The organism is Methylobacter sp. (assembly GCF_036845245.1).
In the GTDB taxonomy this organism is placed as follows: domain Bacteria; phylum Pseudomonadota; class Gammaproteobacteria; order Methylococcales; family Methylomonadaceae; genus Methylobacter_A.
Genome location: NZ_DAIUEH010000006.1, coordinates 1 through 115343, shown reverse-complemented (window position 1 = coordinate 115343; position 115343 = coordinate 1). Strand labels below are relative to the sequence as shown.

The window sequence follows — 115343 nt, the reverse complement described above, 5'->3', positions numbered from 1 at the left end:
TTTGGTGAGCCAGGACCGTGGCTTGCCGGCGTTGGAATTACTGCTTCATCAACCGTTCGATTTACTGATTGCCGCGCGCGAACTACCCGATCTCAATGCTCTGGCACTGGTGGCGGCGCTTCGGGAATCCGGTAGCCGTAACAAGGATATTGGCGTCATTCTTATCAGCAGCAATTCAGTTCCGGCGCCGAGTTATCTGAATATTTGCACCACTATTAAGCGTGATGCGGAATTCGTGTCCACGCTTGCCCGTTGTGTCGGCGATGTATTGGCCGCTTGCAGTAATTAGGACTTTTGCGTTCCGGATTATCGCCAACTTAACAAAAACTAATCATGAAAAATGATATTCAGACCGCTCTTCTCCAGATGCGCAAGGAGTTTATTACGCATTTGCCGGAGCGTTTGAATACTCTGAGAACTCTGCTGGCAGCTATCGAGCGCGGCAGGCATGAGTCACTTGAGGACTTGCATCGGGCAGTGCATAGCCTTGTGGGATTGGCGGGCGCTCACCAACTAACGCCTGTTTCCGAGGCGGCACGACATTTGGAGCGGATCATTGCGGCTATGCCGGTTGACGAGCATGGGCTTCAGGTCATGCGTAAAGCGCTGGCTAATCTGGAAACCCAGTCAGTCAATTCGAGCTGTGATTTCGTTGCTCAAACATTAAGCAAGCAGGAGGATGTTCCACGCATCGCACTAGTTAGCAAGGATGAGGAGTATTCCGGCTGGCTGCGGTCCATGCTTGAGCAGGCAGGTTACCGGGTTGAAGTATTTCAAGAATTTGCGGCTTGCCTGGCAATCGAACCGCCGTCCGCAGTTATCATGGATAGGATGATTCCTGACGACGACGACACCGGTGCGCAAGCTATAGCGGAGCTGAAAAAGCAGAGCCTTAACGGTTTTCCGGTTATCTTTATTTCAGTACGGCAGGATATGGCAGCGAAGCTTGCTGCTTATCGGGCGGGAGCCACCCGTTATCTGACCAAGCCGATAGATATTGATGCATTGTTACGCGTAGTTGCCGACTCTGCCGCGCTGACGCCGACGGAACCTTTTCGGGTGTTGCTGGTTGATGATGACTCCGACCAGCGGGCGCTTTACGGTTTAATTTTGCGACAAGCCGGCATGACGGTGCTGGAAGCCGGCAATCCCTTGCTGGTTCCGGAAATGCTGGAAGACTTCGCGGCCGAGGTGCTGGTATTGAATATGGTTATGGCGAAATGTTCCGGTCCGGAGCTGGCAGTCATTTTGAGAGATGACGAACGCTATGTCCGGGTACCGATTGTTTATCTGTCGACGGAAACTTATGCATCCAAGCAATTCCTGACTTTGAATTGCAGCGGCAACCATTTTTTGGCTAAACCGGTTGAGCCGCACCATCTGGTTGCGGCAGTCGCTTTGCAAGCACGGTGTTTCCGTCAAACGCGGGTACAGACGGAATCAATGCGCGCTACGCTTTATGAACGGGAACGGCAGCAACAGGCTCTTGATATTCATGCTATCGTCAGTGTAACGGATGCTGCCGGTACGCTGATTTATGTTAATGACCGGTTTTGCGAGATCAGCGGTTACAGCCGGAATGAGTTGTTGGGCCGAAATCATCGTATCGTCAAGTCGAGCGAACATTTACCCGGATTTTATCTCGACATGTGGCAAACGATTGTATCCGGTAATATCTGGCGGGGTGAGGTTTGCAACCGGCGTAAAAACGGCAGCTTATATTGGGTGGAAACCAGTATCGTGCCTTTTATGGATAATGCCGGACGGCCACCCTATCAGTATGTTTCCATTCGTACCGACATCTCCCACATTAAAAAAGCCGAGCTGCGCTTGCGTTTGCTGGACCGGGCCGTGGAGGCCAGCGCCAGCAGTATCAGCATGGCGGATGCCAACAAGCCTGATATGCCGTTAATCTACGTCAATCCGGCTTTTGAATATATTACCGGCTATAGCCGCAATGAAGCGATTGGCCGTAATGCCCGTTTTTTACAGGGCAAAGAGACGGATCAGCCCGGCTTGGATGAAATTCGTGCCGCGTTGCATGAAGGACGCGCCGGAGGCGCTCTGTTGCGTAACTACCGCAAAAATGGGGCGCCGTACTGGAATGAGTTACGCATAGCGCCGGTGCATGACGAACAGGGGCGGTTGAGCCATTTCATAGGTATTTCCGACGATGTTACCGAGCGTCGCAATGCCGATGATGCACTCATTAAAAGTGAAGAGCGTCTGCGGCGCAGTCAGCGTTACGCTAATATCGGTACCTGGGACTGGAATATTCAGACCGGAACAGTTATCTGCTCTGAACGTATCGGGTCATTGTTCGGTTATCCTGAAGGTAAGCGGGAGATTTCCTTTAAGTGTTTTCTTAACGGCGTACATCCTGATGATCGGCGGAAAGTGATTGATGCGGTCGATGCCTGTGTGCAACAGGGAGCCGAGTACAATATCGAACATCGTTGCGTATGGCCGGACGGCACAGTACGCTGGCTGCTTGAACGTGGCGATGTGGTACGCAGTGAGGACGGCGCTCCGCTGAATATGTTGGGCGTGGTACAAGATATTACCAAACGCAAGCTTGTTGAACTCAAGAGTTTGAAGCAGCAGGCGCGACTGGTTATTTTCAAACATATCATCGAAAACGTGGCGGACGGTGTGATCACTATCGACCCGGCCGGCATCATCCGCTCTTTTAATCCCGCCGCGGAAAAACTTTTTGGTTATAGCGCTACGGAGATAGTTAACCGTAATGTCAGCCTATTAATGCCGGAGCCCTATCGTAGCGAGCGCGGCCGATATCTTACTCTGCATAATGCCGGGCAATTCGCCGGTATTATTGGTAAGCAGCTTGAATTGCCGGGACAACATAAAGACGGCACAATTTTTCAGCTGGAACTGGCTGTTACATTAATGGAAATCGACAAAAGCAAACATTTTGTCAGTATCTTGCGCGACATTAGCCAGCGCAAACAGTATGAGCAGGAGATCATCGCAGCCAGGGATGAAGCGGAGAGCGCCAACAACGCCAAGTCCGAGTTTTTGTCCAATATGTCGCACGAATTACGCACACCGATGAATGCCATTCTGGGCTTCGGGCAGCTGCTGGAAATAGATGCCGGGCTTAATGAGGATCAAGCCGATTATGTTGACGAGATACTGAAGGCCGGCCGGCATTTGTTGGAGCTTATTAACGAAGTACTGGATCTGTCCAAGATTGAGTCAGGCAATATCAATCTGTCGCTGGAGCCGTTGTCTTGTGCCGAGCTGATAGCGGAGTGCCTGACCCTGGTCAAGCCTATTGCCCAAATGCAGGGCATCACCATAACTGATATAGCAATCGGCGATTATGTGATATTCGCCGATCGTACCCGGTTAAAGCAGGTGCTGTTAAATCTGCTTTCCAATTCCATTAAATACAACCGTCCGCAGGGAGATGTATCGATTCAATCTACTGTGCAGGATGGTCTTGTGCGTCTGGCAGTGTCCGATACCGGCTACGGTATCCCGGCAGCACGGATACAGGAACTTTTTCAGCCGTTTTCGCGTTTGGGTGCGGAAGACACTGATATTGAGGGCTGCGGCATCGGGTTGACCATCAGTCGTCGGCTGATGAAAATGATGGGCGGTACTATAGGCATGGAGAGCGAGGAGGGGAGAGGCAGTATTTTCTGGATTGAACTGCCGCAAGTCGATTCGGGGCCTGGTATTCAAAGCTGTAGCCTGGAACAGGTAAGAACATCTAAGGCAGAGCTTGGCGTCGAATATCGTTATACAGTACTTTATATTGAGGATAACCCGGCCAACCTCAGATTGATCGCCCAGATTCTGGGTAGAAACCCTCAATTTCGTCTGATTACGGCGCATAATGCGGAGCTAGGGTTGGAGCTGGTTTCGGCGCATCATCCTGATTTGGTTCTGCTCGATATTAATCTGCCGGGTATGGATGGTTATCATGTGTTAAGTGTGTTTCGCTCTCTGGATTCGGTAAAAAAGACACCGGTGATTGCTATTAGCGCCAACGCCACACCACGCGATATCGAACGGGGTAAGTCGGCAGGTTTTGATGAATACATCACCAAGCCTGTTGATGTCACGCATTTTCTTGAGACTGTGGATCGTCTGATTTCTAAGTTTTCCGATGGTGAGGAAAAATGAGTCATTTAATCGCTAATAAATTGAATAATTGAGTTGTGAAAAATCCCCTGAAAGTTATCGCAGTACTGGCGCTAGTGACTATTCTGATCATTGCCGTGTTCATGATCAGGCGACATTATTCGGTGGCTGTAATCCCGATCAAAATCGGCGTATTGCATTCGTTGACCGGCACCATGGCAGTCAGCGAAAAACCGTTGGTAGATGCGGTACGTTTGGCGGTTGAACAAATTAATGGGAAGGGCGGGTTGCTCGGGCAACCGGTGGAAATGATAGTGGCCGATGGCAAGTCCGATCCGAAAGTGTTTGCCGCAGAAGCCGAACGGTTGATTGAAAAAGACCATGTCAGTGTGCTGTTCGGGTGCTGGACATCTGCCTGTCGCAAAGCAGTGAAACCGATTGTTGAAAAACACCGGCATTTGTTATTTTATCCGGTGCAGTACGAAGGCATGGAGCAATCGGCTAATATTTTGTACACCGGCGCCGCACCTAACCAGCAGATTGTACCGGGTACCCGTTGGGCTACGCAGAAATTTGGGTTACGTGTTTATCTGGTGGGCTCGGATTATGTTTTTCCCCGCACTGCCAATATTATTATTGCTGATCTGATTAATGCCTCGGAAGGTAAAATTCTTGGTGAACGTTATCTGCCGTTGGGTGGGACTGACGTAGAAGCAATTATCGAAGATATTGTCCTGAGAAAGCCCGACGTAGTGCTCAATACGCTTAATGGCGACAGCAATGCCGTGTTCTTTTCCGCTCTGGTCAAAGCCGGGCAGGGGGGGCTGCCGGTGGTGTCTTTCAGCGTCGAAGAAAACGGAATGCAAGCTTGGAATGGCGGGCAACTTACCCGGCATTACGGTGTCTGGAGTTACTTTCAGTCTTTGCCGGGGGAGGAAAATCAGCGTTTTGTCAGCGCGTATCGGATTCGTTTTGGCGCTGACCACGTCACCAGTGATCCGGTTGAAGCGGCCTATGTAGGCGTTAATCTATGGGCTCAGGCGGTGCAGAATGTAAATTCCATTGAACCCGTCCGAGTTAATCCGGCTTTATTGCGGCAGAGCATCAAGAGTCCCTCCGGGATAGCGGCGGTCGATGCGGACAGCCGCCATTTATGGAAAATGATGCGAGTGGGCAAAGTCCGTGCCGACGGACAGTTCGAGCAAGTGTTTGTTTCCGGCGCTCCGCTAAGGCCGACTCCCTGGCCTAGCTACCGTAGCCGCGATTTGTGGCAAGCTCTGCTGGAAAGAGATCAGTCATGATCTTCGGCAAAATCACTTCGCGCCTGATGTTGGGTTTTCTATTGCTGTCATCGTTGCCGCTGGCAGGGATGGCTTGGCTTTACGTCCAGGCTTTTGAACGCACGCTGCAGCACTTGGAACTGGAAAACCTGTCTTCTCTTGCCGACAAAAAAGCGGATCAGATTAATACCTATGTAAACGAGCGTCTGACCGACAGCCGATTATTGGCAAAATCATTTGCCGCTCTCGACACCTTGCAAGCTCACATCGGTCAAAGTACGGCATCGCCGGGCTATTCGGCCCAAGAACAGGTTTATCGCGATTATTTTCGTACGTTGCTCGATAGTGTGGGTTATTACGATTTGTTGCTGATCGATATGACCGGCAATGTCGTGTTTTCTATCCGGCATGAGTCTGATTTCAATAGTAATCTCAATACCGGCCCGTATCGAGATAGTGCGTTGGCTGCCGCTCACCGTGAAGCCATTGCGCTGTTCGAGATGCAAATCACACAGGCTCAGCCCTACGCCCCTTCTGCCGGTAAACCTGCCATTTTTATCGTCGCACCGGTGTTTAAGGCAGGCAGAATAATCGGTACTCTGGCTCTGCAAATGGATTTGGACAAACTCACCGCCGTCACCAGCGATACGACCGGCTTGGGCAAGACAGGCGAAACAATCCTGGCGCAACTCGATGACGATGGCGCGCTTTATGTCGGCAATATGCGGCATGTTCCGGATGCGGCCTTTCGTTATCATATTGCGATGGATAAGATAGCCAAACCGATGCGTTCAGCGCTTGCCGGCGAACATGACAAGGGCATTAGCCGTGATTACGCAGGCGTGGATATTATCGGTGCCTGGCGCTATCTGCCCGCTTTACGCTGGGGCATGGTGGTAAAAATGGATACCTCCGAGGCTTTTGCTCCGCTTTACCGCCTACAAAAACTCGGTTTGGCCGTATTGAGTCTTGTATTGCTGGCTGCAAGCATAATTGCGCTGTTATTTGCTCATGCCCTGGTCGCTCCGATCCGGCAGTTGATCATCGCTACGGAACAGATTGCAAAAGGGGATTTGAATCGTCGAGCACCGCTGGTCGGGTGTGATGAGTTTCAGCAATTGGCCGTCTCTTTCAATACCATGACGGAACATTTGCAATTTCATTATAAGGATCTTGAACAGCAGGTCGGACAGCGTACAACCGATATCAGGCTGGCTATGGAGCAGTTGAATGACGCCCAGCATATTGCTCAGGTAGGGAGCTGGGAGCTGGATTTAAATAACAATGTGTTGGTCTGGTCCGATGAAATTTATCGCCTGTTTGAAATCGATAAAAACCAGTTCGGCGCGACTTACGAAGCATTTCTCAATGCGATACATCCGGAAGACAGCGATGCCGTTAATGCGGCTTACAGCCGATCCTTACAGACCCGTGAGTCGTATGAGATGACCCACCGTTTGTTAATGCCGGACGGACGGACTAAGTATGTGACCGAACGAGGTGCATCGTATTTTGATAACGACGGTAAGCCTATCCGGTCGGTAGGCACGGTGCAGGATGTGACCGAACTTAAGCAGGCGGAGCTGGCGCTTAAACAACTTAATGAAGAGCTCGAGCTGCGGGTACAACAGCGTACCGAGTTATTGCTTCAGGCAAAAGAAGAAGCGGATCGAGCCAATAACGCCAAGTCTGAATTTTTATCGCGCATGAGCCATGAACTGCGTACACCGATGAATGCGATCATGGGCTTTGCGCAATTACTGGAAACAGACTCGGAAACTCCTCTGACGCTAGATCAAGCCGACAATGTCCGCGAGATTCGCCATGCCGGACAGCACCTGCTGGAGTTGATCAATGAAGTATTGGATCTGGCGCGTATAGAAACAGGCCGGATTGAGCTGTCGCTGGAGCCGGTAGAAGTGCGGTCGCTGATCGGAGAATGCGTAGCATTGTTGCAGCCATTGACTTCAGAGCGCCGGATCGAATTGAACCTGGACATAGACGGCATCGGCACCGTGCAGGCCGACCGGCTGCGATTGCGTCAGATCCTGCTTAACCTGCTGTCTAACGCCGTCAAATATAATCGCGATAAGGGCAGCGTCCGGATTACCTGCCAACTCGCAGCAGAGGGCAGGGTCAGCATTGCGGTGCGCGACAGCGGACGCGGTATCGCAGCTGACGCCTTGCCGCGCCTGTTTCAACCTTTCGAGCGTATAGAATCGGCTTATGATGGTATTGAAGGCGCCGGTATCGGACTGGCACTGTCCAAACGCCTGGTCGAGGCGATGGACGGCAGTATCGGCGTAGAAAGTATGGTCGGGGAAGGCAGTACTTTCTGGATTGAGCTGCCTGCGGCCGTGGCTGAAGATTACCTGCCGCCGGATTCCGGCGTCGGCGCGTCGGTGCAAAATACTTATGATGCAACGCATACTGTACTTTATGTCGAAGATAACCCGGCCAATCTGCGGCTGGTACGGAAAATAATTTCGGCGAAAACTTGTCTGTTGATGCTTGATGCCCGTACCGCCGAGCAAGGGCTGGACATCGCGCGAACGCGTCATCCCGATCTTATTTTGCTCGATATCAACCTGCCGGGCATGAATGGGTTTGAAGTCTTGCGCCACTTACAGGACAATCCTGTTACTTGCGATATTCCGGTAATTGCCATCTCTGCCAATGCGATGGAGCGGGATGTAAAAAAAGGCTTAGCCGCCGGTTTTACCGATTATTTGACCAAACCGCTGGATATTCCCAAACTTCTGGCTTTGTTGGACATGTTACTCAAATGAAAGCGTTAACAGGCGGCCTCCCGGAAATCAGCTGAGGAAACAATAAGGCGGTTTGGAGCAGTATTTTCAAGCATGCTCAAAATAATCCGTCGCTTCAGGTTCGTTCCGATAGCACAGGTATATTTTTTTATTCAACCGGATCATTATTTCCGAAAAGAGCATAGTTGCATGCATATCCCCATTAACATACCTGCCGCCGATGAAGCGGCAGCGGTTCGCGCTGAGCAGGTGCGGTGGCTTTATGCCAATATTCCAATGGCATTGATTGGGAATGCGTTGGTAGCATTGATTGTTTCGGGTATGCAGTGGGGAGTCGTAGCTGCGTCCGCTATCATCGCTTGGCTGGTAGTTATAATGATTACGCTGGCTGTACGTATGCTGCTGTTTATCGCACATCGCCGCGCCGGGTCAACTGATGATCGCATCTGGTTGCAGCGTTTTCGTATTAGTATCACGGCTATTGGCATGGCATGGGGACTGGCAAGCCTATTGATATTTCCTCCGCATAATCTTCCGTATCAGGTATTTCTGACTTTTGCGCTTGGGGGCATGGCGTCTGCGGCCATTACTACGCTGTCAATCGATAGAATATCCTTATTGGCATTTACATTACCTACGCTGGTTACGGTGGTTGTGCGTTTGTTGCTTGAGGGTACAGAAATCCAGACCACGATGAGTGTGATGATTTTATTATTTCTGCTGTTTACAGATATAGTTTCGCAACGCACCTACCGTACTCTGTGCGAGAACATGATGCTGCGTATTTCCGTCGCTAGGCGCGAACAGGAGCTCAGCTCCTTGGTAGAAAGTTCTCCGGACAATATCATTCGCTACGATCTCGATTGCCGCGCAGTTTACGTTAATCATAGGCTGGAGATGACTGTGGATGTTGCTTCTGAATCGCTGATCGGCAAAACGCCGATAGAAAGTAAATTCAATACCTGCATAGGAATAGAAAATTATCAGGAAAAGCTGCAACAGGTTATCTATACAGGCAAACCGCAAGATGTTGAGGTTATGGTTCCAAATCATCATGGCGATCAGCGCATCCATCATATTCGTTTTGTTGCCGAACTCGGCAGTGATGGAAGTGTTATCGGTGCGTTCGCCTTTGGTCGGGATATTACCGAGCAAAAGCAGGCGGATGAGGCTGTGCGGCGTTCGGAAACAAAATTTCGCACACTCTACGATATGACCGGTGATGCAATAATGCTGCTGGACGAGAAAGGTTTTTTTGACTGTAATCAGGCGACTCTGACAATTTTTGGCTGTGCAACACCGGAAGCGTTCTATTCTAAGCACCCTGCCGATTTGTCACCGCCGAAGCAGCCGTGCGGTAATGATTCCAAAACGTTGGCTGTTCAGCGAATCGCTATAGCAATGGAAAAGGGAAAATATCAATTCGAGTGGATGCACAAGCGAGCCGATACCGGCGAGATCTTTCCTGTCGATGTGCTGCTCAGTGCGATGGAACTGGACGGCAAACCCGTTATCCAGGCCGTGATCCGCGATATCTCCGAACGTAAGCAAACGGAAGCGGATCTACGTATCGCCGCAATTGCGTTAGAGTCTCTGGAGGCCATCGCTATCACCGATGCAGATCAGATTATTCTAAAAGTCAATCAGGCTTTCACCCGGATCACCGGATACACTGCCAAGGAAGCTATAGGCCTGACTCCCGGTTATTTGCTTAAATCGGGCCGCCAGAGCGCACAGTTTTACAAGGCGATGTGGGATAGCCTGAGCCGGGATAAGTACTGGCAAGGGGAAATCTTGAACCGTCGCAAAAGCGGCGAGATATATCCCCAGTGGCTCAGCATTATCGCCGCGACCGTTGAGGGTGAAGATGTTACGCATTATGTCGCCACGTTTTCAGATATCTCCCAGAAAAAACAGGCTGAAGAAATTATTCATAACCTGGCTTTCTATGATCCGCTTACGGCTTTGCCCAATCGCCGTTTAATGCGGGACAGGTTACAGCAGGCTTTGGTTTCCAGCGCCCGTCATCATAACCACGGCGCAATTTTGTTCATCGATCTGGATAATTTCAAGGAGCTGAACGATACCAAGGGGCATCATATCGGTGATTTGCTGCTGATTGAGATTGCCACTCGGATGCAAGCCTGTATACGCGCCGATGATACTGTTGCCCGCCAGGGAGGCGATGAGTTTCTGATTATTTTGGATGAGCTCAGTATGGTCGCCGAAGAGGCTGCGGTACAGGCCGAGACTATTGCCGAGAAAATTCGTGCGGCCATTAATCAGCCTTTCGACTTGCAGGGACATGAATACCATAGTTCATCCAGTATTGGCATTAGCTTGTTTCTCAGTCATGAACTTACCGTAGACGAGCTGCTTAAGCGCTCCGATACCGCCATGTATCAGGCCAAACGGTCAGGACGCAATGCTATACGCTTTTTCGATCCGGCTACCCATGCCGCGATGGAGATTCGGATAGCGCTTGAAACGGACCTGCGTCGCGCCTTGCCGGAAAATCAACTTAAGCTTTACTACCAGATGCAGATCAATAATGCCGGCAGCATTCTTGGCGCCGAGGTATTGCTGCGTTGGCAGCATCCGGAACAGGGAATGGTTTCTCCTTGCCAGTTCATTCATTTGGCAGAAGAAACCGGATTAATTGTTCCGATCGGCCTGTGGGTGTTGGAAACCGCTTGCAGGCAACTTAAGGCCTGGGAGCAGGATAGCAACTTGAGCCATTTGCAGCTTGCCGTCAATGTCAGCGCCTGCCAGTTTCGCCAGCCTGATTTTGTCGATCAGGTATCTACGTTATTGGCAATGATTGCCGTTGATCCAGATAAACTTAAGCTGGAGCTGACTGAAAGTTTGGTGTTGGACGATATTAACGAGACTATCCTTAAAATGCAGGCGCTCAAGAAGATCGGAGTCCATTTCTCTATAGATGATTTCGGCACCGGCTATTCGTCGCTGGCTTATTTAACGCAGCTTCCGCTTGATCAATTGAAAATAGACCAGAGTTTCGTACGCAATGTTGCCGTTAAACCTACCGATGCGGTGATTGTGCAGACGATTATCGGTATGGCGATCAATCTGGGAATTGATGTCATTGCCGAAGGCGTGGAAACAGAAGAGCAACGGGATTTCCTCGAATGTAACGGCTGTTTCACTTATCAGGGATTCTTATTCGGTAAGCCGATGCCGGTAGAGGACTTTGAAAGAGAGTTGCTCGGACAATACGTTTAATTGATATCTCATTGGTTAAAATAAAGAGGAATTCAAATGCTGTTACGACAACTCACCGATGATGATCGCGGCGCTTATGTTCATATGCTGCATCGTTCCTTCAATATCTGGTATAGCTCGCATGGTTGGCCATCCGATTATTTCGCTTGCGCGCCTGAGCAGGTGGGTATTTTTCTTGATATTTACAACGACATCAGCCCCGGCGGCAATATTGCCGCGTTTGACCCGGACACCGGCAAACTGATGGGCGCCTGTTTTTTTCATCCACGAGAACATCATGTCAGCCTTGGCATCATGTCGGTGAACCCTGATTATTTTCAGCGCGGGGTCGCGCGGGCGCTGGTCGATTATATTGTCGATTTTACCGAGTCGCACCAATATCCCGCACTACGGCTGGTCGGCAGCGCTATGAATATGGATTCGTTTTCACTGTACAACCGTTCAGGTTTTATCCCTCGCTGTAGCTATCATGATATGGTGCTGCCCGTGCCGATTGCCGGACTTCAGGTGCATTACTCGCTACGTGACCAAGTACGGGAAGCCGTTTCGGCGGATGTTGATGCGATGGTGGCTCTGGAAATGGAAGTCAGCGGTATCAGCCGCGTAAACGATTACCGGTATGCGATCGAAAACCCGCGCGGTGTATTACAGGCTTTGGTATTTGAAGGTATTGACGGCACTATCGAGGGATTTATGATTTCCATTAAAGATCCCGCGCTGAATATGCTTGGGCCTTGCGTGGCGCGTAGCGAGCAAGCGACATTAGCATTACTACTGCAAGCGGCGGAGCGCTTTCGAGGCAGCGCGCCGCTGTGTGTGATTCCGATGGATAAGCGCGAACTGGTTGAAACGCTTTACGATTGGGGCGGACGTAATGTGGAAATCCATCTGTTTCAAGCACGCGGAAAATTTCAAGCGTTTAACGGGGTCAGTCTGCCGAGTTTTTTGCCTGAAACCGGTTAAGCCATGCTTGGAACAGTATAAATTGGCGAAGCGGCAGGCATAGCCATGAATTATTTTTTGCCCATGCGGATTTTAATGACGGGATTTTTCCCGGTATTTTCTCTTAATGAATTGATGTTGTTAATTATTTTTTGATCTATGATGCAGTTTTTAATATAAGGCTTATTCTCAAAATAGACGCTTTCGATTTCCATGCCGGGTTTTAGTTGCATCCATGAGATTTCCATAAGCGGGCGCTCCATGGCAGTATTTTGTTGTGCGCCAAGTAGTCTGCTGTTTTTCCATGATTTTTCGAGTTTAGGGAGTTCAATAACCACATCCTCTTCAATGCTTGTATCGTCTTTGAGCACTTTAATGAAAGTGTCGATAACATCAGGATCATAATAACTTTCTTTTCGAGACATCAAGTGACTGATTGCAGTGCTGACGGACATGACTTCGCCGTTCATTGATCCTTCAAGATACTTGATATAGTCTCTGATCACATTGAGAATACGTGATCCCAACGGAATTTTTTGTTTAGCCAAACCGTCGGGAAAGCCTGAGCCGTCATAGCGTTCATATTGATGCCGGATTAGAATGGAAGCACCTTTTAACGGTGGTAATCCCTTCAATAACGCTTCACCTTCTACAGCATGTTTTAAATAACGGCTTATATCGAGGAGAGGTATCGAGTAATAAGGCTCTAACAGCAAGCTATCCTGCAAACTCATTTTGCCGATTTGTATCAGCAAGCCGGCATAAAAAATATTTTTTCTCTCTTCTGTGCTCATGCGCAGCTCACGCGCAACCGACAAGGCTTTTTCGGCGATATATTTAGATTGTCCGCTTTTAATGCCTGGACGCATTTCAATAATCCGGGAGAACACTTTTATCGATTCAATATATTGCTTCTCCAGATTCTTATTTGCCCGGTCAAGATGCTGCATAGCCGTATTGAGCTGTTCGGTACGTTGCTCGACTTTTTCTTCCAGATGTTCGTTGAGCTCTTTTAATTCTTTATTTTGCAGGTGAACAAGGCTGGATAAGCGATCCCGTTCTTCGCGCAGGCGTTTTTGTTCCAGCGCATTGCGAATCAGTAACTTAAGTTCTTCATCATTCCAGGGTTTATTGCAATAATTGTAAATACGCCCTTTATTAACGGCATCAATCGTTGATTGCAAATCGGCATAGCCGGTCAGCAAAATACGGATGGTCTCAGGCCATTGCATGAAAACTTCGGATAGAAATTCCGCACCGCTCATTTCCGGCATACGCATATCGGAAACAACCAGATCAACGACATTTTGCCGCAATATCTCCAGCCCTTCTGCGCCGGTTGAGGCAAAGTAGGTGGTATAAGGTTCATTATGAAATAAGCGGCGCAGGGATTTAAGCACATTTATTTCATCATCGACAAACAAGACCGCAGCAGGCTCGTCGTGTAAGCCGTTAGCGAGTTCGGTCAGCATAACCACTCCAGTTTTATTTCAATTGGCATATCCGCCATGTTACGCATTTTCAATAATCGCTCCGGCAATTGGTAAAATAATTTTGAACGTCGTTCCTTTATTTAATTGGCTGCTCACTTGAATTTCTCCTTGATGTTTTTTAATAATATTGTAAGAAACTGAAAGTCCTAACCCGGTGCCTTTACCCACCGGCTTGGTAGTAAAAAAAGGATCGAAAATTTTACTCAGGTGCTCAGGAGCTATGCCTTTGCCGGTATCGCTGATTTCCACCCAAGCGTAATCGCCTTCTGTTCCGGTACGCAAGGTGATAATGCCTTTATTTTCGATAGCGTGTGCGGCATTGATCAGCAAATTCATGAATACCTGATTAAGTTGGTGCGGCAAGCATTTTACTTCGGGTAGATAACCGAATTCTTTGATAATTGTTACTTTGTATTTAATTTCATTGTTAACAATATTGAGCGTACGTTCAAGCCCTACATGTAGATCGGTCCATTGACAGTCATCACCGCCCAGATGGGAGAAGTCTTTAAGATCTTGAATAATCTTTTTTACCCGTGTAGCGCCTTCATGAGATTCTTCTAATAAATCGAGTACATCAGTCTTCAAAAACTCCAGGTCTATTTTTTGTTTAAAGGCTTCAATGTCTGCGAACTGTTCGGTATTGGAACCGGTTGCTTCATGTTGTTCGTAGATCGCCACCAGTGCCAGCAAATTATCGATATAATTTTTTAATGACGTCAGATTGGAGTTGATATAGCCGATAGGATTATTGATTTCATGCGCTACTCCGGCAGCCAATTGACCGATAGATGCCATTTTCTCCGATTGCACCAGATGCGCTTGCGTTTCTTTTAACTGATTGATTAGCAAGAACTGCTGGTTTTTTTCAAATTCCAAGGTCCGATTAATTTCGATAAGTTCTTGGGTGCGCTTTTCAACGTCTTCTTCCAGTTGCGCATTGCTGCGAGCGAGCACGGTCTCGGCTTGTTTTTGCCCGGTAATATCCATGCCGCAACCCATTAAACCGGCAAAACTCCCGTTTTTCCGCACTCGGGGTACAGCTGTTTCATAGATCCAGGTGATTTTGCCGTCGGCGGTCAGCACGCGGTATTGAATTTTGAATTTACTGAGTTCTTCGGCAGCGCGGCTATAGGTTTGGGTCACTTTGTCCCGGTCTTTGGGATGTATGGTGTTTAGCCATCGCTCGCGGGTGAGGGTATCGAATTGTAAATTGAACGTGGAAAACCAAAAGTGATTGCAAAAAATCGGCACATGATTCGCATTGGTGATCCAGATTAATGCAGAAATATTTTCGGCCAGTTCCTTAAAGCGGTTTTCGCTCTCGCGCAGGGCCGAGTATAGATTACTCTGCATAATTTCATCGTGTTCGTGTTTATCGATTCGGATTTGTTCGGCATCAATGCCATTAATAAGGCTGAGCGCCATTCGTTTGTCGGTGCTGAGGATATGATGACAAAGCCAGTTGACCAAGTAGTCCATCAGGTCCTCCGAAAGAGCGTTAATATCGGCCTGGACTTCGCACTGGACGGCCTTCATTTTGGCTATAAATTCTTTGTGCTCCGCTTCATGTACGGCATATATCGTTGGATTAAACTTTGCCGCGGACATCAGCTGTTCTTCATGCTGAAAGTGGTACACCGTATAATCAATTAAGCTATTTATAATTTTGATGATGGTGTCACGGTCAGCGCCGATGGCGACAGCTTCGTCCAATTGGTTAGCTAAATCGACAAGATGTTTATGTTGTTCGTCAACAGACTTTATACCCAGCACCAGCTGGTTATTCCAATTCAAAATAGTCATATCATTTTGCAAGAAAGATAAGAAGGGGAGTCTGCATCAGGGCGTAATTCTTTAATAGCATATTTATTCGGCAGCATGCTGACTTTTAATAAAATACAAATGACGCTGATGAGACGGGTTTAAATGAATTTCCAAAGCAGTCGGCCGGGACACGCTTATCATCAAAATCTATTGGGCCTGTTTTTACAGAAGGACATTGCCGGATCATTCCGTCATTCTCGTAATATCATGCTGTTCGATTGGCAGCGTAATTGTGAAAGTTGATCCGGCTCCGACGGTACTGTTCACGTCAATAATACCGTGATGTTTGGCGACGATACCCCAAGAAATCGAAAGACCAAGGCCGGTGCCTTGCCCCACCGGCTTCGTTGTAAAAAAAGGGTCAAAAATTCGTTTGAGGTTTTCCGGCGGGATACCGGCGCCTGTGTCGGTAATTATAATCTGGATCGCAGCGTCATCGTTTGGGCATACGCGCGTAGTAATAATGATTTCGCCTTGCTTTTCAATGGCATGTCCCGCATTGACCAGTAAGTTCATAAAAACCTGGTTGAGTTGTGAAGCAAGGCAGAGGATTTGCGGTAAATCCTCGCAATAGTGTTTGGTTACTACACATTTGTACTTGAGATCGTTCCAGACAATATTTAGCGTTGAATCGAGTCCTTTATGCAGATCGACTGTTTCCCATTCCGATCCTCCAATGCGGGAAAAATTCTTCAAATCATCTACGATTTTTCTCATTCGTGACAGGCCGTCTTTTGATTCCGCTATCAGTTCGAAAATATCAGATTTCACATATTCGAAATTTTTTTCTGCTTGTAACTCAATTAAATTAGTGGTCTCATCGTTCCGCGCGGTAGCTTGGCAAGCAGCAGTTATTTCTAAAATGTCTTTAATATAGCTTTCAAGAGTCCCGAGATTGGAATAAACGAAAGCAATAGGGGTGTTCAATTCGTGAGCGACACCGGCAGCTAACTGCCCGATTGTGGACATCTTCTCAGATTGCAATAACTGACTTTTAGCTTCAGCCAATTGAAGAAGTTTTTCTTCGTATTGCTTGCGTTCAGTAATATCCCGTACTGTAGCCAGAAGCACAAACTTTCCATCCAATTCCATAGAATTTAATGCCACCTCGGCAAGAAAATTTTTACCGTTATCGATACGCCGGTGTAACCATTCAAATCTATAGCTTCCCCCCTGTTCCAGAGCCTTGGCGATCATCTCTTTAGCATAATCCGATGAATTTCTACCGCATGGCTGCATAGGACTTGAGAAATCGCTGGGGTGCTTGGTATAAAAGTCCTCTTTGGTTTCGCAGCCGAATATGGCTAAGGCTGCGTCATTGCAGTCAAAATAACCGCGTTTGTCCAAAAGCATTACGGCTTCGCTTGTGGATTCGTAGAGTGTGCGGAACTTCATTTCAGATCGTGCAAGTACGTATTCAACCCTTTTACGCTCGGTAATATCTCGCAATGCTGCGGCAATTAGTAATCCATTGGACGTATTGATAGGACTGAAGCTGGCTTCGACAGGAACTTTCTTGCCTTCTCGAGTTTTGATGGAAAGTTCATGTTGCTTGCTCACCGGTCTGGTTTGGGTGGCGGCATGCATATAATTTTCGTGCAATTTACTGTATAAATCATGCTCTCCATCCGCCAATAAAATATTAACCGGTTCGCTTAATAGCTCATTTTTGGTATATCCAAGTAGTTCTTCAGCCTGATGATTGACCATATCAATCAAGCCGTGGCTATTTACGATCACCATGGGGTCGGGTGTCGATTCCAGCAATGCGCGAAATTGCATCTCCCGTTCCCGTAGATCAGTCTCGGCTGCGATACGCTTGCTAATGTCGCTGAACAAAGCAAAGGAATACAATATTTCTCCGTCATCGTCGGTGACTGAATTGCTATTAATCAAACAAGGTAATACGCGTCCATCGGGACGGTTCAGCTTTGCTTCCATTCGATAGTTATCCTGCATTGCGCCGCTGTTATCAGCAATAATTAAATCTCCGTAAAACTTGCCCACTATTGACTGTTTATCAATGCCCATCAGGACCTGCATGGCGTGGTTACATTCTGTAATAATGCCGTTTTGATCCATCATCACGAAACCTTGGCTGGTCGACGCGAGAATGGCATTAATACGGACACGAGCATGAGCGATTTTTATCCCCAGGTAAGTAAATATTAAACCACTTAAAATTAATAAGATGGCGATAGAAATAACAGCGATTGCAAGAACATTGGGGCTTGTTGAAACAATGATTCGATCATGGCTATTGTGAGAATGAACAAAATACACCGATTCCATAGCTATATAATGCATGCTGGATATCGCACCTCCCAGTACGCAGCCTCCCAGCAGCGAAGCAACGAATGAGTTTGTAATTCCCTGTAATCTGGACAGTAAGGTCTTGATTAACAATGCAGCAACCGATAAACAAACAGCGGCGGCAAGAGACAAAATGAATAGCTTTAAATTATAACGCAATATGCCATCTAGATGGATTGCCGCCATGCCGGAGTAGTGCATCAGGCCAATACCCGATGCCATAATTATGCCGCTCAGCACTAATTTGTTTAAAGAAATATTTTTTTTACTGGTAACAATATCTAACGCCACTGCTGCTGCAAAAATGCCGGGCAACACGGATAAACCGGTAATCCATGGATCGTAATTTACCTCACAATCAAGCTGAAAAGCCAACATGCCAATGAAATGCATCGCCCATACGCCGCCGAGGATCAGTGCACCGATTGCCAACCAGAGATAGCGTTGATCACCACGCGCCAATCGATCAACCATCTCAAGCGAACTGAAAGACGCAAAAATTGCGATGAGTACTGAAACAATCACCATAGGTATGTTATAGCTTCTGTTATATACCTGAGCCATATCAGTTAGTGAGTTTAGAACAAATATATCAAGCAATTGCCCTGCTCCTTTAGCGGTGTTGACGAAATGATAAATTATATTGTACTTAATCTATCATTTCGGGTGGAAAAACTGCCTTTTGGCAATTTATCCACTGAGTTTTTATCTTCTGAGGATTTATCTATGCAGCTGATCAGCAGTTATCCTTGTGGGTTAACCGCTATGCGAACAACAATGCCACGCTGATTGATGATGTGATGTTTATTGGGGGATGGGAGTCAGCGGATCTGCCGCGTAACCGACTACTGTATGTCATCGAAAATCCGCGTAGTGCATACAGTGTTGTTTCTGGTTAATCGGAGAGTGAGTAATGTAGAACGCATCTATTTTAGATGCGAGAGCAAGGCGAGTTAAGTCTTTCGGAAATTAAGTTAAATTAGCGAGGCTAATAACTATCGATGCATTAGTCGTTAAAATAAAGATAACCGATCTGGGTAAAAGATAAGGAGTTCAGCTCGATATAATTCGCGCTGAACTCCCTTTAGTTAAGCTAATCCGTTATATAGCAATTAAATTATCATCTTCCAGGATACCCTCCGTTCATGCCATTGCCCAGAAAAGAACCGGCCGCGGCGCCCAGTCCGGTGGCAAGAGGGTCGCCGTTACCTATTTCGTAGCCTAAAACGCTACCGACAACACCCCCGGCCAGCCCTTGGTGGGAGCGTGGATCGTTTGAATATTGTGCTTGCCGCGGATAATAATTAACTTGAGGTTGGGGATAGTAATTAATCTGCGGCGCTGGGTAATAGTTGATCTGTGGCTGCGGGTAATAATTTATTTGCGGCTGCGGATAATAGCCATGGTGGTGGCCATGGTGTCCCCAGCCGTGCCCGTGGTGTCCCCAATCGCCATCAGCATATGATATAGGTGAAAACAGGATTACAGCAGCAGTTAACTGAATTAAAAAAAGTAACTTTTTCATGGCATTTTCCTTTGAGTTATTTGGTTTGTTATTGAATTAACACAAATTAAGCTTGCAAATTAAATCGGGTTAGCGTCTTCCTGCGACTCCGTTGCCGAGATAAGAACCGGCCGCAGCGCTCAGCCCGGTAGCAATAGGGTCGCCGTTACCTATTAAACGCTACCGACAACACCCCCTGCCAAACCTTGGTGTGAGCGCGGATCTTGATAGTTTGAACGCTGGGATTGTTCCGGATAATACCTCGCTTGCTCGGAATGATGATGTCTGTGGTGTCCTCTGCCATGACCTTCCCCTCCGGATGCATAGGATGCAGATGAATAAATAGCTGCAAACATAAACAGTGGACTTAAAAAAAACGATTTTTTCATGGGTATCTTCCTTAAAATAATTGATTTAATTTGTTTCAATGTTGAGTCGGCAAAGGCAGTCGCCAGTGATAAACTTTGGATTCATATTATTCGCTTTAACCTTAATGGCTGCTTAACAAATCCAGTTGTTAAGAGGGCGCTAAAGCCTATTCTTGAATCACAATGCGCCAATTAATTGCCGGAATAATTATGCTGTGTCGCTTATAATAGACCACTTGAATTTATATTTACCCAATCTTAATGGCATCTTAATAAATGGAACAGTTTATCCCCGGCCAACGCTGGATTAGCAACACCGAGTCCGAACTCGGCTTAGGTCTTATTCTTGATGTAGCACACAAGCGGATCACTGTGCTTTTTTTGGCGTGTGACGAAAAGCGCATGTATGCGCAAGATAACGCGCCGTTAACGCGCGTCCGGTTTTCGGTAGGCGACGTTATCGAGTCGATTGACGAAGATAAAGTGACCGTTACCGGTTTAACCGAGCAGGACGGCTTGATTACTTATATAGGCAAAGATGAGGATGGACGGGAAGTTCAGCTTGACGAGGTGGAATTGAATCACCATATTCAATTTAACAAGCCTCAGGATCGCTTGTTCATTGGCCAAGTCGATCCCAGTGCCTGGTTTTTGCTGCGTTATGAAACTTGGCGCAGATTGCAACAGCATCAGCAATCGCCGGTTAAAGGTTTGTTGGGCGGTCGTGCTTCGCTGATTCCGCATCAGTTATTTATTGCGCATGAATCGGCTAACCGGTCTGAGCCGCGCATCATGCTGGCCGATGAGGTCGGCTTGGGTAAAACCATAGAAGCCGGCTTGATTTTACACCATCGGCTGATTAACGGTTTGAGCAAGCGGGTATTGATTATTGTGCCGGAAACATTGTTGCATCAATGGCTGGTGGAAATGCTTCGGCGTTTTAATCTGCGTTTTAGTATTTTTGATGAGGCCCGCTGTCTTGATACCTATGCTGAAGACGACATGCTTGCTGATGCGGAACCGAACGATGCTAACGGCGATAATCCGTTCTTAACAGAGCAATTGATTCTATGCAGCCAGGGCTTTTTTTCCAATTACCCGCGCCGCCAACAACAGGCCATAGAAGCGGGTTGGGATATGGTGATTGTCGATGAAGCGCACCATCTGGAATGGAGCGAGCAAGCGCCCAGCCCAGACTATTTATTTGTCGAGCAACTCGGCCGGATTTCTCCCAGCCTGATATTGTTGACAGCTACTCCGGAACAGTTGGGTAAAGAAAGCCATTTTGCACGGTTAAGATTACTTGATCCCGACCGGTTTTACAGTTTTGCAGCTTTTATTGAAGAAGAACGCTTGTTTGAGCCGGTGGCTAACGCGGCCAAGTTACTGTTGGCGGAGGAAACGTTGGATGAGGCCGCACAGCAACATTTAACGGTGCTGCTGAAAGATGACAATGTCGATGGTTTGCTAAAAAATCTTAACGATCCCGAAAAATCGGCTGCGGCGCGCCAAGCATTGATTACGGTGCTGCTGGATCATCATGGCACCGGACGGATTTTATTTCGGAATTCGCGGCAAACCGTGCAGGGCTTTCCCGAACGGGAACGTTATGGATATGTATTGACCGGTCAGGCAAATGCCGACGACTTGCAACAAGACCCGCGCTATTTATGGCTGGTAGACAAGGTTAAGCAATTGGCCGGTCAACGCCGCACCGGCTCCCAGCCGGTTGGCGGCATACACACCATCCCTGGCGATAAAGCGCTGGTCATTTGTAAACAGGCGCAGACTGCGATTGATCTGGAACAAACCCTGAAAAACCGCGCCGGTATTGCTTCGGCCGTGTTTCATGAAGGCATGAGCATTATCGAGCGCGACCGGGCGGCGGCTTATTTTGCCGATCCTGAAAGTACCGCTCGGCTGTTGATTTGTTCCGAAATCGGCAGCGAAGGCAGGAATTTCCAGTTTGTACATCATTTGATACTGATGGATTTGCCGACTAATCCCGATTTATTGCAACAACGGATAGGCCGTCTTGATCGCATTGGGCAGAAACATATTATCCAGATTCATGTGCCGTACCTGGAAAACACAGATAATGCCATATTGTACCGTTGGTATGATGAAGGCCTGAATGCGTTTGCCTGCAACAGCTCATCCGCCCAGCGGGTTGCGGATATTTTGCATGATGAGCTGGCGGCTGTTTTGGATAGTAAAGTTCCAGACGATATTGATGCGCTTATCACCAAAACCCGGACGCTTAGCGCCGAACTTGAAACGCAAATGCATAACGGTCGCGATCAATTGTTGGAGTTGAATTCCTGCCGCAAGGAATTGGCTGATGCGCTTATCGATCAGTTGAATGCTTACGAAAAAGAAGGCGTGCTTTGGCCTTATATGGAGGATGTTTTTGAATGCTATGGCGTGGATACCGAGTTCCATTCGCCTGATTGCTTTATTATTCGTCCCAGCGATCATTTGCGCGTCTCGCATTTCCCCGGCTTAACTGAAGACGGCATGACCATTACCGTTGACCGGCAGATTGCTTTGGCGCGGGAAGATATGCAGTTCATGACTTGGGAACATCCGGTGGTTACCGCGGCTATGGATATGGTGCTGTCCAGTGAAACCGGTAATGCCGCGATCAGCGTGATCAAACATAGCGACCTTAAAGCAGGGCAGTTCTTGCTGGAGTGTCTGTTTATCGTCGAATGTAGCGCACCTGCCGAATTACAAATCGGCAGGTTTCTGCCCCACACGCCGATTCGGGTATTGATCGATCAAAATCAAAAAGACCTGAGTGCAGATATCGACCACCGTGACTTGGTTGAAGCCGGTATCAAATTCGATAAACACAAGATCATTGCCTTTTTAAGCAGCCAGCGTCCGTACCTTATCAATATTTTGAACGTGGCCGAGCAAAAAGCTAAAGCCGATATGCAAAAACTGGTTGATGAAGCGACTCAAGCGATGCTGGAATCGCTCAGCAACGAAATCAAGCGTTTGGTCAGGCTGAAAAAAGTCAATCCGACTATCAGGACCGAGGAAATCGAGCAGCTAAAAGATATGACTATGCTGGCGCATGAAAATATCCAGGCCGCGCAGTTAAGATTGGACGCGGTCAGGTTTGTGATTACCAGTTGATATTGAAGATTTACCGCGAACGAAGCTAAAAGGATTCACCACGAAGGCACGAAGGACACGAAGAAAAATATAAAACTTCGTGACCTTCGTGCCTTCGTGGTGAGTTAAAAACTCTTTGTTGAAAATGATGGCAATGCATTAAACCCCAATCTATCCAATAAATTATGATAAATATCGGCAAAATAAATAAGCTGAATGTAGTTAAACAACAAGGCGCTGATGTCTATCTTGATGACGGCACCTCGGGGAAAGTGCTGCTGGCGGACAGGAAACTGCCGGCAAACTGCCAGGTCGGCGATACTCTGGACGTATTCGTTTATGTGGATTCGGAAGGTCATCTAGCCGCCACTACCAAAAAGCCGCTGGCCGAAGTGGGCGATATAGCTTGGCTGAAAGTGGTGTCGCTTAATTATGTCGGTGCGTTCCTGGATTGGGGATTGCCTAAAGATTTGCTGGTTCCTTTCAGCGAACAATACCATGAGATGGAAGTAGGGCGCTCTTATCTGGTCAAAGTGTTTCTCGATGACCAAAACCGTATCGCGGCCACCACCAAGATTGATAAATTGCTCAGCGATGAATCGGACGATTTCGAAGTCGGCCAAAAAGTGTCGCTGATCATCGCCGATAAATCCGATTTGGGCGTTAAAGCCATTATCAACAATAGCTACTGGGGCATGTTGTATGAAAACGAGTTATTCCAGCAGGTCAGGAAAGGCCAAAAACTGGACGGCTATATCAAGCAGGTACGTGAAGATCATAAGATCGACCTCAGCCTGCACCAGCCGGGATACGGCAAAGTCGTATCGCTAACCGATAGCATTATAGCTAAGTTGAAAGCCAATAATGGTGTGTTGATGCTGAGCGATAAAAGCCCGCCGGAAGCTATTTATGCCGCATTTGGAGTTAGTAAGAAAGTATTCAAGCAGGCCATCGGTGCGCTGTACAAGCAACAATTAATCACAATTGATAAAAGCGGAATCAAGCTTGTCGATTGATAGTCTCCAGGCACAATACCCGACATAAGCGAAAGCGGTATGGCTAAATTCAAAACCCATTATGACAATTTAAATGTATCGCGTAATGCGCCTGTAAGCGTTATCAAGGCGGCCTATAAGGTGCTTTGCCAAAACTATCACCCCGATAAATACACAGGCGGGCCTGAAGAAGCGCTTCGGATAATGAAAATTATCAATGGCGCGTATGCGGTTTTATCCGATCCGGCCAAGCGAGCCGAGCATGACCGATGGATAGACAGGCAAGAAAGAGAACATGCGGCTGATAAAGCGCAGCGTATAATGACGATCATTACAAAAAACTATGTTGAGCCGCCGGTAACGGCGCCAAAGAATCCTCTTGCCGGCCATCCGGCAACTATTAATAAATTCTGGAAAAATATTGGCTCCTTCGCCCATAAGTTACGGCTTGGCATTATCCCAAGACCCAAAAAATTAAATTGGATTCTTGGACTCATAGGCGTTGTCGGCATGGTAATTACCGTTACTGTTCTTTACGGACCGGGCTTAAAAACAAAGCCGACAGTCACGGTAGCGGCTAATCAGGATATTGAAGAAATATTAAAAAAAGCCAAGCAATTAGTTAAACAAGGCCGAGTAGTAAAAGCGTTGCCGCTTTATTTGCAGTTGGCGGTGCAGGGAAGTGCGGAAGCCCAATTTCAGGCGGGTTTAATATACACGAATGGACAAGGTATAACAAAAGATGACAAACGTGCCGTTGGCTGGTTTGCCAAGGCGGCCGAACAAGGGCATAGGGAAGCGCAAACTAAATTGGGCTTTATGTACGCGACTGGAAAAGGCGTGGCGCAGAATTATAACTCGGCAGTTTATTGGTGTTACAAAGCCGCTGAACAAGGCGATGTCATTGCGCAATTTAACCTGGGTTTGATGTATGCAAAAGGACAGGGCGTGGTACAGGATAATAGTTTGGCTATGTCCTGGTACAAAAAGGCTGCCGAACAGGGCGATGCTCACGCCCAATATAATCTGGGCGATATTTATGCAAAGGGGGTAGGTGTGCCCAAGGATAGCAAACAAGCTATTGTTTTGTATCGTAAGGCGGCAAAACAGGGCCTTACGGAAGCTATTGCTGCTTTAAAGCTGCTGGAGAGATAAGTTTGGGATTTTAATCATTACAGTTTGGCGGTTTGCTTCATTTCAGGCAACGGCATACTGATATGATAGCCTTGGGCGTAATTGATACCCATATCTTTGAGCGCTTCCCAAATTTCCTGGTTTTCGACAAATTCGGCAACGGTCAGGATATCAATATCCTGGCATAATCGGGACAAATTATGCACCAACGCGTAATCTACTTTAGAGGTCATTATGTTACGCACAAATGCGCCATCAATCTTGACGTATTCGAAACGCAGTTCACGCAAATAATGAAACGAGTTATAACCGGTGCCGAAATCGTCCAGCGCAAAGGCAAAGCCTTTGCGACGCAAGTTGGTCAGGAACCTGCGCATGTTGGTCATATCGCCAATAGCCTCGCGTTCCAGTAATTCAAAGACAATGCTTTCCGGGGGGAGTTCCAGTTTCTGGCAGAGTTCTTCGGCGTACCCTAAAATGCCGCGGCCTTGGATTTCCTGTACCGATAAATTGATAAAAATTTTCGCATTGGCCTCCGGGCGGTTGGCATCCATGCAGGCGCGTTTAGCGGCGAAAGCGTTGTTGATCATCGCGATGTCGAGTTCACGCGCCAGGCCGTATTTATCAATGGTTTCGATGAACATTGCCGCGGAGGTCGTTTCTCCGGAGGGAGATTTAAGTCGGGCCAGTGTTTCAAAGGCGTACAGCTCGCCGGTTTTACAATCAACAATCGATTGATAATAAGGAATAATGCGGCCTTCTTTTAATGCCTCGCGCAGATTTTCCGCATTATCCCGGGTCTCGCGAATGCTGACGCGTGCTTCTTTTGCATCAAAGGTGCAGACACTGTCTTTGCCCATGTCTTTAGCTTTGTACATGGCGACATCGACGCCCTCCAGCAGGTTATCTATGGTTTGTCCGTCGACAGGATAACTGCTTACGCCTATAGAGACGGTTAAATGAAAACGGTTGCCTTGTACCGATGTTATGGCCATTTCCCGTAGCGCGCGACTTACATTGTCAGCGACGACCCGCGCACCTTTAGGGCCGGTTTCTGTCAGGATAATCGCAAACTCATCCCCGCCAACGCGGGCGCACAAATCACCATTGCGGGTATGTTCAAGCAGGACATTGGAGATTGCACATAGCGCGGCGTCTCCGGTGGGGTGCCCGTACGAGTCGTTAATGTCCTTAAAGTCATCCAGATCCAGCATCAATACGCTAAATTCATGCTTATGGCGCTCGGAACGGCCGATTTCATAACGTAAAATATCGTTAAACTGGCGTCGATTGTGGAGCCCGGTCAGAGGATCATGCACTGAGTAATATTCAAGTTCCAACAGTGTACGCGATAACACTTTGCTCGAGCCCACGACCATGACCATGACCGCGAGAATCGCGCGAATAACGCTGGCTTCCTGTGCGGATAAATTATTTTCAGCGGCGTATGCGACCCCTAATAAGCCGGCCAAATTGGGCGAATGATCAGGTACCGGAACACTGATCATTCGGATATTACAACCCGTTTGGATCTCGGCGCCGCAGTGAATATCAAATTCTTCAATATCCAGAGCCGCATCGGAGGGCAAACCAATGCTTTGAAGCATTTGTTGACTCAATAAGCCGCGGGCTTGAGCGCGTATCTCATCCGAGCACTGACCCAGGTAATACAAATAGAGGGATAGGCCATTTTCTTCGGCAAAGGCGATGTAAAAAAAGTTAAACGGGAAAATGGCATAGAAGTCCGCCAGGATTTCTTGCACAAACTCTTTCCATTGCGAGATATGTTCGTGCGACAGGATAATACGTTCCAATACTTGGCTTTGCCGTTCCAGCAAGTCTTTTTCAATCAAAACAGAAGACAGCTCAAGCAAGGTTTGATTAAATTCGATCAGCAGGTTTTGGATGTGTTGATCGCTGGACGCCCACTGCTCGCTGCGTTGTTGGAATAGTAAGTTCAGACTGCGATCCAGCCTGGTGCAAGTCTCAATGATATGGGTGATCGTTGGGATCAAGGCAATCATGGCTGCTGAGTCGTCGTTAGCCAAAGTCGCCATGGCCGCTAGCGATTTGCTGATAATCTCTTGATGCACGTTATGATTAAGCTCGGACAAGCTCATTGCATAGCGTTGGGTGCGTGATTGATTTTCCAGGATTTCGGCAATCTGGCTGATGACCTTGAAACGCAAAGTCTCCAAATGACTGGGCACGGCAACCGCTCGCTGCGTTGCTCTAGAACGCTGTTCCAGATGCGATTCTGCCGCTCTCATCCCAGAGTTCGTCTGTTCTGCATCAGGGCTGCCGTGTGATGTATTATCCATGCTCAGTCCTCGTAACTCGCTCCGGCATTGCCCTACCTCCTGCATCCATGCCGTCGTCCAGCAGAAAGCGTCCGCCGGATTGCATCAAATCAATGCCGCATTGCAGGTCTTTGAGCCAATTTAAAAAATCCTGTACTGCGGCGCCACGATAAATAGGCCCATGCTGAGGGGCTATCATGACAATATCCAGATCGGCAATAGTGTCCAACCAGCAGCGTATCGCCTTGTTAGAGCACATGTAACGCTGGTGAAAGCCTTTGATATAAGGGATATGGCCGGCAAAATCGTCTACAAACGCATCATTTTTATCCACGGGCAACATCGCAGCCCCGATGTCGCCGGTAAACAGGATTTTAGAAATCGGGTCGTATACATTAATTTGGCCTTCGGAATGCAAAAAATGTGCGGGCACAATTTTTAGATGAAAGCCAGGCGTCGGCTCGCAATCCATACCTTCATTGGGTACAGCGACAAACCGCGCCATGTCTTTTAAACCATAATGGGGCAAAAAGCGTATCCAGATACTGGAAACATAGACAGGTGAATGACATAGTTCCAGCCAGGTTGACAGGCCCCCGACGATGTCTGGGTCTTGATGCGAAAGAAAAATGGCTTTAATTTGTTCCGGCACTACATAACGCAACATTTCCACCAGAACCCGGGGCATCACCCCAAAACCACCCGGATCAAGCAACACGCCGTCATTATGATGTGTGATTAGATACTGATTGGAACGTACTCCGTCTTCTTCGCCAGGATCACTCTCGTTGAGTAAAATAAACCGGTGATTATCGGACTCAAATAATTTAATGTTGCGCATGTTTCTCCCTAATCTGCTGCTAGGTTAGATTTTTATTTTCCCCAGTTTACTTCAGGTTATTTCAAAAATCAGTAACTTCATATTAATTGCTGGTTTTGTTGCTATTGACCAGAAGTGGTAACGCGAGAATGGCCAAGCATATTAGCCATATCACCAGCTGACAATTGGTGACAGAAAAAATAAAAGCCACACCAAGCCTCTCGCCGACATTCGGGTAAGCAAGGATAAAGTCGCGGCTTACCATGAAGGCTTTGCTTTCCCAGATAATAAGAATCATGCCCATGAGCAGCAAAGCGTAGCCTATTATTTTATCCTGATCGGCTTTGATCTTCAGATGTCCCACCAATCGGTTAATCTCAGCAGCTTTTAGAGACCATGAAGATTCGGTCATAGCACTGATAAGCATTAAACCGAACATGCCTACAACAGGTATGTAAGTGGCTACCGTCGGAAAACTGATATAACGCCCATTTATCGCCAAACCGAACGTTTTATAAACGGCATAGCCGGCAAACAATAGGTAGATTGCGTATATCCAGGAGCCGAATTTTGGATTGGCGGCCTTGCCGGTTAACAGGCCATAGCCCCGCTGCAATATCAAGGCGGCCAGGATGGCGTTTAAGCTTACGGTTAATAAGGTCTGAAAACGCTGCCAGTCACTATAACTGGTGTACCACAGGTTTTCGACCATGTTCGCTAATAAAAAGGTTAGTAGTTGCGCGAAGGCCAGAAAGAACACGAGACGCATTGTGGATAATGTGCGTAATGACTTCCAACTGTAGCCGACGATGATCAGGAAAAGTATCGTTGATGCGATCATACCTTTAAGCCAGTCAGGGTTCTCGTAAACCTTACCAGTTAAAGGAAAAACTTCTTTGCGGTCAACCGAGAAAAGTCCCCAGTTTGCACCGACTACTCCTTCAAGTTCGCTTTTCCATGATTGGTTGAAGGCTTCGACAATGTTGTAATCGAATCCGTTTTTATTGGCGACTTTAATTAATGCGCGGATGAATTTTGCTTCGTTGACCACGCTCGGTACCGACCAGCCACGTTGCCGACCTTCGCCCGGCCAGCCCGACTCGCCGATCAGTATCGGTTTGCCGGGAGCTATCGCATCGGATTCCTGTTGAACCTGCTTGAAAATACGCTCGATATGTGCCGGTGCCTGATCTACGGTGATAGGTTCATCCTCCCAGTAGGGTAGGATGTGGATGGTAATGAAGTCCACCTCTTTGATTAACTCGGGGTATTTCATATACATAGACCAAACGTCGGCATAAGAAACCGGCTGTTTAACCGAGCGTTTGACTTCCCGAATGTATTCAATCAATTGCCCCGATTGCAGGTCGCCTCGTAACAGCACTTCGTTACCGACGATGACCCGCTTCACCACATCGGGGTTTGCGTTGGCGGAACGGATGAGTTCGGCGATTTCCACTTTATTATCTGCTTTGATAGACCCCAGCCAAGCGCCTTGAATCATCTTCAAACCGTGCTTACGTGCTAAATCGGGAATGATCGGCATGCTGCCTTCCGCGCTCGCATAAGTGCGAATAGAGTGGGTTGTTTCACCCATCAAACGCAAATCATCGTCAATTTGTTCGGAGGTAGGGAATTTTTCGTCCAGCGGTCCCTGGCCCTCCCGAAACGGTGCGAAAGATAGACTGTTGAGTTTTCCTGATGGGACGTCCGCCCCTACATCTTGAGGTAAGTTGCTGGACCAACCCAACAAACCATTAAGCAAAATAATCAATACCGCGAATGAAGCAATTTTCATAAATAAATCAATAGCACAAGAAATTTTAAGAAAGGCGTAATGAAACACGCCAAGTAGATCGTTGCCACATCATCTCATAATTGCCACATTTTTAATATGGGCAGCCTATTGGCACCGGATGGAAACAACGCCGGCTTTTTACGACTTAATCTACGCAAGTCATCAGCATTCAGCTAAAATGCGCATCTTTTTTCTGATGTAACCTTATGGCTAAAGATATTCGTATTGAAAGATGTAGCGGCCCGGCTCTGGAACAGTTTATTCCTGAGCTCGCCCGGCTTAGAATTGAAGTGTTTCGCGATTTTCCGTATTTGTATGACGGGGATATCGATTATGAAAAAAAATATTTACAGACTTATATCAATTGCCCCGAAAGCGTTATTGTGATCGCTTTCGACGGCGATAAAGTAGTCGGGGCATCGACAGCAATCCCGATGAAATATGAAACCGATGAGTTAAAAAAGCCGTTTGTTGAGCAGTGCTATAATCTCGACGAAGTTTTTTATTGCAGTGAGTCGGTGCTGGACAAGAATTATCGCGGTCTGGGCATCGGCGTTCGCTTTTTCGAGCAAAGAGAGGCGCACGCCAATGACTTGGGAGGCTTCAAATATATTTGTTTTTGTTGCGTAGAACGGCCAGCAGATCATCCCAGACGACCGGCCGATTATGTGCCGCTGGATCAATTCTGGACCAAGCGCGGCTACGTCAAACATCCCGAGCTTCACACAACTTATATCTGGAAGGATCTGGATGATGTTAATGAAACGCCTAAACCGATGACTTTTTGGTTGAAACATGAACGTTAAAATTGCAAGCGCTCAATACGACATCAGCTTTCTGGAAAACTGGCAGCAGTATCAAAGTAAAGTCGAGCGCTGGTTTATTGAAGCCGTTGAACAGGATGCAAAGATTTTGGTTTTTCCTGAGTACGCCAGCATGGAACTGGCCTCTCTGTTCGGTAAAGAGGTTTATTCATCCTTAAGCAAGCAGCTGGCCGCCATGCAGTCGTTGCATGATGATTATCTGGACTTATTCCGGAGTTTGGCTAAAAAATACCAATGCATTATTCAACCGGGTACGTTTCCGGTAAAAATGGATTCCGGTGCTTATCGAAACCGGGCTTACCTGTTTATGCCGGACGGTCAGATTGATCATCAGGATAAACTGATGATGACCCGTTTTGAAAACGAGCAATGGCTGATTCAGAAAGGTGAGGAATTAAAATGTTTCGATACCGAATACGGAAGAATCGCAATCAATATTTGTTATGACAGTGAATTTCCGATGCTGGCAAGAAAGCAGGTCGAAGCCGGAGCGAATCTGATTTTAGTGCCCAGCTGCACCGATACTTTAGCCGGCTACCATCGCGTTAAAATCGGCTGTCAGGCAAGAGCCCTGGAAAACCAGTGTTATGTCGTTCAATCTACGTTGGTGGGCGAAGCGCCGTGGTCTGAAGCAGTGGATGTCAATATTGGTGCAGCGGGCATTTATACGCCGGTAGATCGAGGATTTCCTGATAACGGCATTCTAGCGGAGGGCAAGCTTAATACAGCAGAATGGGTTTTTGCCGAAGTATCGCTTAGTGCTTGCGGTACAGTTCGGGAACAAGGGCAAGTATTTAATTACAGGGATTGGCCGCTGCAAACTGCATTTATTGAGTAGCTGGTATACGGTACACCACGAAGGACTTTTGTTTGTCTTCTTGAGCTTCGTGCCTTCGTGGTAACAATCGTAACATCAGTTAAAAATGGCTTCAAAAGAATAGCCGTTGAGTTCCAGAATTTCTTTCATTCTTTTTAACCCATCCATTTGAATCTGTCTGACACGTTCCCTGGTCACGCCCAGTTCTTGAGCCACTTGCTCAAGGGTCGAGCCTTCATAACCGCAAAGCCCGTAGCGGCGGCAAATAACTTCGCGCTGTTTTTCGGAAAGTTGAAAGACCCATTTGATAATATTGTGTTTAATGCCGTCTTCTTGTATTTTTTCAGCGGGTGATAGGCTATCGCCATCGGAAATTGACTCGACCAGAGGTTTGTCAAAATCCTTGCCGCCCGGAATATCGATCGATGTAACCCGTTCATTGAGTTTTAGCATCTTTTCAACTTTATTGACCGGTATATCCAGATGTTCCGCTATATCCTCGGCACTGGGCTCATGATCAAGCAATTGTGACAAATAGCGTTGGGCTTTAAGATAAGTATTCATTTCTTTGACAATATGAATCGGCAAACGAATGGTTCGTGTCTGATTCATGATGGCTCGTTCAATAGTCTGCCTGATCCACCAGGTTGCATAGGTTGAAAATCTAAAACCTCTTTCAGGATCAAATTTTTCAACAGCGCGCATCAAGCCCAGATTGCCTTCCTCGATCAAATCCAGTAAAGGCAAGCCTCTATTCAGGTAACGGCGGGAAATCTTAACAACCAAACGCAAATTGCTTTCGATCATGATTTTGCGGGCAGCTTCATCGCCCAGCAAAGCCCTGGAACCGTAGATTTTTTCCTGATCGGCAGTCAGTAATTGCGAACGAGCCAGTTCATTTAAATAAACCCGCGTCGCATCCATGCTCTTGTCTTGCCGCGATTCAATAGTAATTATTTCATCAATATCCAATGCTTCACTGATAGAAGAATTTGTCTGGAGTTCATCGTCGTCGAAAGACAAATCGTCATCAAATAAAACACAAACATCATCGTCTAATAGTTCAACCAATTCTGCTTTCATAATAACCTCTACATTGTTCGACCTAAGTCGAAATGGTTTAATTATTTTTCCGGTAAAAAGTTAACTGGATTTACCGGTTTTCCGTTTTTTCTTATTTCAAAATGCAGTGATGTTTTGTTTGATCCTGCTTGTCCAACTTTCGCAATAACTTCGCCTTTTTCTACGGTATAGCCTTCTGCGACAAGCAGCAGGCTATTATTTGCATAAGCGCTTAAATACAAGTCGTTGTGCTTGATAATCAGCAAATTACCGTAGCCAATCAGGCCTTGTCCGCTATATACCACTTTGCCCGCTTCAGCGGCGCTCACGTCCTGTCCCATTTCGCCGGCTATATCAATACCTTTGTTATCGGCATGAGAGAAAGATTTTAAAAGTCTCCCCTTTATCGGCCATTGAAAGTTTAACTTTAACATGTTTCCATTATCAATTGAAATAATTGATTTTTTTTGTGCTCCACTTCCGTTTTTTTCGGCAATCTTATTAAGAGTTGGGTTTTTATTTGACAGCTTATAAGGCAGATTGGATCTATTATTTAACGAAATAGAGGTTCTTTTTTGCGAGCCGATTCTATTTGTTGCAGTTGCGGTACTTTGTTTCGGCTTGGGTTGTACTCCCGCATCCATGTGGTCATGCATGGGTTTGTGGTCTGGATCCGGGTCCGAGAGCCTTATTTTTTGGCCTATTTCTATCGTATAAGGCGGAGCGATTCGGTTCCATTGCGCTAACTGGCGATAATCCAGGTCATAAATCAAGCTTATTGCGTACAGGGAATCGCCTCTTTTTACCTGATGATATTTTGTCTCATCTTTGGGAGTATCAGGATAATTTGTGCTGACAGGGGCATAGTTTGGAGTAACAGGAGCACAGCCGTTCAATAAAGTTACCAGCATTGAAAGAAAAAAAAGCTTTGAGGTAGTGGATGCCATGAGTTTATTTTTTCAACAGAATCTTTTTCGCCAGATTTATTTTTGCGGCTAAATAGTTCGACCCACCATGATCGGGATGCATTTTTTGCATCAATTTGCGATGTGCGGCGATAATTTCTGATTCCGATGCGCCGATCTTCAAACCTAATATTTCATAAGCTTCTTCAATCGGCATATCGCCTTTAGTGTTTACTCTATTTTGCTGTTGCGATGAGTTGTGTTTTGCGGATCTAAATTCCGACCATAACCGGTGTAAATAGGGAGCGTAACGTAACAACACCGGTGACAAACGCATTATAAAAGCAACAACCACGCCGGCTAAGGCAAAAAACCAATTCAAATGTCCGGTTGCAGCCAAAAAAAGCAATATCAATCCTGTAACAGATAGAAGCAGCATCTTGATATAACGGGCCAATAAGGGAGGTGATATTTTTGAAAAACCACGTAGCCAAAAAAATGCGGTGATGATGAATAACAAAATCAGAAAAATTCGAATCAAGGTTTACTCCTGAATTAATGATCTGTTTAGGATCGTTCTCAAGGCTTCCGGTGTTATCGGTAGCGGCCATATCGCCATGGTGTTTGAATAAATAATACCTTAGAATATGACATCTTATGATAACAATCTGATAATTTGGTTGATATGGAGAATGCACAAATTCCGGTTTTAGGTTTTGTTGCCGCAAGTGGAACCGGCAAAACCACGTTACTGACTGAATTGATCCCGATTTTAAAACAAAACGGTTTGCGTATCGGTCTGATTAAACATAGTCATCATGATTTTGAAATTGATCAACCTGGAAAAGACAGTTTTCGCCTACGCAAGGCCGGAGCCTCGTCGGTGATGCTGGTATCCCGGTATCGACGCGCGATTATTACTGAGTTTGCCCCGGAAAAAGAACCTCGATTGGATGATCAGTTGAAGCAATTCGATCAATCTGAACTGGATCTGATCTTGGTCGAAGGCTTTAAGGCGGAGCAGTTTCCTAAAATCGAATTGCACCGATCCTCTTTTGAAAAAGCTTTGCTTTACCCAAACGACCCGGACATCATCGCGATAGCGACAGATACAACGCTGGAAACGCCGGACTATTTGATACAACTGGAACTGAACCGGCCGCAAATGATTGCCGATTTTATCCAAAACCATATTATGAAAAGCCATGATTGACGCATGCAGCCAAGCATCCAAGCCGCTATTGTCTATTGACGATGCGTTGGACAGAATCAAAGCAGTTGTAAATCCTGTAAACGGCACTGAAAAAACGGAATTAAAAAACGCCTTGGGACGGGTATTGGCCGAGCCGGTTTATTCACCGATCAATATTCCGCATGACCGAAACGCGGCGATGGACGGCTATGCTTTTGCCAGTCAGGACATAGCTGACGGCCAAGCGTTCACGTTGAGTTTGGCAGGCATTTCCTGGGCCGGGCGGCCATTTCAGGGACAACTGCAACCCGGTCAATGCATCAGGATTTTTACCGGTGCGGTTGTGCCGGAACAAGCCGATTCAGTCATCATGCAGGAACATGTGCAAGTTCAGGATCAAACCATACATTTTCCGGCCGGCACGCGAGCACAGCAAAATGTCAGGAAAATCGGTGAAGATGTAAAACAAGGCGCCTGTTTAATCGCCGGGCCTAAGAAGCTGACACCGATTGATCTGGGTTTACTGGCCTCTGCCGGTATTGATAAAGTTGTTGTTAAACGTCAGTTAAAAATCGCTTATTTTTCTACCGGGGACGAACTGACATCACTAGGCCTGCCGCTGGAACATGGGAAAATATATGACAGTAACCGCATTATCCTGGGCGGATTGTTGACAGATCCCGGCTACAGCGTCGTTGATCTGGGTGTCATTCCCGACAATAAACAGTTGCTCGAAGACAGCTTTATTGAAGCCTCCAAAAATTATGATGTCATCATAACTACCGGAGGCGCTTCAGTCGGTGAAGCCGATTATGTTAAAGAAATCCTGCAAAGCTGCGGGGAAGTCGATTTTTGGAAAATTGCGGTAAAACCCGGTAAACCGCTGGCTTTCGGCAAAATAGGGCAGTGCTGTTTTTTTGGCTTGCCGGGCAATCCGATTGCTGTCGTCGTAACCTTTCACCAGATTGTAGCGCCGGCGCTAAGGCAGCTTTCCGGCGCTCCATCTTTCAAACCGTTAAGATTTACCGCGACTTGCACCTCGGCGTTAAAAAAATCCCCCGGACGGCAGGAATACCAACGCGGCATCCTTAGTCAAGATGAAAATGGCGAATTTTTCGTCGCCTCAGCGGGTCATCAAGGTTCGCATATTCTCAGCTCCATGAGTCAGAGCAGTTGCTATATCGTCTTGCCGGAAGCGTGTAAAGGCGTGCAGGCAGGCGACAAAGTAACCGTCGAGCCGTTTAGTTTGTTGCTATAGCAGGATGCCCTAACTTCATTAATTCTTGAATGAGTCAGGGTTCATCGACATGCTCTTATATCAGGCTTTTTTAACAAACTCCGATTTAAGTTTCATTGCGCCAATACCGTCGATTTTGCAGTCAATGTCATGATCCCCGTCGACCAGACGAATGATTTTGACTCTAGTGCCGACTTTGACAACCGATGATGATCCTTTAACTTTGAGATCTTTGATGACAGTGACGGTATCTCCGTCTTGCAAGACGTTGCCGTTTGCATCCTTAACAATACGGACATCCGAGCTATCTTCGCTTGTCCCGTCTTTTGGCCATTCGTGCGCGCATTCAGGGCAGATGTACATATCGCCGTCTTCGTAGATGAACTCTGAGCTGCATGCGGGGCATTTTGGGAGGTTAGTCATTGCTTTCCTTAATGTAGGGTTGGTTCGACCTTGTGGAATACAAGGTGTATTGAGCGCACCATGATGCCAGATTTAGGCGTTTCTTGTCCATTTCGCGATAGGCAGTTTCTATTCGGGACGCCCATCTACTAAAAACCAGCCACTCATTACGATTGAAAAATAACTACCGGTTTCGATACACACCAGACCATCGATTCCGATACGATTACGCCAGAAGCGAATGTCGGCTTTTGGGAGTGGCTAACTGGATATATCGACCCGAAGCCGCCATTCAAATTTTTTTATTTCCTCGCAACACAAAGAGTGCTGTGACCCTAAGCCCATTCAAGATTGAATTATCAATGCATTAGGGCCATTTTATGCCTTGGATCATTCCCTTCTTGTACTTTTATGTGCTCATCAACAAATCAGCAGACACTCTTGTTTCGCTGACATCCTTAGAGTTGCAGCAATTGGCGATAAACATGCCATACCAAAGATAATTTCTTGCTGGACGCTTATTTTTGACGACTTGATTCGAAATTTGGAGAAGTCGACTGGATCGATTTCTAAGCTCCATAAATCGATACTAATCAAACGAACTGTTGATTATTAGTCAGTCAATCAACACTAACTGTTGATAAATCAGCACAATGAAAATAGAACGAATGATTCGCCTAATTTTTAACGGTATTAGTTTCGATTTTAAATCTTTGAAAATAAATAACATATCAAGAAAATGCTGTTAAAAAATAAACATGGCCTCGTATTTGCTTTATTTGCTGCAGTACTAACCTGTAATGACGAGTTATAACATGATAAAACCAGTGACATTCACTCCCGACTCTTTTCAATCGACACCCGGTTCTTTGTATGCGCGTATTCGTGATGAGCTGCGCACTATGATTGTTAACGGCACTTACCAACCGCATCAACGGCTACCGTCAGAGACTGACTTGATCAAGAGTTATGGCGTGAGTCGAATCACCGTGCGTCAGGCCCTGGGGGAGCTCGAAAAAGAAGGCTTGCTGTTCAAGGTGGCCGGGAAAGGCATGTTTGCATCCAAGCCAAAATCCTTTCAATCCCTGACACGTCTTCAGGGTTTTGCGGAAGCGATGTCGCAGCAAGGACATGAAATCTATAACAGGGTGATCAGTTTTAATTTTTTGCCGGCCTCAAAGGATATAGCACTGCGGCTTGGCGTGCTGGAGGGTAGCTTGGTCACGGAAATACGGCGAGTGCGTCACCTCAATCGCGAACCGATTTCGTTCGATATTTTTTATGTGAACAGTAGTGTTGGAGAACGACTCGTCAAAGAAGACCTCGCCTCCCGCGATATTTTCCTGATCCAGGAGAATGATTACGGGATTCCGCTTGGATTCGCAGATCTGGCGATTGACGCGATACTCACGAATGCGGAAACCGCAGAATTACTGCAAATCGCTGAAGCTTCGCCGATTTTGCGAGTCGAGCGACTCACGTATACCAAAGATGACACTCCATTGAATTTTGAATACTTATATTGTCGTGCAGACAATTTTCAATTTCGCTTACGAATTACCCGATAGATTGATCTTATAAACATCACAGATCAGTATTACAAAATATGACGCACAGAAATCAAGCGCCCATAGCAACCCAATTACATTCAATAAAAACTAACTGGACAACCGGAGGTTTATTTAAAAACAAGGAGTATTTTATTGTGCTTAGTAATAATTATGGAATTCCGGATTCGCCAGCAAAATCAATGGTGGATCATGATCTTAAAACAGAAATAAACGTTGTCGAAAACCTGTATTCGAACAGCGTTTTTGAAACAGCATTTAAAGGGATATGCGCAGCCTCGCTGATATTCGCCCAATCAGCTGTCTATGCCCAAGACTACGCTCCACCTGTTGAAAATACCGATGACTACACCCAGTCACCCTATTTTAAAGGCGGAAAACTCGATTCGAATTTTAACTATTACGACAATGGCGATTTTGCCAATAACAATATTTTGTGGACGCCGGTATTTAAAGGCGGCGGAGGAACCAACATCTCACAAACCGGCGGGCAGGATCTTAATTATTATGGCGGCTATGTACGGCCTTTAGTGGCCAAGCCTGAATTAGGCGAATTATTTTTGGGGGCTCAGCAGGTTCTTCAGGGCGACCGGATTTCCAGCGAAATGCAGGGCGAATATCGCCTGCCAAGCGGCTGGGGAATCGGCGGGGGCTTTGTTGACCGAAGCCAAAGCAAGCAAGATGCAAAATTTGCCAGTGTTTCCTATAAAAACCAGTGGCAGGATATTAAATATCAGGTAATCACGCTATGGCAGCGTTTTGACGAAAAAGACTATGGCGGAGGATACATCGCGGCCTATAACAAGGAGTGGATGCTCTCTTATGGAAATGACGGCGAACAATGGCGCAGCACTTTGGGTTACGTCGCGCCGCAGATCACAGAAAAGCTGCGCCCGGCCCTTGAGGTGCTTTATGTGGATAACAGCATCGGCAAAATAGGCGCCGATAAAACCTTGATGGTCAGTGGCTCCCTTGGCTTCAGCAAAGGCTTTTTAAGCCATGAAGCACGGATGGGCCGGGCGATGGGGCCAACCGGGATGCAGTTCTCCAATCCGCTGGGTTACTTGAACACCGGAACGGACCCTACCTTCAACAGGCGCGCTGAAACCTGGGAACTGGGCGGCTTATTCAATTTCCGTTATATAAACACGAGTGACGCCTCCGGTAAACCTCGCACTGAAACCTTTGAAGCCAATATGTTTCCGGCCCAATTTTTTGGTATTGATAATCTGCTGAGTTCGGTATTCATAGGAGGAGGCCTGACCAATCCCAATGGAACCAAACCCTACAAAAGTACGCTGGCAAAAACAGACCAGGCCGGGGTGAGCGGAAGCGTGGGATATATCAAACGTTTCGGAGCGGTGGATACCAATGTCCGGCTGCAACATGATTTTGATGTGGACGATACTCAAGTCTATGTCGGCGCCCAGTATTGGCTGTAAATCAATAAATCAATCATAACAACAGGATATTCCATGACACATATCGTTGCCATAGCAGGCAGTCCCTCGGACAACGCAAAATCGACAGAACTGATACGCAGGGTTTTTCTGCAACTGGAGCAAGCGGGCTTCACTACAAAACTTATCTCGGTGAGAGATATTTCCGCTCAGGAACTGATTTATGGCGCGGAGCAGGATAGCCCAAACCTTAACAAGGTAACGCAGCACATGGAACGCGCCGCAGGCGTCGTGATCGCAACGCCTGTTTACAAAGCGGCTTATAGCGGTGCTTTGAAAGCCTTGCTGGATTTACTGCCGCAAAAAGCGCTGGCCGGAAAAGTGATCTTACCCATTATGACGGCAGGCTCGGACAAGCATTTACTGGCGATTGACTATGCGCTGAAACCGGTGCTGGCAGCACTGGGAGCTACGCATATATTGAACGGTCTCTTTGTCTCGGATGAACGCGCCAAAAGAGATCAATTCGGCCTGCTGTCGCTGGACGACGAAACCGAACAACGGCTGGGCGAACAAGTTGAGCTACTGGCAGCTTCCTTAAATATCGCCTTGCAACAAGAAATTGAAGCATGAACACATTTAACAATCTGGAGCATTTATGAACAACAAATCTTTTTCTCTATGGGGCCGGTTACTCACATCAAGCGTTATTTTGGCGGCAGTCATCGGCAACACCGCTGTTGCCGATGGCGCAGCCTGGCCGAAAGAAATCAGCCTGGGTTATCAAAAATACGGCCCTCTGATCATTCTTAAATCGACAGGCGAACTGGAAAAACGTCTGCAAGAAAAAGGCGTCACCGTCAAATGGGCGGAATTTCAGTTCGGCCCGCCGATGCTGGAAGCCTTGAATACCAACAATCTGGATTTTGCCGTGACCGGTGAAACACCGCCGGTTTTTGCCCAAGCCGCAAAAGGTTCACCCCTGGTTTACCTCGCCAATGAACCCGCTTCGCCGCAAGGCGAAGGCCTGGTCGTAAAAGCGGAATCGGCTGTCAAAACCGTAGCCGATTTAAAAAGTAAGAAAATAGCAGTCGCCAAAGGTGCTAATGCGCATTATTTTTTGATTCAGGCATTAACGAAAGCAAGCTTGACGCTGAACGACGTTGAAGTGGCTTACCTGGCGCCGGCTGATGCCAGAGCCGCACTGGAACGCGGCGATGTAGCCGCCTGGGCGATCTGGGATTATTTCTACGCAGCGGCGGAAGTGCAATTAGGCGTCCGCACCTTGACCAACGGCGAAGGCATCGTCAACAACTATGCGTTCTATACCTCAAGACGCGATTTCGCCGAAAAATACCCGGAACTGCTTGAAATCGTACTCGATGAAGTGCGTAAAACCGATGCCTGGGTAAAAAACAATCCCGCTGCCGCCGCCGAGAACCTGGCCGTCAGTGTCGGCGTCGACGCCAAAATTCTGGAAAAAGCCCTGCGCCGCAGCAACTACGGCCCGGAACACATCACAGCGGACGTAATTGCTGCGCAGCAAAAAATTGCCGACACCTTGCTGGACATCAAATTACTGCCCAAAGCCATCAAAGTGGAAGATGCGGTCTGGCAACCCAAAGCCAAATAAAGCCTGGAACCCGGCATTCATGAGCTTGAATGTCTGACTATCAAAAAGACGAAGCAATGATTCAAATTTAGGAGCAAACGTATTATGAAAATTTTCTGGTTTTTACCTACCCAAGGCGATGGACGTTATTTAGGTGCCGCCAAGCACGCGCGTCCTGCTGATCATCAATATTTGACCCAGATTGCCCGCGCCGTTGACGAACTGGGTTATGAAGGCGTGCTGATTCCAACCGGACGTACTTGCGAAGATGCCTGGATCGTCGCCTCTTCACTCGTAGCATTGACCAAGCGTCTGAAATTCCTGGTCGCCTTGCGTCCAGGCCTGTTGACCCCGGCGGCTGCAGCGCGCATGTCATCGACCCTGGATCGATTTTCCGATGGCCGCTTATTGCTGAACGTGGTGGTCGGTGGCGACTCCAAGGAACTGGCCGGAGACGGCATTTTTCAATCCCATGACGACCGTTACCAGTATGCCGGGGAGTTTCTGCATATCTGGCGGGAGTTGCTGGCCGGCAACACCGTCGACTTTGAAGGCAAACATACCAAAGTCGAAGGCGGAAAACTGTTGTTTCCACCGGTTCAAAAACCGCATCCTCCCCTGTATTTCGGCGGTTCGTCGCCTGCGGCGCATGAGTTTGCCGCTAACGAGATGGATGCCTACCTGAGCTGGGGCGAACCGCCGGCGCAAGTGGCGGAAAAAATCGCCGATGTTCGCGAACGTGCGGCAAAAAATGGCAGAACCTTGCAGTACGGATTGCGGCTGCATGTGATCGTGCGCGAAACCGACGAGGAAGCCTGGGCCGCCGCCGATGAGCTGATCAAATATATCGACGACGATGCGATAGCCAAAGCCCAGCAGGCTTTCAAACGCTCCGATTCCGTAGGCCAGCAACGCATGGCGGAACTGACCCAATGGGGCGCATCAAGAAGCCGTGAAGCCTTGGAAGTGTCGCCGAATTTGTGGGCGGGCGTCGGTCTGGTACGGGGCGGAGCCGGTACAGCCCTCGTCGGTTCACCGGAAACCGTGGCCGCCAGACTTCAGGAATACGCAGACCTGGGCATAGACAATTTTGTCCTTTCCGGCTACCCGCATCTTGAAGAAGCCTATAGGGTTGCTGAATTATTGTTTCCGCTGTTGCCGGTCAATGCCGGAAAACGCAATGACAATTCCGTGGTTTATATGAGTCCGGTAGGCGATACAGGCCAGGTCGACATGTCAACCAAACTGGCGGCGGCATCATGAACACCGGTAGCTCCTTACCGAGATGGATTACAGGTCTTACGGGTTGGGTATTGCCGGTTTTCCTGATTATCCTCTGGGCTGTGGCTACCGAGTATGGCTGGCTGTCCTCGCAGATTTTACCGGCGCCGACCGACATCGTTCGCGCTGCGATCAAGTTGACAATGTCCGGAGAACTGGCGAAAAACATTGCCGCCAGCGCCGAGCGCGCCGGCTGGGGTTTATTGATAGGCGGCAGCATCGGTTTTTTGCTGGGGCTTTTCAATGGACTGTTCAGGACAGCCGAACGCTTTCTGGACACTACCGTACAAATGATCAGAAATGTGCCTCATCTGGCATTGATTCCTCTGGTTATTATTTGGTTCGGCATCGGCGAAGCGGGCAAGGTGTTTTTGGTCACCCTGGGAGTGTTTTTTCCGATCTACGCCAACACCTATCACGGCATTAAAACCACCGACCCGCAATTGATTGAAATGGGGCGCGTGTATGGCCTGAATCCATGGCAATTATTCAGCCAGATCATTTTTCCGGGTGCACTGCCTTCGATTCTGGTGGGGCTACGGTATTCACTGGGCTTAATGTGGCTGACATTAATCGTCGCGGAAACGATCGCCACGACTTCCGGGATTGGGCAAATGGCCATGAATGCCAGGGAGTTTATGCAGACCGATGTCGTGGTATTGGCCATTCTGATCTACGCATTACTCGGCAAGCTGGCCGATGCTGCGGTGCATTTTCTGGAGTCGCGCATTTTGCAATGGCATCCGGGATTTAGACACCGTTAAATTCAAGGCCATAGCGCCATCGAAAGCACCCATACAGACATTTTTATAACCAAACCTGAAGATTATCCCGTGACAACACAAGCATTTTTAAAGACTTCATCCAATCTTGCTCTGAAACTGGAACAAGTCAGTAAAAACTTTGGCGATCTCACCGTCCTGGAAAATTTAAATCTGGATATCCAGCCCGGTAGTTTTGTCGCTATCGTCGGTCGGAGCGGTTGTGGCAAAAGCACCTTGTTACGGCTGATTTCCGGACTGGATCAACCGGATACCGGCACCGTTTTTTACGACGACCAGATTCATAAGCGACTCAATGGACATGCCCGCGTCATGTTTCAGGAGGCTCGCCTGTTACCCTGGAAAAGAGTGCTCGATAACGTCTGTCTGGGGCTATGCAAGGAAAAAAAAGACCGCGCGCTGGAGGCTTTACAACATGTCGGCCTGGAGTCAAAAGCCCAGGAATGGCCATCGGTACTCTCAGGCGGACAGCGCCAGCGTGTGGCGCTGGCGCGCGCCTTGGTTCATGAACCACGTTTGTTATTGCTGGATGAACCGCTAGGTGCGTTGGACGCGCTGACCCGCATAGAAATGCAACAGTTGATCGAAAAAATCTGGCTGGAAACCGGATTCACCGCCATTTTGGTGACCCACGATATTTCTGAGGCCGTAACGCTGGCCGATCGGGTGATTCTGCTCGATGGCGGAAAAATTGATCTGGATGTCGCTGTAGATTTGCCGCGTCCGCGCCATCGCGATCATCCCAAATGGATACAACTGGAAGAAGAAATACTCAATCGCGTGTTGAACATACCGGAAATTTAAGTCCATTAACCCATTAAAATTAAAACATCAATGAAAAGAAAAATAGTGGACATGCGTAGCAGACCGGCGTTTTTGCATGATTTTTACGGCGCAACACCCGGTACCAGTGAATTTGAAGTTGCCAAATGGCTGAATCGGCGCGTGGGTTCGAAAAACGGCGAACATTTCATCCGTTCAAGTACCATTGAGGCTTTTGTCGAGGAGGTCCGCGAGGCGGGTATTACTGCGGCCGTAGTCGTCGGGCGCGACACGCCGAATCTGACGATTTCCAACGACCGGATTCTGGAAGTCACCTCCCCGCACCCAGAGTTGATTGGCATCGCTTCGGTCGATCCGCAAAAATCCAATGCCCTTGCCGAAATAGAACGCGCAGTGAACCAGCTTGGGCTGGCCGGCATTAATATCGAACCGGGATTCGGCAACCCGCCGCTCAGCGCGGACGATCCATCGCTCTATCCTATTTACGATGTCTGCGATCAACTCCAGATACCGGTTTTTTTGATGTCGGGGCCCACGACTCCCGATCTCGATTATGCCAGGCCGGAAGCTGTGGGCAAGGTTGCCCGGTTGTTTCCGAATTTGCCGATTGTCTGTTATCACGGTTTTTACCCGTATGTGAACGAAATCATTGGCGTGGCGTTTCGCTATGAAAATGTCTACTTGGTGCCGGATATGTACATTTTTCTTCCCGGCGGCCGGTTGTACGTCGAAGCGGCCAACGGTTTTCTGCGCGACCAGCTGCTATTCGGTAGCTCTTACCCCTTTCGCGCGATGGGCCAGACTGTCGAGGACTTTTTAAATCTGGGTTTTCAAGAACACGTGTTAGATAACGTGTTATTCAAAAATGCCGAACGCCTATTGAAACTCAATCTTTAACTTAATTTCTTGAGCCCATATGTCAATTCCAGATGATCTTGCGGAAATTCAGAGCCGACTTTCTGCATTGAAAAAGCAGTTGAAAGAAACGGCGGCCCAGAGGGATCGATCGCCAAGGTGGAACCGCTTTCGAGGCAAGACAACTTTTCAGGGACAGTGGCTTGTTGAAGCTATTCTTGCCGAAACAATTTGGCGGTTCAGGGCAAGACTGACCATTTGCACTGCGAGCGGTGCGAGAAATTGCCGGCGTCGACAGCTCGCGCGCATGTCTTTGGCTTTCAACACTTGATATTGGCAACGATTCAGCTATTTGGTACCCATCAACAAACCGAACGTTTTTTTACCGAAACCGGTCAAGCCAACTTGTTCTGGGGTAATGCCTTGAATCCCTTGGATCAGCGAACTGTGTACACTCAGGCAGAATGCCGGCTGTTCATTGACGGCCGCAAAAGTTTTTGCTCGGGTGCGCGTGATTCCGAACCGACAGCGGCAGCGTAGCATTTAATCGGGTAGAGCTGTTTGAAGATGAAATCCTGGGGCCGCCAGGGCCATTGGGTAGCACGTTTTCCAGTTTGCGACCGCTGATAGCCCAGCTGATGCTGAGCAATATTTTTCTGGGAATAGCCCACGGCGCATTTCAGGAAGCGATCGAATTCGCGCAAACACAAGGTCGGCCATGGTTTAACTCAGGGGTAAAACAAGTCACTGATGATCCGTATATTCTACATCGTGTCGGCGAGTTGAGCGCCGAGATACGGGCAGCCGCTGCGCTCACTGAATCAACAGCGACTCAGCTTCAATTTGCTTGGAAGCGTGGCGATGATTTGACAATTACAGAACGCGGCGAATTGGCACTGGAGATTGCTGCCGCAAAAGTGATTACCTCGCGCGTTGGCCCAGCCCGTCTTTTTACTCTTGAACTCTCGGCAGAACCTTATGAATACCCATATTGAGATTTAGGACTGAATTTGGCTTTTAAAATACTGAGCGACTGCTTTCAGGGTATTGCATTTGTTTAAAAAAGAATTTTACAAATTGCGATAGTCGGCAATTGGCCGAAGTCCGGCATTCAAAATCTGGCCAAGTTAATATAGGAATTGATGGCGGTTTTCAAATCGGGAAACAAATTGCCGGTTTTTGCAATTCACTGTAGGACACGCAGCGCTTATCTTTTGCATGGACGCTTAATAATAATTTCTAAAGATACGCGCAAAGTAGCCTAATCCACCCGGTCAACTTTAACCAAAATATGCATATGGCTTTTGTCGGCTTGGCGTGTATTGATCACCTTGCTGTTCGTGCGGCTGTTACTGATTTCGCCTGCTCCCCCGAGTTCTACCCATTCGCCAAGATTAATCCTGATGGTCGATTGCGCATTTTGGGTCGAGATCTGTCCGCGTCCGTTCATTTTGTCGGACCAGGGCGATACGCTAAGAATGACTTGTTGCCCGGCCAGTCTGGGGGTTACTGAAAAACCGGTTGTCGCTTCGGAATATTGGGTCGTCGTGGAGTAAGCGTAATCGGAATAATTCTGCCCCGGATAAAGCTTACCCGCTGTAATTTGGGCCGGGACACCTTCCATCGTTCGAATGGTCTGAGTGTTTTCATCGGCGTCTTTATCTTGAGTCTGATACACATGACCAAGTGTTCTGCCGTTCGCATTCAGTTCATCGGCACTCGTCTGCCTGCTCTGAATGACGGTGATGACCAGATTGCTCTGGCGCACATCCAGTTGATTGATGAGGGCCTTGATTTCAGCCAGCTTGTCGGGCGTCGTCTTGACCAACAGATTGGAGCCGTTATCAATAAGTTGTGCGCTATCTCCCAGTAACGGAGCAAGCAATGGGACTATCTCGAACGCCGGCCGATTAGATAACGGGATCACTTCAATAATTGTGTCTGCGGCAAAAGCGCTGCTGCCAAGAAGGGTTATAAAAATTAATGTTAAAAAGTTTTTCAAGGCGATGCTCCGGTACAGTAACCATTAATCGCTATGGTATAACGTTGTCTGTGCTATCCGAAATTCTTTTTCACTACAGTTTTATGCCTGCTTCCGACAGCCGATTTTGTGCTGGTTAAAGCCGGGAAACAGGGGTGAGGGAGAAATCACAGTCAATCGTCCACTCTGTGTTGGAGCAATTTAGTTCCTCCTACAGGCACTTCATATTGGGGACGGTTTATGAACGAATCACAGTGTATCGAAGCACAGAAAACTGACGACGTTAATCGGGTGCAAGTTTCAATTGATGCCCGACAGTATTCGCGCGGTTGTTGATATGAATAGACAACTTTCGGTTTCAACTAACATCGTCTGGCACCGCGCCACCGTACAATTAGCGGAATTCACAGGCATCACCTCTCCTCTCCCTATGAAGCCACCCGAAAACTGCGAGCTCATCGTGCATACCGATACGACAGAGTTGGATGTTTGCGTACAACAGGTGATCGACAAGATGATGCAGTGCAGCATTATCACTACGGATAGTTTCGGCATGAACAATATCGCGTCAATATTCGGGTATTCAATGTAATCAGGTTAAAGCCGGGCAGGCTAATCAAAAACAGCCATGAGGAAAACAGCATGGTCAATCGTCCACTCTATGTAAGAGCCATTTAGCCAAGACAGGCATCGAGTTTTTCCACAATTTATAAAGGAGCGGTTTATGAATGAACCACAGCTGATCGAAGCCGCGAAAGCGGGCGACGTTAACCGGGTGCAGGCATTGGTGGATGGAGGTGAGGATTTAGAACAAAAGGATGATTACGGTTGGACGGCATTGAACTGGGCCGCCGGTCATGGCGATTTGGCTACGGTTCGGCTGTTGCTCGAAGCCGGAGCCAATCCGGTCAATAGCGGCCGCGATCTCAGGACGCCTTATCAAATCGCCCTGGCGGCTGCGCAGGTGGATGTCGCAACCGTGCTGCAACAGGCAGAGCAAAACAACGGTATTGCGTCAGGGAGACCTGGGCGCTCTTACTGCAAGGCATATCCGGCCAACGCGTTCGGTCAATTTCCCGGTTGGCATCAGGTGCCGGCTGACGATTCCGTGGTCTATCTGCATCAGGATTTTAGCGTCACCGCGTCGATATGGCATGGTGAGGATGTGGTGTTTGATCGGGTTTCGGAAGACTGGAGAAGTTATTGCCGGGATCGATTGGGGTTTCATGTGCCGACCGATTTGGAAGTCGCCGCCGATTATCGGCAACGTAGGCAGGAATAAGGCTACTCGAACCTGTCCTGAGCTTGCCGAAGGGCATTAGCGCTATCCGCGGCCTTATGTAATATCGGCCGTCACATCCCTGTGGATTATATAGGTAAGGGTCCGTTTTCGCTGTAGCTCAAACAGGCTTATTCCAGTCTACGAACTGCAATTCAAGAAATGATCTTATTTAAAGATAGGTGGTAGAGCAGATATGTTAAATAAACAGCACAGCCTTAGCGGCACCGATGAAAATGCACTGATCGACAGCGCCAAGTCACTGGTTGAAATATTACAACTGTGGGCTGAACTGCAACCGTTACGAACAGCCTATACGTTCCTTGAAAACGGCGAATGGCCGCTCAAGTCAATGACTTACAGCGAGCTTGATTTGCAGGCCAGACAGTTGGCCGTGCATTTGCATGCGCTGGAGTTGCAGGGCGAGCGTGCTATTTTGCTGTATCCGCCGGAATTGGATTATATCGTCGCGTTTTTCGCCTGCCTTTATGCCGGGATGATTGCAGTACCAGCATATCCGCCGAGCAACGGCCGGCATATGCCACGGTTGCAGGCGATTATCGATGATAGTCAGGCCGCTGTGATACTCAGCACACAGAACGTCGCCAATGCGGTGCGGCAATTTACAGGCGGCTGTTCCAGCCTGTTAGATAAAAACTGGCTCATTACCGACACTCTCGCCGCTGTCGATGCAAATAGCTGGCGTTTGCCGGCCTTGCATAGCCATGATCCGGCTTTCCTGCAATACACCTCGGGTTCCACCGGTAACGCCAAGGGCGTGATTATCAGCCACGGCAATCTGATCGCGAATCAGCAGCTGATCAAGCGGCGCTTCGGTCACAATGCCGATTCGACGGTGGTCGGTTGGCTGCCGCTCTACCATGACATGGGGTTGATCGGCAACGTCATGCAGCCCTTGTATTGCGGGGCCAGCGCTATTTTAATGTCGCCGATGGCGTTTTTGGAAAAGCCCGTCCGCTGGCTGCAAGCCATCAGCGATTATCGCGCCCATACCAGCGGCGGACCGAATTTTGCTTACGAACTATGCGCGCGGAAGATAAGCACTGAGGAAAAAGAGGGACTGAATCTTAGTAGCTGGCAGTTGGCGTTCAACGGCGCAGAACCGGTTAATCCCGACACATTGGATCGTTTTGCCGCTGCTTTCGCAGCATACGGATTTAACCGTAAAGCTTTTTATCCTTGTTACGGCTTGGCGGAAGCCACTTTGCTGGCAACAGGCGGCGATAAAAATGCCGAGCCAACGGTAGCGGCTTTTTGTAAGTCCGGGCTGGAGCAAGGCGAGGTGCGTCCTGCCAGTGTCGGCGATGATGCGGTCCGGCGTCTGGTCGGCTGCGGTCATGTAACCGCCGACGCCGCGCAGCGGATTCGCATCGTCGATCCTGAGTCCGGCGAGCTGTGCAGCGGCGGCCGAATCGGTGAGATTCAACTTGGCGGTCCCAGTATCAGTCGTGGCTATTGGCAAAATTCGTCAGCCACCGGGCAGGCTTTTATCGACGATATGGACGAGCACAACCGTTGGTTGCGCACCGGCGATTTGGGCTTCATTAAAGACGGCGCATTATTCGTTTCCGGACGGCTGAAAGACCTGATCATCATCCGCGGCCGCAACTATTATCCGCACGATCTGGAATATGCAATCGAAGCGGCGACGGACGCGTTAAATCCCGGCTGTGCGGCAGCTTTTGCGGTGGGTGAAGACGACGGTGAAAAACTGATTGTGCTGGCCGAACTGAAACGCAACCGCTTAAGACAGTCCGACTACCGGGCCGAGTTTGCCGCGATACGCGCCCGGCTGGTCGAAGAATGCGGCATACAGGCCGATACTGTGATGCTGTTGAAACCGGGTGCGATCTTGAAAACCAGCAGCGGCAAAATCAGGCGTTCGGCTTGTCGGCAGGCTTACGAGCAGCAGCAACTTAAGGTTGTGGCAGTCGATATATTGGGCGGCGAAAGCTGCGCAGCCTCCACCGGTTCCGAACCTGGAGATTGGGAACCGGCGCAACGGACTCTATTTCGTCAGGCCTTGCTGTCGGTTGCCGATGCGGAGGGCGCGAGTTTGCTGGCGTATTACTTAGTCGGGAAAGTGGCGGTGTTGTCGGGATTGGCTGTCGGGGCTGTGGATATAACGCAATCGTTGACCCGCCAGGGCATGGATTCACTGAAAGCGGTGGAACTGAAATATTTTATCGACGAGCTGCTGGCAATCGATTTTCCGGTGATGCAGCTGTTAGATAATCAGTCATTGGCGGCGTGCGCGGAGCAAGCTTTGCAGTTGGCGAAGTCAGGTCAAATACACTTAGTGCCGGTGGCATCCGAACACGACGGCGAGCAACCGTTATCGTTTGGGCAGCAGGCACTGTGGACAGTCAGCCGGATGGAGGACGACAGCGCGTTATATAACATGCAGGTTGCGATACGCATCTGCGGCAAGCCTGATAAAGCGGCATTAAACGGCGCATTGGTTAAGCTGTTCGAACGCCACGCACAATTACGCAGCGGTTTTCGGCTTAACCGGCAGACCCGGACTGTGCGCATTCCTCTGGCTGAGATTCAGCCCCAGCTGGATACAGTACCTTGCGACGATGAGCGGCAACGCAGGGACAATATCGCCGCTTTCATGCGTAAACCGTTCGATTTGGCATATGGACCGTTGCTGAGAGCCGCCTTGTTCAGCTGTGCCGACGACGATCATGTGCTGGTATTTTGCGCGCATCACATCGTTGTCGATTTTCGCTCGCTGTCGATACTGCTTGAAGAATTCAAAGCGTTTTATCTCGGACACGCTTTAACCTTGTCAAAACCGGCGGCAGGTTATGCCGAGTATGTGGCTTGGCAGTCGGCCTATCTGGCCGATCAGAGGGCAGAACAGGACTGGCAATATTGGCAAAAACAGTTGTCAGGCGAACTGCCGAAACTGGTTTTGCCGGTCGAACGGCAAACGTCCTGCTCACCGTCATGCCGGGGCCGAGCTGAAACGCTGACGTTCCCGCCGGATACGCTGCAACAGCTTAAACGGCTGGCCGCAGAGCAGCACACAACTTTATATACACTGTTGCTGACGATCTTCAAAACCCTGCTTTACCGCTACAGCGGCCAGCAGGATATCATTGTCGGTTCGCCGACGCTGGGCAGGCCGAAGCGGGAGTTTGCTGATGTTATCGGCTATTTCGTCAACCCGGTGGCGCTACGTTCGCATCCCGCAGCCGAGCTGTGTTTTAGCGATTATCTGGCGGAGGTCAACGCTACTGTGCTCGATGCACTGGAGCATCAGCATTATCCGTTTTCGCTGCTGGTGGAAAAATTGCAGCCTGAACGAGAGCAAGGGCAGCCGGCGTTTTACAGGGTTTGGTTTGGGTTGCAAAGCGGCGGCTCATCCGACGCTGCCGGGTTGGCGCTGGGTATACCGGGCATCAGTCTGGATTGGGCCGATATGTCGGCCGAAAGCTATGCGCAGGAAGAGATCTCCGCGCAATTCGATATCGCTTTGCTGATGGCGGAAACCGAGCAGGGTTTGGCGGCTTCGTTTCAGTACCGTAGCGATTTGTTATCCCGTGCCGCAGTGTTAAGACTGGCCGCCCATTTCCAGTGTCTGCTGCACGGCATACTTGCCAATCCCAAAGGTCGCTTATCGGAACTGCCGTTGCTGAGCGAGTCCGAGCGGAAGCAGTTGGCGGCATGGAATGCAACTTCCGTCGATTATTCCGGCAACACAATACATCGCGTTTTCGAGACCGTTGCCAAACAACGACCGCAAGCCGTCGCGCTGGTTTTCCGGGAACGGCATCTTGTCTATGCCGAGCTGAATGCGCTGGCCAATCGTTTGGCGCATCGTTTACGGGTGCAAGGTGCGGGCCCGGAAAAGCGCGTCGCTTTATGCATGCCGCGTTGCCCGGAATTGGTGGTGGGAATATTGGCAATCCTGAAAGCCGGCGCAGTTTATGTGCCGGTCGATCCGGCTTATCCCAAAGAAAGGCTGGCGTATTTGCTGCAGGATGCCGGTTGCGAATGGATACTGACTTGTACTGAACTGCTGCCAAATCCGGGCTATCAGGATATGGCGACAATTTGCGTCGATGATGTCGACGCCTATGCCAGGTACAGCAGCGATAACCCGGAAATACCGCTGTATGCCGATAACGCGGCCTATGTCATTTACACCTCGGGTTCGACCGGCAAGCCCAAAGGCGTAGTGGTTAGCCATGGCAACCTGATGCACAGCACCTGGGCCAGAAATACCTATTACAAGGAGCCGGTCGGCTGTTATCTGCTGCTGTCGTCGTTTGCGTTCGACAGTTCGGTGGCGGGGATTTTCTGGACGCTAAGCCAGGGTGGCTGTCTGTGCTTGCCGGAAGATAGTCAAATTAAAGACCCGGCCGCTCTGGGCGCGCTGATCGAATATCGGCGGGTAACGCATCTGCTGGCGCTGCCGTCGCTTTATGAACTGCTGCTGGAGCATGTGCCGACGGTTGCCCTGAAAACCTTGAAGAGCGTCGTCGTTGCCGGTGAAGCGTGTACTAATCCGCTGACTGAGCTGCATTTCAAACGCTTGTCTGATACGGCATTGTTTAATGAATACGGTCCCACCGAAGCCACGGTGTGGAGCAGTGTCTACGCCATTACGCAGCCGCAATGCGAAGACGCGGTACCGATAGGCAAACCGATAGTCAATATGCGCATCTATGTAGCGGACGATGCGCTGCAATTACTGCCGGTCGGCGTTGCCGGGGAGTTATTGATAGGCGGTGACGGCATCAGCCGAGGCTATCTCGATCAAGCCGGGTTGACTGCGGAAAGGTTTATTCCTGACCCGTTCGGCGCGACCGGCGACAGGTTGTACAGAACCGGCGACCGGGTGCGCTATCTGGCCGACGGGAATATCGAGTTCTTGGGTCGTCTCGATCAACAGGTCAAGATCAGGGGTTACCGGATAGAGTTGGGCGAAATCGAAGCCTGCTTGCTGCGGCATCCGTCTATAAAAGCGGCGGCAGTGGTTGTTAGGGAAGACGTGCCGGGCCATAAACGCTTGACCGCTTATCTGGTCGCGGAATCCGGCAATGCTACGGATATCGGAGGCTTAAAAGAGCATATCAAACACTGTTTGCCGGAGTACATGTTGCCTTCGGCTTGGCTATGGCTGGACGCGATGCCGTTGAACGCCAACGGCAAGCTGGATCGCAACGCGTTGTCCGCTTTAACAAACCCAATCGACAATGCACAGTCGTATGTTGCGCCGCGCGATGAGGCGGAAGAGGCCGTGGCCGACATTTGGCGAGAAGTGCTGGGCATCGGGCAGTTGGGCATTCATGACGATTTTTTCGATCTGGGAGGGCATTCGTTGGCTGGTGTGCAAGTGACGGTAAAAGTGCAAGAGCTGTTCAATATCGAAATACCGGTAAAGATTTTGTTCGAAGCCGCGACTGTCGCCAAGTTTGTCGACAGGATGGGGGAGTATCAGACAACAGAGTTGCTTGAGGCTATGGAATAGAAACGGGATTGAATAAAAACAAACCACGAAGGACACGAAGAAAGTTCCCGTTCCCACACACTACGGCAACGTCATTAAGTTAAGCATTGTAGGAGCGGTCCGTGCCCGCGATGAAGAATCTACAAATTTGCAATCGTTGCCAAAATATCGCGGGCACGGACCGCTCCTACTGAGTGTCGATATGCTAATGGCAGTGACACGCTGCTTGAGAACGCGGCCAAGCTTAGCGTATCGGCTTTGCACAACGAATTATTAGTTATCAGGAGCAAGAAATCATGAACGATAAAACCCTGTACCGCCTTGCCGACTCGACAGCGGTGGAAGCGCTGGTCGATAACTGGGTGGCTTGGCCGCATACTTTTTCGCCGGTGCCTTACAGTCTGCATATGTTGAATTACCAGAAGAAAAACCTGAGTTCGTATCTGAAAAATCCCGCGATTCATGTCAAATCCAGCGCCAACCCCAAGTTGCTGGGCGGACCGTTTGTCAATATTCCGGTCGAGCGAACGGCGGAGGTCGAGCAGATGCTGGAACGGATGGACGGCGAGCACGGGGGCAACCTGCAAATGGCTCGGGATTTGATCGATTTCCAGAACCTGTTGGATAAGGAAGCCACAGGGCAAAGCCTGGAACCGTATTACGCGATGTTGCCCGAGTCCCTGCGCGGCTATGTCGAATTACTGTACGACTACAACAACCGGCCTATCGTGCGTTGCATTGAAAGCCTGTTCTACAAAAGCCCGCATTACAAAAATCACCTGCAATCGCTGCGCCTGTTTACCCAGACTCATGATCGCGCCCGGCCTTACTATATGAGCACGCCGCGCCTGCCCGAAGATGACAGCATCGAATGGGCTATACCGTTTGCCAAAGCAAGCATCGACGAGTTGTTTAAGCTGGACAGCCAGCCTCGGCCTTTGGCTTATATACGCGAGGTATTGGGGCTCGATGCCGGTGATGACAACAAATTGATCAATCTGCTTACCGACCAGCCGCCGCGTTCGACTGAAGCCTGGCAAGGTGATGGCGTGCGGGTTCGCTATCTCGGGCATGCCAGCGTGTTAATCGAATATAACGGCATTGCAATTTTGATCGACCCTTTTATTGCCGTGCAGCCCAGCCAGGGCGGCATCGAGCGTTACAGTTTCCATGACTTACCGCCGCATATCGATTATGTGTTGATTACCCATGTCCATCACGATCACTACGTGTTCGAAACGCTACTGCGTCTTCGGCATAAAATCGGCTGTCTTGTGGTGCCGAAAAGCTCGGGCATTTTCTATGGTGACATTTCGATGAAGCTGCTGGCCCGTGAGTTGGGCTTTAACCATGTGATCGAAGTCGATCCGCTGGATACGATCCCATTTCCCGGCGGCGCTTTCGTCGCAGCACCGTTTCTTGGCGAACATAACGACCTGCCGTTTGCCAAAAGCGCTTACCTGATCAGTGCCGGGCAGCAGCGATTGCTGTTTGCAGCCGATTCCAACTGCCTGGACCGGCGCATGTACGAAAATCTGTATGCGGAGTACGGTCCTATCCAGACCGTATTTTTGGGCATGGAATGCATAGGCGCGCCGTTGTCCTGGGTATACGGACCGCTATTGCCGAAACTGCCCGAGCACAGCCATTGTCAGTCGCGGCGCTCGAAAGGCAGCGATGCCGATGCGGCTTTGAATCTGTTGGATGCGGTTAAAACCGAGCGAGTTTATATCTATGCGATCGGCCGCGAACCCTGGCTGCAATATTTCATGGCCCTGGAGCCGGAAGACGATGATGCCTATATCCGGGAAATCGGCAAAGTGCTGGAAGCCTGTCAAAGCAAAGGCTTTGCCGATGCGCGCAGATTGTATGGTAGGGATGAGATTCATTTGGGCGGTTGATGGGAGGCTGTTCCCGATTTCAAGCTAAGCCAAGAGCGTCCAGGTTTTAAAACCTGGACACCCTGAAATGACAGCGTCTTCTGATAGACGGTTAAAACTTCGGAAAAAATCATGGCCCACACAACGATGCAAAGCGCGTCAAACAGCGGCAAAGCCCAGCGCGCACAGTTAATTGCCCGGCTCAAAAAATCAGATACTCCAAACGCTGGAATTATCGGCAAACGCAACGGTAACACAATAGCGCCGTTATCCTATTCTCAGGAGCGCTTATGGATTATGTCGCAACTGGAACCGGACAACCCGATCTACAACGTCGCCGGAGCCGTGCAATTCGACGGCGTGTTGAATTGCCAAGCCTTGCAGCACAGTCTGGACGAGGTCGTCAGGCGCCATGAAATCCTGCGCAGCCGGTTTACCGAAGATGGCCAGCAGGCCTTACCAAGCAGCGGACTGCCTATGGCCAGCTTGGATCTTACAGGTTTCCAGCCGGATAAGGCGATGGAACAGTTCCAGCACTGCGCCGACGACTTTATCCAATGCCCGTTCCGACTTGCCGAACAGCCGCCGCTACGGGCGCTGCTGGCCGTATTCAGCGAACGGCGGCATATATTGCTGTTGACGCTGCATCATATCGTCTCGGACCGCTGGTCGGTCGGCGTGTTGATGCAGGAGGTCTCCGCATTATACGGCGCATACAGCCAAGGCAAGCCGTCGGCGTTGCCGGAATTGCCGATTCAATACGGCGATTTTTGCGTATGGCAACGCAGACAGCAGGAAAAATGGGCTAGGCATCTGGATTATTGGCGAAAGAAACTGACCGGCGCGCCGCCGTTGCTGGAATTGCCGGCCGACCGGCCGAGGCCGCCGGTGCCGAGCTACGTTGGCGACATGCACAACTTCGAAGTTGCCCCCGAATTAAATAGCGCGCTGAAAGAGCTGGGTAAGCAATACAACGTTACGCTGTTCATGGTGATGGCCGCCGCGTTCAACACGCTGCTGTACCGCTACACCGGCAGCAAGGATAACTGCATCGGTTATCCGGTGGCCGGGCGCAACCAAAGCCAAACGTCGGCTTTGATAGGCTTTTTTGTCAACACATTGGTGCTGCGTTGCCAATTGGAACCGGGCATGCCGTTCTCGGAGCTATTGTTGCAACTGCGCGAGCAGGCCTTGCAGGATCAGAATCATCAGGAACTTTCATTCGGCCAGTTGCTTGACGCGCTGAATCCGGTCCGCAATACCAGCCATGCGCCGTTGTTTCAGGTGATGCTGGCGGTGCAGAATGTGCCGATACCGGATTTTAGGATGCAGGATGTGTCGGCTAAGCCGTTGACCATGAATAACCGGACAGCCCAATTCGACCTGAGCTTGTTTATCGATGAACGTGACGGCAAGCTGCTAGGCAATTTCGAATACAGCGCCGATTTATTCGATGCTGAGACTATCACCAGAATGGCCGGGCATCTGCAAATATTGCTGGCCGGTATTGTCAGTAAGCCCAAAATCCCGCTGAATCAATTGCCGTTGATGTCTGAAGCGGAAACCAGGCAATTGCTTGACGACTGGAGTGGTGTAGGGCGTGCCGTGGACGCCTTAACCCCAAATGCACGCCCTACAGCGGATGCCCTGTTAATTCATCAGCTTTTTGAAGCACAGGCGCAAATGACGCCGGACAAAACGGCGCTGGCTTTTGCAGGTCAACGTATCGGTTACGGCGACCTTAACCGTCGTGCGGAGCTATGGGCGGAACGGCTATCGGATTTGGGGATTGGTCCCGAATGCAGGGTTGGCGTCTGTGCAGAACGTTCGGTAGAACTGATTGTCGGCTTGCTGGCCGTGCTCAAGGCCGGGGCCGCTTATGTTCCGTTGGATCCCGGCTATCCCGAAGAGCGCCTGGAGTTTATGCTGAACGATGCCGGTATCGAGCTGTTGCTGATCCAAAGCGCGTTGTCCGGTAAGTTTCAGCATCGCGCCGTCAACATGCTTTACCTGGATGAATATTCAGCCGAAGGCCAGGCACAACGCACTTCGTCTCGCCCGGTATCGCCAGGCAATACCGCTTATATCATTTATACCTCGGGTTCGACCGGACAGCCTAAAGGCGTTGCGGTCAGTCATCAGAACTTGCTGCATTCGACATTAGTCAGGACGAATTATTACCGCGAACCGTTGGGATGCTTTTTATTGTTGTCCTCGTTTGCGTTCGACAGCTCGGTTGCCGGGATATTCTGGACCTTAAGCCAAGGCGGATGCTTATGCCTGCCGCAACAGGAGGATTTGACCGATCCAGCAGCTTTGGCCGGACTGATTAATCGACACAATGTAACTCATTTGCTGGCCCTGCCGTCGTTTTATACGGCCATTGTCAATGACGGAAATCTGCCGAAGTTGAAATCGCTGCTGGGGGTTATCGTCGCAGGGGAGGCCTGTTCGGGCGATATCGCTGCAGAACATCGCAGAAAGTTACCGGCGGTTCAGTTTTACAACGAATATGGCCCCACGGAAGGCACGGTTTGGAGCACCGTTTACCGCAGCACAAAAGATGACGCGGGCGCCATGCTGCCGATAGGCCGGGCCATAGCTAACGTACGGGTTTATATTCTGGACCCGCAATACCAGCCGGTACCGATAGGCGTCAGCGGCGAATTGTATGTAGGCGGAGCCGGTTTGGCGCAAGGCTACCTGAACCGTCCGGCGCTGACTGCGGAAAAATTTATCCCCAACCCGTTCGCCGCCAACGGCGAGCGGCTCTATAAAACCGGCGATCTGGCGCGCTTTCGCGTCGATGGCGAGATAGAATTTTTAGGCCGCATCGACAACCAAGTCAAAATTCGCGGTTACCGGATCGAGTTGGGCGAAATCGAAACCCGCTTGCAGCAACATCCAGGCATCGAAGCCGCCGCCGTGTTGGCAAAAGAGGGCAACCAGGGCAATAAACGCCTGATTGCCTATATTGTCGGCCAATCGTCGTCTGTGCCGGAAACACAACACTTGCAGAGCTATCTTAGACAGAGCCTGCCCGATTACATGGTGCCGACGGTATTTGTCAGTTTGGAGAAACTGCCGTTGACGCCTAACGGAAAATTGGACGGCAAAGCCTTGCCCGAGCCGGACGATTCAGAGCAGGACAAGCGTCTGGGAGTCGCCCCGCGCAATGACGTCGAACAAACGCTGGCGGAAATCTGGAGCCAATTGCTCGGTGTACAAGGCTTAAGTATTCATGACAATTTCTTTAATCTGGGCGGCGATTCGATACTCAGTATTCAGGCGGTCAGCCGTGCGCATCAGGCCGGTTTAACTCTGACCGCCAAACAGCTGTTCCAAAATCAGACTATCGCCGAATTGGCGGCAGCGATTACAGAAACAGGCGTCGGCTTGGACGAGACCGGAACAAAATCGGCGGAACAGGGCCGAGTCACAGGCGAAGTGCCGCTAACACCCATTCAGCAATGGTTTTTCGATCTTGACCTGATTAATCCGCACCATTGGAACCAAACGCTACTATTGCAATCGACCATGCGGTTGGATTCGTCCATCTTGCAACAAGCCATCCTGCAACTGGTCGAGCATCACGATGCGCTACGCCTGACTTTTGCCGCGCAAGAGGATGGCCCGAAAGCCGTCAATCAACAAGAACTGCTTCCTTCATTTCTGTGCGTCGATCTGGATGCAATTGTGCCTGAGCAGCGGCAACAACATATTGCAACGATCTGCGCAGCGCAGCAGTGCAGTCTCAATCTGACTGAAGGGCCGTTGCTGGAGGTTGTGTTATTCGATAGCCGGGAAGCCGGTGAGCAACGATTATCATGGGTCATCCATCATCTGGTCGTTGATGCCGTATCGTGGCGGATTCTGCTGGAAGACCTGCATACGGTTTATCGGCAACTGGCTGACGGACAGGATATAAAACTGCCTGCGAAAACCACGTCTTTCAAACAATGGGCGACACAGTTGTCCGAGTATGCAAAAAGCGCCGCTGTACAAAATCAAGCCGATTATTGGCTGAACCGTCAACAAGCAGCCCGACTGCCGGTCGATTATCCGCAGGGACAAAACAGCGAAGCGAGTACGGCAACATCGACGGTCACGTTATCGGAAGCTGAAACCGAAGCTTTATTGCAACAAATACCTTCCGTATATCGAACTCGTATCAATGACATCCTGCTGGCCGCGTTAAGCCTAAGTTTAGCCGATTGGAGCGGCAATAATTCGGTGCTGATCGATCTGGAAAGCCACGGCCGCGAAGAACTGTTTGACGATATTGACCTGAACCGGACCGTCGGCTGGTTTAGCAGCGTTTATCCGGTGTTGTTCATGCTGCCGTCGGACAGAACGCCGGGCAACCTGATCAAGTCCATCAAGGAACAATTGCGGCACGTGCCCGGTAACGGCATCGGTTACGGCGTGTTGCGCTATCTCGGCGACGAAAAAACCGGCGCGGCATTAAAACAGCAGCCTGCCGCGCAGGTCATTTTCAACTATCTGGGCAGGCTCGATTCAGCCCTAGCGGCGGACAGTCCTTATCAATTGGCGGTGGAAGATAGCGGAGCGGGCATTGCTGCCAACAATCGACGCGCCCATGAGATTGACGTTATCGCTAAAATTCAGCAGGGAATCTTGCAGCTAGGTTTTAAATACAGCAGCGTGCGTTTTAACGGCAAGACCATAGAGATTTTGGGACATGCGTTTTTGCGCAATTTGCAAAACCTGATACGCCACTGCCTATTACCCGGTGTCGGCGGCTACACGCCTTCCGATTTTCCGCTGGCGCGCATCAGCCAGCAGGAATTGGACGGGTTAGTCTTAACGCCTGCGAGGATTGACGATATCTATCCGCTGACCCCGTTGCAACAAGGCTTGGTATTTCATAGTCTTTATGCGGAAGAATCGGGCGTTTATTGCATTTTGCTGGGCTGCCGGTTGGACGGAGCCATTAATGTTGCGGCTTTCAAACAGGCCTGGCAACAAACGATCGACAGGCACAGCATTCTGCGGACCGGTTTTTTGGTAAAGAACAGCGATATGCCGTTGCAATTTGTCCACCGCAATGGTGGTCCGCTGCCTTGGTTTGAACTGGATTGGCAACATCTTTCCAAAGAACAACAGCGACAGCATTGGCAGGATTTTCAAGCAGCCGAGTGGCAAGCCGGTTTTGATTTTGCAAAGCCGCCGCTGATGCGGCTGACGCTAATCCGCTGTTCGGACGATCGGCATTATTTTGCCTGGAGCTTTCACCATTTGTTGCAAGACGGCTGGAGCATGTCGTTAATACTCAAGGATGTTTTCGACTGTTATCAGGCCTTAAGCGCAGGCCGCGAAAGCCGGTTGCCCGCCGCCAAACCCTATCGTAATTATATCGAATGGATGCAGCGTCAGGATATGACGGCCGCTGAAACTTACTGGCGCAACACATTAGCCGGATTTGCCGCGCCTACGCCGCTGTTCATTGATAAAAAAGCCGATAACACGGTCAGCGGCAGTTATGGCCAGCAGAACCTGATGCTTTCCCGCGACAGTACCGCCCGTCTGCACAGCTACGCACAAAGCAACCGGTTGACGCTGAATACGCTGATACAGGGGGCATGGGCGATATTGCTGAGCCGGTACAGCGGCGAGCGGGATGTTATGTTCGGGGTAACGGTGTCGGGCAGGCCGACTGATCTGGACGGTATTGAAGCGATGGTCGGTTTGTTTATCAATACTTTACCGCTGCGAGTCCGGGTTCCGGCTGCCGCCGAGGTTACCGCTTGGTTGCAGCAGCTGTTGGAACACAATATGACGCTGCGACAGTACGAATACACCCCGTTGGTCAATATCAACGGCTGGAGCGAAATTCCCAGCGGCCGGGCCTTATTCGACAGTTTGCTGGTGTTCGAAAATTATCCCGTCGACAAGGTCTTGCGCGAACAGCTGGGCAGCTTGTCGATTGCCGACATTACCATTAAAGATCAAAGCCATTATCCGTTAACGGTTACCGCCGTTCCGGGAACACATTTGGAAATATCGATCAGCTATGATCAGCGATATTTCGATGAAAATTCAGTGTTGCGGATGCTCGGCCATTTTGTGGTGATTTTAGAAAGTTTTGCCGAGCAGCCCGAATCAAGGTTAGCCGAATTACCGTTATTGACCTTCGCGGAACAGCAGCAAATTCTGATGGATTGGAATGCAACCGGTGTCGACTATCGGCAAGATCAATGCATACACAGGCTTTTCGAAGCGCAAGTTGAAAAATCGCCGGATGCGATTGCGGCGGTGTTCGGAGAGCAAACATTGAGCTATGCCGAACTTAACGCCAAGGCCAATCAACTGGCGCGATGCCTGCATTCAAGAGTCGCGGGGCCTGAGCTGTTGGTCGGCGTTTGCCTGGAACGTTCGCTGGACATGGTGATAGCCTTATTAGGCATACTCAAAGCGGGCGGAGCCTATGTTCCATTGGATCCCGGTTATCCTCGTGAGCGTATCACTTATATGTTGAACGATGCAAGAGCGCCGATTCTTATTACCCAGGAAAATTTGCTGCCGTTGTTGACTGAAACAACAGTGCCGTATCTCTGTCTCGATAGCGATTGGCCGCTCATTGCAGCGGAGCCGTCGTCGAATTTGAACATTGCAGTACATCCGCAGCAATTGGCTTATGTGATCTATACCTCCGGCTCCACAGGACAACCTAAAGGAGTCATGGTTTCTCATCATGATGTGTTGCGTCTTTTTTATGCCACGGAACAGAAATTTAATTTCAACGAACAGGATGTTTGGACGATGTTTCATTCTTATGCATTTGATTTCTCAGTCTGGGAAATATGGGGGGCGCTGTTATACGGCGGACGGCTGGTGGTCGTGCCGTTTTGGCTTAGCCGGTCTCCGGTGGAATTCTACGATTTACTGGTAAAAGAACAGGTTACCGTCTTAAACCAAACGCCTTCCGCATTTCAGCAACTGGTTCGAATGGAGCAGGAACAGCTTGGCGAGCCTGGAAATTTGGCGCTGCGATTCGTTATTTTCGGCGGAGAATCCTTGGATTTGCAAAGCTTGAAACCGTGGTTCGACAAGCACGGCGACGAGAGCCCCTGTTTGGTCAATATGTATGGCATTACCGAAACCACTGTTCATGTGACGTTCCGTGAGCTAAGCCGAAAGGATTTGGCTGAATCAATGGGGAGTCCGATTGGCCGTCCTATTGACGATTTACAGGTGTATTTACTTGATGCCCGGCAGAATCTTTGCCCGATCAATGTAAATGGGGAATTAAATGTCGGCGGTGCAGGGCTGGCCAGAGGGTATCTCAATCGCCCTGATTTGACCGCAGAGCGATTTATTCCGAATCCGTACGGGGAACCCGGAAGCCGGTTGTATAAGAGCGGCGATTTGGCTTGCTATCGACCTTACGGCGACATCGACTACTTGGGTCGAATCGATCATCAAGTCAAAATCAGGGGCTTTAGAATTGAGCTCGGGGAAATAGAAGCCCGGTTACAGGAACATCGGGATATTAAACACGCGGCCGTATTAGCCAGGGAAGACCAGCCCGGCGATAAGCGTCTGGTTGCCTATATCGTTGCAGCCCGGCCTGAGTCAATCAATACCGAACAACTGCGCGCTTATCTGGCTGAGAAGCTGCCTGACTATATGGTCCCGAGTGCGTTTGTTTATCTCGAGACAATGCCGCTGTCGTCGAACGGCAAGCTTGACCGGAAAGCTCTGCCGGTACCGGACCGGCAAGCACATCGGCAAATTGTTTATGTCGCACCGCGTAACGATACCGAGGAAATTCTGGCCGCTATCTGGTCGGACATTCTGGCTGTTGAAAAGGTGGGCATCGACGATGACTTTTTCGAACTGGGCGGGCATTCCCTGACCGCCACGCAACTCGTTTCCCGGATTAATAAAAGTTTTCAATTGGAACTGGCGCTGCGTGAGGTGTTTGAAGTATCCACCGTCGCCGGGCTCGCCCTGGTCGTTGAGGATCGGCTGATTGAAAAGCTGGAAGCCTTGTCCGAACACGAAGTCGAACATCTCAACCAAAATAATATGCTTGCGGTATAGAACAATGCAAAAAACTAATGAATTATCCAATCGTCGGGCGCATTTGTCCGAAACCAAGCAAGCCATGCTGGAGCAACTTTTAAAAGGCAAGGTTAAAGCTGGTACTTCCGGCGACATCATCCAGCCGCGCCCTGAATCGGCAGTGGAACTATCCTGTTCCCAGCAACGGCTGTTTTTTCTGGATCATCTGCAATCGCTTGCTGTTGCTTACAACATGCCTGCGGCATTGCAGCTTAAAGGGACGCTTTGTCTTGCCGCGTTAGAGCAAGCTTTGGATGAGATAGTCCGCCGGCATGAGGTTTTACGTACTGTGTTTGTTCAGGAGGGCAAACAGATCCGGCAAAAAATGACGCCGGTTTTAAACCTGGCTTGTCCTGTTGCCGAGCTTAACGATTTAGCGGATGAGCTGCGGCAAACGGAAACACAACGGTTGCATCAACAAGAACTGCATAAACCGTTCGATCTGGCGCAGGGGCCGTTGCTGCGCGTCAATCTGATACAGCAGGCCGCAGACCGCTACCTGCTGTTATTTACGCTGCATCACATCATCTCGGACGGCTGGTCTATCGGCATCCTGGTTCGCGAATTTTCCGAGCTTTACCGGGCTTTTATTGAAGGCCGTCCTTCGCCGCTCTCCGAACTCCCGATTCAATACGCCGATTTTGCCTATTGGCAAAAACAGTGGCTGCAAAGTGCGGCCTATGAAAAACAGCTGGCCTATTGGCAACGGCAATTACAGGGTGCTCCCGATACCCTGGCGTTGCCTACAGACAGGTCGAGGCCCGCGCAACCAAGCCATCGCGGCGCCAATTATCATTTTTCGGTACCGGACACGCTGTCCGCACAACTTAACAGCTTAAGCCGCCGACACGGTGTGTCCGTCTTTACCACCTTGCTGAGCGCATTCAATGTATTGCTGTACCGCTATACCGCACAACACGATATCTGCATCGGCACGCCTGTCGCCAATCGCAACCGGCAGGAATTGGAAGGACTCATCGGCCTGTTCGTCAACACGCTGGTGTTGCGTAGCGATCTGTCGGGTAATCCGGCGTTTTCCGGCTTACTTAAGCAAACCGGGAACAGGGTTCTGGAAGCCCAGGCTAATCAAGACCTGCCGTTTGACAAACTGGTGGAAGCGGTTTCCGGCGTACGCGATTTAAATCAAACACCGCTGTTTCAGGTGCTGTTTGTTATGCAAAACACGCCTTCCGAAACTTTCAGCCTGCCGGGGCTGCAACTGATGCAGGGCAACGCGGAAACCCAAACGGCCAAATTCGATTTGTCCTTATTGCTGACGGAAACCCATGCAGGTTTGCAGGCGGTTTTCGAATATAACACCGACTTGTTCGAGCAGGCGACGATGCAGCGCTGGTCGCAGCATTACCTCAACTTATTGCAAGCTATAGTCAGTCGGCCGGACCTGCGCATTGCCGAACTGCCTTTGCTGAGTCCGGCCGAGAACCGGCAAATTCTGCTCGACTGGAACGCCACACAAGTTCGCTTTCCGCAAGATCGGTGGATACATCAATTATTCGAGCAACAGGTTGAAGTTACGCCGGATGCCGTTGCGGTTATTTTCGAGCAGCGCTTTTTAAGCTATGCCGAACTCAATATCAGGGCCAACCAGTTAGCGCATTATTTACAGGGCGGCGGTATCGGGCCGGATGTGCGGGTGGGCGTCTGCATGGAGCGTTCTTTGGAGTTGGTGATTGCTCTGCTGGCCGTGCTCAAGGCGGGTGGCGCTTATGTGCCGCTGGATCCCGGCTATCCTCAGGAGCGGCTGGATTTTATGCTGAGCGATGTCAACGCGCCGGTCGTTTTGACCCAGAGCCCTTTGCTAAGCAAGCTCGCCGCAAGTTCGGCAAAGCTGCTGTGCCTGGACACACAATGGCCGGAGCTGGCCGGTGAAGCGGTCGTCAACCCGGAGGTAGCCTTGTTGCCGGAACATCTGGCGTATTGCATTTATACCTCCGGCTCGACCGGAAAGCCGAAAGGCGCGGACGTGCCGCATCAAGGGATTTTGAACCGTCTGCAGTGGATGCAGGCGGAATACAAGCTCGATTCCGATGACCGGGTATTGCAAAAAACCCCGTTCAGTTTTGATGTCTCGGTCTGGGAGTTTTTCTGGCCGTTAATGACTGGTGCGACACTGGTCGTGGCTGCGCCGGAACAGCATAAAGACAGCAGGGCGCTGATTGAGCTGATCAAGCGGCAGCGGGTGACTACGGTGCATTTCGTACCGTCCATGTTGCAAGCCTTTCTCGATACGCCGGGCGTGGAAACCTGCACGTCCTTGACACGGGTTATTTGCAGCGGCGAAGCCCTATCCGCCGAGCTGGTCAGGCGTTTTTACCAACACTCCGGCGCAAAACTCCACAACCTGTACGGACCGACCGAAGCTTCGGTCGATGTCAGTTATTGGGCGTGCCGGCCGGATACCGGCGATGCCGTGCCCATCGGCAAGCCGATTGCCAATATCGAACTGTATATCCTGGACCGGCAGCTTAATCCGGTGCCGGTCGGCATTCCCGGCGAGCTGCATATCGGCGGTACCGGCCTGGCTCGCGGTTATCTGAACCGGGCCGGGCTCAGCGCCGAAAAATTCATTCCCAACCCGTTTTGTGCCGCGGGCAGTCGTTTATATAAAACCGGCGACCTGAGCCGTTTCCGCGCCGACGGCAACATTGAATACTTGGGCCGGATCGACCATCAAGTCAAAATCAGGGGCTTTAGAATTGAGCTCGGGGAAATAGAAGCCCGGTTGCAGGAGCATGCCGGTATTAAAGAAGCCGCTGTTTTGGCACGGGAAGACCTGCCCGGCGACAAACGTCTGGTTGCCTATGTCGTCCCCGTCAATCCGGACGCTATCGATGCCGAACAACTGCGCGCTTATCTGGCTGAGCAATTGCCCGAGTACATGGTGCCGGGCGCATTTGTTTATCTGGATGCGATGCCGTTATCGCCGAACGGTAAATTGGATCGTAAAGCCCTGCCTGCGCCTGACCGGCAGGCACAGCGGCAAACCGCTTATGTCGCACCGGGTAACGGCACCGAACAGGCGCTTGCCGCAATCTGGGCGGACGTTCTGGGTTTGGAGCCGGTCGGTATCGAAGACAATTTCTTTGCTCTGGGCGGCGATTCCATACGCAGTTTGCAGGTCATTAATTTGGCTAAAGAATGCGGTATCGAGTTTAGCCTGGAACAGCTTTACCGGCATGGCACGATCCGTGGTTTGGCGGCGTTATCGGGGGCGTCCGCTATGCCGGTCGCACCGCAGTCGCCGTTCGCTTTAATCACCGAGCATGACCGGGCCTTGTTGCCGGGTGCGGTCGAGGATGCTTATCCGTTGTCGACATTACAGGCCGGTATGATTTTTCATAGCGAATACGATAAAGCCGCTTACCATCTGGTAGACAGTGTCGAGCTCCGTTGCGAATTGAATAGCCAGGTGTTACAAACCGCAATTCGGCAGACGGTGGACCGGCATCCGGTGCTAAGAACGGCTTTTGATATGGGCGGCTACAGTGAGCCGTTGCAACTGGTTTTCAGTGCCGATAAAGTTTTCGCCGAGATCGCAGTTGAAGACTGGCGCGATTTATCAGCCGAACTGCAACGGCAACAATTCAAGCTCTGGCTGGAGATGGAAAAATCCAGTTCCTTTGTCATTACACAAGCGCCGTTGATCCGTTTTCATATCCACCGCTTCAGCGACGACCGCTTTCGCTTCACGGTCACCGAGCATCACGCGATACTCGACGGTTGGAGTCTGGTTGCGATGCTGAACGAGATTTTTAAGCGCTATACCGCGTTAATCAAAGGTCATGCAGAGGCAACGGAATCAGTTCCGGCCAATGCATTGCGGGATCTGGTGGACTGGGAACGCAAGGCAATCCAATCCGAGCCTCATCGCCGGTACTGGCGGCAAAAACTGGCGGATGCCCGGCATTCCACGTTGCCGTCCGGCATCAATGGGCAAACCGGGAATAAAGCCAAACAGCTGATAACGTTATCGCCGGAACTTACCCAGGGTTTGCAGGCCTTGGCGCAATCGCTGGCAGTACCGCTGAAAACGGTACTACTGAGCGCGCATCTTAAAGTGCTCAGTATGCTGTACGGAGAAAGCAACATCACTACCGGGCTGGTTTGTAGTGTTCGGCCCGAAACAGCCGACGCGGATCGGGCCTTGGGCGTTTTTTTAAACACCTTGCCGTTTCCGATGCAACTGGACGGCGGGAACTGGCGGGATTTGATCCTTAAGGTGTTCGCCGCCGAACAGGAATTGCTCAAATTCCGCTTTTATCCGTTGGCGCAAATTCAGCAGGAACATGAGCGGGCGGCTTTATTCGATGCGATGTTCTACTACCTTCACTATCACATCGCAGGCGATTTGTTACAGTCCGATGAGCTGAAAATTCTGGATTGGGATGATCATATTCAGGCGATTTTTACTTTAAACGTCGCCTTCCATCTGGACATTCAAAGTTCGCAATTGCAAGTTGTGGTCGCTGTCGATGACAAGAAATTATCCGGCGCTCAAGTCGACAGTATTATCGAATATTTAGTTAATGTGCTGACCGATATTGCGCAGAATCCATCGCATCGCCATGACCGGCAAAGTTTTCTGCCCGCTCGCGAACAGCGCCGGTTAACTGTCGATTGGAATAATACCGCCGTTGACTATCCCCGGTACCGTGGCCTGCACCAATACTTTGAACAACAGGCAGCCGATACGCCGGACGCGCTTGCCGTTGTCTTTGAAGACCGTTCTTTGACTTATGCCGAACTTAACGCCAAAGCCAATCAGTTGGCGCATTACCTGACAGACCGGGGCGTCGGCCCGGATATGTTAGTGGCCGTTTGCCTGCAACGCTCCCTGGACATGATGGTTGCGCTGCTGGGCATACTCAAGGCCGGTGGGGCTTATGTGCCTCTCGACCCGAACTATCCGGCTGAACGTTTGACCTACATGCTGGAGGATTGTGCGCCGGTAGCGCTGCTGACTCAGCTGGCGTTACAAGATCGATTTTCTACAAAAAACATTCCCAAACTAGTACTGGATGGCGATGAGGATCCGGCTATTGCACGGCAGACGAAATGCAATCCCGATCCTGCAGCGCTTGGGTTGACCGTCCGGCATTTGGCCTATGTTATTTATACATCCGGTTCAACGGGACAGCCTAAAGGCGTGATGATAGAACATTCGAATGCGCTGAACTTTATCGCATGGGCAAAAGCGAGCTTTCCTTATCGACAGTTGGCGCATACTTTATTTTCGACCTCGATCAATTTCGACCTGGCCGTCTATGAAATTTTTGTTCCGCTCAGTTCGGGAGCGACGGTTCATCTTGTCGAAAACCTGCTGGCAGTCAATGATTCATGCGCGGGCATTACCCATATCAATACCGTGCCATCGGTCATCAATGCGCTAAACGGCACAGGGCAAATTCCGCATTCGGTGCAATCGGTCAATTTGGCAGGCGAGCCGTTAAAGCAAGCTTTGGTTGACGGTATTTTTGCTTCGACGCAGGTGCAAACGGTTAACAATCTTTACGGTCCAACAGAAACGACCACTTATTCCACCTGGGTATCGATAGCGAAAGCACAGACATTTCCGGCTCATATCGGGCGGCCTATCGCCAACACGCAAATTTATATTCTCGATGCGCAATTGCAACCCGTACCGCCGGGTGTATCGGGCGAAATATACATCGGCGGCGCCGGGGTCGCGCGAGGTTATCTGAATCGGCCCGAGCTTACCGCGGCACGTTTCATTGCCGATCCTTTCAATACCGACGCCAAGGACAATGCCCGTCTTTACAGAACCGGTGATTTAGGGCGGTGGTTGGAAAAAGGCAATATCGAGTATTTGGGGCGCAATGACTTCCAGGTCAAAATCCGGGGTTTCCGTATTGAATTGGGCGAAATAGAAGCTCAACTCGCCCTTTGTGACGGTGTACGCGAAGCCGTCGTTATTGCCCGTGAAGATAAGCCGAACGATCTACGGCTGGTCGCTTATTTGTTGACTCAGGACAACATCGAACTGTCGCCGGCTGAATTACGCAGCCGGCTTGCGGTGGTTTTGGCCGATTACATGATACCCAGCGCCTTTGTTTGTTTGCCCGCCTTTCCGCTGCTGCCGAACGGCAAGCTTAATCGCAAGGGTTTGCCGCAACCGGAAATCAGTGAGATGTCCACACAGGACTATGTCGCACCGCGCAGCGCAACGGAAATAATTCTGGCGGAAATATGGGGGGACATTCTGGGCATTGAAAAAGTCGGTATCAAGGACAACTTTTTCGATTTGGGCGGACATTCGCTATTGGCGACTCAGCTGGTATCCCGATTGTGCAACCGATTTAAAATCGAATTGCCGCTGAAAATGCTGTTTGAAGCCAATACGCTTGAAAAACTGGCCGAAACAGTCGATCTGGCAGTGTGGGCCGGTAACAATGCGAGCAAGCTGCGATCAGACGATGAAACCATTTACGAGGAAATAGAATTATGATGGAGACCGAGTTGCTGGCTACCTTACGCGATTTAAACATTAAGGTTTATGTTGAAGACGGCAGTTTAAAATGTAAGGCTCCGCAGAATACTTTAACCGATGAAATCAAAACGCTGCTTAAAACCAGAAAAGAGCAGTTGATTGAAATTCTGTCCCAGGCTGAACAATATAACGATGCGCCGATAACGCCTGTTTTACGCACTATCCCCATTCCGCTTTCATACGCTCAGCAACGCTTATGGTTTCTGGATCAATTGGAATCCGGCAGCGCTTTTTACAATATACCGATTGCGCTGAATTTGAGCGGCCGGTTGAATGTTTTAGCGTTACAACAAAGCATTAACGAAGTGGTCCGGCGACATGAAAGCCTGCGCACCGCTTTTGTTACGGTAAACGGGCAGCCGATGCAGGAACTCAAGCCCGATCTTGTCGTTCCCATCATGCAGGTGGACATGACCCTGTTGTCCGGGCAGGCGCGGCAAACATCAATACAAAGTTTGTGCGGACAGGAAATCGCAAAACCGTTTGCGTTATCAAGCGATCCATTAATCCGCATTACATTGATCAATTTATGTCAAGGTGACAGACAGGAATATATTCTGTTGATGACCTTGCACCATATCGTGTCCGACGGCTGGTCGTCAGCGCTATTGACCCGTGAATTCGTCGCGCTGTATCAGGCTTTCAGTGCAGGCAAGCCGTCTCCATTAACGGAGTTGGCTATCCAATATGCCGATTTTGCCTACTGGCAACGGCAATGGTTAAGCGGCGACATTTTGCAACGGCAAATTGATTACTGGCAAAAACAACTGAACGGCATACCTGAGCTGTTGGAGTTGCCGACCGATTTTCCAAGGCCGCCGGTCATTAGCTATTGCGGGGCAAATTACACCTTCAGCATACCGCTTGCGTTGGCGGAACAATTCCGGGCTTTAAGCCGACAGCATAATGCCACCCTGTTTATGGCCTTATTGGCGGCCTTTAATGTCTTGTTATTCCGTTACAGTCACCAGCAGGATGTGTGTGTCGGCACTCCGGTTGCCAATCGTAATAAACTGCAAATAGAAGGCTTGATAGGTTTTTTCGTCAATACGCTGGTGTTGCGCACCGATTTGTCGGGTGATCCGCAATTTAACGAATTATTGGCCCAAGTCAAAGGCACCGTCCTGGATGCCCAGAAGTATCAGGATCTGCCTTTTGATCAAGTGGTCGATATTTTAAAGTTTGACCGTAACAGGAGTTACAACCCTTTATTTCAGGTATGGTTTACCTTGCAGAATGCAACACAGCAAGCGCTGGAAATACCGGGTTTAATTATCGGCAACGTGGAAGGCGAAAATACGGTCTCCAAATTCGATCTGGCCTTGCACTTACAGGAACAGGAAAACGGCTTATTGACCGGTGTGTTCGAATATAACACCGACTTGTTCGAGCATCGTACGATAGTCCGGCTGGCCGATCATTATCTGACTTTATTGCAAAGCATCGTCAGCCGGCCGCAAGCCCGGTTGAGTGCATTACCGATTTTGACTCGGGCGGAAAAACAGCAAATCCTGAGAGATTGGAACAACACTCAAGCCGATTGCCCGGAGGGGCTGTGTCTTCAGCAATTATTCGAGCAGCAGGTTGAACTTACACCGAATGCGGTCGCTGCGGTATTTGAGCAGCAGTCTGTCAGTTATGCCGATCTTAATGCTAAAGCCAACCAGTTAGCCCATTTTCTGCGTGGTAAAGGCGTCGGTGCCGAAGTGCCGGTGGGCTTGTGCGTCGAACGATCATTGACGATGGTTATCGGCTTATTGGGTATTTTGAAGGCCGGCGGCGCTTACGTGCCGCTGGACCCGGATTATCCTGACGAACGCTTGCGGTATATGGTGCAAGACATACAAACGCCTATCCTGTTGACGCAACAGCTGTTAGTCGAAAAATTGCCCGGCTGCGGCGCTGAGATTATATGCCTGGATCAGCGTTGGCCGGAGATAGGCCAATATCCTTCGCATAACCCTGCTGTCGAAAATAACCCGCTTGATTTGGCTTATATCATTTATACCTCCGGTTCTACCGGAAAACCGAAAGGCGTTATGGTCTCGCATCGCAATGCCGTGCATTCCACGTCGGCCAGATTCTCCGCTTATCGAGACAGGGTGCAGGCCTTTTTGCTGCTTTCTTCTTTCGCGTTCGACAGTTCCATTGCCGGAATATTCTGGACATTAGGGCAGGGCGGATGTTTATGCCTGCCTTCGCATAACGGTGCCAAAGATCCGGTCATGCTGGGCCGTATCATGGCTCGCCAGCAAGTTTCGCACTTGCTGGCGTTGCCTTCGCTTTACGCATTATTGTTGAAACAGCTGCCCGCCCAACTGCAATCGCTGAAAACCGTCATTGTGGCAGGCGAGTCGTGCCCGACCGAAGTCGTCAAACAGCACTATGCGGTACTGCCCGAAGTCTATTTATATAATGAATACGGGCCTACCGAAGCCACGGTATGGAGCAGTGTTTATCCGGCAGGAATTGATGATATCGACCGGCCCTTATCAATAGGTCGCCCGATAGACAATGTGCAAATCTATCTATTGGATCGTACCGGTTCACCTGTACCTGTCGGCGTTCAGGGCGAACTTTATGTCGGCGGCGCAGGTGTGGCGCGCGGTTACCTGAACCATCCCGAGTTGACTGCGGAAAAGTTCGTACCGAATCCGTTTAATGAAGCAGGCAGCCGTTTATATAAAACCGGCGACTTGGCCCGTTATCGCCCGGACGGTAATATCGAATTCCTGGGCCGTGTCGATCATCAGGTCAAAATACGCGGATTTAGAATCGAACTCGGTGAAATAGAAACGCGGCTTCTGGCGTATCCCGAGGTAATAGAAACGGCTGTGCTGGCGCGTGAGGATCAATCTGGAAACAAGCAGCTTATTGCTTATGTCGTCGGTCATCCGGATTACCTGCCGGATTCGGCCGCCTTACGCGAACACCTGAAAGCCGTCTTGCCGGATTATATGCTGCCGACCGCTTTCGTCTTTCTTGAGAATATGCCGTTAAGCGCTAACGGCAAGATTGATCGCAAGAGTTTATTGGCGATTAATGCCGATGCGCCGGTAACAACACAACATAGCCTGGCTGCCACGCCGACGGAGAAAAAACTGGCGCAAGTCTGGGCCGAGTTGTTGATGATAGAGTTGCCGGACAGCGGAGCCAATTTTTTCGACTTGGGCGGCCATTCCTTGCTGGCTATAGAACTGGTGTTTGCCGTGCAAAAAGCATTCGGCATCGAGCTGATGTTGGTAGACATATTCGATCAGCCAACGCTGGCCGGGCAGGCTCGATTGATTGATGGAGACCCAACCGATAATTCGCAAAAAGACATATTAATTGAGTTGGAGGCCGATGCCGAACTCGCCCCCGACATTATTGCTATTCCATCGGCTCCTATCAATATCGCTAATGCGCAAGCCTCATTTTTAACTGGCGCAACCGGTTTTCTCGGCGCATTTCTATTGGCTGAGCTGCTGAAACAGACGCGAGCCGACATCTATTGCCTGATCAGGGCGGACAATGAACAAGGAGCCGCGGAAAGATTAAAGCAACAACTCAGTCGTTATGAACTCTTGGAGCACATCGATTTCAAACGGGTTATTCCTGTGTGTGGCGACTTATCAAGCGACCGGCTGGGCCTTAGCGAACAGCGGTATCGCGAAATTGCCGCGCAGGTGGATGTTATTTATCACAACGGCGCACTGGTCAATTTCATTCAGCCATACCGGACTTTAAAACCGGCTAATGTAGCGGGTACGCAGGAAGTGTTGCGTTTGGCCTGCACGGAAAAACCCAAGGCCATTCATTATGTTTCAACGCTGTCGGTGTTCAGCGAGAAAGCCCCGATCCATCCTCACGGATTCAGCGAATATGATGAACCAAGGCTGACAGTAAATCTCGATAACGGTTATGCCCAAAGCAAATGGGTGGCGGAGCAACTGGTCAGGAAGGCTGGCGATCGTGGTTTCCAGGTTAGTATTTATCGACCGGCAACGGTTGCCGGCGATACCCGCAACGGTATATGGAATGTTGACGATTTTCTCTGCCGATTGCTGAAAGGCTGTATACAACTGGGTTTTGTGCCTGAAGGCAATAGCCGAATGGATATGGCGCCGGTCGATTATATGAGCAGGGCTATTGTCTCGCTATCGTTGCTGCCGAGTTCCATCGCCGGCTGTTTTCATTTAAATCATCCCATCCCGCCCTGTTCCGATGAATTGGTCGATTGGTTTTGCCGGTCAGGCTATCTTCTGGATCGTATCCCTTATCAAGACTGGGTGAAAAAGGTGCTGGCGACCGCGGAGGACGAGCGCAAAGACTTTGCCTTATTGCCGTTGCTGTCGATGTTTTCGGATCAAAACCGGGAGGATGAGACGGAATTATCAGAAGAAAACAGTATTCGCTACGATTGCCGGGAAACGCAAAGGATTTTGTCCGGACTCGGTATCGAGTGCGCTTTGCTGGATGGCGAGTTATTGACGCGTTATCAAGACTATTTCAGGCGGAGCGGGTTTGTTCGGGAGCCTGATCATTATCAAGAGCAATTATTTTAAACAAAATGATTTTTGCGGGTGGGGTGGATTTTAAGCTTGCTCGTCTACTTTTTGTAAATGCATAGCTTGTACTGACAATAATATCCGCGCGTCATTAGGTTCGGTTTTTTCCAGAACTCACCGCGAGCACGAAACGACTAAGGAAAACTCTAGAATGGTTAATAAGAAGAACGCTTTTTTCGGTGAAATGGCGGTTAATTCAGGAAAAAAGATCGGGACATGCCTCATGAGTGGGGTTTTTATTTTAACGTTTTGTCATGCGCTACCGGCGTTATCGGAAACAGGCAACGCCCCAAAAGTCCAATTTGATTTACCGGCCGGTGATTTGGCTACAGCATTGACTCGTTTCGCGGAGAAAACGGGAATGGAGTTAAGTTATCCGGCCGCTATGACCGCAGGAGCAAAATCCAAGCCGCTGAAGGGCAGCTATAGCACCCAAGACGGACTGAATGAACTATTGCGGGGCACCGGCTTGGCTTATCGCCAGACTGGGGATAATAGCGTTACTTTGCAGAAGGTGGCTGTTGCGGATACGAAAGCGAATGCTTCCACCCTAAAAGCTATTACTGTGACAGGTACAAAAAGCTATGCGGCCGACACCGGCTACGCTGCTATCAATGCCACTACCGGCACCAAAACCGATACGCCGTTATTCGATACCCCTATTTCCGTGCAAGTGGTACCGAAAGCGGTCATCGACGACCAGCAGGCTATCGGTCTGGAAAATACGCTTAAGAACGTCAGCGGCGTTGCCAAAGGCTTTGGCTTTGGCAGCGACAAAGATGAAAACATATTCATTCGCGGCTTTGACAACGGGGGAAATATTTACCGAGACGGCGTGTTGATGCCAAATACGCCGATTTCGTTGGCCAATGCCGAGCGCGTTGAAGTGCTGAAAGGGCCGTCAGCCATGCTGTACGGACGCGCTCAGCCGGGCGGCCTGGTTAATATTGTCACCAAAAGACCGCAAGCCGAGGCTTATTATTCGCTGCAACAGCAATTCGGCTCTTTCGATACTTATCGTACTCTGCTGGATGCCACCAATAAAATCACCGAGGATGGCTCGCTGGCTTATCGGGTCAATTACGAGCATTTGGATGCCGGTTCATTCCGGGATAATCATCCCACGACTCGCGATTTTGTCGCCCCTAGCCTGACTTGGAAGATTACCGACAAAACCCAGCTGGACTTGGATTTTATGTATCAGAATGTCAAAGCCGTCGCCGATTCCGGCATCCCTTACAGTCTGCAACTGACCGGTGCGATTCCGGGAAAAATTCCGATAAATTTTTCCGGCAATGAACCGACCGATTATGCCAATAGGGAATCCTATACCGGCGGTGTGACGCTAACCCATAACTTCAACAAAGATTGGAAAGTCCGCGCTAAATTTTCGACCCATAACCAAACCTATTTAACAGCACAGACTTCTTCGAATGGGAACGCCGATCTTTTGGGGAATTTGTTGCGGGGTTTTGTAAAAACCAGCGATGACTTCCACAACCAATACGGCACTGTTGATATAACAGGACATTTCACAACAGGGCCTTTGAAGCATGCTGTACTCCTAGGCGCCGACTATTATCATTCTAAAGGCAGGAATCTTAATGCTTTTAGCGGGGACGTTCCGACGATCAATGTGTTTAATCCGCAATACGGTTTTAATAGCCTAAGCAATCTTCCGTTGGGTAACCAAAACGACAATATCAATGAATGGTATGGGATTTACCTGCAAGATCAAATTTCGTTGTGGGATAAATGGCACTTATTAATGGGCGGCCGCTTCGATAATGCTGTGTACAACGGCTATGACGCTCAGGGGGTTTCCACCGATCATACCGACGACGACAATTTCAGTCCGCGTATAGGCTTGTTATACCAACCTGTTTCCTGGCTGGGAGCCTACGTAAATTATGTCAGCGGCTTCAATGCATTTAATCAGGGGCGGCCGATAGAGGGTTCGTCATTTGCGCCGGAAAAATCCAAGGAAATGGAATTCGGTTTAAAAGGCGAATGGCTGGATGGCAGATTGCGTTCTAACTTGGCTTTCTTTGAGTTGACAAAAACGAATGTTAAATCGCAATTGCCGGCACCTTTTGACAGTTTTTACGCGACAACGGGAGCACAACGCAGCCGCGGTATTGAATATGATCTGCAAGGGCAATTGACTGATTACTGGAATGTAATCAGTACTTATACTTATACCGAAGCAGTTGTCACCCAAGGCAATGATTCGCCATTCAGCGGCGTGGGCAAAGCGGGCGACCGCTTCGCGAATATCCCCAGAAATGCTGCAAGTTTTTGGTCGACTTATGATTTTTCAAGATTCGGTGCTAAAGGCTTTAGCGCCGGGGCGGGCGTCTATCTGGTCGGCAGACGCGAAGGCAATGTCAATAACAGTTTCCAAATACCCGGCTACGCACGGGTTGACACTATGCTGAAGTATCAACATCCGGTAGGCCCATCCAAGCTTACCTTGCAATTTAATATAGAAAACCTGCTGGATAAAGAATACATCGCCTCCAGTAACGGCTATGGCGATTTTATCTTTCAAACTCTGCCGGGCGCACCACGCACTTTCCTGGGTTCGGTCAAGGTGGAGTTTTAACGGGCCGAGTAAAAGTCGGGTTGCGTACTTTATGCAGCCCGGCTTTTTAATGCCATACCAGTCTCTTGGGTTAGCGGCGAATCGATTAATCCAAGCTCATGCACTGAAAATGCCTGATGGATACGGTTCGAAAACGAAGCCATAGATGGTCATCCACTACTTGATAATGATCTCAAAAACAGCCAGCAACTCCTTATTTGACATCAAAACCCGCCGCAAGCTGTGGTTGAGGGTGCATCTTTATATCGGTTTGTTCGCCGGCGCCGTATTTGTACTCATTGGTTTAGCGGGCAGCTTGTCGGTATTTGGGCCGGAAATCGACTCGGCAGTGAATCCGGCGCTTAAAAAAGTACAAGGCTATCCTGCACAAGCGGCTTATCGGTCTTTGGATGAGATTGCAGCGGCGGCTAAGGCGGTTATTCCGAAACAGGGCCGGCCGTATGCCTTTGTATTTCCCGGTCGGCAGGATGAAGCGTTTATTATTACTTACAGTACGCCTGCACAGGTCCTGGGGCAAAGCGAATGGCATCAGGTGTTTGTTAATCCTTACAATGCCGACACCCTCGGACAACGGCTGATGTTTGACACAGGCAATCCGTGGCGAGGCAGCCTGATGAATTTTTTCGTGCGTTTTCATTACACACTGGCTTTGGGTGAAGCAGGACGCACGATTGTCGGCATTGTCGCGTTGTTTCTACTATTTTCAGTATTGACAGGGCTGATAGTTTGGTGGCCAAGCTCAGGCAAGCTTATGCAGGCTTTAACCATTAAAAGTCACGCCAGCGCCGAACGCTTCAACTTTGATTTACATAAAACGGTCGGTTTTTATGGCTCTGTAGTGCTATTGGTTGTGCTGGTTTCAGGTATCGAGATGGTATTTCCCGATTATGCGGATGGTCTTATCAAGTTGTTTTTGCCTTTGGCGTCGGCGCCTAAGGCTCCGATGTCGGTAGAAATAGACTCAACAGAGGCTATTACTTTGGCTCAAGTTGTTGCCGTAGCCGACCAACGTTTTCCCGATGGCGCTTATAAATGGATTTTTTTTCCTCAAGGAGAGCGGGATGTCTATCGTATTGTCAAAAGGGCGCCGCAGGAAGTTAATCATACCCGCCCGACACGAACGTTATGGCTTGATCAATATAACGGCAAGATAGTGCAGGAACACGATCCGGAGAGCAATGCCGCCGGGGATGTTTTTTTGCAGTGGCTTTATCCTTTGCATAACGGCGAAGCGTTCGGGCTCGGCGGAAGAATTTTGATTTTTATATCCGGATTGCTTCCAACGATTCTTTATGTAACGGGCTTTATTCGTTGGCGGCAGAAACGCAAAACGAAGATAAAACATAGAACAAAGCCAATTAGAAACATGCCTCTTTCAAGTAAATAATTATTTTTCCTGGTATAGATATTACTAATGTCAACAATCCTGTTTTTTGTTCATCCTATGGCGGGTTCTGTAAATGCCGGCTTGAAAACAGCCAGAGAATTGCAATCGATAGGCCACCAAGTGTACTTCCTGGGCTTGATTCAATGTGAAAAATTTGTGAAGCCTAACGGTTTTAATTTTATTCCGTTATTTGAGAAATGGTTTCCAAAAGATGTTGGAGAAGCTAACGAAAAAACACCGTTAGGCTTTTGGCAACAAATAAACAGAGGGAAACAGTATATAGGTCATATAAAAGCATTTATTGATGCGCTGATTGCAGGGGACGATAAAGAGTTTTTCAAGGTTATCGATGAACTAAAGCCGGATCTGATAGTCGTTGTCGCTACGCATTATGATTCTTTTATTTGGGCCCTGCTCGCCTATAAGGCAGGTATAAAAACGATATATTTGCACGACACTTTATGTAGATCTAAATCGACTCAAATACCGCCGATTACCACGGGAATAATCCCTGTCGATTCAATGGGTTCAAGGTTTAGGGTCGTATTGGCATGGCAAATGTTTTTATTGTTTAGATTTATTAAAGAGCTTTTTTATTCTTTGATATTAGGTAGCCAATTGGGTTCATCTTATGGGGTTAATAAATTATGTAAACATTATCAATATCCGCTTCAGTTAATTGAGACCTCTACAGATATGTTGGCTCCAAAATTAAAGCTTACTGAAATAGTCCTATGCCCAAAAGAATTTGATTTTCCAGGCGCAGAACAGGTAGGGCGTCATTATGCTGGGGTATCAATAGATTTGAATCGTGAACAGGCCGTTTTTTCCTGGGAAAGAATCGATGCTTATAAACCGCTAATTTATTGTGCCTTAGGTTCGTTAGAGTGTCTGACTAAACAAGATCGTATTGCTTTTTTTAATATAGTTATTGAAACCGCAAAACAACATCAAGAATGGAGCTGGATTATTGCTATAGGAAATCAGTTAGATGTGGAGCAATTTAACGGGATTCCAAGTAATATTGTTTTGGTTAATAGCGCTCCGCAATTAAATATATTAAAAAAAGCGGAAGTTATGATAACTCATGGAGGTACTAATACTATTAAAGAATGTATTTGGTTTGGCGTTCCTATGGTAGTTTTTCCGTTGGAGTTCGATCATTATGGAAATGCCGCCAGAGTTGTGCACCAAGGTCTAGGATTAAAAGGCGATATAAAAAAAATTAATGCTTCAATATTATATTTTATGATTGAACAAATATTTAAAAATCCATATTACCGAGTTCAGGTTAAGTTGATGAAAAATAAATTTGAAGAGGTTGATAAGTCAGGATCGGCCAGCAGTATTATTAATTCGATATGTTTGTAATTAATGCTGTTTTTTATGACGTTAAATTAATCTGTCAATATTATTATGGTAGTGAGTTTAAAAGATAATATATTTATAGCCGTTTTAAATATGTAGTCGGAATTCATGTATTTATTACTCATTATTTTATTCGTATACAAAACTGTATCTTGGAATAAATATGTCAAATATTGTTTTTTGCTTCCCACCCATAGTAAGTACAATTAATTCAAGTTTAAAACTGGCCAGGGAATTAAAGCTGCGTGGTAACACTATCACATACATTGGTATTGCTGATTGCCAGCCGGTAATTCATGCTAACGGTTTTGAATTTGTACCGGTATATGAAAAATGGTTTCCAAAAGGATGTTTTGAAGATAGAAATTTAATAGGCCAATCTTTTGGCGATAATGATTTTGTTGATGAAAGAAACTTTCAAACCCGGTTTAATGCTTTTTTAAATTTTTTGATGGCAGGCGGAGACGATGAATTACAAAAAGTTGTCCAAACGCTGCAGCCCGATTTAGTGATCATATCAACATCGTTAGACGATTCAATAGTATGGGCCTTATTAATCTATAAAATGAAATTAAAATGCATGTATCTTTTTGATGTCTTAGGTGGAGTTGCCAGCCATACTGTTCCGCCTATATATACTGAATTAATGTCAGATGGATCACTATGGTCGACAACAAAAATAATAGCAGCTTGGCTGGTCTGTAAAGTTAAAAAGTTCTGGCATGAACGATATTCGGTCATAGATGGACCTGATTTATTGTCTTTTCAACAAATAAGAAAACTGGCCAATTATTGTAATTATCCTTATAAAAATATTGCATGCCTAACCGACATGCCAAGCCCTCAGCTAAATATACTTGAGTTGGTTTTGTTTCCACAGCAATTTGATTTTCCCGGCGCCAAAAGAAATAAAAGGTACTATGCAGAAGCTTCTATTGATTTGGATCGGGTTCAGGAGTATTTCCCTTGGGAAAGAATTAATGATGACCGGCCATTAGTTTATTCTGCATTGGGCACTTTAACCGGGCTAACAAATAGTGAATATGAAAATTTTTTTAATACAGTTATTGATGCGTCAACAAAATGGCCGGATTGGAATTGGGTTATTTCTATTGGTAATAATTTGAAGGTGGAACATTTTAAGTCTGTCTTTGATAATGTAATTATTGTTAACCGCGCCCCGCAGTTGGAGTTGTTAAAAAAAGCATCATTAATGATTACTCACGGCGGACCCAATTCCGTTAAGGAATGTATATATTTTGGTGTTCCAATGATAGTTTTTCCATTATGGTTCGATCAACCGGGCAATGTTGCAAGAGTAACTTATCACGGCTTGGGGCTTAAAGGCGATTTTAAGAAAATCAGCCAAAAGGAATTACAAGGACTTATAGAAGAAGTAACCTCTAACCCTAAATACAGAGAACGAATAAAGGCAATGCAGAAATATTTCATGGAAATTGAAGAAGCCAAACCCAGTGTTAAGCTAATTGAAGAATTTATAGCTAAACCCAATACATCGTCTTTTTTTTAATAGTTTAGTAAAAAGTAGTTCTGTTTTATTTGCGGAATATCGATTTTATTATGAACGGCATGTTTATAATAATTTTTCGAATATACCATTAACTATAGTATTTTTATTTTTCAAGGAAAAATCCAATGCTGGTTTTGGGCTTAAATGGCGGTGGCGACTCAGTGTTTGATACGTATTTTGGATTATCTGAAAATGCCTATCATGATACTGCTGCAGTATTGATGCAAGATGGCAATGTCATTGCCGGAATCGAAGAAGAGCGATTAATTCGTATTAAACACACTAATAAAATATGGAGGTTTGCAGTGCTGTTTTGTTTGGAGCAAGCCAATAAGACACTGGAAGATATAGATTATATTGCGGTCTACTCCAATGAAGATAATTTAAATAAAGTATTAAAAAAATATCAGATAAGCAATTCCTTGCTTGCTGAAATTGGAGATGCACGTAAATTTTATCGCTATTTGTTTCAAAGGGAATTTAATTATTGCTTAAAGGATAACCAGCTTGTATTTGTCGACCACCATACAACACATGCGGCAACGGCTTATTATATGTCGGGTTTTAGCGATAGCCTTGTGTTGACCATAGATGGACTCGGCGACGAATTGGCGACCAATGTGATCAATGTTCGCAATAAGCACTTTGATTATTTATTAAGTAAATCGGAGACCGACTCGTTAGGACTTTTATATTGGGAAGTGATAGGTTTTCTCGGTTATAGTCATTTTGATGAATATAAAGTTATGGGGCTTTCACCCTATGGTTGTAGAGAAATCTATAAAGAACAATTTGAGCGATTATATAGCTTATTGCCAAATGGCGATTATTCGTTACATCGGGATCGCGTAATTGAACTGTTTAGTATATTGAATCCCAGACAAAAGGAGGCTCCGTTCACGCAAGTTCATATGGACATTGCGGCGGCATTACAAGAAGCGTTAGAGACTATTGTTCTGCATATCCTGAGTCATTTCCAGCAAGTGACCGGCCACACTCGTTTGGTCATCAGTGGCGGCGTTGGTCAAAACAGCAGCATGAACGGCAAAATTCTCCGTTCCGGTTTATTCGAGGATGTTTTTCTGCCATCTTTTGCCGGTGACTCGGGCTGTGCTTACGGTGCGGCAGCTTATACCGCTCACAAAATGCAACCGGAATTACCCTTTACGCGTATTCCTCACGCTTATTGGGGAACGCCGATTCATGACGATGAAGTTAGCGACGCTTTAGAGGCTTGGAGCGCATTTTTGGATATTGAAAAATTGGCTAACCGATCAGAGCAAGTCGCCGATCTGATGAGTGACGGCGCAGTGATCGGTTGGGTGCAAGGACGTTCAGAATTCGGTCCCAGGTCTTTAGGTAACCGCAGTATCCTGGCCGACCCGCGTATCGCTTCGCACAAGGAGACGATCAATGCGATGATCAAAATGCGCGAAGGTTACCGGCCATTTGCGCCGTCTATACTGGAAGAGCGAGTCCGTGATTTTTTCGAGGTGCCGGGAGATTATGCCGATTTCCCGTTCATGTCGTTCGTACTGAATGTCAAACCGGAATGGCGCGAACAATTACCCGCCATTACTCATATAGACGGCAGCGCTCGTCTGCAAACCGTAAGCCGGGCGAGTAATCCGCGCTATTGGGAGTTGATCGACGCGTTCGGCCGCAAAACCGGCATTCCTATTTTGCTGAATACCTCGTTCAACAACAATGCCGAGCCTATTGTCGACAGCATAGACGATGCCGTGGTGTGTTATCTGACTTCCGGGTTGGACTATCTGATTGTGGGCGGTTATTTGGCCCGTAAAAAAGCCTGGCAGCCCGAGGAACTGGCCGGTTTAATCGTCAGCTTGCCGAAAGCTGCGTTGTTGCTCAGAGAAGATCGCTATATCAATCATAGCGAACGCAGCTTCAGTTATACGCTGGTTTGGAATTACGATTCCGCACGGCGGTATGCATTGTCGGAAGTCGTGTACAAAATCTTGCAAGCGGCAGACGGAGAGCAGTCGGTAGGGCTGCTTATGCTTACTTTGGGATTTTCAAAGAAGCAGCAAGCGCAGGTTTTGGAAGAATTGCCGGGATTATGGTCGGATCGATTATTGGTGTTGCGGCCAAAGCAGAGTTTGTAAGGTCGTTATAAAGGGTTGTTTTAAGTACGCTATTGTCGTGAACGATTAAACCGGATTAAGCATATGATTGGACATTCTTTGAGATGGTGAAAATAACAGGTGCCGGATGGCGCTTCGGTAGGCTGGGAAATGCTTTTGTACTCGCTATAGAGATCCCGTTTATTGTTAAAAGTACGGATAGCCTTACACCGTCAATCGCAGGTTGGCTTCTTGCCGGCTGTTTTTTTTGTTTTTGTGCTTCGACACAGGCCGCAGCCCCTGTACTGGTTCGTACACAAATGCTGGCGGAGTCGGTCATTTATCCTGAGTCTGCCGCTCCCGCCATCGTCGTGAGCCTGAACGATGCGCCCATCGCCGCTCAACTGGATGCCTTGGTAGTTGAGGTACCGGTTCGGGTAGGCGATACGGTCAAAGCCGGGGCCGTGCTGGTTAAACTTGCCTGTAAGGATTTCGAACTGGAACAGTCAAGGTTGAAAGCGGAACGGCAAGCCATTCAGGCGCGTCTTGAACTGGCGCAGTGGCAGCTCAAACAGGCGGAAACGCTGGCGGCACAGCAAACCCTGCCGGAAGAACAGGTGCAGGAGAAACGTTCGCAACTGGCGGTGTTACGCGGCGACCTTGCCGCTCATGGCGCACGCATCGAAATCACCGACCGTCAGATCTCTCATTGTACCGTCAATGCGCCTTTCCCCGGTGTGGTGACGGCGCGTTTAATCGCTGTAGGACAGTTTGCAGCACGCGGCACCGCCTTGGTGAAATTGCTTGATATGACCCAACCCGAAGTTTCTGCGCAGGTATCCAGCCGCGAAACCGATGTCTTGCGTCAGGCAAAATCACTGACTTTCGAACACGACGGCAAACATTATCCACTGAGTTTACGTGCAGTGCTGCCGACCATCCACACTGAAACCGGCACACAGGAGGTGCGCTTGGACTTCACTGAGCTACGCAGTGATCCCGGTGCGGCCGGCCGATTGATTTGGCAGGCGGGCATGCCGCATGTCCCCGCCGAATATCTGGTGCAGCGCGGCGGTCAGCTCGGCGTGTTCATTATTGCTGATGGCAAGGCGCATTTTCATGCACTTCCCGGCAGCCAAAGCGGGCGACCTGTAATTATCTCGCTTCCGCCTGAAACGCAGCTTATCGTCACCGGCCAGTTCGGCTTGAGCGAGGGAACGGATGTTAAGGCTGAGCCGTTACAAGGACGCTAACGAATGCTTAAGCGATTTTATCAAAACCATGTATTGGCTAATCTTACCTATGCCTTGGTCGTTTTAATCGGCCTGTTCGCTTACTGGAGTCTGGCGCGAGAAGAGTTTCCTGATGTGAACCAGAACGTCATGAGCGTCTGGATAGGCGTGCCGGGGCTTTCAGCCGAAGACATCGAGCAACGCTTAACCTTGCCTTTCGAACAACTATTGCGCGCCCGCCTGGCTGATGTGCGAACCATCTCAAGCACGACCGGCGCCGGATATTCCTCCACATTACTTCGCTTTAACTCGCTGGATCGAACGACTTTCGAGAAACGCGGGGCTGAACTGCGCCGCGAAGTACAGGCGGCGTATGCGACGATTTTTCCCAAAGAAGCCACGACCTATTGGGTTTTCGGAGACACCGGCTCGGTCATTCGTAGCGTAGGCACCGTGCTGGTGCAGGGCGGCGGTGATCAGGAACGCTTCAAGGCGACTATCCGCGAGATCAAACGCGACCTGGAAAGAATTTCCGGGATCGAGAAGCTTGATTATTACGGCTATTCGGAATCGGAAATTCATATCGCTTTTCACCCTGAACAGCTGGCAGGTCTGGGCTTGAACCCGCTGGATATTGCCGATACGGTCAGCATCTATTTACGTGACGAAGCGGCGGGGCCGGTGGCGTTGGGCGACAAGGAATGGCTGGTGCGGGTAGTGGGCAGCAGCAATCTTCCTGCGCGCTTGGCAGAACTGGCCATTGTCGGTGCTCATGGCGTGGTAAAGCTGGGCGACATCGCCGAGATTGCGCGGAGCGACAACAGTTTCAATCCTATGCCCCGTAGCGACGGTGTGCCGGCCGGGCTATTTTCGCTTTATAAGAAAAATGCTGCCGATGCTTTCGAAGTGATTAAGCAAGTGCAGCATTTTATCGAGGCACGTAATGCCGAAAGCGGGCACACCGGCGTCAAACTGCTGCTCGCCGAGGACGAGACGATTCGCACCCGAACCGCTATCTCGATTATGGAGCACAAGGCGTGGTGGGGCTTGCTGCTGGTGCTGATCATGACCTGGGTATTTTTGGGCTCGCGGCTTGCTGCGCTGTGTACGCTAGCAGTTCCCTTTGCCTTGGGCGGAACCTTCCTGATGTTGCAAGCGGCGGGCATGACGCTGAATACCAGCGTGTTGCTTGGCGTAATGATCGCCCTCGGCATGTTGGTGGATTATGCGGTGGTCGTGGTCGAGGCTATTGCCTACCGGATCCGGCAAGGCATGGCGGCACTGGATGCGGCGCTCGACGCACTGCACGAAGTCGGAACGCCTGTAATCAGTTCATTTCTGACCACGATCGCGGCATTTTTGCCGTTGGCGCTGTTGCCGGGATTCCTCGGCGGTATTATGCGGGTGGTGCCGATTGCAGTGACCGCGGCCTTGTTGGCGGCGCTGATTGAAGCGTTGTGGATGTTGCCCGCACATATCACGGCGTTGGGCCCGATGCTGGCCAGTCCTTCACGTTTTCAGGCAACGCGCACCCAGGCAAGTCATTGGTTGCAGGTTCGTTATACCCGGCTGTTGCTGAGTTGCCTGCGTCATCCCGGACGGGCCTTTTTTCCGGCCCTGTTTGCCTTTAGCATAGCCGCGGCGGCGCTGGTCTGGGGCTGGGTTGTTGTCGATTTTTTCCCCAAGGAACCTACGCGTTCGTTTTCGGTTCAGGCCAAGTTTCCGCCGGGTACTAAACCCGACAGCACTTATCCGGTATTCGATACAATAGAAACTCGTGTACGCGCATCGCTGACTACCGATGAACTCCAGGCTATCGTAGCGCTTCCTCCCGAGGAACTGCGGGTTTATCTCACTCCGAACGGCCGGAAGCTGCCCGAAGTATTGGCGCTGATAGAGCCGGCACTACAGCAAATCGTAGGTCCTTCGGAACTCTCAATCAATGGACAAACCAGTGGCGGTCCGCAAGGTGCGCCGATCAAGGCGAAACTGACCGGTTCGGATTTTCTTGCCTTGAGATTGGCCGCTGAAGATTTACAAGCCGCCCTAAGTAAACACCCGGCCTTTAGCAATTTGCACAGCGATTATCAGGGAGGCGCGCCGCAACTGGATTTGCGCCTCAATGGCGAAGCCATCCAGCGTAGCGGCGTTGCCCCGGAAACCGTATTGCGCACCATCAAACTGTTGGTGCGCGGCGAAGTGGCGGCCAGCTATCGAGAAGGCGCCGACTCGATTGGCGTTCGAGTTATGTCCAAAACAGCGCCGTATCAAGACCTCGATGCCTTATTGCGGCAAACGGTCGCCCGTCCCGGCGGAGGCGCGGTACCGCTGGCCGATCTGGTGGTGGCGGAGCGCCGGGAAGGCCCGCAGATGATTCATCATTATAACTACCGGCGCGTCATCACCCTGGAAGCCAATCTGGATGCACAGCAGATGAATGTGCGTGATGCCAATGACTGGATTGCCAAGCAATGGCAAGACTTAAGCGCCGCCCACCCGGAAGTGAAACTGGATTTGACGGGCGAGATCGAGGACATTGAAGAGAGTCTTGGCGGCCTTCGGCATTTGGCGTTTCTCGGATTGGGCCTGATTTTTTTGATTCTGGGCGCACAATACCGCAGCTATTTGCAGCCTGCGCTAATCCTGCTCAAGGTACCGATGGCGTTTGCCGGGGTTATTTTGGGACTGCTCCTGTCGCGGGAGCCGGTCAGTCTTTACACGCTGTACGGCGGCGTCGCGCTGGCCGGGATCACGGTCAACTCGGCCATCCTGTTATTCTCCGCAGCCAATGACCGGGTCGAAGCGGGGATGAATGTAGTGCATGCGACTTTCTATGCCGCACGGAGGCGGCTGATTCCGATCCTTATTACTTCTTTTGCCACAATGGCCGGGTTGTTGCCTCTGGCGGTAGCCGGAGACGAGGCCTCTTCGCTGTGGCGGCCGGTGGCGACGGCTATTGTTTGGGGGCTGGGTTTTTCGACCCTCCTTACTTTATTCGTGGTGCCGCTGATTTATCGGCTGGCGATAGGCTGGACACAAAAAAGAACAAGAAAATCGATATGAGCCTAAAGAACGCAGTTGAGCACTCCAAAATTCCGTTCGTCCTGAGCCTGTCGAAGCATGAATACCTTACTGAATTTTGGGGGGGGAAACGGTACCGGCGAGTCATCCTGAGTTTGGTTATTGCTTTACTTAGCACACCGCTTCAAGCCAACGATCTCCTTACAGTCTACCAGGACGCCGCACGAGAAGACCCGCAACTGGAACGGGCACGGGAAACCCTTGCCGCAATCCAGGAGACGCAAAGTCAGGCCAGTGCCGCGCTGTTTTTGCCCGAGGCAACGGCTGCCGCCAACATCAATCAGGATTCCCAGAATGTTCAATTCAGTGGAGCCGATGCCACAGGCGCCAGCGGGCGCAGTCATTTTCAAAGCGGCGGTTATAGTCTGACCCTGACGCAGCCTTTGCTGCACTATGATCGCATCGTTATGTGGCAACAGGCAGACAGCCGCATTGCCCAGGCTGAGGCCGAATATGCCGCAGCCGAGATTGCCCTGATGTTGCGGGTTGCCGAGCGCTATTTCGACTTGCTTGCCGCCAATGAAAATCTCCAATTTGCCCAGGCACAACAGGAAACGCTTGCCCGTGGGCTTAACGAAACCCGGCAGCGCCAGGCAGTGGGATTTCTCGCGCTGACCGACGTGCAGGAAGCCCAGGCGGGTTACGACCGGGCCTTGGCGGATACCGTTGAGGCAGAGCATTTGCTGCGCGATGCCAACGAAAGTTTGCAGGAAGTGACGGGCGTTAACTATGACCGGCTCGCCAGTTTGCGAAATGAAATACCGTTGGTCAAACCCGATCCCGCTATTGAGGAAGAATGGGTTAATCAGGCGCTGATGCAGAATTTCGGGCTGCTCATTAGTGAACAAGCGGCACAAATAGCAAAGGCGGCAATCGACATCCAGCAAGCCGGACACCTGCCCACACTGGATGTCGTCGGCAGCCATACCTTCTCGACTTCAGGCGGACGTTTCGGTACTGCGGATATTGAGGATACCGTTGTCGGCTTGTCCCTGAACGTACCGCTTTATCAGGGCGGACGTGTTAATTCAAGAACGCGGGAGGCCGAGCACCGCTATCGTGCGGCGCTGGCTACGTTAAAACAGGAACAGAGAACCGTGCATCGAGCCGCCAGCAAGGCCTTTTTGGGCGTCGTAGCGGGCATCAGCCGGGTTAATGCCTTGCAACAGACGTTGCGCTCGAGCGAAACCGGAGTCAAAGCCACTGAAGCCGGTTTTAGAGCCGGTCGCCGCACCGCACTGGATGTCATCGTCGCCGAGCGCGAACGGCTGCGGGTGCAAAAAGACTACGCACGAGCCCGCTACGACTATTTGCTGAACACGTTGCGCCTGAAACAGGCGGTCGGGACTTTGTCGCCCGCTGATCTTGCCAAGGTGAATCAGTGGCTTGAAAGTAAGCCGTTGTTATAGGGGGACGCCGACTTGGGGCTGCTTCTCACAAGAATGCGATAAGGCAATGATCAAAATGAATGAGGATGTGCAAGCCGTTCATGCTTCGACAGGCCCGGCATGAACGGTTTGCACACGCCCCAACTGCGGTTTTTAGGATGAAAGTCTGCGCTATCGTCGTAAGAGCAGATACACACTCAAGCTGATTTTTGTGTTTAATTTGGGTTTAAATGCGGTAAGGAGAAAAAATGAATGAGCAGAATATGATCCTGCAGTTGCCGGTTAATTATTTCCGGTATCTGGAGTGGCATAAGCATCCTACACAACAGGCCAAGCGTGTCAGACGGACATTAGCCGAGGGGCTGTTTGAAATACACGAGCCGAGATTCGAATTATGTTTGGACGATATTCCTGAATTGGCGGCTAAGGTGCGTACCAGGGCTATCGGCAGATATACGTTGGTTGAATCGGAGTATGGGGAAATAGTACTGGAACAACAAGCTAAGGAGGTTGAGCGTATTTTAGAGCATATTGATGGGGCGTTAACTTTTAGCGAACTGTTGGAATCAGGCCATCTTGCGAAGCCAATGGAGTCGGATAAGATCCTGGATACCGTTAATTGTATGCTCGGCACAGCCATCGTTCTGCCTGCTGCGGTAAAGTCCCTTGAGTCGGCCATTCCCGGTGTATCCATAGGACGGTTCCCGCTTTCCCCGTACCATATCGTCCGGGTTTACTGGGAAAATATGAAGAATGTACGGGCGGAGCTTGAATCGTCCTGTTTTAAAGGCAGTACACAGGAGTTGCTAGAGCGATTGCGGCGTCTTCATCTGCTTACTCTAATGGGATCGGGGCTGACTTCTTTCTATAAACCGCAGTCGCAAGTTTCGGATGTGTCGGTTTGGCCCGGCCATTTCCGAACCGAGAATGTCCATATCCCTTTACCGAATGAGTTTTTGGCCTACCTGAAAATGGTGGCTTTTTCGTTGGCTATTCCTTTGACGGATCAATTTGCGGTTTGCTGGAAAGAAGGAGGGCAAGATTGGGGAGCTGGAAAAATATTGGCCGATAAAATAGTGTACAGGCCGCCGGCCGCACCGTTTACCGGGCAAATTGAGCAGCTTTGTTCAATGCTTGCGGCCTTGCCCTCTTCGGTCAGCGATGAAAATTCAGCCGAGGCAATTTCGGCGCTCGGCGCTTTTCATCAGCGTTTCGCACAATTGCATCCTTTCGCATGCGCCAATCAATCCGTGGCGATGAATATAGTCAATTTTTTCTTGGGCAAATGGTTTAATACCTGCATACCCCATTTGTATTTGGATATGGTTGCACTTTTCGTTTCCCGGGATAACTATTCGCGTTATTTTGCTCGTGCCGTGAAGTTTTATTCGCTTAAAAGCAACGAGGCGCAGGGCAGCTATCCGGAACTTAAGCTAAGGTCGAAAAAAATGAATCAATTCATTCCGCGCCTCATATCGTCTGTTCAGGCGGGTGAAGTAGAGGATACCCTCAAAACAGAACCTGAGGCCGCGTGCGATCTATTGCTTTACGATTGATCGAACCGCAGGATAGAAGGTGTCGATAGCGCGACAGTTATTTGAATCGGGTTTGGCGCACCCGAAGGCGAGTTACTTTCTTTTGTCATTCTACCTCTCCATCCGTGGGGTCGTACCTGCCGCATTCATGCAGCACCCCGGCGGGCTAATCACTCGGCACATCATTGTGCCTCGCCCTTCGGGTGCTGCGCATGCAAATCGGCTATCCTCCCGATTTGTCCCGCCTAAAGCTCCGGTGCTCGGCACGGTGAGCTGGAGAAATACGGTCCGTGCGTAACATCAGTTACTTAAGCTGAATTTATTGTCCATTGAGGCATGAGCCAGGAGAATGTTTTGAATTTAGAGACTATGGTTTTTTTGGATCAACCTTGGTCGGAGGCACATAGATAAGGACGAGATGTAAATCCCGTCCTCTATATTCAAGAGTTATTGCGACGCCGTTTGTTGCATGTGTATCTGCAAGCTTAACGGACGCATATCCGTCCAGACTTCTTTGATGTGATCCAAGCATTCTTGTTTGTTGCCGATTTTGCCGGCCGCCCGCCAACCGCCCGGTATTTCTTTGTATTCAGGCCAAATTGAATATTGCTGTTCGTGATTGACGACAACCTGATAAATGATTGTGTCTTCTTCGTCGTCCCAAGCCATTGTTTTTCTCCGTTGATAGATAACTGTTAGTGTTCGCACATCAAATTCGGTTTTTTAAAATCAGCTCTCCCTTTTTGGCAGAAGAGAGTTAAAGGTGCCGAATTTTGGAGTGCGATGGGATGGTTTCCGTAAAGGAGACGATAGAAGCGGCAAAATACCTCAGTTGTCATGCTAATCCAGTCTATGGGTTTTGAATTGCTTACGGCAATGCAGGAGCGCCTTGGCCATGTGTTTTTCGACGGAACTATCGGAGATGTTGAGTTCCTTGGCGGTTTCGGCATAGGTCATGCCGTAAACTCTATTCATGATAAATATCTCCCGAGTGCGCAAAGGCAACTCATCCAATATCCGCGTGACGGCAGCCAATCTTTCGTCGACGGATACAAGTTTCTCGGCGGAAGGGAATTCGCTTTGCGGGGATGGGTTTTGTTCTTTCGTTTGTTCATAATTTTCAGTTACTTTTCGATGCTTGATGTGATCGTAAGCAAGGTTTTTGGCAACTCTGAACAGAAAGCCGCGCGGATGATCGATAGTTTGTTTTTGTGCTTCGCGGAAAAAAATAATGAAGCTTTCTTGAGCAAGATCGGCAGCTATATCCGGACAGTTGACAATCCGGGTCAAATGAAACTGCAGTTCGGACTGGTGATTTAAGTAAATGGTTTCTATGTTCAAGTTCAAATCCCTCTTCGTTGTTGTTAAGAATGTTTACTTTGTTGTTACGCCTTCAGCATCGGAATAAGGGCGGATTCAGTTTTGGGGTTAACAGCATTAATGATTTTCTTGGGCTATCGGCATACAGATAAGCACTTTGTAACGAGTCTGGTAAACCGGAGAATAGTACGGTTGTCGCATGTCGATCAGATGGATGCTTGAGACGCTCTCAAAGTGCTGGTCATGGTTATAAAGCAATGGCTGTGCCACTTTTATATGCTCATGATTTCAATTGGTTAGCGTGAAGTGTTGTGTGGATGCTTGGAAAGTGCGTTATATGACGCATTTAAAAAGTGTTATATAACATAGTTATTTAAAAGATTAAGACGTTGTGATGGATAGTATTGATGCTACGCGTCAATGTCGGGCGCTTTTGTTTAGCGGCATTTTTTAAGCAGGGCGGATGAGGTTAAAAAGGCTTTAAGGCGTCCTATTATCAAGCCTACTCCGGTTTTTAGGTCTGATATGCGGCATAACGAAAGATTTGTTCTAACGCATTGAATTGTGTGCACGCAAGCTTAAAGGAAAATATTTTATGTTAGTTTTTTTGTGCCGGTCATCCTGGCTAACGATTGTTGGCGTATTAGTTGCCGGCATTATCAGCGGATTAAGCAGTGCGGCTTTGGTGGCGCTGATTAATTCGACGTTGTCGAATACCTTGGATGCTAAGCTTTTGCCGTGGCTATTTGGCGGATTGTCCGTTGCGGTATTGTCCAGCGGATTTCTATCGCATTATTTGCTCAATCGGCTCAGTGCTAAAATTGTGTGTAATCTTCGCATTCAAATCAGCCGCTTGATTCTTGCCGCGCCTTATCCTTATCTGCAAAAGCTCGGCAAGTCGGCGTTATTGGCCAATTTGACCGAGGACATATCGGCGATTGCCAATGCCAGTCAATTATTACCGGTCGTGTGCATTAATTTCGCTGTCGTGGCCGGCTGTATGGCTTACCTGAGCTGGCTGTCCTGGCAGTTGGCGTTGGTTTTGGGCGGAGTGATTATATTCGGGGTTTTGAGCTCAAGTTTGTTCAGAGAATTGCCTAAAAACGCCATGCTCAAGGCGCGGGAGGAATATGATGTGCTTAGCAACGGTTTTCGGGCTTTGACGGAAGGCATTCGTGAATTGAAGTTACACCGGCAGCGTAGCGACGCGTTCATGGCGCAGTCGCTGGCGGCCAGTGCCGAAGCCTATCGCCAATATTCATTTCGGGGAGCAGTGGCTTATTTGTTGGTAAACCAGTGGGCGCAGCTGCTGTATTATTTGGTCATAGGCGTAATCCTCTATGTTTTTCCTGTTTGGCAGCTGATTGATCAGAAGGTAATCGGCGGCTATGCGTTGGTATTTTTGTTTATGATGTCGCCATTGGCCATACTCACTACCAGTTTGCCGGTATTTAGCCGCGCCAATGTGTCGTTACAAAAAGTCCGGCAATTAGGCGATCAGCTCAAAATGCAAGTACAACAATCCGATGTGGCTGATACACCGGAGCTTTGCGCAATGTTTTCCACGTTGTCGCTACAAGGTGTGACGCACAGTTTTCATCGGGAAAAAGAAAATCGCAATTTCACCCTGGGGCCTATCGACCTGGACTTTAAGTCCGGTGAGCTGGTATTTTTAATCGGCGGCAACGGTAGCGGCAAGACGACACTGGCAATGCTGCTGATCGGACTTTATAAACCTGAGCAAGGGTTTATTCGTTGGAATGGAGAGCCTGTCGATGACAGTAACAAGGATAATTACCTGCAAAACTTCTCAGTGATTTTTTCGGATTTTTATTTGTTTGACGAATTGTATGGCGTCGGTAACGGGAACAACCAAGTGCTTATCGACGATTATTTGCAACGCCTGCACTTACACCATAAAGTGAAAGTTCATAACGGGCGTTTTTCTTCGGTGGATTTGTCGCAAGGTCAGCGCAAGCGTTTGGCGTTGTTGGTCGCTTATTTGGAAGACCGGCCTTTTTATGTTTTCGATGAGTGGGCGGCAGACCAGGATCCTGAATTCAAGCATTTATTTTATACTGAACTGTTGCCGGCCTTGAAAGCTCAAGGCAAGACAGTATTGATCATCAGCCACGACGACCGTTATTTTTACTTGGCGGATCGCTGCATTAAGCTCGAAGAAGGTCAGATTGTAGCTATGGAAAAACCTGTAGCAATAGGAAAACAGGTACAGCCGAAGGAGGATGCGGTACAAGCTTATAATTAACGGTATGTCGCAATCGGTTAAACAACAGGATAACAAGGTGAATATTCGAAAAATTATTTTATATGCCGTTTTAACGGTGGCGAGCGTGGTGGCGATAGCCATTGGCGTCGGTTTTTGGGTTTTACATAACGCCATGCCGCAACTGGACGGCACAGTGAAGCTGGATAAGCTTACGGCGGAAGTTCACGTAGATACCGATGTGCACGGCATACCGGTCATCAATGCCGCTAACCGTGCCGATGCGGTTCGAGCATTGGGCTATGTTACCGCCCGCGACCGCCTGTTTCAGATGGACCTGATGCGCCGTAAAAGCGCCGGGCGCTTGGCGGAAATTTTCGGCGATATGGCGCTGGACAGCGACATCAAGGCCAGAACCTACGGCTTTCATCGGGAAGCGAAAACGATATTGAACAAACTGCCGCCCAATCATCAGCACTATCTACAAAGCTATGCCGACGGCGTCAACAGCTATATCACAGAGTCCGGCAAACTGCCTTTCGAGTTTACCGTATTGAGGTATCGCCCCGAGCCTTGGACTCAGGAGGACAGTCTGCTGGTCGTATTAGGCATGTGCGAGAACTTGACTGCCTGGGAGGAGCGCGGCGAGCGCATGCTGAGCGTAATGGAAAAAACCTTGCCGGACGCCATGATGCGTTTTTTAACGCCCGACACCGATTTTTACACCGAACAGCTGCAAAAACAGGCCGAATCGTTGCGCCCGGCACAAGCGATTCCTGTTGAGGCTTTGGCAACCGCATTAGCTGATCAGCCGTCGGATAAGGCCGCGTTAACCCAACTGGTCCAACAACCCGATTTCATGGCCGGTTCCAATGCCTGGGCAGTCAGCGGCAAGAAGACCTGGGATGGGCGGGCTATTTTGGCTAACGACATGCATTTGGGCATATCGGTGCCTAATATCTGGTATCGCATTGAGCTGAATTACGGCGGTACTCATGCCGCGGGCTTGACCTTGCCCGGTACGCCTTTGTTGATTGCCGGCAGTAATCGCCATATTGCCTGGGGAGCCACCAATCTCTCCGGCGATTTCCTGGATTTGGTGCAGCTTGATATCAATCCCGCTAATCCCGGTGAATACCGGGTAGGCGGGCAATGGCAACGTTTTGAGGAATATCCGGAAACCATAGTCGTTAAAGGCGGCGCGGTCAAACAAATCGTAGTCAAGCAGACGCGCTGGGGACCTGTTGCCAACCAGCCGTTGCTGGATCAGCAAGTGGCAATCCATTGGGTAGCGCTGGATGCCGATGCGATCAATTTAAATTTGTTTGATTTGGAACAGAGCAAAACGCTGGAGCAAGCGGTAAAAATCGTCAACAGCACCGGCGGTCCGCAGTTGAATGTTTTATTGGCCGACGATAAAGGCAGTATCGCCTGGACGCTGATGGGCAAGATCCCCAAGCGCTTCGGTAATGACGGTTTGACCAGTCGCTCATGGGCGGACGGCAGCGTGGGCTGGAATGGTTATCTCAAGCCCGTGGATTTGCCGCGCGTCATCGACCCGCCCGAAGGCATTTTGGTGTCCGCCAACGACCGCCGTTTCGCTAAAAGTTATCCGCATGTGATCGGCCATCAGTTCGGCAACGGATATCGTGCCTACAGAATTACCCAGCAATTGACGCAAATGCCCAAGATTGGCGAATGGGCTATGTTCAACCTGCAACTTGATACCGAAAGCGAGTTTTATGTCTTCTACCAACAGTTGGCTTTGAACAGTCTGACTGACGAGGCGATTGCGAAGCAGCCGGATTTGGCCGAAGTGCGCGATTATCTGCTGGCCTGGAACGGCCGGGCCGATGCCGATAGCCTGGGTTTTGCGTTGCTGGTCGAATTTCGTAAGCAATTGATCGAGGCGGTCTTTAAACCGCTGTTGTCGACCAGCCGGGATGCCGATAAAAGTTTCAATTACGCATGGGCTTATATCGATACGCCGTTGCAGGCCCTGTTAACCGAAAAGCCGTTGCAGGCGGTACCGGATGCGGTGCATTACCAAAATTGGAACGATTTTATTCTGGGACAGTTGAAACACAGCTTACAGCAACTGCAAACCCAACATCCGGGGGTGGCGTTAAGAGAATTGAATTGGGGCGCACAGAATAAGGTCAAGCATGCGCATCCATTTTCCAAGGCATTGCCGATACTGAGCGATTTACTGGATATGCCGAGCGAAGCATTGCCGGGTTGCGCTTTTTGCGTGCGCGCGACAGGTCCCGGTTTTGGCGCGAGCGAACGCTTGGTTGTTTCGCCGGGTCATTTTGACGACGCCATCCTGCACATGCCCGGCGGCCAATCAGGCCAGCCCCTGTCGCCTTATTACCGCGATCAGCAGAACTATTGGCTCAAGGGCTTGCCGATGCCACTGACAGCCGGAAAGCCGGAACACGCCTTGCTGCTACAGCCGGATAGCAAGTAAAATTCCAGGCGGAGTATGAGCAATTTCTGTGGATGGTCGCCGGTTATGCTGCTCGCTTATTCGGCCTACGGAGAGCTTTTTTATGAAAAAACTGAGTAGTGACCTATGAAACAGGAAAACGAGAATAACAGTTTGGAAACCGAGCTTGATAACGACATTGATGAGCAAGCGGTGGCCTGGTTTATACGGTTACGGGCCGACAATGTTTCCAGCGAAGAAAAAGCGTCATTTCTTTTATGGCTGAACCAGGCTGATTTGCACCGAGAAACCTTTAATGAAATCAGCAAACTCTGGGGCGATACCGGTTTGCTGCAAGCACTCGGTGAATCCGCCCAAAAACATCACATCGCACCGAAAAAGAAAACAAGCTCCGTTTATTTTAAACTGCCGCTGGCGATAGCAGCCTGTCTGGTCTTAACCTTGTTGTTCGGCAACGAAGTTGCGATATTAATGCAAGGCGACTATTCGACCAAGGTGGGCGAACGCAAAACCGTGTATTTCGATGACGGTTCCACTGCGATGCTTAATACCGACAGTTCCATCGCAGTTAACATGGATGGCCCGCAACGCAAGGTCGAGCTGCTGAAAGGCGAAGTCTATTTCGAAGTCAAGCCCGACCCTGACCGGCCGTTTATTGTCCAGGCCGGTCATTCGACGACCCGTGTATTGGGAACCCGGTTTTTTGTGCATGAAAAGAGTGACAGCGACGAAGTTAAAGTTATGTCTGGCCGGGTTGAAGTGATTGACCGGCGCACTTTGAAGCAGCCTGTGGTTTTGCATGATCGCGAGATTGTATCGATTGATGCCGAAGGACTTGGCGAAACCCGGTTGCTGAATTCCGTACTGGCAACTTCCTGGGTAAACGGTTTTTTAGTGTTTGAGAATGCCCCTCTGGAAAGTGTTATTAGCCAGATCCGCCGCTACCGAACCGGTATGGTGATTTATAAAGACAATAGCTTGCGGGAACTCAAGATCAACGGCCGCATCAATTTGCGTGAGTCGGACGACATGCTGAAAGTATTGGGCAGAAACCTGTCGATAAAAATGACCTACCTGACCGATTGGCTGGTGATTATCGGGTGATGCTGATTTCCCCGCTCCAGCTTGGGAATGAAACATAAAACTCTATAGCTTTCACGATAAAAATTTCTTAGCCATTGTGCAACATCCGGTTAATCAGTACTCTTGACGATTGGGCTTAACAGACGCTCTAACGTAAACGACTTTGGCTACAACTTATGACTGCACTGGGCAAAAAACCAATCTTTATCATCATTGGCCTTGCGCTGATTGTTGGGTTTTATTTTTTTACTAAACAGCCGAAGTTGATTGATGTTCAAATAGTCACACTTGAACAAGGCGAGGTCAGGGCAACGGTATCCAATACCCGCGTCGGTACGGTTAAAGCCTGTCGGCGCGCATACCTTGCGCCTGCAACAGGCGGGCAGGTTGCCGAATTGCATGTTAAGGAAGGCGACATTGTTAAACAAAATCAGTTGCTGCTGGAGATATGGAATAAGGATCTGAAAGCGCAGGTCAAATTGCAGGATGCTCAAATCAGAGCGAACCGGGCGTCGGCCGAACAAGCCTGCCAGCTTGGCGCAGGCGCCGAACGTGAGGCGGATCGTGCGTTGCGTTTGCAAAAGTTCGATCATCTTATTTCCGAAGAACAGGTCGATACCAAAGCGACCGGCGCACGCGCCAAGCGGGCATCCTGCAATGCCGCGCTTGAAGCTATTGCCGTTAGCCAGGCCACCCGTGATGCGGCTCAGGCCGCTGTTGAGCGTACCCTGGTCGTTGCGCCTTTCGACGGCACCGTGGCTGAAATCAATGCCGAACTGGGGGAGTTCATCACGCCGTCGCCGCCCGGCATTCCAACCTTGCCCGCGATCGACTTGCTGGATGTCAGTTGCTTGTATGTGTCCGCTCCGATTGATGAAGTCGATGCGCCGCAGATCAAAACCGGCATGAGCGCTTGCGTATCGTTGGATGCATTTCCTGAAAAACGTTGTTCCGGTACGGTAAGCCGTATTGCGCCCTATGTATTGGAAAAAGAAAAGCAGGCGCGCACCGTCGAAGTTGAAGTTAAATTAACCGACCCGAAAGACCTTAAAGGCTTGCTGCCCGGTTACAGCGCCGATATTGAAGTGTTGTTGTCCAGTAAATCGCAGGCGCTCAGAGTGCCAGCTGAAGCGGTATTGGAAAATAACAAGGTCCTGGTGATGCGCGACGACGGTTTGCTGGAGGAGCGCAGCTTTAAGCCGGGGCTGGTCAACTGGAATACCGTGGAAGTATTGTCGGGCCTGAATGTCGGCGATAAAGTGGTGCTGTCGGTAGGCCGGGAAGGGGTGGTTGCAGGCGCTCATGCCCGCATACAAAAATGATACAGCTGGAACATATCCACCGCTATTTTCAGGTCGGTGAGCAGACCGTTCACGCCTTGAATGACATTACTATCACCATTGAAAAAGGCGAATATGTGTCGGTGATGGGACCGTCGGGTTCCGGTAAATCGACTTTACTCAATGTTATCGCCCTGCTTGACCAGCCTAGCTCAGGCCGCTACCTGTTAAACGACCAGCCGGTTACCCAGCTTAGCGATGACGAGCTAGCCAAAGTCCGCCGCGAAAACATCGGTTTTGTGTTTCAGTTTTTTCATTTAATTCCGCGCTTATCGGCGGCTGAAAATATTGAAATGCCGATGATACTGGCCAGCGTGGCGGTTAATGAACGCAAACAGCGGGTGCGGGAGGCATTGGCGTCGGTCAGCCTGCAAGACCGGGCCGACCACAGGCCGGACCAGCTTTCCGGTGGACAGCTACAGCGCGTCGCCATTGCCAGAGCCATGATCATGCGGCCGGAGATTTTATTGGCCGACGAGCCGACAGGCAATCTCGACAGTAAATCCGGCATGGAAATTATCGAGTTGCTGGAAGGCCTTAACCGGCAGGGCGTAACGCTGATGATTATTACCCATGACCAGAATTTGGGCGACAGGGCAGGGCGGAAGATTCGTATTGTCGATGGGCGGATCGGGTGAATGAGGATGTATAAAAATGCACCACGAAGGCACGAAGGCACGAAGAGAACGAAGTTTTTAGCTTTCCTTCGCGCTCTTCGTGCCTTCGTGGTGAATTAATTGAATCTATATCTAGAAAAGTCTAGCTAGGAAACCATGTTCATTAAAGACACGCTAACCCAAGCCTTAGCTGCCATCAGCACCCAGCGTTTACGTGCGGGACTGATTATCCTGGCTATGAGCATAGGCATTGCTTCTGTTTCAGTGCTGACTGCCTTGGGTGAGAGCGCCCGCCGTTATGTGGTTAACGAGTTTGAAGCATTGGGTACAAATCTGATTATCGTGTTGCCGGGACGCACCGAAACCACAGGCGGACAGCCGCCGCTATTTGGCGAAACGCCGAGGGACTTGACGCTGGACGATGCCGAGGCTTTATTCCGCAGCCATCATATTGCCGCGATCGCACCGTTGACGATCGGTTCCGCACCGGTTTCATCGCTAGGTCTGGAACGGGAAACCAATATTCTGGGGTCGACGCACGCATTAAGACGGGTGCGCCGATTGACCGTGGCGCAAGGCAGCTTCCTGCCCCAAGCCGAGATCGATAAAACGCTGTCGGTTTGCGTGATCGGCCAAACCATACGCAAGGAATTGTTTGCCAATCAACCGGCGCTTGGGCAATGGCTGCGCATCAATGACCGGCGCTTCCGGGTGATCGGCGTATTGGCGTCGGAAGGGCAATCGGTCGGTATCGATTTTGACGAAATCGTGATTATTCCGGTGGCTTCGGCGCAGGCTTTGTTCGATACCCACTCATTATTCAGGGTACTGGTTGAAACCAAATCCAAGCCCGATATGTATAAGGCGGTCGATGAAATCAAAGACATCATCAAGGCGCGTCATGAAGGCGAAGACGATGTGACGCTGATTACCCAGGACAGCGTGGTCAGTACCTTCGATAAAATATTGACTGCATTGACCCTGACCGTAGCCGGTATCGCCGGAATCAGTCTGGCGGTGGCCGGTGTGTTGGTGATGAACGTAATGCTGGTCAGCGTCACGCAACGCACCGCCGAAATCGGCCTGCTGAAAGCTTTAGGCGCGACCAAGCGGCAGTTGCTGTGGCTGTTTTTAAGCGAGGCGGCGATGTTGTCGTTGGCCGGGGCAGTGCTGGGCGTGATGCTGGGTTACATAACCCTTGGCGTGTTGCAGGCGCTGTATCCGGATTTTCCGATGGAATTGCCAGGTTGGGCCTTGCTTGCCGCTTTGGCGGTGTCATTGTTGACCGGATTGTTGTTCGGCGTATTACCGGCCAGGAAAGCGGCCAAGCTCGATCCTGTTGCCGCATTGGCAAAGCGCTAAGATATGCACTATACCGACCTGATCTTATTATCATACCGGACGGTTATCAGTCACAAACTGCGCTCGGCACTGACCGCGTTAGGGCTGATTATCGGCATCGCGGCGGTGGTCGTATTAACCTCGATAGGACGGGGCATTCATACTTTTGTATTGGCCGAATTCACCCAGTTCGGCACCAACCTGATCGGCGTTCATCCCGGCAAAACCACCACCTTCGGCGTATCGGGCGCATCGATAAGCACGGTTAGGCCGCTGGTTATAGCTGATGCGGTCAGTTTGAGTAAAGTGGAAAACATCATCGCCGCATCCCCGCTGGTACAAGGCAATGCGCGTGTTGAAGCGGGGGAAAAGCAGCGACGCACCAATGTGTTGGGAGTCGGTTCGGCCGTGCCGGAGATATGGAAAATCAAGGTCATCAGCGGGCGTTTTTTTCCGGAAGAGGGCAATCCGCGCGCTTTTGCAGTGTTGGGCAATAAATTGGCGAGCGAACTGTTCGGCACCGCCAGCCCGCTAGGCCAGCGCATCAGGATCGGTAGTGATCGGTTCCGGGTCGTCGGCGTGATGGAAAAAAAAGGCCAGATGATCGGCTTTGATATGGACGACACCGTTTACATCCCGGCCGCCAAGGCGCTGGAGCTGTTCGACAGGGAAAGCCTGATGGAAATTCACCTGCTGTATAGAAGCACTGCTGCGGTTGCCGAAGTAGAAAAATCGATCAAGCGAAACCTGGTTGCCCGCCACGGCAGCGAAGATTTCACCATCGTCACTCAGAACCAGATGTTGAAAAGCATGGATTCCATTTTGAATATCCTGACCCTGGCAGTAGCGGCGTTGGGCAGTATTTCATTGCTTGTCGGTTCGGTCGGCATATTAACCATCATGACTATCGCTGTTTCCGAACGGATTTCAGAAATCGGCCTGCTGAGGGCAATCGGCGCAGAACGCAGAACCATTTTTCAGCTGTTTCTGTGCGAGGCCCTGGCGCTAAGCGGTGCAGGCGGACTATGCGGCGTGTTGTTGGGCATGACTATCGTCTGGATACTTGATGCCGCACTGCCCGCTTTGCCGGTGGAATTGGCCTGGGCCTATATCATCGCGGCTTTTATGATCTCATTGCTGATCGGCATAGCCGCTGGAGTCGCGCCGGCCATGAAAGCCGCTCGCTTGGAGCCGTTGGAGGCTTTGCGGGCCGAGTGATTTCTTGCATAGTTGTTGCCGGCATCAAAACCAAAGGTTAGCACCATGAATAAATTAAAAATCAACTCAACATAGGGAATAGATGAGCCGAAGCATGAGCCCCTCGCTAGCAGAGAATATCTCTCGCTTTGCCATTATTTTTTATGCGATTTCTACCGGCGCATTTGCTGAGGAATTTTTATGATGAGCAAAATGCTTACAACTAAATAATCCTTGGCTTGCATACATCGTTTTTTGTTTAAGCTACAGTGTCCCGCCGGAATAGTGCCGGTTTTAACCGGCGGCGCAGTTCAGCATATAGAATGTATGCTGTCTTGTCATATTGCACAGTGCAATCGCTGATAACAAACGGCTTAGCTTATAACAAAAGGCAAGACATATCCGTGCCGCCTTGCACGTGTTTCGATTGATGTCGGATGATGCGGTATTTGTTAAGCCTAATAAATAAACTGCTTAGATTTTCAACTAGTGTTCCTCTGGGGTGGGTACCTTTTAGTCGCACGTTGCGAAGATGGCTAATGGCAGGCAGTCAAAATGTTTTTGTAAATTTTGAGGAAGAGATAATGAAAAAAATTGAATTTGTATTGAGTATCCGGTGTTTGGTGGGCACGGTTCTCACGATGGCTATGCTTGCACCGCTGTCATCGACAGCCGCTACGTCGCCCGTGTTGGCCGATCAAGGAAAAAAATGGAGTGATTCCAACCGGGAAAGGTTCTATATCCAGGATCAAGGCTCGAGAATCATGCCGTTGAAATGGATTAAAGCTTTGAAACAGGCGGACGGTACTCCTTTCATGGCCGACAGTCTTGGCCGCTATGGTTATCTGCCTAATCCCAAGAGCCCGGAGCCAGGTCTTCCGGTCGGCTTTATTGCCGCTAAAGAGAATGGCGAGAAATTCATCGGCATGACTTGTTCCGCCTGTCATACTCGCCAAATCGAAGTTTCCGACACTTCCTACAGGCTTGACGGAGGCCCAGCCATCACCGATATGCAAGGCTTTATGGGTGATCTCGACAAGGCGGTCAATAACATACTGGTTGACCCCGCCGCCTTTAAGGAGTTCGCCCGCGCCATACTCGGCCCATTTTCCAAGAAGCAGGACGAAGAAAGATTGCGCGCCGATGTTGCGACTTGGTTCCTGCCCTATGATACGATCGTAAAAGGTTCGTTGCCGACCGAATCCCCTTGGGGCCCATCTCGACTCGATGCCGTATCGATGATCTTTAATCGGGTATCCGGACTTGATATTGGACCTGCTCCTTCTTACATGATTCCTGAGAACATCAAACGTGCCGACGCACCAGCCCGTTATCCGTTTGTCTGGAATGCGCCTATCCAAGATATTACCCAGTGGCCCGGTTTTGCTCCAAACGGCAACCGTATACTGGGACTATCCAGAAATATTGGCGAGGTTTTCGGCGTATTCGCGGTTCTCCACCCCAAAAAGGACGATTCGAGATTACTTAAAATCAACTATGTGGAAAACAACTCGGCCAACTTCCATGGACTGAATAAGCTGGAAAGCTTGATCAAGAAGATCGGCCCGCCAAAATGGCCTTGGAAGTTGGACAAAGCTCTTGCTGCCGAAGGTGAAAAAGTGTTCTACAAGAAAGATCCTGCCGAAGACAATGAAAGCTGCGCCGATTGCCACGCTATTAAGAAAGGCAAAATGCGCTCTTTTACTCACGAAACTTGGGCTACGCCTATTCTGGACGTTGGTACGGATTCCAGAGAAGTCAACCTGCTAGGTTCTCAGGTCAAAACCGGCGTACTTGAAGGTGCAGTGATTTTTCCGGAAAAACCAGCGCTTAAAGCTGTCGATTCGGCGTTTTCGGTTTTGGGAACTGTCGTAGGCGGATCTATTATTCAGCATTACCTTCCGGTCGAACTCAGCGCAAAAGACCAGAAATTGCTAAGTAAACTTGATCGGTTGAAATCGGCGTTTAAAACGGAAAGCGATAAGCTCGAAGATATGGACGACTTAAGCAGTTTGGACGATCTCAAGGAAACTTTCCCATTAAAAACGCCTGCTACGCCTTCCTATCCGTATGAATCTCGCGTACTTCAAGGAATTTGGGCTGTTGCGCCATATCTGCATAACGGATCGGTGCAGTCTTTGGCTGAGTTATTGACACCCTCTGAAAAACGGGTTGCAGAATTCAAAATCGGCCCGGCGTATGACGTGGATAAGGTTGGATTGGCGTCAGAGCAAACCAAGTTCAACTTTATTTTGAAAACTACGGATTGTGCTAATAGAGACTCCGGCAATAGCCGTTGTGGTCACGATTACGGAACCAGTTTTACTGATGCAGAGAAGAAAGCTCTTCTTGAATATCTAAAAAGCTTGTAATTCCGGCAACTATTGAGTAATGGGATGGGATTATGGACCGTCCCGTTATTTATAGTGACAACGTACACTTCGTTTCCAGTGTTTCCAGATTGCCCAAGTGGGAAGTGGCTGCCGAAATGAAGTATTTAAAAGGGGACAATCATGAGCAATACGACTAATTATTTAGAACAGTACGACGCGGCTGCCGATGAAGATAAATATCCGCTGGTTCGGGGATGGATGTATAGCGAACCACGGCCATTTTTTAAGGAATTGCGCGAAAAGCGGCCGATACTCGTCACGCCTGAATGTACCTTATTGGCATTATTCGATGATGTTACCGATGTATTGAATATGCCTAAGGTATTCACCGTTGAACTTTATGTCGCGAAGATGGCTGATTACTTGATGGCTCATGACGACGATGCGCTGCATACTCGTGAGAAATCCATCATGATGGGCTTACTGAATCGCGACGATTTACCGCAGGTTAGGGCGATGGTCGCCAATATCGGCAAAGAGATACTCGATAAAGCCAATGGGCAAATCGAAGTGGTAAACGATTTCTGTCGAATGGTGCCAGCGACTTTGGTACAGGACTATTTCGGCTTGACAGGTGCAGACCGCAAAGACTTGATCGAATGGTCCTACTGGAATCAGTACAACACGTTTCATAACCAATCTTTCGACCTTCTTCCTGAGGAGTTAGCCAAAAGCGTCTCTGACCATCAAAAAGAAGTTTCGGATAAATTGGGTAAATACATAGCGGGTTTGATTCTACGCCGCTTGCCGGTATCCAAGGTAAAGCAAGCGTTAAGCACCTTGCTGACGCCTTTATGCTTATTGAAAAAATTGCTGGGTCAGTCCAGCCAGACCGATAAAAAACTGAACGACGACATCGTTTCCAGAATGTTGCGTTCCACTTATCCACATGCCGTAGATTTCGACATCAAACGCTTGGGTGTCAATGCAGGCGGCTTGTTGATCGGTGCTATCGAGACCACTTCTCAAGCTGTCTCTCAGGTCATTCAATTTTTGCTGGAGCGGCCTGAATTACTTTCCAAGGCTGTCGATGCCGCGAAAATGGATGATCCAAAGGCTTTCGATAACATAGTTTGGGAGGCCCTGAGGTTTGTGCCCATCGCCCCCTACATGTTCCGTAAAACAGCCAGCGAATATACCGTTGCCAAGGGCACGGCGCATACAACAACTATTAGTGCTGGAACCATCGTACTGACGCTGACCCAGTCCGCGATGTTCGATCCTAAAGCATTTGAATCACCCGATGAATTCATTGCTGAACGCAACTGGTATCACTATTTCCATTTCGGATTCGGCAGCCATGAATGTCTCGGTAAATATGTTGGCATGGTATTAATTCCGGAGATGGTTCGCCAAGTGTTATTAAGACACGGCATTAAGGCGATTGGCAGCATTGATTACAAATCCGGTCCTTTCCCCGAACAATACGATCTTGCTTGGGGTAAATAGTTGTTTGGACCACTATTGAAGCTTCATGAAGATGCCGAGAACGTTGTAAATCATGTTGGGAAAATAAAACTTAGGATTAAAAGCAATGCCGAGTGAGAAACATACAATGATCAAACTGGTTATCACGTAATTAAGGAGACAAATATTATGTCCGGTGGATATACCCACATTACCTTGGCGCAGTTGGCGATCGAAGAAGGTCGCAATCGTCGTGAGGGCTTATTGCACAATGACGCCAAGCGAGCCTTGGGATATTGGAAAAAGTTTTGTATCGTCGGAGCGGTAGCGCCCGATTATCCATATCTTGATGTACTGGACAGTAATTCCAGTGCTTGGGCCGATGCCATGCACAAAGGGCACACGGTAGTGTTATTACGTAATGGGGTTGCCAAAGTACGTAACATCAAGGATGACAATGTGCGCCAAAAATGTATGGCTTGGCTGTTCGGTTTTGCTGCGCATGTTGCTACGGATGGCACTATACATCCTGTCGTCAATCTGAAAGTGGGGCCCTACGAGCAAAATAAAACCGAACATCGGCGTTGTGAAATGTCGCAGGATGTTTATGCGCATGGCCGACTCAATATGGGGGCGCTTGAGTTCAATAGGCAAATATCCACCAATGTGGACGATAGCTCCGATATAAACAACGAGGATCGTATGGATTCGGATGTAGCTCTACTGTGGCAAGATCTGTTGACCGGCGTTTATTCTGGTCTTGATTCCAATCTTAAAGCGCCCAAGGTACACGACTGGCATAGGGCTATGCGTCGCATGATGAAGCTAGGTGAAAGCGGCAACGTATTATTTGCTTTTGCCCGCCACGTAGCCTCCAATCAGGGTTTGGTTTATCCGGTAGCTCCCGAACCTCAATATATTTATGGTCTTAATGTTCCAGGCGGCAGCGTTATGGATTTTGAGGAGCTATTCAAAAAAGCTTTAAACAATATACTGGAATTATGGGGTTGGCTGGCGTTGGCTCTGCAAAACCGAGAGTCTCCACTGGATACCTTGACGAGCTGGAGTTTGGATACAGGTATTGATGAAAACAACCACATGATTTATTGGAGCTGATGTTATGAAACACCGCCTATTTATTAGTCTTGTCACCGCTTTGCTTGTGGGAGCTTGTGCCTCTCCCATTGCCGCAGCTCCCGATGCCAAAGAGCGGGGCCGTTTGTCTACCAAAATGGTAAATCTGAGTTCAGCGGTAGATACCTATTTTGCCGATCTAGCCGAGGCGCCTATCGACAGTGATGCTGCCATTTTACAAAATGCAACTCGCCATGATCCTCGTTTGTTGGCCCCTGAATTTGAGCCTTATTTACTGAAAGTACAGTATCAAAAATCGTATGCAGTATTGTTGCTGTGCACTAAAGACGGCGGTAGGGCGATTATGGAAGACGCCGGTTGTTCCGCCCGCCTGGATCGCCAAGCAACCCATGTTGCACCTTGTGAGTTTACCTTGCTTGTTAAGCAAAGTTGCGATGTTGAAGGAGCAGATCCGCAGTAATAAGGTGATTTAAATACTGTTTGTATTCATTACCTATCTACGCATCAATTATCTCATGTCATCAAAAGTTCGTATAACTTCTCCGTAACGATAAATCGTACAGCTCCTTTTTGCGTAATTGGGGAATTCAAGTAAAAGCAAAGTATTCGACAAACTCAGCGTGAATGGATCTTATATTATCGATCAATTGCGTTCATGGTAAGTTTGTCGAATTACAAAGCGATTAATTTAAGGAGTTTTTGAAAGAGAAAAAAGCCTTACAAAACTTTTGTTATTTTTTTGGCGCGATCCAGTAGCTTTTTGTATTAGTCGAAAGTTACTGTATTTCCTTGTACTTCACTTCGATGGTCAATAAAAAACCCGCTAAGCCTTGCGGCTTGCGGGTTTTCATAGTTCTTTGCACGGCTCTGTACTAATGTTTGGTACGAGGGCCGGTATTGAATAGATTGATTAATGTATTGTTTTTATTATATTTATGAATTTTTATTTTTTTGTGTACCGTCATAAATACCGTCATCAATGCAATGTAACCCATACTTTGCCATAAAAAACTTCGTTGTCCAAGATCATGAAAAGCTTCTTCATATCGTTAATATATTGACTATTTATTATCGCGTACCTAATTTGAAAATCATGAATATCGCTTTGTAAAAACCGCCAATATTTGCCATTTTGTTTTTAGCCGATTGCTTATTTCTAGCGGCTTGCAGCCAACAATAGACATTCAGTGAAAAATAGAAATTACTTTTCATTTTCAGTGAAAAGCACTATAAAACAATAGCTTGACTTTATTTTTGCCATAAAAAAATGTATTTTTATTGTCATTTAATTTCACTTTATGGCAAATCATTACAATTTACGAAATATGCGCATCGCCCTGATTGAGTAAAAATCGGCGCTGCAAACGATCATAAAAACAAGGTATTTCAATCGCTTAATCAAAAGAAAACACCTAAATTAATGCGTTGTGAAAATGCAGTTATTATTTCAATGCACTATTTTTGTGCAAAAACCGCGCGGGCAAGGAGGAGTGCGCTTGCTCCCCACAGGAGTGGCGCGGCATGCAGAGCATGAAAAGTTTGGGAATTTTAAGCGGCTTGTTGATGCGCCAATATAGTGCATCAATCTGACGGGCAAACGAATTTTTACGTAGGAATAGGGGTGTTCAAATACACCCTATTTAAGGTGTAATGTGACCCGAAAAAGCCGGTGATTTTCCGGCTTTTCGGGATGGAGGAAATGTTATGGGGCTTTAACGTTTGTCACTGACGTTCATATAGAACCAACAAATACACCAGCCGGTTTGCAATCCTGAGCATTGCTATTGATGTCGTTAACGTGGATCACCTCCATGTATTGAGTGAACCGATGCCCCAGGTCGTCAACAACATAACCAGGCTTGGAAAGCGTACGCGACACGATGTCACCGATACCGCACAGTTCAACCGCACGTCTGGCGTTATCGGCCCCGCGCGCGCTCCACACGATGAGCTGCTTGCCCTCGTTGTGTTGTCGCCTGGCCCAGCTCACTAATTGATGATTAACCGAATCATCAACCAGCAATGTGCCGTCGACATCGATATACACGACATCCGGTTTCGGATAATCGATAAAGCCTTTTTCTCTGTTATTCATGCAATGTTCCTTGTTCGTTAAAGTGTTTGGCTCATCAGCCCCTTGGAGAACAATAGACCTGTACAGTAAGCGGATCCCCTGAAAGAGCGGATACCGTTACCGACGAGCCTGCCGTTTGAATGCTTATACTTGGCACGTCCATGTGCTGCTTGCATCTAACCCGATGCTGAGTCAAGTATTCTCGCTCGAACAGCTCGGCAGCCTCTTTCGATTTAAAGCCGCCACGCCTGACGCGAGGAATCCCCTTGCGGGCGACCTGGACCGACCACTTGCCGTTTTGATCGTGCTTAACTGTCATGGGCTTGTTCAGCTAAATAAATTTGATGTAATTGACCTTCAACGTGTTGAATGGCCACCTGTACACCGGGCAACCACTCCGGCGTTTTAGCGCCTCCCTCAGCGTGGTCTTGTGTGAGCGAATCCCGGAACCGCCGCCCCAGCTTGGCTAGAAATAGTTCTTGAGCAGAAGTTGAATTACCGTAGTGCTTGGCTTCAGATGCCACCATGGCATGTATCAGGTTCTTAAGCGGCTCGCCAGCCAATTCAAAAATCTGCTTGGCCACCTGATCGGCTAACGCTTCCGTAGTTTGCTGTCTAAGATATTTGAACTTACGGCTCTTATTACCCAAATCATTTTTCAGCCTCGTAAGGTCTCTGTTCCGCGTAGATATGGCTTCGGTTAAAACCGTTACTTCGGTTTCCATCTCAGCCACTGCGCGCGCTGCGAGACAGGAGTCGAGTAGTCCCCAGAAGCGATAGTGCATGTGTTTTCACGCAGCTTGCGAAGTGAAAATGCAGGCTTTCCGAAATCGCGTCGAGTCATTGGAGAGCATGTGAGCTACCCCTTGTTGGGTAGCGATCGAGTGACCAGGACGGCTGGGGCAGCCGCAGGCATTAGCGGTCGCGTAATTTTTGCCGCTTGTTGGGCTGGGAGGCCCATAAAAGCTTTCGCAAAAATAGCGACTCCCCGGTTTATGATCATTGAACTGCTCTTTCGACAGCGTGACTTTTGAAAAGGCGCCCGGCCTCGACAGTTCCCGCTCCTCGATCGCCAGCTTGGCGTTGATGTCGTTGACATGGGTTTGTGTTTCGGAAAGCCGGCGGCGCAAACTCTCAATCTCGGCCTGCTGATCGGTAATGGCCTTTTTCAAATTGCTGACATCGGCTTTACGCTTAAAATAGTCACTAGGATTTATTGCTGTCATGATGAAACTCGCTTAATTAAAATGATAAAAATCGTGCTGCATCAATCAAGACGCAGCACAAAAAAACGCCCCGTTACAGGTAAGTCGTCGGGTCCGCTTTGCTAATGAGAGACTCGGCATCTCTTAACACCGCGCCGAACTGAGCCACATCCGGATCGCACATCTCAAGGCCGCCCAATTCCTGGTTGTAATCCTGTTTTAACCATGCCAGATCCTGTTTGATGCTGGCAAAATCAGCCGACTTACCTTGCTTCGCTTTATCAAGGATGGTCTTCATCCTTCTGCCAAAATTCAATAATGCTCGTTCTTTTTCGTTCATACATACCTCTGCTAGACAGAATCATCCGTCTTTAATAAATTGATTAAGTGATGCCATCCGGCACCGGTGCTTTGAACCCCATCGTCCGATAGATTACCCTCCTTGCTCTCCCTAATAACCGACAGTCCTCCCCAGACTGCCACGCACCTCGCCCCACTGCTGACGATAAATCGCCGACCGCTTGTTAAACGCCGACAAACCGAATGGACGCCCGTCAACAACATCCAACACAAACGCCGTAGACTTGCCTGGAAATAGTCGTAGCGCCTACCTCGCCCGCTTTAACTTCGGCCATGATCGGTCCCAATGCCGCATGAACCATAAATTCCAGGTTGTCACGGCGCTGCAAGGTTGTCGATAGCCCGAACCGGTATTTTGCTTTTTGACGGTTGATCACTATGTAAGCCTGCGCCGCCGGGATGTTGTGGCAGTCGTCCATAATGACCAAGCCGTAATTAAGACTGCTTTCATGCTTGACCAATGTTTGTGTTAACCCTACGGTGAACACTTCCCCTTCCTGGCACTTGCCGCCGCCGATCAAGCCGCAGTCAAGGCCGGTAAAGCGCTTTATGGCGGCTTGCCATTGTTTGGCCAGATCTATCGACTTCACCAGAATCAAACAACGCTCGCCTAAACGCGCGGCAAGCTCAATGCCCATCGTTGTCTTGACGGCACCAGTCGGGACAATAATCACGCCTCCACCATTATCGATAGCCAATTGAATGACACGCTCTTGATAGGGCCGTGGTTCAATGCTGGTTTCGATCCGCACCGGGCGGCTGTTGCGGTCGTCCTGAATCTCACAATGATTTAACCAGTCTGAAGTGTGCCCTCTTGGAATAGCCAAGCCTTGGCAAGTGTCCTCGAACAATCCCAGGTTTGCAGGTATAGCCAAAGTAGACCGGCCAAGCTGTTGCGCCTCGTCATATTTCGGATTGCGAAAAGTCAGCGCTTGCTTGATTTGGTCGGTTTGTTCGTCGCTCAACCCGGTTAAATAAAGCCGGTCTGATAGTGTTGCTTTCATAGTTGCGCCCTACCTTTGCTCATAAATTACACACGCGCCTTTGGGGTTCGTAAAAAATTGGTACAGTTATTTTGTGTTTTTCGTGTTTTTACGTTTTTTATAAATTTCTCCTGCATAAGCTATTGATTCTATAGTTATTAATTTTCAGAAAAAATAACTAAAAAAACGCCGTTTTAACTATACCAACTGTACCAGCCTGCTACAGGGCGCGCCATTCGTGGCCTAGAGCTGGTACAGTTCATTATTTTTAGCGAAAAACCCGAAAATTAACTGTACCAAGCGCTGCATCCTCCGTCATTCATGGCCTAAGGGCGTTTTAGCTGCCCTAAAAAGTGGTACAGCAAATTAGCCCCATTTCCCGCCTATTTATTCAAGAAAACCTCAATCTGGTACAGTTGGTACAGTTCGGTACAGTTAAGTAAAATATTTGCTGTACCACCTTAAACCCTTGTGCGCCGTAGCTTGTAGAAAGCTGGTACAGTTGGTACAGCACATCAGCCCGGTTAACAAAAAAATCATAGCTCCAGCTCCGAAACCGGCACATCCAACAATTTGGCGAAAAGCTGTACCAACTCACCACGGCTCGGCAAGTCGTAATATTTCCCGCCATCCCTGTCGGAACGCCCCATAACGTCTATGTTGAGCTTAGCCATCATCCGACCGATGAGATTCCGCGCGGCGGGTTTACTGATTTTGTCCTCGTCATCACTGCTCCATGCCACAAAATCATCAATCAACTCATAGGCATAAATTCGGGCTTTGCCGCCGAACGGTTCGGGGCGCATGATTTCGTTATAAAAGAACCGGTTAACGCCGCTCAGGTTCGCCAATTTCTCGGCAATCAACGCCTTAGTTTGTGGGCATTTGTAAGGATCAAAACCAGAAATATCGACATTAAGAAGGTAGTACAGCAGCTTGGCCGCGCCGCCGTCATGGATCCAGCCCCATAACTCACGGAAATAAGCAGAGTCCTGCGCTTTTACGTCGGAAGGTTCAAGCACCAAATAGCGTCGCTCCCGGATGCCGGCGTTTAAAACGCGGGTGTGATTGCTGGCAAAAATCAGCCGGCAATAATTCGGCAGAGGCTCGATTTCCAGTCCCTTGCGCTCAAGATTGACTGAAGTTTCTGAAATAATACTTTTCAGGCGGTCAGCCACATGCTTATCGGTCAAATCGACCTCATCGGCAAAAGCATAAGCGCCGTTGGTTTTACTACCATGAGAACCCAATATCATCAGCAACGGCTCCGCCGTCGTGCCTTTGCCGGTCCCCTCAACTGATTTCAAAACGATTGCAACGCTGGGCTTTTCATCAGGCCGTTGGAATAAATGAGCCATCCAGCCGATCAGGTAGCTGTAGGATATTTCATCGCCGGCGCAAATAATGTATTTCAAATGATTCAAATAAAGGGAACAATCACCCTCAACCGGTTTCTTTTGCAAGCCACGGTAAAGATTAAATACCCCGTCAGGGCATTTTTTCGGGTCAGGATAAAACCCGGTACCGTTCGGCATGTAATTTTTATCAGGCCATTCAAGCCATGCTTGGCCTTGATTTTTCTTTTTGTCGCCCACGCCAATCAAGCGCATATGAAGAAATTTTTTCTTGAACTCGGCCGGGGCCTCGAAAGTGAACACGCTGCCCTGGACCTGGCAAGTCCGCTGCCCAACAATGATGTTTTTTCCGCCCAGGACGGTATGCGTATAGGATTCATTGAGCCGTTGCAGTATCTCGATGTCTGCATCATCTAACACCGTTCCGCCGGGCAGGTTTCTTGCGTATTCTTTCAGCGGCTTTGCTTTGGCCGGTTCTGGAGTATTCCCGCCGGCGGGTTCCGCCACGGCTTTGGCATTTTGCGTCCCGGTTTCCTGTGCTTCGGACTGATCGGCAGCCAGCGGATTGTTATTCCCCGCCTCTTCAGCCGTCTGCGCTTTACTTTTTCCGGTACCGGCTTTTTCGGACATAAACAGCCGCTGGTTGTGCCGGGTTATCTCCGGGCTCCAGTTCAGGGCTTGTGAAAAATCGCCGGCGCATTCGAGTAGCCGGTAACAATCCCACGCATCATGGGCGAATCCATCATTCAGCGCATCGCCGCCATGAGAATAAACCCGCTCAATACCATCGGCACAACCGCGCAAAATCGCAACGCCCGGCGCTCTTGATGCGCTACCCGGCCTGATAAATCTATCGGTGCCGAACGGCTTATAGTCCCTACTCATCAGGTAGGACGCGCAACTGTTCGCCTGATTGAATTCATCGATTGGATTACGCCAGCCGGTTAGTTTTTGGCCTTGTTGAGGTTTGCGCGCTTGGATTTTCGGCGGCTTGGCTGCAATGCCCAGCGCGGAATCAAAACAAGGCTTCCATGCCTCCCAGTGTTGGAGCATATCCATAAGCACATCAGGGATTGGAGGGATTGCGGCAGGATTGCCGATAAATTGGTATTCACCACCTTCCGGATGCTGTCCGTGAATCACGTCTTGGCAATTGCCGCAACGAAATTCAAGAACCATCTCACCAGCATGTTTGAGCTGCCGCACTCCCAAATCCTTGGTAAACGTTGGCAAGTTGAATAACACCTTGGCGCGATTCGCTTTAGGGCTTCTGATTTCGGCCCTATCGACATCCTCTAACAAGTCTGAAAGCCGAATATTGGCAACCTCTTCAAAAACCTTGCTGGCCAGCGCCACATTATCCAGGTCAAGCGCCAGCGTACAGCTTGCGCCGTGGTACAGGCCGAAATTAAAGCCCTCGCAGTGTTTAAAGTCATCGGCATTGGCAGAATAGCCACCCGGATTACTCAAGTCTTTAGGCTGATTCCATCCCTTAGCGCGTGGGGCTTTGGTCGGTTTGCCGCCGACCTGTGGAATAGGCACCAGATACAGTCCAGCGGCGCAAAACTGCTCAATTGCGCTAAAACTTTTATTTTTGTTTTGCATTCGTCGTCCTTGCCGGATGCAATACTTTTCTCCATCGGTTATAGTAACCGCGCTTTTGAGGAAAAGTATTGCGAAAAAACCGGCGATTGATTGGGGGCAGTCGTCGGTTTTTTTATGCCTGTTGTTCTTTCCGCCCCTGACTGCTTCCATCAATAACGGCCTCAATGCTGGCAAGGGCCGATGTAATCGCGTCGAACGTACCTATGATCTGGCCGATGGCCATAGGCTCGTTACCGGACAACACATTAGTAAATGACGACAACATATCGATAGCGTGGGTTGTTATCTGATCAATTCCAGCCAGGGTATCAGCATTGATCGTCGTGTCATTTGCTTCGCCGCTGCCCTTTATCACGGCCGCATCCATCCAGGCTCGGGTAATGGCTCGGCTATTCTGAAACAGCGCCATAACATCTAGCATCGAGTAATAAGCATCATCGCGATTTGCCTCATTTTCGGCCCCAGCTAAGTACATACGCCGGTTCAGGCTGACAATGCTACCTAGTGTTTAATTACGTAAATTAGTTACCGTATTTCTTATTTGGCTACCTTTT

General features: G+C 49.2%; 72 protein-coding genes (1 of these 72 running past the window's edge). 50 read left to right on the top strand and 22 right to left on the bottom strand.

Going from position 1 to position 115343, the window contains the following annotated elements; translation table 11 throughout:
• The 6 genes from V7051_RS04590 to V7051_RS04565 all read left to right on the top strand — a co-directional run.
• On the top strand, window positions 1-289 hold the final stretch of the coding sequence (locus V7051_RS04590) for an Hpt domain-containing protein (RefSeq protein WP_333873854.1). It extends 464 nt beyond the left edge of the window; the window shows 289 of its 753 coding nt (coding positions 465-753); its start codon lies beyond the left edge, outside the window; it ends in the stop codon at window positions 287-289.
• Between the two features lie 44 nt (window positions 290-333).
• Complete coding sequence (locus tag V7051_RS04585; RefSeq protein WP_333873853.1) at window positions 334-4152, top strand: PAS domain S-box protein; 3819 nt, start codon at window positions 334-336, stop codon at window positions 4150-4152.
• A 35-nt stretch (window positions 4153-4187) separates the two neighbouring features.
• Window positions 4188-5411, top strand: coding sequence for an urea ABC transporter substrate-binding protein (locus V7051_RS04580; protein WP_333873852.1), 1224 nt, complete (start codon window positions 4188-4190; stop codon window positions 5409-5411).
• Window positions 5408-8179, top strand: a complete 2772-nt coding sequence (locus V7051_RS04575) for an ATP-binding protein (protein WP_333873851.1) — start codon at window positions 5408-5410, stop codon at window positions 8177-8179. Before V7051_RS04580 ends, V7051_RS04575 begins: the two co-directional genes overlap by 4 nt.
• Before the next feature lie 168 nt (window positions 8180-8347).
• Window positions 8348-11401: an EAL domain-containing protein gene (locus tag V7051_RS04570; RefSeq protein WP_333873850.1), complete on the top strand. Its 3054-nt coding sequence runs from the start codon at window positions 8348-8350 to the stop codon at window positions 11399-11401.
• Window positions 11402-11437: 36 nt separating this feature from the next.
• Window positions 11438-12364, top strand: a complete 927-nt coding sequence (locus tag V7051_RS04565; RefSeq protein ID WP_333873849.1) for a GNAT family N-acetyltransferase — start codon at window positions 11438-11440, stop codon at window positions 12362-12364.
• A gap of 50 nt (window positions 12365-12414) precedes the next feature.
• Here V7051_RS04565 and V7051_RS04560 read toward each other — a convergent pair whose 3' ends face one another.
• The 5 genes from V7051_RS04560 to V7051_RS04540 form a co-directional block, all read right to left on the bottom strand.
• Complete coding sequence (locus V7051_RS04560) at window positions 12415-13815, bottom strand: HD domain-containing phosphohydrolase (protein WP_333873848.1); 1401 nt, start codon at window positions 13813-13815, stop codon at window positions 12415-12417.
• Between the two features lie 39 nt (window positions 13816-13854).
• The gene (locus tag V7051_RS04555) at window positions 13855-15642 is read right to left on the bottom strand and encodes a bacteriohemerythrin (RefSeq protein ID WP_333873847.1); all 1788 of its coding nucleotides are present in this window, start codon (window positions 15640-15642) and stop codon (window positions 13855-13857) included.
• Window positions 15643-15846: 204 nt separating this feature from the next.
• On the bottom strand, window positions 15847-18576 hold the full coding sequence (locus tag V7051_RS04550; RefSeq protein ID WP_333873846.1) for a PAS domain S-box protein: 2730 nt from the start codon (window positions 18574-18576) through the stop codon (window positions 15847-15849).
• A gap of 520 nt (window positions 18577-19096) precedes the next feature.
• On the bottom strand, window positions 19097-19501 hold the full coding sequence (locus V7051_RS04545) for a glycine zipper 2TM domain-containing protein (RefSeq protein ID WP_333873845.1): 405 nt from the start codon (window positions 19499-19501) through the stop codon (window positions 19097-19099).
• Window positions 19502-19653: 152 nt separating this feature from the next.
• Complete coding sequence (locus V7051_RS04540; RefSeq protein WP_334181124.1) at window positions 19654-19869, bottom strand: hypothetical protein; 216 nt, start codon at window positions 19867-19869, stop codon at window positions 19654-19656.
• A gap of 255 nt (window positions 19870-20124) precedes the next feature.
• On the opposite strand from V7051_RS04540, the gene rapA reads away from it, so the two are divergent.
• The 3 genes from rapA (at window position 20125) to V7051_RS04525 (ending at window position 25121) form a co-directional block, all read left to right on the top strand.
• On the top strand, window positions 20125-22992 hold the full coding sequence (rapA, locus tag V7051_RS04535; RefSeq protein ID WP_333873843.1) for an RNA polymerase-associated protein RapA: 2868 nt from the start codon (window positions 20125-20127) through the stop codon (window positions 22990-22992).
• 164 nt (window positions 22993-23156) lie between these two features.
• On the top strand, window positions 23157-23987 hold the full coding sequence (locus V7051_RS04530; RefSeq protein WP_333873842.1) for a CvfB family protein: 831 nt from the start codon (window positions 23157-23159) through the stop codon (window positions 23985-23987).
• A gap of 39 nt (window positions 23988-24026) precedes the next feature.
• Window positions 24027-25121: a J domain-containing protein gene (locus V7051_RS04525; protein WP_333873841.1), complete on the top strand. Its 1095-nt coding sequence runs from the start codon at window positions 24027-24029 to the stop codon at window positions 25119-25121.
• A 17-nt stretch (window positions 25122-25138) separates the two neighbouring features.
• On the opposite strand, the gene V7051_RS04520 is transcribed toward V7051_RS04525, so the two are convergent.
• From V7051_RS04520 to V7051_RS04510, 3 genes are all read right to left on the bottom strand, one after another.
• Window positions 25139-27421 (bottom strand): putative bifunctional diguanylate cyclase/phosphodiesterase, encoded by a 2283-nt coding sequence (locus V7051_RS04520; RefSeq protein WP_333873840.1) that lies wholly within the window; start codon window positions 27419-27421, stop codon window positions 25139-25141.
• Window positions 27414-28241, bottom strand: coding sequence for an MBL fold metallo-hydrolase (locus V7051_RS04515; RefSeq protein ID WP_333873839.1), 828 nt, complete (start codon window positions 28239-28241; stop codon window positions 27414-27416). The genes V7051_RS04520 and V7051_RS04515 overlap by 8 nt, the downstream gene beginning before the upstream one ends.
• 82 nt (window positions 28242-28323) lie before the next feature.
• Window positions 28324-30018 (bottom strand): glycoside hydrolase family 17 protein, encoded by a 1695-nt coding sequence (locus tag V7051_RS04510; protein ID WP_333873838.1) that lies wholly within the window; start codon window positions 30016-30018, stop codon window positions 28324-28326.
• Between the two features lie 206 nt (window positions 30019-30224).
• On the opposite strand from V7051_RS04510, the gene V7051_RS04505 reads away from it, so the two are divergent.
• Both V7051_RS04505 and V7051_RS04500 read left to right on the top strand, forming a co-directional pair.
• Complete coding sequence (locus V7051_RS04505; RefSeq protein ID WP_333873837.1) at window positions 30225-30824, top strand: GNAT family N-acetyltransferase; 600 nt, start codon at window positions 30225-30227, stop codon at window positions 30822-30824.
• Window positions 30814-31680 (top strand): carbon-nitrogen hydrolase family protein, encoded by an 867-nt coding sequence (locus tag V7051_RS04500; RefSeq protein WP_333873836.1) that lies wholly within the window; start codon window positions 30814-30816, stop codon window positions 31678-31680. Before V7051_RS04505 ends, V7051_RS04500 begins: the two co-directional genes overlap by 11 nt.
• Before the next feature lie 75 nt (window positions 31681-31755).
• On the opposite strand, the gene rpoS is transcribed toward V7051_RS04500, so the two are convergent.
• From rpoS to V7051_RS04485, 3 genes are read right to left on the bottom strand one after another with little or no spacing between them, the layout of a single operon-like run.
• The gene (gene rpoS / locus V7051_RS04495) at window positions 31756-32742 is read right to left on the bottom strand and encodes an RNA polymerase sigma factor RpoS (RefSeq protein WP_333873835.1); all 987 of its coding nucleotides are present in this window, start codon (window positions 32740-32742) and stop codon (window positions 31756-31758) included.
• A 41-nt stretch (window positions 32743-32783) separates the two neighbouring features.
• Window positions 32784-33668 (bottom strand): peptidoglycan DD-metalloendopeptidase family protein, encoded by an 885-nt coding sequence (locus tag V7051_RS04490; protein WP_333873834.1) that lies wholly within the window; start codon window positions 33666-33668, stop codon window positions 32784-32786.
• A 4-nt stretch (window positions 33669-33672) separates the two neighbouring features.
• Entirely contained in the window at window positions 33673-34167 is a 495-nt protein-coding gene (locus V7051_RS04485) for a DnaJ domain-containing protein (protein ID WP_333873833.1), read from the bottom strand.
• Between the two features lie 144 nt (window positions 34168-34311).
• Here V7051_RS04485 and mobB point away from each other — a divergent pair, with 144 nt between their 5' ends.
• Together mobB and moeA are read left to right on the top strand one after the other, a co-directional pair.
• A complete protein-coding gene (mobB, locus tag V7051_RS04480) occupies window positions 34312-34839 on the top strand; it encodes a molybdopterin-guanine dinucleotide biosynthesis protein B (RefSeq protein ID WP_333873832.1) in 528 nt (175 codons plus the stop codon).
• The gene (moeA, locus tag V7051_RS04475; RefSeq protein ID WP_333873831.1) at window positions 34832-36076 is read left to right on the top strand and encodes a molybdopterin molybdotransferase MoeA; all 1245 of its coding nucleotides are present in this window, start codon (window positions 34832-34834) and stop codon (window positions 36074-36076) included. The genes mobB and moeA overlap by 8 nt, the downstream gene beginning before the upstream one ends.
• A 60-nt stretch (window positions 36077-36136) precedes the next feature.
• On the opposite strand, the gene V7051_RS04470 is transcribed toward moeA, so the two are convergent.
• On the bottom strand, window positions 36137-36478 hold the full coding sequence (locus V7051_RS04470; protein WP_333873830.1) for a zinc ribbon domain-containing protein YjdM: 342 nt from the start codon (window positions 36476-36478) through the stop codon (window positions 36137-36139).
• Between the two features lie 794 nt (window positions 36479-37272).
• Between V7051_RS04470 and V7051_RS04465 the strand changes: the two genes are divergently transcribed.
• The 10 genes from V7051_RS04465 (at window position 37273) to V7051_RS04420 (ending at window position 45733) form a co-directional block, all read left to right on the top strand.
• Entirely contained in the window at window positions 37273-38025 is a 753-nt protein-coding gene (locus tag V7051_RS04465) for a GntR family transcriptional regulator (RefSeq protein ID WP_333873829.1), read from the top strand.
• 137 nt (window positions 38026-38162) lie between these two features.
• Window positions 38163-39467 (top strand): hypothetical protein, encoded by a 1305-nt coding sequence (locus V7051_RS04460; protein ID WP_333873828.1) that lies wholly within the window; start codon window positions 38163-38165, stop codon window positions 39465-39467.
• A gap of 33 nt (window positions 39468-39500) precedes the next feature.
• Window positions 39501-40058 (top strand): NADPH-dependent FMN reductase, encoded by a 558-nt coding sequence (ssuE, locus tag V7051_RS04455; protein WP_333873827.1) that lies wholly within the window; start codon window positions 39501-39503, stop codon window positions 40056-40058.
• Between the two features lie 25 nt (window positions 40059-40083).
• Window positions 40084-41058: a sulfonate ABC transporter substrate-binding protein gene (locus tag V7051_RS04450; protein ID WP_333873826.1), complete on the top strand. Its 975-nt coding sequence runs from the start codon at window positions 40084-40086 to the stop codon at window positions 41056-41058.
• Window positions 41059-41142: 84 nt separating this feature from the next.
• Window positions 41143-42300, top strand: a complete 1158-nt coding sequence (gene ssuD, locus V7051_RS04445) for an FMNH2-dependent alkanesulfonate monooxygenase (protein ID WP_333873825.1) — start codon at window positions 41143-41145, stop codon at window positions 42298-42300.
• Window positions 42297-43082: an ABC transporter permease subunit gene (locus V7051_RS04440; RefSeq protein ID WP_333873824.1), complete on the top strand. Its 786-nt coding sequence runs from the start codon at window positions 42297-42299 to the stop codon at window positions 43080-43082. Before ssuD ends, V7051_RS04440 begins: the two co-directional genes overlap by 4 nt.
• A 69-nt stretch (window positions 43083-43151) precedes the next feature.
• Complete coding sequence (locus V7051_RS04435) at window positions 43152-43904, top strand: ATP-binding cassette domain-containing protein (protein WP_333873823.1); 753 nt, start codon at window positions 43152-43154, stop codon at window positions 43902-43904.
• 30 nt (window positions 43905-43934) lie between these two features.
• The gene (locus V7051_RS04430; RefSeq protein ID WP_333873822.1) at window positions 43935-44780 is read left to right on the top strand and encodes an amidohydrolase family protein; all 846 of its coding nucleotides are present in this window, start codon (window positions 43935-43937) and stop codon (window positions 44778-44780) included.
• Between the two features lie 240 nt (window positions 44781-45020).
• The gene (locus V7051_RS04425) at window positions 45021-45278 is read left to right on the top strand and encodes a hypothetical protein (RefSeq protein ID WP_333873821.1); all 258 of its coding nucleotides are present in this window, start codon (window positions 45021-45023) and stop codon (window positions 45276-45278) included.
• Between the two features lie 98 nt (window positions 45279-45376).
• Window positions 45377-45733 (top strand): acyl-CoA dehydrogenase family protein, encoded by a 357-nt coding sequence (locus V7051_RS04420; protein WP_333873820.1) that lies wholly within the window; start codon window positions 45377-45379, stop codon window positions 45731-45733.
• Window positions 45734-45999: 266 nt separating this feature from the next.
• Here V7051_RS04420 and V7051_RS04415 read toward each other — a convergent pair whose 3' ends face one another.
• Window positions 46000-46740 carry a hypothetical protein gene (locus tag V7051_RS04415; protein ID WP_333873819.1) on the bottom strand — a complete coding sequence of 247 codons (741 nt, stop codon included), beginning with the start codon at window positions 46738-46740 and terminating at the stop codon, window positions 46000-46002.
• A 316-nt stretch (window positions 46741-47056) separates the two neighbouring features.
• Here V7051_RS04415 and V7051_RS04410 point away from each other — a divergent pair, with 316 nt between their 5' ends.
• The 16 genes from V7051_RS04410 (at window position 47057) to V7051_RS04335 (ending at window position 90762) form a co-directional block, all read left to right on the top strand.
• Window positions 47057-47311: a hypothetical protein gene (locus V7051_RS04410; RefSeq protein WP_333873818.1), complete on the top strand. Its 255-nt coding sequence runs from the start codon at window positions 47057-47059 to the stop codon at window positions 47309-47311.
• A gap of 132 nt (window positions 47312-47443) precedes the next feature.
• Window positions 47444-48001 (top strand): ankyrin repeat domain-containing protein, encoded by a 558-nt coding sequence (locus V7051_RS04405; RefSeq protein WP_333873817.1) that lies wholly within the window; start codon window positions 47444-47446, stop codon window positions 47999-48001.
• A gap of 193 nt (window positions 48002-48194) precedes the next feature.
• Window positions 48195-53504: an amino acid adenylation domain-containing protein gene (locus V7051_RS04400; RefSeq protein ID WP_333873816.1), complete on the top strand. Its 5310-nt coding sequence runs from the start codon at window positions 48195-48197 to the stop codon at window positions 53502-53504.
• A 275-nt stretch (window positions 53505-53779) separates the two neighbouring features.
• Complete coding sequence (locus tag V7051_RS04395) at window positions 53780-55384, top strand: MBL fold metallo-hydrolase (RefSeq protein WP_333873815.1); 1605 nt, start codon at window positions 53780-53782, stop codon at window positions 55382-55384.
• Window positions 55385-55495: 111 nt separating this feature from the next.
• Entirely contained in the window at window positions 55496-63430 is a 7935-nt protein-coding gene (locus V7051_RS04390; protein ID WP_333873814.1) for an amino acid adenylation domain-containing protein, read from the top strand.
• A 4-nt stretch (window positions 63431-63434) separates the two neighbouring features.
• Window positions 63435-69938 carry an amino acid adenylation domain-containing protein gene (locus V7051_RS04385; protein WP_333873813.1) on the top strand — a complete coding sequence of 2168 codons (6504 nt, stop codon included), beginning with the start codon at window positions 63435-63437 and terminating at the stop codon, window positions 69936-69938.
• Window positions 69935-74527 carry an amino acid adenylation domain-containing protein gene (locus V7051_RS04380; RefSeq protein ID WP_333873812.1) on the top strand — a complete coding sequence of 1531 codons (4593 nt, stop codon included), beginning with the start codon at window positions 69935-69937 and terminating at the stop codon, window positions 74525-74527. Before V7051_RS04385 ends, V7051_RS04380 begins: the two co-directional genes overlap by 4 nt.
• 154 nt (window positions 74528-74681) lie before the next feature.
• Window positions 74682-77135 (top strand): TonB-dependent siderophore receptor, encoded by a 2454-nt coding sequence (locus tag V7051_RS04375; protein ID WP_333873811.1) that lies wholly within the window; start codon window positions 74682-74684, stop codon window positions 77133-77135.
• 166 nt (window positions 77136-77301) lie between these two features.
• Window positions 77302-78522, top strand: a complete 1221-nt coding sequence (locus tag V7051_RS04370; protein ID WP_333873810.1) for a PepSY-associated TM helix domain-containing protein — start codon at window positions 77302-77304, stop codon at window positions 78520-78522.
• 27 nt (window positions 78523-78549) lie between these two features.
• Window positions 78550-79893: a nucleotide disphospho-sugar-binding domain-containing protein gene (locus V7051_RS04365; protein WP_333873809.1), complete on the top strand. Its 1344-nt coding sequence runs from the start codon at window positions 78550-78552 to the stop codon at window positions 79891-79893.
• A 160-nt stretch (window positions 79894-80053) separates the two neighbouring features.
• Entirely contained in the window at window positions 80054-81421 is a 1368-nt protein-coding gene (locus V7051_RS04360) for a glycosyltransferase (RefSeq protein WP_333873808.1), read from the top strand.
• A 125-nt stretch (window positions 81422-81546) separates the two neighbouring features.
• Window positions 81547-83547, top strand: coding sequence for a carbamoyltransferase family protein (locus V7051_RS04355; RefSeq protein WP_333873807.1), 2001 nt, complete (start codon window positions 81547-81549; stop codon window positions 83545-83547).
• 83 nt (window positions 83548-83630) lie between these two features.
• A complete protein-coding gene (locus V7051_RS04350; RefSeq protein ID WP_333873806.1) occupies window positions 83631-84758 on the top strand; it encodes an efflux RND transporter periplasmic adaptor subunit in 1128 nt (375 codons plus the stop codon).
• Between the two features lie 3 nt (window positions 84759-84761).
• Window positions 84762-87800, top strand: a complete 3039-nt coding sequence (locus tag V7051_RS04345; RefSeq protein WP_333873805.1) for an efflux RND transporter permease subunit — start codon at window positions 84762-84764, stop codon at window positions 87798-87800.
• Window positions 87797-89227 (top strand): TolC family outer membrane protein, encoded by a 1431-nt coding sequence (locus V7051_RS04340; RefSeq protein ID WP_333873804.1) that lies wholly within the window; start codon window positions 87797-87799, stop codon window positions 89225-89227. The genes V7051_RS04345 and V7051_RS04340 overlap by 4 nt, the downstream gene beginning before the upstream one ends.
• Window positions 89228-89454: 227 nt before the next feature.
• Window positions 89455-90762: a hypothetical protein gene (locus V7051_RS04335; RefSeq protein ID WP_333873803.1), complete on the top strand. Its 1308-nt coding sequence runs from the start codon at window positions 89455-89457 to the stop codon at window positions 90760-90762.
• 426 nt (window positions 90763-91188) lie between these two features.
• Here V7051_RS04335 and V7051_RS04330 read toward each other — a convergent pair whose 3' ends face one another.
• Together V7051_RS04330 and V7051_RS04325 are read right to left on the bottom strand one after the other, a co-directional pair.
• On the bottom strand, window positions 91189-91410 hold the full coding sequence (locus V7051_RS04330; protein ID WP_333873802.1) for an MbtH family protein: 222 nt from the start codon (window positions 91408-91410) through the stop codon (window positions 91189-91191).
• Between the two features lie 171 nt (window positions 91411-91581).
• On the bottom strand, window positions 91582-92082 hold the full coding sequence (locus V7051_RS04325; protein ID WP_333873801.1) for an RNA polymerase sigma factor: 501 nt from the start codon (window positions 92080-92082) through the stop codon (window positions 91582-91584).
• Window positions 92083-92656: 574 nt separating this feature from the next.
• Here V7051_RS04325 and V7051_RS04320 point away from each other — a divergent pair.
• From V7051_RS04320 to V7051_RS04270, 11 genes are all read left to right on the top strand, one after another.
• On the top strand, window positions 92657-94327 hold the full coding sequence (locus tag V7051_RS04320) for a cyclic peptide export ABC transporter (protein ID WP_333873800.1): 1671 nt from the start codon (window positions 92657-92659) through the stop codon (window positions 94325-94327).
• 37 nt (window positions 94328-94364) lie between these two features.
• The gene (locus V7051_RS04315) at window positions 94365-96755 is read left to right on the top strand and encodes a penicillin acylase family protein (RefSeq protein ID WP_333873799.1); all 2391 of its coding nucleotides are present in this window, start codon (window positions 94365-94367) and stop codon (window positions 96753-96755) included.
• Between the two features lie 105 nt (window positions 96756-96860).
• Window positions 96861-97838, top strand: coding sequence for a FecR family protein (locus V7051_RS04310; protein WP_333873798.1), 978 nt, complete (start codon window positions 96861-96863; stop codon window positions 97836-97838).
• Window positions 97839-97993: 155 nt separating this feature from the next.
• Window positions 97994-99139 (top strand): efflux RND transporter periplasmic adaptor subunit, encoded by a 1146-nt coding sequence (locus V7051_RS04305; RefSeq protein WP_333873797.1) that lies wholly within the window; start codon window positions 97994-97996, stop codon window positions 99137-99139.
• Window positions 99136-99795 (top strand): ABC transporter ATP-binding protein, encoded by a 660-nt coding sequence (locus tag V7051_RS04300; RefSeq protein ID WP_333873796.1) that lies wholly within the window; start codon window positions 99136-99138, stop codon window positions 99793-99795. The genes V7051_RS04305 and V7051_RS04300 overlap by 4 nt, the downstream gene beginning before the upstream one ends.
• 135 nt (window positions 99796-99930) lie before the next feature.
• A complete protein-coding gene (locus V7051_RS04295) occupies window positions 99931-101136 on the top strand; it encodes an ABC transporter permease (protein WP_333873795.1) in 1206 nt (401 codons plus the stop codon).
• Between the two features lie 3 nt (window positions 101137-101139).
• A complete protein-coding gene (locus tag V7051_RS04290) occupies window positions 101140-102333 on the top strand; it encodes an ABC transporter permease (RefSeq protein WP_333873794.1) in 1194 nt (397 codons plus the stop codon).
• Window positions 102334-102896: 563 nt separating this feature from the next.
• Window positions 102897-104684, top strand: a complete 1788-nt coding sequence (locus V7051_RS04285; RefSeq protein WP_333873793.1) for a di-heme-cytochrome C peroxidase — start codon at window positions 102897-102899, stop codon at window positions 104682-104684.
• Between the two features lie 141 nt (window positions 104685-104825).
• Complete coding sequence (locus V7051_RS04280) at window positions 104826-106154, top strand: cytochrome P450 (protein WP_333873792.1); 1329 nt, start codon at window positions 104826-104828, stop codon at window positions 106152-106154.
• Window positions 106155-106301: 147 nt separating this feature from the next.
• The gene (locus tag V7051_RS04275; RefSeq protein WP_333873791.1) at window positions 106302-107228 is read left to right on the top strand and encodes a zinc dependent phospholipase C family protein; all 927 of its coding nucleotides are present in this window, start codon (window positions 106302-106304) and stop codon (window positions 107226-107228) included.
• Between the two features lie 4 nt (window positions 107229-107232).
• Window positions 107233-107667, top strand: coding sequence for a hypothetical protein (locus V7051_RS04270; RefSeq protein WP_333873790.1), 435 nt, complete (start codon window positions 107233-107235; stop codon window positions 107665-107667).
• 1272 nt (window positions 107668-108939) lie between these two features.
• Here the strand turns inward: V7051_RS04270 and V7051_RS04265 are convergent.
• From V7051_RS04265 to V7051_RS04235, 7 genes are all read right to left on the bottom strand, one after another.
• A complete protein-coding gene (locus tag V7051_RS04265) occupies window positions 108940-109302 on the bottom strand; it encodes a hypothetical protein (protein WP_333873789.1) in 363 nt (120 codons plus the stop codon).
• A gap of 287 nt (window positions 109303-109589) precedes the next feature.
• Window positions 109590-110066, bottom strand: coding sequence for a hypothetical protein (locus V7051_RS04260; protein WP_333873788.1), 477 nt, complete (start codon window positions 110064-110066; stop codon window positions 109590-109592).
• A gap of 6 nt (window positions 110067-110072) precedes the next feature.
• Window positions 110073-110507, bottom strand: a complete 435-nt coding sequence (locus V7051_RS04255) for a hypothetical protein (protein WP_333873787.1) — start codon at window positions 110505-110507, stop codon at window positions 110073-110075.
• A gap of 73 nt (window positions 110508-110580) precedes the next feature.
• On the bottom strand, window positions 110581-110826 hold the full coding sequence (locus tag V7051_RS04250) for a hypothetical protein (RefSeq protein WP_333873786.1): 246 nt from the start codon (window positions 110824-110826) through the stop codon (window positions 110581-110583).
• A 214-nt stretch (window positions 110827-111040) separates the two neighbouring features.
• Window positions 111041-111850: a DEAD/DEAH box helicase gene (locus V7051_RS04245; protein WP_333873785.1), complete on the bottom strand. Its 810-nt coding sequence runs from the start codon at window positions 111848-111850 to the stop codon at window positions 111041-111043.
• Window positions 111851-112365: 515 nt separating this feature from the next.
• Window positions 112366-114789, bottom strand: a complete 2424-nt coding sequence (locus tag V7051_RS04240) for a DUF5906 domain-containing protein (RefSeq protein WP_333873784.1) — start codon at window positions 114787-114789, stop codon at window positions 112366-112368.
• 112 nt (window positions 114790-114901) lie between these two features.
• Window positions 114902-115264: a hypothetical protein gene (locus V7051_RS04235; protein WP_333873783.1), complete on the bottom strand. Its 363-nt coding sequence runs from the start codon at window positions 115262-115264 to the stop codon at window positions 114902-114904.
• Between the last annotated feature and the right edge of the window lie 79 nt (window positions 115265-115343).

Bases quoted from the DNA above. Each gene is read 5' to 3' on its own strand.
- V7051_RS04585 (WP_333873853.1), top strand. From the start codon at position 334: ATGAAAAATGATATTCAGACCGCTCTTCTCCAGATGCGCAAGGAGTTT.
- V7051_RS04575 (WP_333873851.1), top strand. From the start codon at position 5,408: ATGATCTTCGGCAAAATCACTTCGCGCCTGATGTTGGGTTTTCTATTG.
- V7051_RS04570 (WP_333873850.1), top strand. From the start codon at position 8,348: ATGCATATCCCCATTAACATACCTGCCGCCGATGAAGCGGCAGCGGTT.
- V7051_RS04565 (WP_333873849.1), top strand. From the start codon at position 11,438: ATGCTGTTACGACAACTCACCGATGATGATCGCGGCGCTTATGTTCAT.
- V7051_RS04560 (WP_333873848.1), bottom strand. From the start codon at position 13,815: ATGCTGACCGAACTCGCTAACGGCTTACACGACGAGCCTGCTGCGGTC.
- V7051_RS04555 (WP_333873847.1), bottom strand. From the start codon at position 15,642: ATGACTATTTTGAATTGGAATAACCAGCTGGTGCTGGGTATAAAGTCT.
- V7051_RS04545 (WP_333873845.1), bottom strand. From the start codon at position 19,501: ATGAAAAAGTTACTTTTTTTAATTCAGTTAACTGCTGCTGTAATCCTG.
- V7051_RS04540 (WP_334181124.1), bottom strand. From the start codon at position 19,869: ATGAAAAAATCGTTTTTTTTAAGTCCACTGTTTATGTTTGCAGCTATT.
- rapA (WP_333873843.1), top strand. From the start codon at position 20,125: ATGGAACAGTTTATCCCCGGCCAACGCTGGATTAGCAACACCGAGTCC.
- V7051_RS04530 (WP_333873842.1), top strand. From the start codon at position 23,157: ATGATAAATATCGGCAAAATAAATAAGCTGAATGTAGTTAAACAACAA.
- V7051_RS04525 (WP_333873841.1), top strand. From the start codon at position 24,027: ATGGCTAAATTCAAAACCCATTATGACAATTTAAATGTATCGCGTAAT.
- V7051_RS04520 (WP_333873840.1), bottom strand. From the start codon at position 27,421: ATGGATAATACATCACACGGCAGCCCTGATGCAGAACAGACGAACTCT.
- V7051_RS04515 (WP_333873839.1), bottom strand. From the start codon at position 28,241: ATGCGCAACATTAAATTATTTGAGTCCGATAATCACCGGTTTATTTTA.
- V7051_RS04510 (WP_333873838.1), bottom strand. From the start codon at position 30,018: ATGAAAATTGCTTCATTCGCGGTATTGATTATTTTGCTTAATGGTTTG.
- V7051_RS04505 (WP_333873837.1), top strand. From the start codon at position 30,225: ATGGCTAAAGATATTCGTATTGAAAGATGTAGCGGCCCGGCTCTGGAA.
- V7051_RS04500 (WP_333873836.1), top strand. From the start codon at position 30,814: ATGAACGTTAAAATTGCAAGCGCTCAATACGACATCAGCTTTCTGGAA.
- rpoS (WP_333873835.1), bottom strand. From the start codon at position 32,742: ATGAAAGCAGAATTGGTTGAACTATTAGACGATGATGTTTGTGTTTTA.
- V7051_RS04490 (WP_333873834.1), bottom strand. From the start codon at position 33,668: ATGGCATCCACTACCTCAAAGCTTTTTTTTCTTTCAATGCTGGTAACT.
- mobB (WP_333873832.1), top strand. From the start codon at position 34,312: ATGGAGAATGCACAAATTCCGGTTTTAGGTTTTGTTGCCGCAAGTGGA.
- moeA (WP_333873831.1), top strand. From the start codon at position 34,832: ATGATTGACGCATGCAGCCAAGCATCCAAGCCGCTATTGTCTATTGAC.
- V7051_RS04470 (WP_333873830.1), bottom strand. From the start codon at position 36,478: ATGACTAACCTCCCAAAATGCCCCGCATGCAGCTCAGAGTTCATCTAC.
- V7051_RS04465 (WP_333873829.1), top strand. From the start codon at position 37,273: ATGATAAAACCAGTGACATTCACTCCCGACTCTTTTCAATCGACACCC.
- ssuE (WP_333873827.1), top strand. From the start codon at position 39,501: ATGACACATATCGTTGCCATAGCAGGCAGTCCCTCGGACAACGCAAAA.
- V7051_RS04450 (WP_333873826.1), top strand. From the start codon at position 40,084: ATGAACAACAAATCTTTTTCTCTATGGGGCCGGTTACTCACATCAAGC.
- ssuD (WP_333873825.1), top strand. From the start codon at position 41,143: ATGAAAATTTTCTGGTTTTTACCTACCCAAGGCGATGGACGTTATTTA.
- V7051_RS04440 (WP_333873824.1), top strand. From the start codon at position 42,297: ATGAACACCGGTAGCTCCTTACCGAGATGGATTACAGGTCTTACGGGT.
- V7051_RS04430 (WP_333873822.1), top strand. From the start codon at position 43,935: ATGAAAAGAAAAATAGTGGACATGCGTAGCAGACCGGCGTTTTTGCAT.
- V7051_RS04420 (WP_333873820.1), top strand. From the start codon at position 45,377: ATGCTGAGCAATATTTTTCTGGGAATAGCCCACGGCGCATTTCAGGAA.
- V7051_RS04410 (WP_333873818.1), top strand. From the start codon at position 47,057: ATGAATAGACAACTTTCGGTTTCAACTAACATCGTCTGGCACCGCGCC.
- V7051_RS04405 (WP_333873817.1), top strand. From the start codon at position 47,444: ATGAATGAACCACAGCTGATCGAAGCCGCGAAAGCGGGCGACGTTAAC.
- V7051_RS04400 (WP_333873816.1), top strand. From the start codon at position 48,195: ATGTTAAATAAACAGCACAGCCTTAGCGGCACCGATGAAAATGCACTG.
- V7051_RS04395 (WP_333873815.1), top strand. From the start codon at position 53,780: ATGAACGATAAAACCCTGTACCGCCTTGCCGACTCGACAGCGGTGGAA.
- V7051_RS04390 (WP_333873814.1), top strand. From the start codon at position 55,496: ATGGCCCACACAACGATGCAAAGCGCGTCAAACAGCGGCAAAGCCCAG.
- V7051_RS04385 (WP_333873813.1), top strand. From the start codon at position 63,435: ATGCAAAAAACTAATGAATTATCCAATCGTCGGGCGCATTTGTCCGAA.
- V7051_RS04380 (WP_333873812.1), top strand. From the start codon at position 69,935: ATGATGGAGACCGAGTTGCTGGCTACCTTACGCGATTTAAACATTAAG.
- V7051_RS04375 (WP_333873811.1), top strand. From the start codon at position 74,682: ATGGTTAATAAGAAGAACGCTTTTTTCGGTGAAATGGCGGTTAATTCA.
- V7051_RS04370 (WP_333873810.1), top strand. From the start codon at position 77,302: ATGATCTCAAAAACAGCCAGCAACTCCTTATTTGACATCAAAACCCGC.
- V7051_RS04365 (WP_333873809.1), top strand. From the start codon at position 78,550: ATGTCAACAATCCTGTTTTTTGTTCATCCTATGGCGGGTTCTGTAAAT.
- V7051_RS04360 (WP_333873808.1), top strand. From the start codon at position 80,054: ATGTCAAATATTGTTTTTTGCTTCCCACCCATAGTAAGTACAATTAAT.
- V7051_RS04355 (WP_333873807.1), top strand. From the start codon at position 81,547: ATGCTGGTTTTGGGCTTAAATGGCGGTGGCGACTCAGTGTTTGATACG.
- V7051_RS04350 (WP_333873806.1), top strand. From the start codon at position 83,631: ATGGTGAAAATAACAGGTGCCGGATGGCGCTTCGGTAGGCTGGGAAAT.
- V7051_RS04345 (WP_333873805.1), top strand. From the start codon at position 84,762: ATGCTTAAGCGATTTTATCAAAACCATGTATTGGCTAATCTTACCTAT.
- V7051_RS04340 (WP_333873804.1), top strand. From the start codon at position 87,797: ATGAGCCTAAAGAACGCAGTTGAGCACTCCAAAATTCCGTTCGTCCTG.
- V7051_RS04335 (WP_333873803.1), top strand. From the start codon at position 89,455: ATGAATGAGCAGAATATGATCCTGCAGTTGCCGGTTAATTATTTCCGG.
- V7051_RS04330 (WP_333873802.1), bottom strand. From the start codon at position 91,410: ATGGCTTGGGACGACGAAGAAGACACAATCATTTATCAGGTTGTCGTC.
- V7051_RS04320 (WP_333873800.1), top strand. From the start codon at position 92,657: ATGTTAGTTTTTTTGTGCCGGTCATCCTGGCTAACGATTGTTGGCGTA.
- V7051_RS04310 (WP_333873798.1), top strand. From the start codon at position 96,861: ATGAAACAGGAAAACGAGAATAACAGTTTGGAAACCGAGCTTGATAAC.
- V7051_RS04305 (WP_333873797.1), top strand. From the start codon at position 97,994: ATGACTGCACTGGGCAAAAAACCAATCTTTATCATCATTGGCCTTGCG.
- V7051_RS04300 (WP_333873796.1), top strand. From the start codon at position 99,136: ATGATACAGCTGGAACATATCCACCGCTATTTTCAGGTCGGTGAGCAG.
- V7051_RS04295 (WP_333873795.1), top strand. From the start codon at position 99,931: ATGTTCATTAAAGACACGCTAACCCAAGCCTTAGCTGCCATCAGCACC.
- V7051_RS04290 (WP_333873794.1), top strand. From the start codon at position 101,140: ATGCACTATACCGACCTGATCTTATTATCATACCGGACGGTTATCAGT.
- V7051_RS04285 (WP_333873793.1), top strand. From the start codon at position 102,897: ATGAAAAAAATTGAATTTGTATTGAGTATCCGGTGTTTGGTGGGCACG.
- V7051_RS04280 (WP_333873792.1), top strand. From the start codon at position 104,826: ATGAGCAATACGACTAATTATTTAGAACAGTACGACGCGGCTGCCGAT.
- V7051_RS04275 (WP_333873791.1), top strand. From the start codon at position 106,302: ATGTCCGGTGGATATACCCACATTACCTTGGCGCAGTTGGCGATCGAA.
- V7051_RS04270 (WP_333873790.1), top strand. From the start codon at position 107,233: ATGAAACACCGCCTATTTATTAGTCTTGTCACCGCTTTGCTTGTGGGA.
- V7051_RS04265 (WP_333873789.1), bottom strand. From the start codon at position 109,302: ATGAATAACAGAGAAAAAGGCTTTATCGATTATCCGAAACCGGATGTC.
- V7051_RS04260 (WP_333873788.1), bottom strand. From the start codon at position 110,066: ATGCACTATCGCTTCTGGGGACTACTCGACTCCTGTCTCGCAGCGCGC.
- V7051_RS04255 (WP_333873787.1), bottom strand. From the start codon at position 110,507: ATGACAGCAATAAATCCTAGTGACTATTTTAAGCGTAAAGCCGATGTC.
- V7051_RS04250 (WP_333873786.1), bottom strand. From the start codon at position 110,826: ATGAACGAAAAAGAACGAGCATTATTGAATTTTGGCAGAAGGATGAAG.
- V7051_RS04245 (WP_333873785.1), bottom strand. From the start codon at position 111,850: ATGAAAGCAACACTATCAGACCGGCTTTATTTAACCGGGTTGAGCGAC.
- V7051_RS04240 (WP_333873784.1), bottom strand. From the start codon at position 114,789: ATGCAAAACAAAAATAAAAGTTTTAGCGCAATTGAGCAGTTTTGCGCC.
- V7051_RS04235 (WP_333873783.1), bottom strand. From the start codon at position 115,264: ATGTACTTAGCTGGGGCCGAAAATGAGGCAAATCGCGATGATGCTTAT.